At 56.8% G+C, this 115,343-nt stretch carries 99 protein-coding genes, 4 tRNA genes and 3 pseudogenes (2 of these 106 running past the window's edge); 65 read left to right on the forward strand and 41 right to left on the reverse strand.

Features of this window, described 5'->3' with window-relative positions; genetic code table 11:
• On the reverse strand, window positions 1-505 hold the 5' portion of the coding sequence (gene ygfZ, locus HWQ14_RS09250) for a tRNA-modifying protein YgfZ (protein ID WP_176609541.1). Its footprint begins 476 nt before the window's first position; the window shows 505 of its 981 coding nt (coding positions 1-505); the start codon lies at window positions 503-505; its stop codon lies off the left edge, out of view.
• Between the two features lie 294 nt (window positions 506-799).
• On the opposite strand from ygfZ, the gene sdhE reads away from it, so the two are divergent.
• Both sdhE and HWQ14_RS09260 read left to right on the forward strand, forming a co-directional pair.
• Window positions 800-1,066 carry an FAD assembly factor SdhE gene (sdhE, locus tag HWQ14_RS09255; RefSeq protein ID WP_010435322.1) on the forward strand — a complete coding sequence of 89 codons (267 nt, stop codon included), beginning with the start codon at window positions 800-802 and terminating at the stop codon, window positions 1,064-1,066.
• The gene (locus HWQ14_RS09260; protein WP_148418554.1) at window positions 1,047-1,457 is read left to right on the forward strand and encodes a protein YgfX; all 411 of its coding nucleotides are present in this window, start codon (window positions 1,047-1,049) and stop codon (window positions 1,455-1,457) included. Before sdhE ends, HWQ14_RS09260 begins: the two co-directional genes overlap by 20 nt.
• A gap of 5 nt (window positions 1,458-1,462) precedes the next feature.
• Here HWQ14_RS09260 and fldB read toward each other — a convergent pair whose 3' ends face one another.
• A complete protein-coding gene (gene fldB, locus HWQ14_RS09265) occupies window positions 1,463-1,984 on the reverse strand; it encodes a flavodoxin FldB (protein WP_148418555.1) in 522 nt (173 codons plus the stop codon).
• Window positions 1,985-2,085: 101 nt separating this feature from the next.
• Between fldB and xerD the strand changes: the two genes are divergently transcribed.
• From xerD to lysS, 5 genes are all read left to right on the forward strand, one after another.
• Entirely contained in the window at window positions 2,086-2,982 is an 897-nt protein-coding gene (gene xerD, locus HWQ14_RS09270) for a site-specific tyrosine recombinase XerD (RefSeq protein WP_003863442.1), read from the forward strand.
• 28 nt (window positions 2,983-3,010) lie between these two features.
• Window positions 3,011-3,724 carry a bifunctional protein-disulfide isomerase/oxidoreductase DsbC gene (dsbC, locus tag HWQ14_RS09275; protein WP_148418556.1) on the forward strand — a complete coding sequence of 238 codons (714 nt, stop codon included), beginning with the start codon at window positions 3,011-3,013 and terminating at the stop codon, window positions 3,722-3,724.
• A 5-nt stretch (window positions 3,725-3,729) separates the two neighbouring features.
• A complete protein-coding gene (recJ, locus tag HWQ14_RS09280; protein WP_176609542.1) occupies window positions 3,730-5,463 on the forward strand; it encodes a single-stranded-DNA-specific exonuclease RecJ in 1,734 nt (577 codons plus the stop codon).
• 90 nt (window positions 5,464-5,553) lie between these two features.
• Window positions 5,554-6,652 (forward strand): peptide chain release factor 2 gene (gene prfB, locus HWQ14_RS09285; RefSeq protein ID WP_096147815.1). Its coding sequence is split into 2 segments (ribosomal slippage): window positions 5,554-5,628 and window positions 5,630-6,652, totalling 1,098 coding nucleotides; the frame shifts between segments, so codons are not numbered across the junction.
• A gap of 9 nt (window positions 6,653-6,661) precedes the next feature.
• Window positions 6,662-8,179, forward strand: a complete 1,518-nt coding sequence (gene lysS, locus HWQ14_RS09290) for a lysine--tRNA ligase (protein WP_176609543.1) — start codon at window positions 6,662-6,664, stop codon at window positions 8,177-8,179.
• A gap of 47 nt (window positions 8,180-8,226) precedes the next feature.
• Here the strand turns inward: lysS and idi are convergent, their stop codons facing one another.
• Entirely contained in the window at window positions 8,227-8,769 is a 543-nt protein-coding gene (idi, locus tag HWQ14_RS09295; RefSeq protein ID WP_176609544.1) for an isopentenyl-diphosphate Delta-isomerase, read from the reverse strand.
• Window positions 8,770-8,932: 163 nt separating this feature from the next.
• Between idi and actS the strand changes: the two genes are divergently transcribed.
• Both actS and HWQ14_RS09305 read left to right on the forward strand, forming a co-directional pair.
• Window positions 8,933-9,673, forward strand: coding sequence for an amidase activator ActS (gene actS, locus HWQ14_RS09300; protein ID WP_176609545.1), 741 nt, complete (start codon window positions 8,933-8,935; stop codon window positions 9,671-9,673).
• 80 nt (window positions 9,674-9,753) lie between these two features.
• Window positions 9,754-9,827: transfer RNA gene (locus HWQ14_RS09305), tRNA-Gly, on the forward strand.
• Window positions 9,828-9,989: 162 nt separating this feature from the next.
• Here HWQ14_RS09305 and HWQ14_RS09310 read toward each other — a convergent pair.
• Window positions 9,990-10,634, reverse strand: coding sequence for a LysE family translocator (locus HWQ14_RS09310; protein WP_176609546.1), 645 nt, complete (start codon window positions 10,632-10,634; stop codon window positions 9,990-9,992).
• Between the two features lie 180 nt (window positions 10,635-10,814).
• The gene (locus HWQ14_RS09315) at window positions 10,815-15,191 is read right to left on the reverse strand and encodes an autotransporter outer membrane beta-barrel domain-containing protein (protein WP_176609547.1); all 4,377 of its coding nucleotides are present in this window, start codon (window positions 15,189-15,191) and stop codon (window positions 10,815-10,817) included.
• A 334-nt stretch (window positions 15,192-15,525) separates the two neighbouring features.
• Here HWQ14_RS09315 and HWQ14_RS09320 point away from each other — a divergent pair, with 334 nt between their 5' ends.
• The 5 genes from HWQ14_RS09320 to HWQ14_RS09340 all read left to right on the forward strand — a co-directional run bounded on the left by HWQ14_RS09320 (window position 15,526) and on the right by HWQ14_RS09340 (window position 19,291).
• Window positions 15,526-16,143, forward strand: a complete 618-nt coding sequence (locus HWQ14_RS09320) for a LuxR C-terminal-related transcriptional regulator (RefSeq protein ID WP_176609548.1) — start codon at window positions 15,526-15,528, stop codon at window positions 16,141-16,143.
• Between the two features lie 19 nt (window positions 16,144-16,162).
• Window positions 16,163-16,513, forward strand: a complete 351-nt coding sequence (locus HWQ14_RS09325; RefSeq protein ID WP_176609549.1) for a hypothetical protein — start codon at window positions 16,163-16,165, stop codon at window positions 16,511-16,513.
• A 197-nt stretch (window positions 16,514-16,710) separates the two neighbouring features.
• Window positions 16,711-17,886, forward strand: coding sequence for an OmpP1/FadL family transporter (locus tag HWQ14_RS09330; RefSeq protein ID WP_176609550.1), 1,176 nt, complete (start codon window positions 16,711-16,713; stop codon window positions 17,884-17,886).
• Between the two features lie 63 nt (window positions 17,887-17,949).
• Window positions 17,950-18,579, forward strand: a complete 630-nt coding sequence (locus HWQ14_RS09335; RefSeq protein WP_148418565.1) for a winged helix-turn-helix transcriptional regulator — start codon at window positions 17,950-17,952, stop codon at window positions 18,577-18,579.
• A gap of 100 nt (window positions 18,580-18,679) precedes the next feature.
• Window positions 18,680-19,291: an outer membrane beta-barrel protein gene (locus tag HWQ14_RS09340; protein WP_176609551.1), complete on the forward strand. Its 612-nt coding sequence runs from the start codon at window positions 18,680-18,682 to the stop codon at window positions 19,289-19,291.
• 57 nt (window positions 19,292-19,348) lie between these two features.
• On the opposite strand, the gene HWQ14_RS09345 is transcribed toward HWQ14_RS09340, so the two are convergent.
• Entirely contained in the window at window positions 19,349-19,747 is a 399-nt protein-coding gene (locus HWQ14_RS09345) for a hypothetical protein (protein ID WP_176609552.1), read from the reverse strand.
• Between the two features lie 169 nt (window positions 19,748-19,916).
• On the opposite strand from HWQ14_RS09345, the gene HWQ14_RS09350 reads away from it, so the two are divergent.
• Window positions 19,917-21,899 (forward strand): alkyl/aryl-sulfatase, encoded by a 1,983-nt coding sequence (locus HWQ14_RS09350; RefSeq protein WP_176609553.1) that lies wholly within the window; start codon window positions 19,917-19,919, stop codon window positions 21,897-21,899.
• Between the two features lie 33 nt (window positions 21,900-21,932).
• Here the strand turns inward: HWQ14_RS09350 and HWQ14_RS09355 are convergent, their stop codons facing one another.
• Both HWQ14_RS09355 and HWQ14_RS09360 read right to left on the reverse strand, forming a co-directional pair.
• Window positions 21,933-22,817 carry an SDR family oxidoreductase gene (locus tag HWQ14_RS09355; protein ID WP_148418568.1) on the reverse strand — a complete coding sequence of 295 codons (885 nt, stop codon included), beginning with the start codon at window positions 22,815-22,817 and terminating at the stop codon, window positions 21,933-21,935.
• A 61-nt stretch (window positions 22,818-22,878) separates the two neighbouring features.
• Window positions 22,879-23,268, reverse strand: coding sequence for a YdeI family stress tolerance OB fold protein (locus tag HWQ14_RS09360; RefSeq protein WP_148418569.1), 390 nt, complete (start codon window positions 23,266-23,268; stop codon window positions 22,879-22,881).
• 139 nt (window positions 23,269-23,407) lie between these two features.
• On the opposite strand from HWQ14_RS09360, the gene HWQ14_RS09365 reads away from it, so the two are divergent.
• The 4 genes from HWQ14_RS09365 to HWQ14_RS09380 are packed head-to-tail and all read left to right on the forward strand — an operon-like array spanning window position 23,408 to window position 25,900.
• Window positions 23,408-23,911 carry a hypothetical protein gene (locus HWQ14_RS09365; protein WP_176609554.1) on the forward strand — a complete coding sequence of 168 codons (504 nt, stop codon included), beginning with the start codon at window positions 23,408-23,410 and terminating at the stop codon, window positions 23,909-23,911.
• 9 nt (window positions 23,912-23,920) lie between these two features.
• Window positions 23,921-24,367 carry a DUF421 domain-containing protein gene (locus HWQ14_RS09370; RefSeq protein WP_148418571.1) on the forward strand — a complete coding sequence of 149 codons (447 nt, stop codon included), beginning with the start codon at window positions 23,921-23,923 and terminating at the stop codon, window positions 24,365-24,367.
• A gap of 11 nt (window positions 24,368-24,378) precedes the next feature.
• Window positions 24,379-24,897, forward strand: a complete 519-nt coding sequence (locus tag HWQ14_RS09375; RefSeq protein ID WP_148418572.1) for a 2-oxo-tetronate isomerase — start codon at window positions 24,379-24,381, stop codon at window positions 24,895-24,897.
• Between the two features lie 16 nt (window positions 24,898-24,913).
• Complete coding sequence (locus tag HWQ14_RS09380) at window positions 24,914-25,900, forward strand: SDR family oxidoreductase (RefSeq protein ID WP_176609555.1); 987 nt, start codon at window positions 24,914-24,916, stop codon at window positions 25,898-25,900.
• Here HWQ14_RS09380 and HWQ14_RS09385 read toward each other — a convergent pair whose 3' ends face one another.
• The 7 genes from HWQ14_RS09385 to HWQ14_RS09415 form a co-directional block, all read right to left on the reverse strand.
• Window positions 25,901-27,526, reverse strand: a complete 1,626-nt coding sequence (locus HWQ14_RS09385) for an alpha-amylase family protein (RefSeq protein ID WP_176609556.1) — start codon at window positions 27,524-27,526, stop codon at window positions 25,901-25,903. It lies immediately after the preceding gene.
• 8 nt (window positions 27,527-27,534) lie between these two features.
• The gene (cydB, locus tag HWQ14_RS09390; RefSeq protein ID WP_176609557.1) at window positions 27,535-28,545 is read right to left on the reverse strand and encodes a cytochrome d ubiquinol oxidase subunit II; all 1,011 of its coding nucleotides are present in this window, start codon (window positions 28,543-28,545) and stop codon (window positions 27,535-27,537) included.
• Window positions 28,545-29,948, reverse strand: a complete 1,404-nt coding sequence (locus HWQ14_RS09395; RefSeq protein WP_148418577.1) for a cytochrome ubiquinol oxidase subunit I — start codon at window positions 29,946-29,948, stop codon at window positions 28,545-28,547. Before HWQ14_RS09395 ends, cydB begins: the two co-directional genes overlap by 1 nt.
• Window positions 29,949-30,017: 69 nt before the next feature.
• Entirely contained in the window at window positions 30,018-30,890 is an 873-nt protein-coding gene (locus tag HWQ14_RS09400) for a manganese catalase family protein (protein WP_148418579.1), read from the reverse strand.
• 17 nt (window positions 30,891-30,907) lie between these two features.
• Window positions 30,908-31,414: a ferritin-like domain-containing protein gene (locus tag HWQ14_RS09405; RefSeq protein WP_148418581.1), complete on the reverse strand. Its 507-nt coding sequence runs from the start codon at window positions 31,412-31,414 to the stop codon at window positions 30,908-30,910.
• 63 nt (window positions 31,415-31,477) lie between these two features.
• On the reverse strand, window positions 31,478-31,975 hold the full coding sequence (locus HWQ14_RS09410) for a ferritin-like domain-containing protein (RefSeq protein ID WP_063451964.1): 498 nt from the start codon (window positions 31,973-31,975) through the stop codon (window positions 31,478-31,480).
• A 90-nt stretch (window positions 31,976-32,065) separates the two neighbouring features.
• A complete protein-coding gene (locus tag HWQ14_RS09415; protein WP_022651794.1) occupies window positions 32,066-32,254 on the reverse strand; it encodes a general stress protein in 189 nt (62 codons plus the stop codon).
• A gap of 453 nt (window positions 32,255-32,707) precedes the next feature.
• Here HWQ14_RS09415 and yjdI point away from each other — a divergent pair, with 453 nt between their 5' ends.
• Together yjdI and HWQ14_RS09425 are read left to right on the forward strand one after the other, a co-directional pair.
• Window positions 32,708-32,938 (forward strand): 4Fe-4S mono-cluster protein YjdI, encoded by a 231-nt coding sequence (yjdI, locus tag HWQ14_RS09420; RefSeq protein WP_148418583.1) that lies wholly within the window; start codon window positions 32,708-32,710, stop codon window positions 32,936-32,938.
• 10 nt (window positions 32,939-32,948) lie between these two features.
• Complete coding sequence (locus tag HWQ14_RS09425) at window positions 32,949-33,221, forward strand: GNAT family N-acetyltransferase (RefSeq protein ID WP_006811846.1); 273 nt, start codon at window positions 32,949-32,951, stop codon at window positions 33,219-33,221.
• 33 nt (window positions 33,222-33,254) lie between these two features.
• On the opposite strand, the gene HWQ14_RS09430 is transcribed toward HWQ14_RS09425, so the two are convergent.
• Together HWQ14_RS09430 and HWQ14_RS09435 are read right to left on the reverse strand one after the other, a co-directional pair.
• Window positions 33,255-34,484 carry an amino acid permease gene (locus tag HWQ14_RS09430; RefSeq protein WP_176609558.1) on the reverse strand — a complete coding sequence of 410 codons (1,230 nt, stop codon included), beginning with the start codon at window positions 34,482-34,484 and terminating at the stop codon, window positions 33,255-33,257.
• A gap of 119 nt (window positions 34,485-34,603) precedes the next feature.
• Window positions 34,604-35,065, reverse strand: coding sequence for a multidrug/biocide efflux PACE transporter (locus HWQ14_RS09435; protein ID WP_148418587.1), 462 nt, complete (start codon window positions 35,063-35,065; stop codon window positions 34,604-34,606).
• A 101-nt stretch (window positions 35,066-35,166) separates the two neighbouring features.
• Between HWQ14_RS09435 and HWQ14_RS09440 the strand changes: the two genes are divergently transcribed.
• The 3 genes from HWQ14_RS09440 (at window position 35,167) to HWQ14_RS09450 (ending at window position 38,304) form a co-directional block, all read left to right on the forward strand.
• Window positions 35,167-36,033, forward strand: a complete 867-nt coding sequence (locus HWQ14_RS09440; protein WP_148418589.1) for a LysR family transcriptional regulator — start codon at window positions 35,167-35,169, stop codon at window positions 36,031-36,033.
• 92 nt (window positions 36,034-36,125) lie between these two features.
• Complete coding sequence (locus HWQ14_RS09445) at window positions 36,126-37,304, forward strand: acetyl-CoA C-acetyltransferase (RefSeq protein ID WP_148418590.1); 1,179 nt, start codon at window positions 36,126-36,128, stop codon at window positions 37,302-37,304.
• Between the two features lie 316 nt (window positions 37,305-37,620).
• A complete protein-coding gene (locus tag HWQ14_RS09450) occupies window positions 37,621-38,304 on the forward strand; it encodes an oligogalacturonate-specific porin KdgM family protein (RefSeq protein ID WP_176609559.1) in 684 nt (227 codons plus the stop codon).
• Between the two features lie 129 nt (window positions 38,305-38,433).
• On the opposite strand, the gene HWQ14_RS09455 is transcribed toward HWQ14_RS09450, so the two are convergent.
• Window positions 38,434-39,609, reverse strand: a complete 1,176-nt coding sequence (locus HWQ14_RS09455) for an oligogalacturonate lyase family protein (protein WP_176609560.1) — start codon at window positions 39,607-39,609, stop codon at window positions 38,434-38,436.
• Between the two features lie 300 nt (window positions 39,610-39,909).
• Here HWQ14_RS09455 and kduI point away from each other — a divergent pair, with 300 nt between their 5' ends.
• The 3 genes from kduI (at window position 39,910) to araE (ending at window position 43,297) form a co-directional block, all read left to right on the forward strand.
• Window positions 39,910-40,746 carry a 5-dehydro-4-deoxy-D-glucuronate isomerase gene (kduI, locus tag HWQ14_RS09460; protein ID WP_176609561.1) on the forward strand — a complete coding sequence of 279 codons (837 nt, stop codon included), beginning with the start codon at window positions 39,910-39,912 and terminating at the stop codon, window positions 40,744-40,746.
• A gap of 63 nt (window positions 40,747-40,809) precedes the next feature.
• Complete coding sequence (gene kduD, locus HWQ14_RS09465) at window positions 40,810-41,571, forward strand: 2-dehydro-3-deoxy-D-gluconate 5-dehydrogenase KduD (protein WP_148418598.1); 762 nt, start codon at window positions 40,810-40,812, stop codon at window positions 41,569-41,571.
• A 310-nt stretch (window positions 41,572-41,881) separates the two neighbouring features.
• Window positions 41,882-43,297, forward strand: coding sequence for an arabinose-proton symporter AraE (gene araE, locus HWQ14_RS09470; protein WP_148418600.1), 1,416 nt, complete (start codon window positions 41,882-41,884; stop codon window positions 43,295-43,297).
• A gap of 502 nt (window positions 43,298-43,799) precedes the next feature.
• Here araE and HWQ14_RS09475 read toward each other — a convergent pair.
• From HWQ14_RS09475 to HWQ14_RS09490, 4 genes are read right to left on the reverse strand one after another with little or no spacing between them, the layout of a single operon-like run.
• Window positions 43,800-45,086, reverse strand: a complete 1,287-nt coding sequence (locus HWQ14_RS09475) for an ABC transporter substrate-binding protein (RefSeq protein WP_176609562.1) — start codon at window positions 45,084-45,086, stop codon at window positions 43,800-43,802.
• Between the two features lie 13 nt (window positions 45,087-45,099).
• Window positions 45,100-46,227 carry an ABC transporter ATP-binding protein gene (locus tag HWQ14_RS09480; protein ID WP_176609563.1) on the reverse strand — a complete coding sequence of 376 codons (1,128 nt, stop codon included), beginning with the start codon at window positions 46,225-46,227 and terminating at the stop codon, window positions 45,100-45,102.
• Window positions 46,228-46,239: 12 nt separating this feature from the next.
• Window positions 46,240-47,142, reverse strand: a complete 903-nt coding sequence (locus HWQ14_RS09485) for a carbohydrate ABC transporter permease (protein ID WP_176609564.1) — start codon at window positions 47,140-47,142, stop codon at window positions 46,240-46,242.
• Window positions 47,135-48,025: a carbohydrate ABC transporter permease gene (locus HWQ14_RS09490; RefSeq protein ID WP_006811834.1), complete on the reverse strand. Its 891-nt coding sequence runs from the start codon at window positions 48,023-48,025 to the stop codon at window positions 47,135-47,137. The genes HWQ14_RS09485 and HWQ14_RS09490 overlap by 8 nt, the downstream gene beginning before the upstream one ends.
• A 546-nt stretch (window positions 48,026-48,571) precedes the next feature.
• Between HWQ14_RS09490 and wzz(fepE) the strand changes: the two genes are divergently transcribed.
• A complete protein-coding gene (wzz(fepE), locus tag HWQ14_RS09495) occupies window positions 48,572-49,708 on the forward strand; it encodes an LPS O-antigen length regulator Wzz(fepE) (protein ID WP_176609565.1) in 1,137 nt (378 codons plus the stop codon).
• A 33-nt stretch (window positions 49,709-49,741) separates the two neighbouring features.
• Here the strand turns inward: wzz(fepE) and HWQ14_RS09500 are convergent, their stop codons facing one another.
• On the reverse strand, window positions 49,742-50,065 hold the full coding sequence (locus HWQ14_RS09500; RefSeq protein ID WP_154126085.1) for a cupin domain-containing protein: 324 nt from the start codon (window positions 50,063-50,065) through the stop codon (window positions 49,742-49,744).
• A gap of 135 nt (window positions 50,066-50,200) precedes the next feature.
• On the opposite strand from HWQ14_RS09500, the gene HWQ14_RS09505 reads away from it, so the two are divergent.
• Complete coding sequence (locus HWQ14_RS09505; RefSeq protein WP_176609566.1) at window positions 50,201-50,914, forward strand: aspartate/glutamate racemase; 714 nt, start codon at window positions 50,201-50,203, stop codon at window positions 50,912-50,914.
• A gap of 30 nt (window positions 50,915-50,944) precedes the next feature.
• Here HWQ14_RS09505 and HWQ14_RS09510 read toward each other — a convergent pair.
• Window positions 50,945-51,812: pseudogene (locus HWQ14_RS09510) on the reverse strand (LysR family transcriptional regulator); the annotation flags it as partial.
• Between the two features lie 121 nt (window positions 51,813-51,933).
• Between HWQ14_RS09510 and lysA the strand changes: the two are divergent.
• On the forward strand, window positions 51,934-53,196 hold the full coding sequence (gene lysA, locus HWQ14_RS09515) for a diaminopimelate decarboxylase (protein WP_148418665.1): 1,263 nt from the start codon (window positions 51,934-51,936) through the stop codon (window positions 53,194-53,196).
• Here the strand turns inward: lysA and HWQ14_RS09520 are convergent.
• On the reverse strand, window positions 53,166-54,203 hold the full coding sequence (locus tag HWQ14_RS09520) for a LacI family DNA-binding transcriptional regulator (RefSeq protein ID WP_176609567.1): 1,038 nt from the start codon (window positions 54,201-54,203) through the stop codon (window positions 53,166-53,168). The genes lysA and HWQ14_RS09520 overlap by 31 nt on opposite strands.
• A gap of 299 nt (window positions 54,204-54,502) precedes the next feature.
• On the opposite strand from HWQ14_RS09520, the gene HWQ14_RS09525 reads away from it, so the two are divergent.
• From HWQ14_RS09525 to HWQ14_RS09540, 4 genes are all read left to right on the forward strand, one after another.
• On the forward strand, window positions 54,503-55,828 hold the full coding sequence (locus HWQ14_RS09525; RefSeq protein ID WP_176609568.1) for a PTS sugar transporter subunit IIC: 1,326 nt from the start codon (window positions 54,503-54,505) through the stop codon (window positions 55,826-55,828).
• A 7-nt stretch (window positions 55,829-55,835) separates the two neighbouring features.
• The gene (locus HWQ14_RS09530; protein WP_176609569.1) at window positions 55,836-57,263 is read left to right on the forward strand and encodes a glycoside hydrolase family 1 protein; all 1,428 of its coding nucleotides are present in this window, start codon (window positions 55,836-55,838) and stop codon (window positions 57,261-57,263) included.
• A gap of 78 nt (window positions 57,264-57,341) precedes the next feature.
• On the forward strand, window positions 57,342-58,115 hold the full coding sequence (locus HWQ14_RS09535; RefSeq protein ID WP_148418621.1) for a GntR family transcriptional regulator: 774 nt from the start codon (window positions 57,342-57,344) through the stop codon (window positions 58,113-58,115).
• Complete coding sequence (locus tag HWQ14_RS09540; RefSeq protein ID WP_176609570.1) at window positions 58,112-58,588, forward strand: GNAT family N-acetyltransferase; 477 nt, start codon at window positions 58,112-58,114, stop codon at window positions 58,586-58,588. Before HWQ14_RS09535 ends, HWQ14_RS09540 begins: the two co-directional genes overlap by 4 nt.
• Here HWQ14_RS09540 and galR read toward each other — a convergent pair.
• On the reverse strand, window positions 58,549-59,565 hold the full coding sequence (galR, locus tag HWQ14_RS09545; RefSeq protein ID WP_148418625.1) for an HTH-type transcriptional regulator GalR: 1,017 nt from the start codon (window positions 59,563-59,565) through the stop codon (window positions 58,549-58,551). The two genes, HWQ14_RS09540 and galR, sit on opposite strands and share 40 nt — an antisense overlap.
• Before the next feature lie 616 nt (window positions 59,566-60,181).
• Between galR and aas the strand changes: the two genes are divergently transcribed.
• Both aas and lplT read left to right on the forward strand, forming a co-directional pair.
• Window positions 60,182-62,341, forward strand: coding sequence for a bifunctional acyl-ACP--phospholipid O-acyltransferase/long-chain-fatty-acid--ACP ligase (gene aas / locus HWQ14_RS09550; protein WP_176609571.1), 2,160 nt, complete (start codon window positions 60,182-60,184; stop codon window positions 62,339-62,341).
• On the forward strand, window positions 62,334-63,527 hold the full coding sequence (gene lplT / locus HWQ14_RS09555) for a lysophospholipid transporter LplT (RefSeq protein WP_176609572.1): 1,194 nt from the start codon (window positions 62,334-62,336) through the stop codon (window positions 63,525-63,527). The genes aas and lplT overlap by 8 nt, the downstream gene beginning before the upstream one ends.
• Window positions 63,528-63,618: 91 nt before the next feature.
• Here the strand turns inward: lplT and HWQ14_RS09560 are convergent, their stop codons facing one another.
• From HWQ14_RS09560 to mutH, 3 genes are all read right to left on the reverse strand, one after another.
• Window positions 63,619-64,659 (reverse strand): NADP(H)-dependent aldo-keto reductase, encoded by a 1,041-nt coding sequence (locus tag HWQ14_RS09560; RefSeq protein ID WP_176609573.1) that lies wholly within the window; start codon window positions 64,657-64,659, stop codon window positions 63,619-63,621.
• Window positions 64,660-64,790: 131 nt separating this feature from the next.
• Complete coding sequence (locus HWQ14_RS09565; RefSeq protein ID WP_003862794.1) at window positions 64,791-65,009, reverse strand: YgdI/YgdR family lipoprotein; 219 nt, start codon at window positions 65,007-65,009, stop codon at window positions 64,791-64,793.
• Between the two features lie 128 nt (window positions 65,010-65,137).
• Window positions 65,138-65,830, reverse strand: coding sequence for a DNA mismatch repair endonuclease MutH (mutH, locus tag HWQ14_RS09570; RefSeq protein WP_176609574.1), 693 nt, complete (start codon window positions 65,828-65,830; stop codon window positions 65,138-65,140).
• A gap of 684 nt (window positions 65,831-66,514) precedes the next feature.
• Between mutH and rppH the strand changes: the two genes are divergently transcribed.
• The 12 genes from rppH to recD all read left to right on the forward strand — a co-directional run bounded on the left by rppH (window position 66,515) and on the right by recD (window position 84,853).
• Entirely contained in the window at window positions 66,515-67,045 is a 531-nt protein-coding gene (gene rppH / locus HWQ14_RS09575) for an RNA pyrophosphohydrolase (protein ID WP_063451936.1), read from the forward strand.
• A gap of 12 nt (window positions 67,046-67,057) precedes the next feature.
• Window positions 67,058-69,304 (forward strand): phosphoenolpyruvate--protein phosphotransferase, encoded by a 2,247-nt coding sequence (gene ptsP / locus HWQ14_RS09580; protein ID WP_176609575.1) that lies wholly within the window; start codon window positions 67,058-67,060, stop codon window positions 69,302-69,304.
• 204 nt (window positions 69,305-69,508) lie between these two features.
• The gene (lgt, locus tag HWQ14_RS09585) at window positions 69,509-70,384 is read left to right on the forward strand and encodes a prolipoprotein diacylglyceryl transferase (RefSeq protein ID WP_022649236.1); all 876 of its coding nucleotides are present in this window, start codon (window positions 69,509-69,511) and stop codon (window positions 70,382-70,384) included.
• Window positions 70,385-70,390: 6 nt separating this feature from the next.
• A complete protein-coding gene (gene thyA / locus HWQ14_RS09590) occupies window positions 70,391-71,185 on the forward strand; it encodes a thymidylate synthase (protein ID WP_006811817.1) in 795 nt (264 codons plus the stop codon).
• 184 nt (window positions 71,186-71,369) lie between these two features.
• Window positions 71,370-71,834: a prepilin peptidase-dependent protein gene (locus HWQ14_RS09595; protein WP_176609576.1), complete on the forward strand. Its 465-nt coding sequence runs from the start codon at window positions 71,370-71,372 to the stop codon at window positions 71,832-71,834.
• The gene (locus HWQ14_RS09600; protein ID WP_176609577.1) at window positions 71,825-72,385 is read left to right on the forward strand and encodes a prepilin peptidase-dependent protein; all 561 of its coding nucleotides are present in this window, start codon (window positions 71,825-71,827) and stop codon (window positions 72,383-72,385) included. The genes HWQ14_RS09595 and HWQ14_RS09600 overlap by 10 nt, the downstream gene beginning before the upstream one ends.
• Window positions 72,382-72,780, forward strand: a complete 399-nt coding sequence (locus tag HWQ14_RS09605; protein WP_176609578.1) for a DUF2509 family protein — start codon at window positions 72,382-72,384, stop codon at window positions 72,778-72,780. Before HWQ14_RS09600 ends, HWQ14_RS09605 begins: the two co-directional genes overlap by 4 nt.
• The gene (locus HWQ14_RS09610; protein ID WP_176609579.1) at window positions 72,765-73,088 is read left to right on the forward strand and encodes a prepilin-type N-terminal cleavage/methylation domain-containing protein; all 324 of its coding nucleotides are present in this window, start codon (window positions 72,765-72,767) and stop codon (window positions 73,086-73,088) included. Before HWQ14_RS09605 ends, HWQ14_RS09610 begins: the two co-directional genes overlap by 16 nt.
• Window positions 73,089-73,100: 12 nt before the next feature.
• Window positions 73,101-76,475 (forward strand): exodeoxyribonuclease V subunit gamma, encoded by a 3,375-nt coding sequence (gene recC, locus HWQ14_RS09615; protein ID WP_176609580.1) that lies wholly within the window; start codon window positions 73,101-73,103, stop codon window positions 76,473-76,475.
• Between the two features lie 139 nt (window positions 76,476-76,614).
• Entirely contained in the window at window positions 76,615-79,497 is a 2,883-nt protein-coding gene (gene ptrA / locus HWQ14_RS09620) for a pitrilysin (protein ID WP_176609581.1), read from the forward strand.
• On the forward strand, window positions 79,494-83,036 hold the full coding sequence (gene recB, locus HWQ14_RS09625; RefSeq protein ID WP_176609582.1) for an exodeoxyribonuclease V subunit beta: 3,543 nt from the start codon (window positions 79,494-79,496) through the stop codon (window positions 83,034-83,036). The genes ptrA and recB overlap by 4 nt, the downstream gene beginning before the upstream one ends.
• Window positions 83,033-84,853, forward strand: coding sequence for an exodeoxyribonuclease V subunit alpha (recD, locus tag HWQ14_RS09630; protein ID WP_176609583.1), 1,821 nt, complete (start codon window positions 83,033-83,035; stop codon window positions 84,851-84,853). Before recB ends, recD begins: the two co-directional genes overlap by 4 nt.
• Window positions 84,854-84,886: 33 nt before the next feature.
• Here the strand turns inward: recD and argA are convergent, their stop codons facing one another.
• Window positions 84,887-86,218, reverse strand: coding sequence for an amino-acid N-acetyltransferase (argA, locus tag HWQ14_RS09635; RefSeq protein ID WP_006811807.1), 1,332 nt, complete (start codon window positions 86,216-86,218; stop codon window positions 84,887-84,889).
• A gap of 227 nt (window positions 86,219-86,445) precedes the next feature.
• Here argA and amiC point away from each other — a divergent pair, with 227 nt between their 5' ends.
• Window positions 86,446-87,699, forward strand: coding sequence for an N-acetylmuramoyl-L-alanine amidase AmiC (amiC, locus tag HWQ14_RS09640; protein ID WP_148421149.1), 1,254 nt, complete (start codon window positions 86,446-86,448; stop codon window positions 87,697-87,699).
• 88 nt (window positions 87,700-87,787) lie between these two features.
• On the opposite strand, the gene HWQ14_RS09645 is transcribed toward amiC, so the two are convergent.
• The 3 genes from HWQ14_RS09645 to HWQ14_RS09655 all read right to left on the reverse strand — a co-directional run bounded on the left by HWQ14_RS09645 (window position 87,788) and on the right by HWQ14_RS09655 (window position 88,105).
• Window positions 87,788-87,864: transfer RNA gene (locus tag HWQ14_RS09645), tRNA-Met, on the reverse strand.
• A 43-nt stretch (window positions 87,865-87,907) separates the two neighbouring features.
• Window positions 87,908-87,984: transfer RNA gene (locus HWQ14_RS09650), tRNA-Met, on the reverse strand.
• Between the two features lie 44 nt (window positions 87,985-88,028).
• Window positions 88,029-88,105 (reverse strand) — tRNA-Met (locus HWQ14_RS09655).
• A 208-nt stretch (window positions 88,106-88,313) separates the two neighbouring features.
• Here HWQ14_RS09655 and mltA point away from each other — a divergent pair.
• Window positions 88,314-89,411, forward strand: a complete 1,098-nt coding sequence (gene mltA / locus HWQ14_RS09660) for a murein transglycosylase A (protein WP_176609584.1) — start codon at window positions 88,314-88,316, stop codon at window positions 89,409-89,411.
• Between the two features lie 75 nt (window positions 89,412-89,486).
• Window positions 89,487-90,293, forward strand: coding sequence for a tRNA cyclic N6-threonylcarbamoyladenosine(37) synthase TcdA (gene tcdA, locus HWQ14_RS09665; RefSeq protein ID WP_176609585.1), 807 nt, complete (start codon window positions 89,487-89,489; stop codon window positions 90,291-90,293).
• Here the strand turns inward: tcdA and csdE are convergent.
• Window positions 90,284-90,730, reverse strand: coding sequence for a cysteine desulfurase sulfur acceptor subunit CsdE (gene csdE / locus HWQ14_RS09670; RefSeq protein ID WP_176609586.1), 447 nt, complete (start codon window positions 90,728-90,730; stop codon window positions 90,284-90,286). The two genes, tcdA and csdE, sit on opposite strands and share 10 nt — an antisense overlap.
• Window positions 90,730-91,935: a cysteine desulfurase CsdA gene (gene csdA / locus HWQ14_RS09675; RefSeq protein ID WP_176609587.1), complete on the reverse strand. Its 1,206-nt coding sequence runs from the start codon at window positions 91,933-91,935 to the stop codon at window positions 90,730-90,732. Before csdA ends, csdE begins: the two co-directional genes overlap by 1 nt.
• A 192-nt stretch (window positions 91,936-92,127) precedes the next feature.
• On the opposite strand from csdA, the gene HWQ14_RS09680 reads away from it, so the two are divergent.
• The 4 genes from HWQ14_RS09680 to rlmM all read left to right on the forward strand — a co-directional run bounded on the left by HWQ14_RS09680 (window position 92,128) and on the right by rlmM (window position 95,148).
• Window positions 92,128-92,355: a YgdI/YgdR family lipoprotein gene (locus HWQ14_RS09680; RefSeq protein ID WP_003862759.1), complete on the forward strand. Its 228-nt coding sequence runs from the start codon at window positions 92,128-92,130 to the stop codon at window positions 92,353-92,355.
• Window positions 92,356-92,702: 347 nt separating this feature from the next.
• Entirely contained in the window at window positions 92,703-93,620 is a 918-nt protein-coding gene (gene gcvA, locus HWQ14_RS09685; RefSeq protein WP_003862758.1) for a glycine cleavage system transcriptional regulator GcvA, read from the forward strand.
• 39 nt (window positions 93,621-93,659) lie between these two features.
• Entirely contained in the window at window positions 93,660-94,055 is a 396-nt protein-coding gene (locus tag HWQ14_RS09690) for a DUF423 domain-containing protein (protein WP_148421159.1), read from the forward strand.
• Window positions 94,048-95,148, forward strand: a complete 1,101-nt coding sequence (gene rlmM / locus HWQ14_RS09695) for a 23S rRNA (cytidine(2498)-2'-O)-methyltransferase RlmM (protein ID WP_176609588.1) — start codon at window positions 94,048-94,050, stop codon at window positions 95,146-95,148. The genes HWQ14_RS09690 and rlmM overlap by 8 nt, the downstream gene beginning before the upstream one ends.
• Before the next feature lie 98 nt (window positions 95,149-95,246).
• Here the strand turns inward: rlmM and xni are convergent.
• The 5 genes and pseudogenes from xni to queF form a co-directional block, all read right to left on the reverse strand.
• Window positions 95,247-96,002: pseudogene (gene xni, locus HWQ14_RS09700) on the reverse strand (flap endonuclease Xni).
• Between the two features lie 112 nt (window positions 96,003-96,114).
• A complete protein-coding gene (locus tag HWQ14_RS09705) occupies window positions 96,115-97,482 on the reverse strand; it encodes an L-serine ammonia-lyase (protein ID WP_176609589.1) in 1,368 nt (455 codons plus the stop codon).
• A 62-nt stretch (window positions 97,483-97,544) separates the two neighbouring features.
• Window positions 97,545-98,834 carry an HAAAP family serine/threonine permease gene (locus tag HWQ14_RS09710; RefSeq protein ID WP_176609590.1) on the reverse strand — a complete coding sequence of 430 codons (1,290 nt, stop codon included), beginning with the start codon at window positions 98,832-98,834 and terminating at the stop codon, window positions 97,545-97,547.
• 504 nt (window positions 98,835-99,338) lie between these two features.
• Window positions 99,339-100,703, reverse strand: coding sequence for a nucleotide 5'-monophosphate nucleosidase PpnN (gene ppnN / locus HWQ14_RS09715; protein WP_148421169.1), 1,365 nt, complete (start codon window positions 100,701-100,703; stop codon window positions 99,339-99,341).
• A gap of 116 nt (window positions 100,704-100,819) precedes the next feature.
• Window positions 100,820-101,662, reverse strand: a complete 843-nt coding sequence (queF, locus tag HWQ14_RS09720; RefSeq protein WP_176609591.1) for an NADPH-dependent 7-cyano-7-deazaguanine reductase QueF — start codon at window positions 101,660-101,662, stop codon at window positions 100,820-100,822.
• Window positions 101,663-101,731: 69 nt separating this feature from the next.
• Between queF and syd the strand changes: the two genes are divergently transcribed.
• The 8 genes from syd (at window position 101,732) to HWQ14_RS09760 (ending at window position 110,063) form a co-directional block, all read left to right on the forward strand.
• Window positions 101,732-102,277 (forward strand): SecY-interacting protein, encoded by a 546-nt coding sequence (syd, locus tag HWQ14_RS09725; protein WP_176609592.1) that lies wholly within the window; start codon window positions 101,732-101,734, stop codon window positions 102,275-102,277.
• Window positions 102,278-102,909: 632 nt separating this feature from the next.
• The gene (locus tag HWQ14_RS09730) at window positions 102,910-103,239 is read left to right on the forward strand and encodes a YqcC family protein (RefSeq protein ID WP_148421175.1); all 330 of its coding nucleotides are present in this window, start codon (window positions 102,910-102,912) and stop codon (window positions 103,237-103,239) included.
• Complete coding sequence (gene truC / locus HWQ14_RS09735; protein WP_176609593.1) at window positions 103,236-104,021, forward strand: tRNA pseudouridine(65) synthase TruC; 786 nt, start codon at window positions 103,236-103,238, stop codon at window positions 104,019-104,021. Before HWQ14_RS09730 ends, truC begins: the two co-directional genes overlap by 4 nt.
• A 15-nt stretch (window positions 104,022-104,036) precedes the next feature.
• Window positions 104,037-104,486 (forward strand): flavodoxin, encoded by a 450-nt coding sequence (locus HWQ14_RS09740; protein ID WP_148421179.1) that lies wholly within the window; start codon window positions 104,037-104,039, stop codon window positions 104,484-104,486.
• Between the two features lie 310 nt (window positions 104,487-104,796).
• Window positions 104,797-106,152 carry a galactarate/glucarate/glycerate transporter GudP gene (gene gudP, locus HWQ14_RS09745; protein WP_148421181.1) on the forward strand — a complete coding sequence of 452 codons (1,356 nt, stop codon included), beginning with the start codon at window positions 104,797-104,799 and terminating at the stop codon, window positions 106,150-106,152.
• Window positions 106,152-107,492, forward strand: coding sequence for an enolase C-terminal domain-like protein (locus HWQ14_RS09750; RefSeq protein ID WP_176611178.1), 1,341 nt, complete (start codon window positions 106,152-106,154; stop codon window positions 107,490-107,492). Before gudP ends, HWQ14_RS09750 begins: the two co-directional genes overlap by 1 nt.
• A gap of 15 nt (window positions 107,493-107,507) precedes the next feature.
• Complete coding sequence (gudD, locus tag HWQ14_RS09755) at window positions 107,508-108,845, forward strand: glucarate dehydratase (protein WP_176609594.1); 1,338 nt, start codon at window positions 107,508-107,510, stop codon at window positions 108,843-108,845.
• A gap of 78 nt (window positions 108,846-108,923) precedes the next feature.
• On the forward strand, window positions 108,924-110,063 hold the full coding sequence (locus HWQ14_RS09760; protein WP_176609595.1) for a glycerate kinase: 1,140 nt from the start codon (window positions 108,924-108,926) through the stop codon (window positions 110,061-110,063).
• Window positions 110,064-110,148: 85 nt separating this feature from the next.
• Here HWQ14_RS09760 and barA read toward each other — a convergent pair whose 3' ends face one another.
• Window positions 110,149-112,908, reverse strand: coding sequence for a two-component sensor histidine kinase BarA (gene barA / locus HWQ14_RS09765; RefSeq protein ID WP_148421187.1), 2,760 nt, complete (start codon window positions 112,906-112,908; stop codon window positions 110,149-110,151).
• Window positions 112,909-112,965: 57 nt separating this feature from the next.
• Between barA and rlmD the strand changes: the two are divergent.
• A pseudogene (rlmD, locus tag HWQ14_RS09770) lies at window positions 112,966-114,264 on the forward strand (23S rRNA (uracil(1939)-C(5))-methyltransferase RlmD).
• A 51-nt stretch (window positions 114,265-114,315) separates the two neighbouring features.
• A protein-coding gene (relA, locus tag HWQ14_RS09775) for a GTP diphosphokinase (RefSeq protein ID WP_148421191.1) crosses the window boundary here: on the forward strand, window positions 114,316-115,343 show its 5' end (the start). 1,204 nt of this gene lie beyond the right edge of the window; the window shows 1,028 of its 2,232 coding nt (coding positions 1-1,028); its start codon is at window positions 114,316-114,318; the stop codon falls past the right edge of the window.

A 115,343-nucleotide genomic window follows, 5' to 3' on the forward strand; every position in this document is an offset into this window, starting at 1 on the left:
TAGCCACGTCCGTTACCAGCAGGAAGCGCTCCGCCGGATGTTCGAACCACAAAATGGAGGTTGCCCCTTCGCTAACCAGCTGTTTTTGCGCATCCGGCAGCTCGGCAAACAGTTTTTTCAGCGCTGCGCGCGCCTGGAAGCCCGCGACGCCCAGCAGAACGTGTTCATCGTCCGGCTCGATGCTGACCTTAGAAAAGACGGCGTATTTTTTCAGCTCCTTAAGCTGAGCGTCACGCAGGCTGCGGCGCTCAATAAAGGCGAACCCGTCCTGGCGGCGGAACAGACGGAGGTTGCTCCACATTTTGCCTTTTGGATCGCAGTGTGCGGCAAGCAGGTGCTGGTGTTCAGTCAGCTGCGCCACGTCCGCCGTGACCTGGCCTTGCAGGTATTTTTCACCGTCCGCACCGCTCAGCGTTGCCAGTGCCCAGTCATCAAGAGTAATCAGCGTCAGCGGCAGACGCGCAGAGGCGGCGGGCTGGCGAGGAGAAAATGGTGTAAATGCCATAGTGTTGTCCTGAATTGCTTAACGCTTTGATAATACCTAATGGTAAAAGAGACTGTATTCATTGCAAGCGCTTTCAGCAGGCCATTCGTGCCATTACCTGGTTATGCGTGGCGCTACGCAAAATAGTGTAATCCGCTGTCTTTAGAGGGATTATTCTGGAAGCCAGTACGAGGTTCGCAATATTCCAGTAAAGAAACGGTCAAAAACGCGTTACACTAGCAGGTGTTCCCGAAGAGCAATAATGAATACCGAACGGGATACCGACTGTGCCAAACGTAATGCAGGAAACAGAACATGGATATTAACAACAAGGCCCGTATTCACTGGGCGTGCCGTCGCGGCATGCGTGAACTTGATATCTCCATCATGCCCTTCTTCGAGTATGAGTATGACAGCTTAAGCGATGACGATAAGCGCCTGTTTGTCCGCCTGCTTGAGTCTGACGATCCGGATTTATTCAACTGGCTTATGAATCACGGCAAGCCCGCCGACACCGAGTTGCAACGGATGGTGCAATTAATTCAAACACGGAATCGGGAACGTGGTCCTGTGGCAATCTGATCTTCGCGTCTCGTGGCGCTCACAGTGGATGTCGTTACTGCTCCACGGTCTGGTCGCGGCGCTGGTGTTATTAATGCCGTGGCCGCTTAGCTACACCCCTTTGTGGTTGCTGTTGCTGTCGTTTGTGGTGTTTGACAGCGTGCGCAGCCAGCGTCGGATTAATGCCCGCCAGGGTGAAATTAAGCTGCTGATGGATTCTCGCCTGCGCTGGCAGGGAAAAGAGTGGGAGATTATCGGTGCACCATGGATGCTTAACGCCGGGATGATGCTGCGGTTGCGCCGGGTTGAGGGCGGTCGTCGTCAGCACCTGTGGCTGGCGGCAGACAGTATGGATGCCGCGGAGTGGCGCGATCTGCGCCGGCTGATGATGCAGCAGCCGACGCAGGAGTAAGCGCGTTAGCTGAACTGCTCGGCCATCTCGCCCAGAATCTGTTCGCACCAGGCTTGCAGGCGTTCGTCGCTGAGGTCGTACTGGTTGGTCTCATCCAGCGCGAGTCCGACAAACAGCTGGCCGTCGGCAATTATCGGCTTTTTACTGGTGAACTCGTAGCCTTCTGTTGGCCAGTAGCCGATAAACGTCGCGCCTTTGGGCGCCAGCTTGTCATGCAGCATGCCGAGCGCGTCGAGGAACCATTCACCGTAGCCCAGCTGGTCGCCCATGCCGTACATCGCGATGATTTTGCCGTCAAAATTGACGGAATCGAGCCGATCCCAGATAGCTTCCCAGTCTTCCTGTATCTCTCCGAAGTCCCAGGTGGGGATGCCAAGGATCAGCACATCGTACTGTTCCATCAGCGCGACCGCGTCATCTTTCAGGTTATGCAACGTCACCAGTTCCGGGCCAATGATGTCGCGAATTTTCTCCGCCGCCATTTCGGTGTAGCAGGTGCTGGAACCATAGAACAGACCAATATTCATCGCGTAACAATCTCAATTCTTGCTATGACTTTGCGCGTAGTGTACCAGAAACCGATGGCAATCAGGCATAATGGCCGGATTGCAGACCCAAAGGGGCTGATGTGGAAAAGGATCTCGCACTCATCGAACAGTTTCTCGACGCGCTGTGGCTGGAGAAAAACCTCGCTGAAAATACGCTCAGCGCCTATCGGCGGGATCTAACCCTGCTGGTGGAGTGGCTGGCGCATCGGGGGCTGACGCTTGAAAGCGCGCAAAGCGATGACCTGCAAGGGTTACTGGCCGAGCGCATGGAAGGGGGCTATAAAGCCACCAGCTCCGCGCGTCTGCTGAGCGCCATGCGCCGCCTGTTCCAGCACCTTTACCGCGAGAAAATCCGCGCGGACGACCCGAGCGCGCTGCTGGCCTCGCCCAAGCTGCCGCAGCGGTTGCCAAAAGATCTCAGCGAAGCACAAGTTGAGAGATTATTACAGTCGCCCGCGGTTGACCTTCCGCTGGAGTTACGCGATAAAGCCATGCTTGAACTATTGTATGCCACGGGCTTGCGCGTTTCTGAGCTGGTGGGCCTGACGATGAGCGATATCAGCCTGCGTCAGGGCGTGGTGCGCGTCATCGGTAAAGGAAATAAAGAACGGCTGGTGCCGCTCGGCGAAGAGGCGGTCTACTGGCTGGAGACGTATCTGGAGCACGGGCGTCCGTGGCTGCTGAACGGCGTCTCCATCGATGTATTATTCCCGAGCCAGCGCGCGCAGCAGATGACGCGACAAACCTTCTGGCATCGCATTAAACATTACGCCACACTGGCGGGTATAGACAGCGAGAAGCTGTCGCCGCACGTTTTGCGTCACGCCTTCGCGACGCATCTGCTAAACCACGGCGCTGATTTACGCGTGGTGCAGATGCTCCTTGGACACAGCGATCTTTCAACGACGCAGATTTACACCCATGTCGCGACGGAACGCCTGCGGCAGCTACACCAACAGCACCACCCTCGCGCGTGAGTGCCGACGAATTGTTACAGGATCATATATGAAAAAGACTTTTGCGCTGTTCACCCTGCTGGCAGCTTCGGTTACCGGTTTTGCCCATGCGGATGATGCCGCCATCAAACAGTCGCTGACCAAGCTCGGCGTTACCAGCAGCGATATTCAGCCTGCACCGGTGGCCGGTATGAAAACCGTCCTGACCAACAGCGGCGTGCTGTACGTGACCGAAGACGGGAAGCACATCATTCAGGGGCCGATGTACGACGTGAGCGGCGCGCAGCCGGTGAACGTCACCAACCAGCTGCTGATGAAAAACCTGAACGCGCTCGAAAAAGAGATGATCGTCTACAAAGCGGCGCAGGAAAAGCACGTTATTACCGTCTTCACCGACATCACCTGCGGCTACTGCCACAAGCTGCATGAAGAGATGAAAGACTACAACGCGCTGGGCATTACCGTGCGTTACCTGGCCTTCCCGCGCGCCGGCGTGCAGAGCCAGCCGGAGCAGGATATGAAGGCGATCTGGTGTGCGAAAGACCGCAACAAGGCCTTTGATGATGCGATGAACGGCAAAGGCGTGAAGCCTGCGTCCTGCGACATCGACATCGCTAACCACTACGCGCTGGGCGTGCAGTTTGGCGTAACCGGTACCCCTGCAATCGTACTGAGCAACGGCTACGTGGTGCCGGGCTATCAGGGGCCAAAAGAGATGAAAGCGTTCCTCGACGAGCACCAGAAACAGATGGGTGGTAAATAATTCGCGTGAAAGCCCCGATAAAACTGCGCCGCCGTGATGCGGGTGACACCGCTGATTTACCTGACGATCTTCCGCTGCTGTTAAAGCGGCTGTATGCCAGCCGCGGCGTGCGTACGGCAAGCGATCTTGAGCGCAGCGTCAAAGGCATGCTGCCCTGGCAGCAGCTGTCCGGCATCGAAAACGCCGCCGAAATGCTCTACAACGCGTTCCGTGAAGGGACGCGCATTGTGGTGGTGGGCGATTTTGATGCGGACGGCGCTACCAGCACCGCGCTGAGCGTGCTCAGCCTGCGGGCGCTGGGCTGCGATAACGTGACCTATCTGGTACCGAACCGCTTCGAAGATGGCTACGGCCTCAGCCCGGAAGTGGTCGATCAGGCCCACGCCCGTGGCGCGCAGATGATCATGACCGTGGATAACGGGATCTCGTCTCATGCCGGGGTCGATCATGCCCATCGGTTGGGGATCCCGGTACTGGTCACCGATCACCATCTGCCGGGGGACACCCTGCCTGCCGCCGAAGCGATTATTAACCCGAACCTGCGCGACTGCGATTTCCCGTCGAAATCGCTTGCCGGAGTAGGGGTGGCGTTTTATCTGATGCTGGCGTTACGCACGCTGCTGCGCGACAAGGGCTGGTTTGAATCGCGCGGGATTGCCGTACCGAACCTCGCGGAGTATCTCGATCTGGTGGCGCTGGGAACGGTAGCGGACGTTGTGCCGCTGGATGCCAATAACCGTATTCTCACCTGGCAGGGCTTGAGCCGCATTCGGGCGGGCAAATGCCGTCCGGGGATCAAGGCGCTGCTGGAAATCTCCAACCGCGATCCGCTGAAGCTTGCGGCAAGCGATTTGGGCTTTGCCCTCGGGCCGCGGCTGAACGCTGCCGGAAGGCTGGACGATATGTCCGTCGGCGTGGCGCTGCTGCTGTGCGACAACATCGGCGAGGCCCGCGTGCTGGCCAGCGAGCTGGACGCGCTAAACCAGACGCGTAAAGAGATTGAGCAGGGGATGCAGGCCGAAGCGCTGACCCTGTGCGAAAAGCTGGAGCGCAGCGGCGATACCCTGCCGGGCGGGCTGGCGATGTATCACCCCGAGTGGCACCAGGGCGTGGTGGGCATTCTGGCATCGCGCATTAAAGAGCGCTTCCACCGTCCGGTGATTGCGTTTGCGCCTGCTGGAGACGGCACGCTGAAAGGCTCTGGCCGTTCGATTCAGGGGCTGCACATGCGCGATGCGCTGGAGCGTCTCGACACGCTGCACCCGAACCTGATGATTAAGTTCGGCGGCCACGCGATGGCCGCGGGCCTGTCGCTGGAAGAGGCGAAGTTCGACGACTTCCAGCGCCTGTTTGGCGAGCTGGTCACCGAGTGGATCGATCCGGCGCTGTTGCAGGGGGAAGTGGTTTCAGACGGCGCGCTTTCCCCGGCAGAAATGACCATGGAAGTGGCGCAGATGCTGCGCGATGCGGGCCCGTGGGGGCAGATGTTCCCGGAGCCGCTTTTCGATGGACGCTTCCGCCTGCTGCAACAGCGCATCGTGGGCGAACGCCACCTCAAGGTGATGGTGGAACCGGTCGGCGGCGGTCCGCTGCTCGACGGTATAGCCTTCAACGTTGATACCTCCATCTGGCCGGACAACGGCGTGCGTGAGGTTGAGCTGGCCTACAAGCTGGATATTAACGAGTTTCGCGGTAACCGCTCCCTTCAGATCATCATCGACAATATCTGGCCAATTTAGCGTCAGTAATCTCTATAAAAAAGGGCGTGGATTCGGTACAATCCCGCTCTTATCACCGCATTTTGACAAGCTCATAAAAGAAAACAGACCATGTTTGAAATTAATCCGGTAAAAAACCGCATCCAGGACCTCACGGAGCGCTCCGACGTTCTTAGGGGGTATCTTTGACTACGATGCCAAGAAAGAGCGTCTCGAAGAAGTAAACGCCGAGCTGGAACAGCCGGACGTCTGGAACGAACCTGAACGCGCGCAGGCGCTGGGTAAAGAGCGTTCCTCCCTCGAAGCCATCGTAGATACGCTGGATCAAATGGCGCAGGGTCTGGAAGATGTTTCTGGGCTGCTGGAGCTGGCCGTCGAAGCTGACGACGAAGAAACCTTTAACGAAGCCGTGGCAGAGCTCGACGTGCTGGAAGAGAAGCTGGCGCAGCTGGAATTCCGTCGCATGTTCTCCGGCGAATACGACAGCGCTGACTGCTATCTCGATATTCAGGCAGGTTCTGGCGGTACCGAAGCGCAGGACTGGGCCAGCATGCTGATGCGTATGTATCTGCGCTGGGCAGAAGCGCGCGGTTTTAAAACCGAAATTATCGAAGAGTCTGAAGGTGAAGTGGCAGGCATCAAGTCCGTCACCATCAAGATTATTGGCGATTACGCCTACGGCTGGCTGCGTACTGAAACCGGCGTTCACCGCCTGGTGCGTAAGAGCCCGTTCGACTCCGGCGGCCGTCGCCACACCTCCTTCAGCTCCGCGTTTGTCTACCCGGAAGTGGATGAAGATATCGATATCGACATCAATCCGGCGGATCTGCGCATCGACGTGTATCGCGCATCCGGCGCGGGCGGTCAGCACGTTAACCGTACGGAATCCGCGGTGCGTATTACCCACATTCCAACCGGGCTGGTAACACAGTGCCAGAACGACCGTTCCCAGCATAAGAACAAAGACCAGGCCATGAAGCAGATGAAAGCGAAGCTTTATGAGCTGGAAATGCAGAAGAAAAATGCTGAGAAACAGGCGATGGAAGACAACAAGTCCGACATCGGCTGGGGCAGCCAGATCCGTTCTTACGTCCTTGATGACTCCCGCATCAAAGACCTGCGTACCGGGGTTGAAACCCGCAACACGCAGGCGGTGCTGGACGGCAGCCTGGACCAATTTATCGAAGCAAGTTTGAAAGCAGGGTTATGAGGAACCAACATGTCTGAACAACAAGCACAGGGCGCTGACGCGGTAGTCGATCTTAACAACGAACTGAAAACCCGCCGCGAGAAGCTGGCAGCGCTGCGCGAGCAGGGCGTGCCGTTCCCGAACGATTTTCGTCGTGACCACACCTCAGACCAACTGCACGCAGACTTCGACGGTAAAGAGAACGAAGAGCTGGAAGCGCTGAACGTTGAAGTGTCCGTGGCTGGCCGTATGATGACCCGTCGTATCATGGGGAAAGCGTCCTTTGTGACCTTACAGGACGTTGGCGGCCGTATTCAGCTGTACGTCTCCCGTGACGATCTGCCGGAAGGCATCTACAACGAGCAGTTCAAGAAGTGGGACCTGGGCGATATTCTGGGCGCGAAAGGCAAGCTGTTCAAAACCAAAACCGGTGAACTGTCTATCCACTGCACCGAGCTGCGTCTGCTGACCAAAGCCCTGCGCCCGCTGCCGGACAAGTTCCACGGCCTGCAGGATCAGGAAGCGCGCTACCGTCAGCGCTACCTGGATCTCATCTCTAACGATGAATCCCGCAAGACCTTCAAGATTCGCTCCCAGATCATGGCCGGTATCCGCCAGTTCATGGTTAAACGCGACTTTATGGAAGTGGAAACCCCGATGATGCAGGTGATCCCTGGCGGTGCCTCTGCCCGTCCGTTCATCACACATCACAACGCCCTGGACCTGGACATGTACCTGCGTATCGCGCCGGAACTGTACCTGAAGCGTCTGGTGGTCGGTGGTTTCGACCGCGTGTTTGAAATCAACCGTAACTTCCGTAACGAAGGTATCTCCGTGCGTCATAACCCAGAGTTCACCATGATGGAGCTCTATATGGCGTATGCGGATTACAAAGATCTGATCGAGCTGACCGAATCTCTGTTCCGTACGCTGGCGCAGGACATTCTGGGCACGACCAAAGTGCCTTACGGCGAAGAAGTGTTCGACTTCGGCAAGCCGTTCGAAAAGCTGACCATGCGCGAAGCGATCAAGAAATACCGTCCGGAAACCAACATGGCGGATCTGGATAACTTCGACTCTGCAAAAGCCATTGCCGAAAGCATCGGTATCAAGGTAGAGAAGAGCTGGGGCCTGGGCCGTATCGTAACCGAGATCTTCGAAGAAGTGGCCGAAGCGCACCTGATTCAGCCGACCTTCATTACCGAGTATCCGGCTGAAGTGTCTCCGCTGGCGCGTCGCAATGACGAGAACCCGGAAATCACCGATCGCTTCGAATTCTTCATCGGTGGCCGCGAAATCGGCAACGGCTTTAGCGAGCTGAACGATGCAGAAGATCAGGCGCAGCGCTTCCAGGATCAGGTTAACGCGAAGGCGGCGGGCGACGACGAAGCGATGTTCTTCGACGAAGACTACGTAACCGCGCTGGAACACGGCCTGCCGCCGACGGCTGGCCTGGGTATTGGTATCGACCGTATGGTTATGCTGTTTACCAACAGCCATACCATCCGCGACGTGATCCTGTTCCCGGCGATGCGTCCGGTGAAATAAGCCATTAAGACGTAAAAAAAGCCCCGCGCGTTCCCGCCGGGGCTTTTTTATTGCGCCGCGAAGGCCCTGAGCTTTTCGCGCGCGGTGCTCGCTTCCTGTACCATCCACGGGCTGAACGCCCACGGCGTGGCGTCCAGGGCAAGGAACAGCGCGTCCAGATCTACCCACTGATACTCCATCACTTCGTCGCTGTTGATGGTGAGGGGACCGGTGACGCGTGCCGCATAGACCGGGCAAAGCTCGTTTTCAACGATCCCGGACGGGTCGGTTTCCCGGTAGCGGAACTCCGGTGCGATGGGGGTGATGTCCGTGATTTCGGCGCCGACTTCAAAGCGGCAGCGGCGGATTATCGCCTGCTCTGTCTGTTCTTCCGACTGCGGATGACCGCAGACAGAGTTGGTCCACACGCCGGGCCACGCTTTTTTACTTAAGGCGCGCCGGGTAATCAGGCATTGCCCGTTAGCGTTAAACAGCCATGAAGAGAAGGCCAAGTGTAGCGGGGTGTGTGACGTATGCGCGGCGTATTTCTCCTGAGTGCCAATCACCTTTCCCTGGTCATTTACCAATATAACGTGTTCTTGAATACTCATTGATGCTCCAGTGCCAAAATGCCAAATGGTTTAGCACCATCAGCGGGTTTATTATACTGCATTCTTATGCGAACGGTTTGACCCGCAGAGCGGAAAAGGGCATGACCCGCATCAGTTTGGGCTGCTATCATAGTGCGCCATTCACGCTGACCGAGGAGCTGTTTTGTTTGCAGGAAGCCTGACGAGAAATCCCATCATTGCCGTTTTCTGCCTGACGCTGACGCTATTTCTGGCGGGATGCTCGGGGAGTAAATCTTCGGATATGGGCAGTTATTCTGGTGCAGTGTATACCGTTAAGCGCGGGGATACGCTCTACCGCATCTCACGTGCTACGGGAACCAGCGTGAAGGAGCTGGCACGCCTGAATAACATCTCCCCACCGTATACCATTGAGATAGGGCAGAAACTCAAGGTTAACGGCGATTCATCCTCAGGTAAAAAGTCCTCAACGCGCAAAACGGCTAAGGTAACGCCATCCTACCAGGTTCCAAAATCATCGTGGCCGCCGGTCGGACAGCGCTGCTGGATCTGGCCTGCGAGCGGAAAAGTCGTGGCCCCGTACTCACTCTCTGAAGGTGGCAATAAAGGCATTGATATCGCTGCCGCACGCGGTACACCGGTTTATGCCTCCGGCGCCGGGAAGGTGGTTTATGTCGGCAACCAGCTGCGCGGATACGGCAACCTGATCATGATTAAGCACGGTGAGGACTATATTACGGCCTATGCGCATAACGACACGATGCTGGTCAACAACGGCCAGAACGTGAAGGCAGGGCAGAAGATTGCGACCATGGGCAGCACCGGCACAGATACGGTGAAGCTGCATTTCCAGATCCGCTACAAGGCGACGGCCATCGATCCGCAACGTTATCTTCCTGCACAGGGCAGTAAACCGAAGTGCTAAGTGATTATTTAATCGCCACTTAGTGACGCAGAGGCTTGTATGAAGAAGCGTAAGGTCTATAATGCCTTACGCACCTCAAAGCGGGCGTAGTTCAATGGTAGAACGAGAGCTTCCCAAGCTCTATACGAGGGTTCGATTCCCTTCGCCCGCTCCAATCTCCAGGTATATCCACTTTTCATTCATCAGTGAGTAATGTCGCCCTGCTTTAGCAAGTACTGCTGAAACGACCTGTTGTTCTACGCCCGCATCAGCCGCGGGGTTGGTTTGTGGCATAATTTTCATAGCCCCAGGAATAAAGGGCTGTTCGCCCTTATTCTCAACGGCGAGTCATCGCCAATCGTAGACCTAACCCAATAAATGTTACGCCAACAATTCGATCCAGCAATTTCTGCAGCTTTCTGTTTCGTGAAACGGCGCCAGCGGCACTACCAGCAAGCACGGCGAACGTTAAATCAGTCATAAAAGCGATCAGCGCGTAGGTCATCCCCAGGACCAGAAAAGAAGCCGCATTGTGCTCGCCACCGGGTGAAACGAATTGAGGGAAAAAAGAGATGAAGAACAGCAGCACCTTCGGGTTGGTTAAGGTGGTTATGAAACCTTTAGTCAGCAGACTCGCATGGGTCGCTTTTGTTTTAACGGCGTCTGCTTCGCTGCGATCCGAGGTTTGCTTCGTCAGGGTTCCCAAAATCATCTTACTGCCGAGATACACCAGATAAGCTGCACCGAGATACTTAATAACGGTAAACATCACCGGCGACGCTGCGATCAGCGCGGTTAACCCTACGGCGCTTGCAACCGCATGCGTACAGCTACCTAATGCAACCCCGGCGGCAGAGATAATTCCCGCTCGTCTACCATTCGCCACGCTTTGACCGACCACGTAGGCTATATCAGGCCCAGGGGTAACGGAAAGCAGGAGTACAGACAGGGCAAAAAGCCCGAAATGAGTTATGTCCAGCATAGCCAGCTCCAGATAACACAAGTGTAAGATCTTCCATGCTAGCACTGAATTTTTATGCGGTAAATGTGGGTTTGTATTCTTGTGCGCGTACGTATGCCAGCGCCATAACGTGACTAAACATCGGCGTTCTGTAAGAGATACATCGACAAGCCACATACCTGAGTATGTGGCTTTTTATGTTTAGAAGGCGAGCGACCAGGTAGCGCTCACGGTCTGACTGGTGTCGTGCTGAGAGGCATTAACGTTATATCCCACGCCGAACGTCATATTGCGTTTCTGCATTTTTATTCCCAGCTGGCCGTTAAAGGCGGTGTCGTCCATAATCTCAGCGCGAATGGTATCGCTGGCGCTAATGCCAACGGTATGCAGGGTGTTCTGACTCTCCCTGTCGCCGCTGACGGCGACCACAGCAGCATCGGCCTGCGGGCTCAGCGTCCAGCCTGAATCCAGCGAGAAGGCTTTCGCCACTTTCACACCTACCGGGAACTGCCAGATTGTCTGCGTGCCTTTATCGGTATGGAAGACGCGTTCATCCTGGCTGTTTTTGGTATCAAAGGCATCGGTTGTGAGCTGGTTATAGCGCACGCCTGCATGGGGGATGATATCCAGCACGTTGGTTTCGATCAGGTACTCGCCCCGAACGCCCGCGCTGAACAGCATTCCGTCCACGTTTGCCTTCAGCTTGCCGCCTGCCTCCATCCAGCCCGGCTGTTTCTGGTCAACGTTGCTGCTGGTCTGGGTCAGGCTGACGTCGCCCGTCAGGTTCCAGCGATCCTGACTCCAGTTCTGGTACAGGGTTATGCCCCAGAAGCTGAAATCATTATGGGTAGCGCTGACGTCACCGCGTGAATCGCTGTCGCCGTTACCGGCATGAAACGCCGCGCCGCTGCGCAGCGTACCGCGATCGGTCTGCCAGGCCTTGTCTCCCCCCATCATTAAGCCGTAGAAGCTGCTGTCCTGCCCGTAGCTCAGGTTCCCGGCGCGCAGATCGCTGCTGCGCGGGTTGCCGTACAGGGCGTGAACCCAGACGCTGGCGTCGGTGTCAGCAGGCTGCAGCGCCGCGTTAGCAACGGAGTTACGCTCCATCACGGCATCCACCGCCGCGCTGCCCGCCGCCCAGGTATTATGCTGCACGCCTCCCGCCGTCGCGATTTGCGCCGCGCTGTTAACGGTACTCACCACGTCCTCCACGCTCGCCTGCGGGATATCGATGGCAACGGACAGATAACGCGCGCCCGCCTGGGTGGCCGTGCGTGAGTTTTCCCCGCTGGCGATAAGCCGATCCAGCGCGTGTGCGGTGACCACCCCCGGCAGGACGTCCTGTGCGGCGCGTGCCCGGGTGGTGACCAGCACCTCGCCATCACGCTCCTGCGTCGTGGCCGTCAGCAGTTTATTCAGCAGAAGGTTCTCATTCTGCCAGCCGTTTCCGGCGATGCTGACGTCGCTAAAGCCTCTGGCAACCGCATAGGTCTGGTTGGCCTTCGCATCTGCGACATAAAGCGCGGCGCTGTCCGCCACGCTCAGGCTGCCGCCGGTGGCATTCAGCGCGGCCTGGCCGTTGGTCATCTCTTTGGTGCTGAGCATCAGGAGAGAGCGATCGGCAAAATCGACGCTGTTAAAGGCGGCGTCACGGTCGGCTGAACTGCCGGTCAGAGTGCCGTCAACCCGCAGCCCGCCCTGGGCGGCGTTGAGATACTGCGGCGCCTGTATGGGGACCGCCGCCGTGATGGCGTTTTCACCCCAGCGTAGTCCGCTGTCCGCAAAGCGCGCTTCGGCCACGGCGGTGGAGGTATCCCCCAGCACCAGCAGGGCGTTTTGCCCCACGGTTACGCGGCCGTTAACCTCGCTGCCGCCGCTTGCCACCCGGGAGGCATCCGCCAGGGTGCCGCCCGGTGTCCAGGCCGGGTCGATAAACAGCCGGGCACCCTGAAGATCAAGACGCTCTGCCATCAGCGACCCGGCGGCGGTGCTGTCACCAACCGCGATCTGCGACGCTTCGGCGGCGGTAAGCTGGCCTGCAAGCAGCGCGCCGGTTACGGCCAGCTGCCCCTGATCCTGTAGCGCCGCGTCGGCGTGCAGGGTGGCCTGATGGGCCACGTTGAGCAGGCCGCTGCTGACGATCCCGGCAGCCGTGCCGCCGGAGGTGAGGGTATGGTCGCCCGCAACGACGTTCATGGTGCCCTGCGGAGCGATGGTGACGGTGCCGGTCAGGTGCGCGGTTACGTCCTGCATGGCCGTCACGCCGAGATTCAGCGTGCCGTTATTAACCGCTACGGCAACCGGAGTTTGCGGCGCGCCGGCGACCTCGATCAGGGCGCCCGCCGCGCCGGTCAGGGTTAGCGACTGAGCGTTGCCGATGGTCACAGACGGTTTGCCTTCTCCTTCAAAGCGCAGCTGCGAGGCACCAAAGCCCGTAGGCACGGCGATGGCCTGGTCGGACGGGGCACTCTCCGCGCCGATGTAGAGCTGGTTTTTAGCAGAGGTGACCTGGGTATTGGCCAGCACCGCGCCGGTGATGGCGGCGTCGATCACGCTGGCGGTACCGCTGGCGTTCTCCGGATTTTGCAGCGTGCCCAGCATCACCAGCGCGTTACCCTGGCTCTGGCCCAGCAGGCCGTTTACCCCTTTAACGTAATCCAGCTGATAGGCGGCATCGGTCAGGATCAGGGTGCTGTCGGTAAGGTGGGTGCGCGCTCCGGTATCGTTGTATTTCACCGGTTCGGTGGAGCTGGCCGCGGCGTTGAACAGCTGGTCGGCGCGGGTTTGGAGCTGGCTGTGGTTGGCCAGGTTCAGCGAGGCTCCGCTGCTGAGCGCCAGCGTATCGGCAACCAGCCGGGTGTGGCTGAAGGTGAGCTTGCCGCTGCTCAGCCGGACCGGAGCGGTGACGGTGTTCCCTTTTACGTTCAGGGCCGATCCGACGTTATTATTGGTAAAGCCGCCGTTCAGAACGGTATCGCCGGTCACCTCCAGGGTACCGAAGCGGCTGAACTGGGCACCCTCAAAGGTAGGCATAGCGGCCAGATGCAGGGTGCTGGCCGCGCCGCCGTACAGATGGCCCGCCACGCGGCTATTGTCCAGCCAGACGTCGCTTGCCTTCTGGCCGTCGCTGGCGAGGTTAACGTCGCCGCCGAGTGTGCTGTTGGTCAGGTGCAGATCCACGCTGCCCTGGCCTGCTTCGATGTTGCCCTTCACGGTCGAACGGGTGATATCCAGCGTCGTCCTGGCCGCGCCGCTGGCGACAAGGCTGCCGCTGATTTGCGCGTTATCCAGCGTTGCAGAGACGCTTTCGCTGCCCTCCAGCAGGGTATGGCCGTTCACGCCGCTGTTGCTCAGCGTCAGAACGGCGGTTTTCTCCCCCTTCAGGCTCAGGGCGGTGCCGTCGGCCTGGTCGGAATTGCCGAGGGTGGAGTCGGTGACGTTAAGGGCGGCGTCGCTGCCCGCGCTGGCGTCGAGGATGCCGTCCAGCGTCGAGGCGGTTATCTCCAGCGCAACCTGTGCCGCCTTGCTGGCGGTAAGATTGCCGTGAAGGCGCGCCTGGGCCAGCGAGGCGGTGATGCTTCCTGTACCGGACAGCAGGGCATGGCCGCTCACCTCGCTGTTGTCCAGGGTCAGCAGGGTGGTCGCGCCGTTCTTCATCGTCACGGCGTTACCGTCGGCCTGGATCGTTTTGCTAATGGTGGAGTCTTTAACGCTCAGCGCGTTGGTGCTGCCGGTGCTGGCAATATTGACCGACCCTGTGATGCGGCTGTTATCAATCGTCACCGCGTGCGTTTTATCAGGGGTTGAGCCGTTGGTGATATTGATGGCGTTGTCCGTGGCGGTCACGGCACCGGTGGTGTCGATGCTGCTGTTTATAACGGAGATAGTGTTGTCATTTTTGGTTGAGCTCAGCAGAATGCTGCCGCCCTGAATGCGGCTGTCGCGCAGGGTAATATCGTGTGTTCCCGCCCCGCCGGCCAGGATCTTGCCGTTAATAACGCTGCCGTTCTGGATATCAATATCGGTGTTGCCATTGTCGCCGGCGGAGAGGTAAATGGCGTAGCCTTTAGCATAATTTTTCGAGAACGTCGGCGTTCTGGCGGTCTTATCGTAATCCACCTGGGCGCTGGCGCCGTTCAGGGTAGAGTCATCGATAATGATTTTGGTATGGGTCGTAGCGCCCCCGGCTTCAAGCCAGTCTACCTTAGCGTTGTTGGCCAGGGTTATCGCGGCCGAGCCGTTTTTACTGGCGTTGATGTAATACCCGCTGAGATCCGCGCCGTCCACCCTAAGCTGCTGCACGTCGCTTGCCTGACGGGAAGAGCTGCCGCTGGCGAAATAGATATTCTGTTTTTTGGCCTGACCGTTAATCGCTGCGTCCTGGGTTGGCTGGGTAAAATACCAGGCCGTCGGCACGGGATCCAGTTTTGAGGTCATCTGGTATTCGGTCAATCCGCAGGTTCCGGCGGCTGAAAAAGTAGTGCAGGTGTTGGCAAACGATGGTGCCAGCATCAGGCTGCCACCTAATATCATGCTCATACTTGCGGCGACTTTCGTCAGTTGAAATGATTCCGTCATTTTAATTCCCTCTATATAGCGCTACGCCGTTTATTTCGCTTACGCAAATATAAAAACGTATACACGGATTAATCCTTCGTTACATTTTGCAGCATAACACACGGGAATATGGCTTAAGGTCAGATTGGTCTACTCGTTATTGGAAAAGTCTCATCAGCAAATATATCCCGCTGTAATTACATGTGAATAATTTATCTAATTGCGGTATTTTGCGAGGAAGCGCACGAATTGCCTCTTATTGCTTAGGAATATTCTTATAATCTCGCGAAAAGTAGTAATTGAAATTAAATAGATTCTCACTGATTATATTTATATCCACAGTGATGATAGGGTAATGGCGATGATTATAGTTGTGACATCCTGTAGATATTTCAGGCAGGGCTTTGCCGCGCTGGCAGAAAGCATGAGGATTGAGGCACCTTCATTCAAAAAGGTGCTGTATATCGATGATATTAAACACGTCAAAAAAGAGGAGCTTTTGCGCGCTAAAGTCGTCCTGGTGGATTATGGCCAGTCGGATATCAGCGTGCTGAATAGTTTGCTGGAAATAAAAAATCGCTACGAGAACAGCTATTTTATTCTTGTTACCCGGGATATCTGCTATGACAGCACGATAGAAAATATTCTTATTAATACCATTGCGGACTGCACCATCGACTGTAAAATCGCCGTACGTAAAATTAGCGCCTGTCTTGCCCATTTTGCGCTTGAAGATCAGCAGGTGACGATTGTCAAAAATAGCCGCTGGCACCATCTCGAAAAAGAAAAACGCCTGACGCGAATGGAAACGATGCTGCTGCCTTATATTGTGTCAGGAAAAAAGAATAAAGAGATTACGCGCTACCTGGATCTGACGGGAAAAACCGTCAGCCACCATCGGCGCAATATTTATCGAAAATTCGCGGTCACTAATTTGACCGGGCTTTATAAAAAGTTCGACCACAGCGTATAAGCCGCAAGGGGCTCATTAAATGGATAAAATGATTGCCGTACAAAAAAGGCTGGAGGCCGCGCTCTTGATTCTTGCAGAGGATGCGGAGATTAAAGCGCGACAGGAGCGTATTTATCACGAGTGCTTGTGCCACATAACTCTGCATGATATGCCACGGGTGTTGCGCAGGGATTATTATCAGCTCCTGTCTTTAACCAACATGCTCTGTCGCGAAATCGGCCACAGGCACTCTCACGGCGCGATGCAGGTTGATGCGGAACAGCAGCTGGTCACTGTCCTGCCGCGCAGGCTGTTGCTGCTCTATAAGCGACTGACGGAGTGGATGGCGATTGAAACCTATCTTCGCAGCCAGCAGCACGTTCTGAGCTAATTATCAGAATTTACGGGCTATTCACCTCGTTTCTCAATGCTCTTCTTGAGAACGGCTTTCGTCGCGCGCTGGGCTGCGAGGTTTTGAATCCGCCCGGCTTCTGTCTCCGATAATTTAAAATTAAACCCCCTTTCTTTTTACGGACGCTTTTCCCCCTGTTATATCTGTCGGCAAATTCTTTATTTCCCGGATCGCAGATGAAAACACGACTCCTCCTGTGCGCTGGCCTGTTAGCCTCCTCCAGTGTTCATGCCAGCGCCCTCTATTTTTATGAAGCTGGCACCGAAGATACCGCGCTTGCCGGCGCGGGGCAGGCGGCTCGCGCGCAGGATGCCTCCACCATCATGACCAACCCTGCCGGCATGACGCGGTTGCCGGAGCATATGGTGACCGGTGGCTTACAGGTGATGGATGGGTCCATCGATAACCAGCTTGATAACGATGCCCATCAAAGCCCCGGCGACGTGATGAAAACCATTCCGAATGCCAGCGCTTTTTACAGTCAGAAAATGACCGATAACCTGTATGCCGGGATCGGGCTTTACGGCAACTATGGCCTGGGGATCGACTACGGCAGCTGGGCGGGCGACAGGCTGATCAAAAAGAGCACCATGGTGGCGATGACGCTCAGCCCGTCCCTGGCCTATAAGCTCAACGACCGTCTCTCGCTGGGGGCTTCTGCCAACGTCAATTACGGATACTTCTCGCTGACCCGCAACGTCAACGATAACGACTATCGGCAGCATGACGAGGACTGGGTCATGAGCTATCGGCTCGGGCTGCTGATGCAGCTGACTGACCAGACGCGGGCCGGTATTACATGGAACAGCGAGACGGACTATCGCTTCAATATTGACGGTAAAGCTCGGCTGCAAGGCGGTGCATACGATCTGCCGGTATCGGCACAGGTCCGAGCGCCGCAGCAAATTATGCTCAGCCTCGTTCACGATATAAACGCTCAGTGGTCGGTGATGGGCGATCTTGGCTGGCAGGACTGGAGCCAGTTCGGTGCACCGCAAATCGTCTTGGGTGACCAGCGGCTGAATAACGTCAGCCGCATGAAGGATACCTGGCACGGCGCGGCGGGCGTACAGTATCGCCCAACCGCTCAGTGGCGACTCAACGCCGGCGTGGCGTTTGACAGCTCGCCGTATGAAAGCCAGAGCGATGTGGCCTTAACCTTACCTACCGGCGATGAGTGGCGGTTCGGGGCGGGGGCGCAGTATCAGATCACCCCGGCCAGCAATATTGGTGTTGCCGTCTCGTACCTTCACATGCAGTCATCGCGCGTGAAATCGCCGGATATCTTTGCCGGAAGCTACAACCAACCTTATCTTTGGTTTGCCAGCGTTAACTATAGCTATCAGTTTTGATCTGCTAACCGCTTAAAATATATGGTCTATAATGGCAGGTACTTAATGTCGGAAGGTTGCGCCATGCATATTTTACCGCCCGTTCGGCCAGAACGCTCTATCGAAAGACTGACCGCTATCCTTGAGCCGATAGCGGAGAAGGTGAAAGTGGTCCCCCGCAAGCGCCTCACCTGGTTACGGAAAGGGAAGCAGCAGATGTATCTCTTTCTCGAAGGGGAGCTGTCGCTGCTGCGCGCCTCCGATGGGCTGGTGGTGGTAACCGTCTACGAGCCGCATCTGTTTGGCATTGCGGAGATGATCCAGCCCACGCAGGGGCATTTTCTGCGTGCGGAGAGGGAGTCGACCATTTTGCGTATCGATGCGGACGAGGCTGCAGCGCTGTTTCGCGCAAGGGGCGTCTGGGAAGATGTCGCGGCGCTGCTTTCATACCACACGGCATATTTAATATTCCGCGATGCCCAGGTACTACAGCAGCGTACCTATTCCGTTATTCGTAACCATCTTCAGGAGATGATTTTGCTCCCTGAAGAGGCGCGTATGCGCACCACTATTCTGGAATACATTCAGGATCGTACTTTGCTTTCACGCAGCAGTATTCTCAACGTATTGTCCGCCCTTAAGCAGGGAGAGTATATCGCCTTTAAGCGCGGTGGATATCTGCTTGAAGTCCGGCATTTGCCCGAGTCATTCTAGCGGGAATTTAAAATTAAACAGAAATCAAATTAACGCTGCCGTTATTTTTCTATATCGTTTGCTTCCTGAAGTTTATCTTTATCAAGTAAACGGTATATTTATGAAAAAGACAGTTATCGCTTTGGTTATGGTTAGCGCATTCTCCGCTACTTCCGCGTTTGCCGCCGCAGATGCGGGCACATGGTATGGCGGAGCGAAATTCGGCTGGTCCCACTATTTTGATACCAGTACGGGCTCAAAAGCGCAGGATAATACTCATTCCGACCACTTTGATTTTGACCATGATAATATTGGTGGCGGTGTTTATACGGGTTACCAGATTACCCCGTGGCTTGCGGTAGAAGGCGGTTATGATTATTTAGGCAATATGCAGATAAAAGGCCAGCACGGTGCGGGAGCGCAGATGAAGGCGCAGGGCCTGCAAATGTCCCTGAAGGCCAGCTACGCGCTGACCAGCGACTGGGATATCTACGGTCGTGCCGGTGCGATGGGCTATCGTGCTGAATCCGATGTAAGTGGTCACAATCGTTTTGAAACAGGCGTGCGCCCGCTTGTTGCCGTCGGTACTGAATACGCGTTCAACAAGAGCTGGGCTGGCCGTCTCGAGTACCAGTGGGTCAGCAATGTGGGTAACGCTAACCAGATTGGCGTAAGCAGCGACCTGAGCTCCGTCACCGCAGGGCTAAGCTATCGCTTCGGTCAGTACGACTGAAGCGCGTGACAGGTCCCCGAATAAAAACCCGGCTGCCAGAATGCCGGGTTTTTACGTTCAGCCGGCCATAAGCGGCTTAAGTACGATATGAATATTCTGCAGCCCCGTTATGTTTTTATCCTTCAGGTACTGCTGATTAACCATATCTAATTGTTCCAGTTTGGTCAGCGAGGCATAAACGCGCTGAACGGCACTGTCCGAAACAAAAATTTCTTTTGCGCTCGTGTTCTGAAGATATTCTGATTTCAGCGCGTGCGTTAATGTATCAATCTGCTGCTTATTATCCTGATACAGCGACGCAATATGAGAAATATCTGTCGCAGCCGGTTTTTCTCCCGGCAGCACCAGCGAGATTTGCAGATGGTTAATCTGTTCCACCTTGTCCGGCGGGGGAGAACTACATCCTGATAATGTGCTCAGGCTAAATATAGCCAAAAAGAGAGGCAGGCTCTTCATCGAATAACTCCGGGGAATAAAATGACGCATTATTATCCCTGACGGGGGTAGCAGCTGAAGAATAATGTTGTTTATTTATAAACGTTCTTTCTTTAGTCAAAAAAAAAGCCAGGTGATAGCCTCCTTTCCCCCATACGCCACCAGCGTGAATATGACATCTCGAGGATATATGAAGCTTAAAACTCTCGTTAGTGGAATGGTCGTTGCTGGTCTGCTATCGGCCTCGCTGGCCACCTTGCCTGTTATGGCAAAAAAGGAGGCGAAGGAAGCCACTGCCTATACGAAAGCGAACAACGATGCGCTGTATGGCCAGCTGCCCTTCTTTGATAAAACCGATTTCCGGAATGCACATAAAGGCTTCGTTGCCCCGCTGCCACAGGCGGTGATTAAGAGCGAAAAAGGCACCGTTATCTGGGATCCACGGCAATACGCTTTTATCAAAGAAGGGCAAAAAGCTCCGGGTACCGTCAACCCGAGCCTCTGGCGTCAGGCCCAGCTGAACAATATCGGCGGCCTGTTTGAGGTGACGGAGGGCGTGTACCAGATCCGTAACCTCGATCTGTCGAACATGACCATCATTGAGGGGAAAGAAGGGATCGCCGTAGTCGATCCGCTGGTCTCTGCCCAAACGGCCAAAGCGGGCATGGCACTTTACGCTAAATACCGGGGTAAACGTCCGGTGGTGGCGGTGATCTACACCCATAGCCACGTCGATCATTATGGCGGCGTGCGTGGCGTAGTCGATGAAGCCGACGTCGCGTCTGGCAAAGTGAAGGTCTACGCCCCCGCTGGTTTTATGGAAGAAGCGGTATCGGAAAATATCATGGTCGGGAATGCGATGAGCCGCCGCGCCAGCTATATCCACGGCAACCTGCTACAGCCCGACGCGAAAGGCCAGGTGGGGGCCGGTCTCGGAACCACCACCTCTGCCGGTACGGTGACGCTGATCGCCCCCACCAACTATATAACCGAAGACGGCCAGAAAGCGGTTATCGACGGCCTGACCTATGACTTTATGCTGGCGCCGGGTTCGGAAGCGCCGTCAGAAATGCTCTGGTACCTGGAAGAGAAAAAGCTCATTGAAGCCGCAGAGAACGTTACCCACACGCTGCACAATACCTACTCCCTGCGCGGAGCCAAAATTCACGATCCGCTGGCGTGGTCGAAGTACATCAATAGCGCCATTGACCGGTGGGGAGATAAAGCGGAAATCATCATGGCGCAGCACCACTGGCCCACGTGGGGTAATAAAAACGTGGTGAAGCTGATGAAAAGCCAGCGGGATATTTACCGCTACATCAACGACCAGACGCTGAGGCTGGCAAATAAAGGGCTGACGCGGGATGAGATCGCCGCTAACTTTGCGCTGCCCTACGCGCTGGCGAAATCCTGGGCAGGCCGCGGCTATTACGGTTCGGTGAGCAACAACGTCAAAGCCACCTATGTCTATTATCTCGGCTGGTTCGACGGCAACCCGGCGTCGCTCGATGAACTGCCGCCGGTGGACGCGGCGAAAAAGTATGTCGACTACATGGGCGGAGCCAGCGCGATCCTTGAAAAAGCCCGTATTGATTATGCCCGGGGCAATTACCGCTGGGTGGCGCAGGTGATGAGTAAGGTCGTCTTTGCCGATCCGAATAATAAGGCAGCGCGCGAGCTGGAAGCGGACGCGCTCGAACAGCTGGGATATCAGGCCGAGTCAGGGCCGTGGCGTAACGCCTACCTGACCGGCGCGCAGGAGCTGCGTTACGGTGTAAAGAAAATGCCGACGCCCAAAACCGCCAGCCCGGATGCGGTCCGCGCCATGTCGACGGAGATGATTTTCGATTACTTCGGCGTTCACCTTAACGGCGTCAGGGCGGCGAATGCGAAAGGGGTCTTTAACGTGGATTTAGGCCGTGAAGGCGGAACGTACAGGCTGGAGCTGGAGAACGGCGTGCTGAATCATAGCGCCAACGCGCTGGCGAAAGATCCGGACGCGACCATAACCCTCAGCCGCGAGACGCTGAACAGGATCATCCTCAGGGAGACCACGCTGAAAAAGGCGCAGCAGGCAGGTGAGGTGACGATCGCCGGCAATGCCGCAAAGGTGGATGAGATGCTGCGCTGCATGGAGAGCTTCAGTTTCTGGTTTCCTGTCGTCACCCCTTAAACGTAAAAAAGGCTGCTTTCGCAGCCTTTTGCTTTAGATAGTCCCATCGCCCCCGTCCGAGCACCACACCTGCCCGGAGGTATACGAACATTCGTCAGAGGCTAACGTCACGTACAGCGGCGCGATTTCAACCGGCTGGCCGGGACGCCCCAGGGGCGTACTCTCGCCAAAATGCTTCACTTTTTCCTGCGGCTGACCGCCGCTCGGCTGCAGCACGGTCCAGTATGGCCCTGGCGCGACCGCATTAACGCGGATCCCTTTCGGACCCAGCTGTTTTGCTAACGCCTTGGTAAATACCGCCAGACAGGCTTTTGTCTGAGCATAATCGAGCAGCACGGCGCTAGGCTGTACCGCCTGAACAGAAGACGTATTAATAATGGACGCAGGTGCTTTCAGGTGGCGCAGCGCCGCTTTGGTGATCCAGAAAGGCGCGTAAACGTTGGTTTTGAACGTGGCGTCAAAATCTTCCGTGGTCAGCTCTTCCAGCGACTCGCGATACTGCTGGCGGCCTGCGTTATTCACCAGAATGTCGAGTCCGCCCAGCTTGCTGACCGCCTGCTCCACGAGGTTCTGACAGAAGGTTTCGTCCCGCACGTCGCCCGGCAGCGCGACGGCATTGCGCCCTTCGGCTTTAATCAGGGCGATGACTTCAGCCGCATCTTCTTCCTCTTCAGGCAGATAGTTGATGGCGACGTCTGCCCCTTCGCGGGCATAGGCGATAGCCACCGCGCGTCCGATGCCGGAATCGCCCCCGGTGATGAGCGCTTTTTTACCGCTAAGCCGTCCATGCCCTTTGTAGCTTGTTTCGCCGTGATCGGGAACAGGTTCCATTTCAGAGGCCAGGCCCGGTGGCGTCTGCGGCTGTTCCGGGAAAGGAGGCGTTGGGTAAGCGTTCGTACGTTGTTCATTATCACTCATAGCTAACTCCTTGTTAGGGGTGAGATTTGATGGATAGTTACAGCGTTAACGCTTCGCTGAATTATTTTTGCAGGCGATCGACTCGCACAACGGGCGGTGTTGATTTCTTATCGAGCGAGCCGCTAATGCTGATCATGTTGTCAGGCTCTACGGTTCTGTCGTCAAATACCGCTTTCGGGATAATAACGTCTATTTTTCCGGTTTTATCCTGGAATACGTATTTATCGTCCTTCCCGTCAATAAGATTACCGCGCAGTGAAATAGAGGCACCATCGTGCATCTCTTTCGCCTGAGTTATGGTCATAATGCGCGCGTCGTCGGTACCGCGATAACCGCTGTCCAGCGCGTGCGGCGGTGGAGGCGCTTCTCCCTTTTGTAACCCGCCGTTATTATCTGCCCATGCAGAAGGGATTATTAATATTAACAAAGCTGAAATGGCTGATAATTTCATCTGATATCCTTCATTTTGCATGTCTTGACTTATTAAGTATTGTTGCTATTCCTTTATGTGGCAAATGTGATAAGTCTTAAAAGCATTTGCACAGTAAAATCATAAATTTCGGCAATTAAGCGAAACGGTGACCACAGCCATGGAACCAAAAAATGAAAAAGTGCCCGGGATAAAGGAAAGTAATCGTTTACTGACGTTTGAGTATGCATTTCGTCAGGTCGGTTTTATTGTGCTGTTAGCTATTATCGTGGCGGCGATTGCCGGTCTGTTTTCCAGCGGTGCGGTAAGCGACGTTGAAAAAACAAACGCGGCCAAATCCCTGACGCTGGAGTATGAACGCTTCGGGCGTCGGCAAACCGAGTCGCGGATGGCGCTCTCCTTCCCGGTAACGTCCGCCGGTAAATACACCGTCAGCCTGACCAGCGAAGGCAGCGACGTGTATGAGCCTGGCAGCGTCTGGCCGCAGCCGGACAGCATGTACAGCCGGGGAAATACCCTGTATCTCGTTTACGACCGCTTACAGCAAAACGATAAATTTACCGTTTTGTTATTCATCACGCCGACAAAAGCTGGGAAGTGGACAAACAGCATCCGCGTAAACAGCGAGCCAGATATTCGCTTCTGGCAGTTTATTTATCCGTAGGAGTCGAATATGGACATGGTTTTTCGTGCCCTGGCAATTTACCTGTTTCTGGTTATCGTGTTTAAAGTTGCCGGGAGACGGGCCCTGCTGCAAATGACCAGCTTCGATCTTATCCTGCTGTTAATTATCAGCGAGGCTACGCAGCAGGCGCTGCTTGGCGAGGATTTTTCCGTCACCGGGGCGATGATTACAATAACAACGCTGGTGGTGGTAGATATAATTTTCGGCCTGATAAAAAAATATTCCTCCTCGGTTGAGAATGTTCTTGATGGCACGCCGGTAATATTGGTTGAGAACGGTATTCCCATTGCGGATAAGCTGAAAAAAGTCGATGTATCCTGCGATGATATATTGGTTTCTGCACGTCAGAATCACGGCATAACCGAGTTTAAAGATATTAAGTACGCTATTCTTGAACGTAATGGCCATATTTCCATTATTCCTGAAAAGAGTTAAGGGGCAACGGCATGAGCAACCTTATTCACGATAACAACACCACGATCGGCGAGCTGACGAAAAAGCTCGCCAGCACGCTTACCGACAGAGGTTTGCGTTTGACCACCGCGGAGTCGTGTACCGGCGGTAACCTGGCGGTCGCCCTTTGCGCGGAGGAAAATACGGCAGAATTTTATGACGTGGGCATGGTGGTGTTCAGCGATGCGGCGAAGCAGAAGATCCTCGGCGTGCGGCCCGAAACCCTGGAGCGCTTCACCGCCGTCAGCGAAGAAACCGTTACCGAGATGGCAGCCAACATCTGCGACATAGCCGGGGCGGATATCGGCGTCGCCATCAGCGGCTATGCCGGTCCGGAAGGCGGAGACGACGGCACGGCGGCCGGAACGGTCTGCTTTGGCTGGAGCTTTCGCGGGCAGACGGAAACCAGCACCGTGCTGTTTTCCGGCGAGTGTCAGGACGTTGTCGAAAAAGCGGTGCGTTATTCGCTGTCTGAACTGATCGAGAAGCTATCCGGCTGGGATAACGGCTAAAGCAAGGGGGAAGTCTATGGCTGTCATCGTCATCACCGGCGGTACGGCGGGCGTGGGGAAAGCCACGGCGCTGCACTTTGCCAAAGCGGGCTACGACGTGGGCATTATTGCCCGCGACGAGCAGAGCCTGCGCTCCACGGAAGAGGAGCTGCGCCGTTTCGGCATCAACGCGTATGCCGTTCAGGCTGACGTGGCGGACAGCGAGGCGGTCACCGCTGCCGCCAGCGACATTGAGTCCCGCCTTGGCGCCATTGACGTGTGGGTGAATAACGCGATGGGCGCGGTGCTGGCGCCGTTTCGCACCATGACGCCTGAGGAATTTCGCCGCGTCACCGAGGTGACCTATTTTGGCTATGTTAACGGCACCCGCGCCGCGCTGGAGCTAATGACGCCTCGCGATCGCGGGACGATTATTCAGGTTGGCTCCGCGCTGGCCTACCGCTCCATTCCGCTGCAGTCCGCCTACTGCGGGGCGAAGGCCGCCATTCGCGGCTTTACCGACGCCGTGCGCACCGAACTGATGCATGAAAACAGCCGGGTGCAGTTCGCGATGGTGCAGATGCCGGGGCTCAATACGCCGCAGTTTGAGTGGGCGAGAAACAAGTTTGCCTGGGCGATGCGCCCGGTGCCTCCCGTCTTTCAGCCCGAAGTGGCCGCCAGCGCTATTTTCAGGGTGGCGCAAAATCCGGTGCGGGAACTGTGGGTGGGCAGCAGCACTATCCAGTCGATCGTCGGGCAGTTTTTGTTCCCCGGTTTCCTGGATCGGCTGATGGTCAAAAAGGCCTGGGAAGGGCAAATGACTACCACGCTGAATGCGGACGATTGCCAGGATTATCTGGATCGGCCGGTGAATGAGCCGCACAGGATCCACGGGCGCTTCACCGACGAAGCGAAAGATCGCGCCGCCAGCATAAGCTCGGGCGTGCCGGGAAAGGTGCTGCTCGGCTCCCTTGCCGTGACGGGGGCCATCGTGGCCCGCCTGCTGTTCTCGCGCAAAAGGTGATCAGCGCAGCGCGGTACGATTGGTCCAGAACCAGCGGTAGCCGTAACCGCTGAGGCTGAGTTCAGCGGTTTTGCCGCATTCCAGCGCGTCGCTGTAGTGTTTGTCCGCCAGGCAGGCGGTCCAGGTGGCATGGCGTATCCCTCGGGCGGTAAACGTGACGGGCTTATCGCTGAAGTTAACGAAGGTGAGAATGCTGCGCGTATCGGTTTCGTAATAGATCCCCAGCACCGCGTCGTTGTCGATCGTGATAAGACGAAACGGCGCGATGCCGATTTCAGGAAACTCCGAACGCGTATTGGCAATGTCGATAATGCGGTGCAGGAGTGAGCTGCGGTGTAAAAGCGAATCCGCCACGTTGATTTTCTGATAGCGGAACGGGCCGTGGTCAATCATCGGGGCAATAAAGGTCTCCGGGTCGGCATCCGAGAAGCCGCCGCCCCGCGATGGGGCCCACTGCATCGGCGTGCGCATCGCGTAACGCTCTTCCAGCGCTAAATCATCACCCATGCCAATCTCATCCCCGTAGCGCATGACAGGTACGCCCGGCAGAGAAAAGAGAACCGCATGGCAAAAGGCCAGCCGCTTTTGGTCGCCGTTGAGCATCGGCGCAAGACGACGGCGGATCCCGCGCTGGTAGACGCTCATCTCTTCGTCGGGCGCGAACGCGTCCAGCACGGTTTGCTTCGCTTTTTTACCGATCCCGTCCAGATCCAGCTCGTCATGATTGCGCAGCCAGTTGGCGAAACAGCAGGAGTCCGGCGGCACGATCATTTTCTTCACCGCGTTGCGCAGCGGCCGCGCGCTTTTCTCCGCAAGGCTGACGTAGAAGAACTTGTTTAGCCAGAAATTCAGCACCAGGTTCAGACGGTCGTTCTTCCCAAAATAATCTTTGTAGGCTTCAACCTCCACGTCGACTTCGCCGAGAAGGATCGCGTCCGGGTTATGCTGTTCGATGAGGCGGCGCATGTGCTCGAGGATCCACAGCCCTCTCTTTTCATCCCCGCGTCCGGCTTGTTTTGTCAGGTGCGTCGCCGCGTCCAGGCGAAAGCCGGACACCCCGAGCTTTAGCCAGAAGATGATGATGTTCTCCACCTCCTTCAGCACGGCGGGGCAGGCCAGATTGAGATCCGGCTCGTGGTGGTAAAACATATGCCGATAGTATTGCCCCGCCTCGTCGTCCCACGTCCAGACGCTTTTCTCTACGCCCGGAAACATGGGGGGCGTATCGTCGTCGTCCGTGTCGGACCACAGGTAGTAGTCACGGTAAGGGGAGTGCGGGCTGCGGCGGGCCTGCTGAAACCAGGGATGCGCGTTCGAGGTATGCTGGATCAGCAGCTCAATAATGACCTGCATCCCCAGCTCCCGCGCGTGTTCAATAAAGGCGATAATATCGTTGAGCTTTCCGAAGCGGGGATCGACCTGCAAATGGTCGCTCACGTCGTAACCTTCATCAAGAAAGGGCGTGAGATAAAACGGGGTGATCCAGATAACCGTCGCGCCCATCCGGCGGATGTAGCGCAGCTTGGCGGTTATCCCGGCGATGTCGCCACAGTCATCGCCGTTCAGGTCGTAAAACAGGGCGGTATCAATCTGATAAATAATGGCGCGTGTATGCCAGCCTGCCATAGCAATCCTTAGTGATAACCTTCGGTATCAGATACTTTGCCCCGGAAGACGTAGTAGCTCCAGGCGGTATACACCAGGATCACCGGGATGATGAGCAGCGTGCCGATCAGCATAAACAGCTGGCTGGCAGGCGGCGCGGCGGCTTCCCACAGGGTAATGCGCGGCGGGATAATATGCGGCCACAGGCTGATGCCAAGCCTGCTAAAGCCGAGGAAGATTAAGCCCAGCGTGAGCAGGAACGGGCGGGCATGGCTGTCGGGATTGCGCGTCAGCCGCCAGATCCACAGGCTAAATACCGCGACCAGCAACGGCACCGGCAGGAACCAGAAGAAGTTGGGCAGGGTGAACCAGCGTTCGGCGACAAACTGCCAGCCGAGCGGGGTCCAAATGCTCACCACCGCAATCACGGCGATCAGCGCCAGCAGCACGTGGCGGGTCAGCTCGCGCATGCGGCGCTGCAGCGCGCCTTCGCTTTTCATGATCAGCCACGTGGTGGCGAGCAGGGTATAGGCGACGATTAACCCCAGCCCGCAGAACAGGTTAAACGGCGTAAACCAGTCCAGCGACGAACCGACAAAGCGCCGTCCTTCCACGTCGAAGCCGTTAATCATCGCCCCGACCACGATCCCCTGGCTGAAGGTCGCGAGCAGGGAGCCGCCGGCAAAGGCGTAATCCCAGAACTTGCGGTGCGAAGGGGTGGCCTTGAAGCGAAACTCAAACGCCACGCCGCGGAAAATAAGGCCGATCAGCATGGCGGTGAGCGGGATGGTGAGCGCATCGATAATCACCGCATAGGCCAGCGGGAACGCGCCGAACAGCCCCGCGCCGCCGAGAACCAGCCAGGTTTCATTTCCGTCCCACACCGGGGCGACGCTGTTTACCATCACGTCGCGCTCTTTGGCATCCCCCACGAAGCTGAACAGCATGCCGATACCGAGATCGAAGCCGTCCATGATGATGTACATCAGCGTGGCGAAGACAATAATGGCAAACCAGATGACCGGGATATCGACGCCCATCAGATCTTCTCCTCTTCCGGAACAGACTCGGCGGCGGACAGCGGACGGGCAGGCGTGCCCGACGTATTAGACGTTAGCGTGCCGACGGGCTGCGGCCCTTTCTTAATCAACCGGGCGAGATAGACGTAGCCCACGCCGAACACCGAACAATAGACCACGATAAAGGCCAGCAGGCTGATGCTCATCTGCAGCGTGCTGTGCAGAGAAACCGCGTCAATCGTGCGCAGATAGCCGTAGACGACCCACGGCTGGCGGCCCACTTCGGTAGTGACCCAGCCGGCGAGCAGCGCGAGCAGTCCGGCGGGCCCCATGCACAGGGCAAACCAGTGGAAAGGCCGCGAATGATAGAGCCGACGGCGATAGCGCAGCCACACGCTGAGCACGCCAAGCGTAATCATCAGCAGCCCCATGCCGACCATAATGCGGAAGGACCAGAAGACGATGAGCGAGTTCGGGCGATCCTCTTTCGGAAAATCTTTCAGCGCCGGAACCTGTTTATCCAGGCTGTGCGTCAGGATCAGGCTGCCGAGCGCGGGAATTTCAAGCCCGTATTTGGTGCGCTCCTCTTCCATATCCGGTACGCCAAACAGCAGCAGCGGGGTCGCCTCGCCGGGCGGGTTCTCCCAGTGGCCTTCAATCGCGGCAATCTTGGCAGGCTGATGCTCCAGCGTATTCAGGCCGTGCATATCTCCGACTACCGCCTGAATGGGCGCGACCAGCAGCGCCATCCACATCGCCATGGAGAACATTTTGCGCACGGCGGGCGTATCGTTGCCGCGCAGCAGATGCCACGCCCCGGAGGCGCCCACGAACAGCGCGCTGCACAGGAAGGCGGCGATGGACATGTGGATCAGGCGATAGGGGAACGAGGGGTTAAAGATGATAGCCAGCCAGTCTTCGGGAATGACCTGGCCGTTCTGAATACTGAAGCCCTGCGGGGTGTGCATCCAGCTGTTGGAGGCGAGGATCCAGAAGGTGGACATCAGGGTGCCCAGCGCCACCATGCAGGTAGCAAAGAAGTGCAGGCCAGGGCCGACCTTGTTCCAGCCGAACAGCATCACGCCTAAAAAACCGGCTTCCAGGAAGAAGGCGGTTAACACTTCATAGGTGAGCAGGGGGCCGGTAATACTGCCCGCGAACTGGGAAAAGCCGCTCCAGTTGGTGCCAAACTGGTAGGCCATCACCAGCCCGGAGACCACGCCCATACCAAAGTTAACGGCGAAAATTTTCAGCCAGAAATGGTATAGCGAGCGCCAGACATCGTTTTTAGTGCGAAGCCACATTCCTTCGAGTACCACCAGATAGCTTGCAAGCCCGATGGTGATCGCCGGAAAGAGAATATGAAAGGAGACGGTAAAGGCGAACTGGATCCTGGCAAGATGAAACGCATCAAGCTCGAACATGCTCCGTACCTCTGGAACTGATAGCGCAAGGGAGTTGCCAGACAGCGTCAGGCTGCCTGGCAAAACCGGTTACGGTTTTTTCTTACCCGCGCCAAGCTCGGCGCCGGTTAACGGATCGGCCGTTGGATCGGATTTCGTGCGCGCAGACATTGCTTTGACCAGTGTGGCCTGCTCCGTCGTGAGCGTTACGCTTGCGCTACCGTCACCACCATCAACCGCTGGCTGAGGGGATTCCACGTAATCGAAGTGCTTATCGCTGTTCCAGCTTCCGCGAACTTCTCCGCCCTCAGACATATTGTAGTACTTGTTGGTGTACTCTTCGATCGGCGGCAATTTACCCGGTGGGAAATTGTTGCGGATCGACTGAAGCGCCTTTTCGAACGAGAGCTGGTGCGCTGCTTCACGCGTCATTAAAAATGCCAGCGCATCCTTAACGCCCGGATCGTCCGTTACGTTAATCAGCCGCTCGTAGATAATCTTAGCGCGCGCCTCTGCCGCTATGTTAGAGCGCAGGTCGGCCGTGGGTTCGCCAATGGTATCTACGTAGGCTGCCGTCCAGGGCACGCCCGCGGAGTTGGTAAGCGGAGTACCGCCACCGTAGAGCAGGGAGGTGATGTGGCTGTCATTGCCGTTCTCGGTCATGGACCGGTACAGCTCCGCTTCATTCTCAACGCCTTCCGCCAGTTCACCTTTTGCACCCTTGTTCAGCATACCCACCAGGGTACCGATGATTTCCAGGTGACTTAACTCCTCGGTCGCGATATCCATCAGCATATCTTTACGACCGGGATCGTCGTCGCTCAGTCCCTGCGTAAAGTAACGACATGCCGCGGCAAGTTCGCCCTGTGGTCCGCCAAACTGCTCAAGCAGAAGGTTAGCCAGACCCGGATTCGGTTCGGCTACGCGAACCGTGTATTGCAGCTGTTTTACGTGTCGAAACATAGATTCTCCCTCTTCCGTTATTTTTTCGCTTCTACGCCGTCCGCGTCGGAGCGCAGCAGGAACTGTTCCGTTGTCTGCGGGATGTGACGAAGCAGCCAGTCAGCCATTTCGCGCTCTTCCGCCAGAATCGTCTCGATGGCGGGAATAGAGGCGGTATCGCCCGCTTTTTTGGCCGCTGCCAGCAGGGAGGTGTAACAGGCAATTTCGAACTGCTCAAATACGTAGCCGCTGATGGAGCCTTTAACGATTTCATCAGACGGGAACATGCCGCCAATGGACTGGCCGAGCGCCGCCATTTTGCTCATGGAATCTTTAATGACTGAACGCGAAATATCATTGCGGTCAAGAATTTCCTCCAGCAATGTAATTTGGCGTTTAGTCTCGTTAACGTGTTGTTCAATTCGGGCACGCAGGTCCGGGTAATTATCAATACGGCCAGCCATTGATTCCAGCATTGATTCGGCTTGCTTTTCCATCGCATGGGCATCGCGTAGCCAATCATGGTAGTGTTCTACATGATTCATAATTAACTCCTGTGATTTATATTCTGGTTAATTTTCGGTGCTGATGCTCATCAAACTTTTAATTTATCCTTTCTGGGCTTTTTGATTAATATTGCCGACAGCCAGATCGGTTAATTTGAGATCGGTTTCTTTTTCTTCTTCCAGAGTTTCGGCAAGAAGTTTAACGGCTTTCTTATAGCCTAATTGTTCAGCCAGGGTGGCAAGGGTACCGTAGCTGGCAATTTCGTAGTGTTCTACTTTCTGCGCTGCCGCAATTAACGCAGCGTCACGTACTTCATTTTTTTCCGTACTCTCAATGACTTCGTTGGCTTCTTCAATTAAGCCTTCCATCGCCACGCACTTCATACGCTTCAGCTTGAGGCCGGACTCCTGCTCAATAATCTGATCGATACGTTCGATCTGTCCCTGCGTCTCCTCAAGATGAGCCGTGAACGCGGCGCTCAGCTTCTCGCTGGAGGCGGCGCGGGCCAGTTTGCTTAGCGCGCGGGTCAGCTGCTTCTCAGCGCTGTAGGTGTCGGATAAGAGGTGAATAAATACGTCTTCAACACTTTTCATATTCATATATTCGCTCCGGTAAAATAAGGGGGAATTACTGCGAGCCGTCAGGCCCGCAGCATGCTCTCGATATATTTATAAGAGCTTTAAATAAGATCAGGAGTTATCAGATTTACGGCCTCCGCCGTGACTGTTCTGTCCCCCTTTCTTACCCGCTTCAGATGCGCGTTGCGGATCGTTTTTGAAATTACCGCCGCTGTGCTGGCCGCCTTTACGTCCAGCTTCTGATGCTTTTTCACGGTCTTCAGCGAAATTACCGGAACCACCACGATGTTGTTCTGCCATATATCAACCCTCATGTTGCGTTTATGTCAGGAGATACGATAAGAAAACCGTATCACTTGTCGTTCAGGAATTAACATTAGTCGTTATGTGAGAAGAGTCAAATTTATCGCCGCGCTCGTTTCACGTTATTTTCAGCGGGGAGGGGAAAATACCGCTTCGTTATGTGTTTTGAAAATCTACGGTAAATCCATTGCTTAGGGATAAATAACGCGGGCGGTTAGGATTCCGCTTAGCTAATAATCTTAATATGAACGCGGCGGAAATTATTACATGAATTGACGTAGCGCAAAAATATATCGTACCGGCGCGCGTCTTTGTATTCAGAATATTCTTAAGCGAGCGGCGAAATAACGCGCCGTAAACAACGCGTCCGATCGTCATTTTTGACGTGGTCAGCCGTGACGGGTGAGGGTATGCTGCATTCGTCACCACAATAATTACAGAGGCAATGTCATGGATCAGGAGCTACTGGATGCGGGGTACCGGGCCTACACCGGCGAGAAAATTGATGTCTACTTCAACACCGGGATCTGCAAACACTCGGGGAACTGCGTGCGCGGCAGCGCAAAGCTGTTCGACCTGAAGCGTAAGCCGTGGATAGCCCCCGATGAAGTGGATGAAGAAACTGTCGTACGCGTAATTGATACCTGCCCGAGCGGTGCGCTGAAGTACCGCCAAAAATAAGCGAGGAACCATGGATATTCTTGAAGGCCATAACAAGTTTTACGTTAACGATGCCGAAGGTAATCAGGTGGCGGAGATCGTCTTTGTCCCGACCGGCGAGCATCTGAGCATTATCGAGCACACCGATGTGGATCCGAGCCTGAAGGGCCAGGGCGTGGGTAAACAGCTGGTGGCAAAAGTGGTGGAGAAGATGCGCGGTGAGAACCGTAAAATTATCCCCCTGTGCCCGTTTGCGAAGCATGAGTTTGATAATACGCGGGAGTATGACGATATCCGGGCGTGAAGCCGATGCCCGGCATTGCGCCGGGCAGCGCACTCAACCGACAAACATCACCGACACGCACAGCACGCCCACAATCAGCGTCAGCAGGTTACCGACAGAGCGGTACGGTTTCAGTGACGGGATCAGGTAGGTCGACAGCGTCGGCATGATGAACAGGATCATGGCGATAAGCGGACCGCTAATAGCGTAAATCATTGAGATAGCATTCGGATTGATGCAGCAGACCGCAAAGGTAATCAGCGACACCCCAAGGATCGAAACGGCGCGGTTAAAGGCGCGGCTTTTCTTCACCCCGACCTGATTCAGCGACGACTTCACGATCTCGGTTGCCCCTTCAATCACCCCAAAATAGGTGCCGAGGAACGATTTCGACATCGCAATAATCGCCACGATGATGCCGGAAATACCCAGCCATGCCGGCGACGAAGGCATCATCGACAGCGCGGACAGGATTGTCACCCCTTCCTCTTTGGCCGCCACGATATAGGACGGTGGAATCGAAAGCAGGCAGCTGAACACAAAGAACAGCACGCTGAGGCAGATGATCAGGTACGCCACCTTCATGATTTTTTTGCATTTACCCATGGCCTCGTCGCCGTATTTTTCGCGACGGTCTACGGCGAAGGTCGAGATGATAGGGGTATGGCTAAAGGCGAAAACCATCACCGGGATCGAAATCCACACCTGGTGCAGCGTATGCTGGTCGAAGGCCATCTGGCTGGTCAGCAGCGACGGCTGCCAGCTTCCCGTCAGATACAGCGAGACAAACAGGAAATAGGCGATCAGCGGAAACACCAGGAATCCCATTACCTTAATGGTAATGTGCCGCCCCATCAGGAAGATCAGATTCAGGATCAGCACCACGCCAAAGCTCACCAGCATCCGCACGCCGGTATCCACCGTCATCCGTTTCGCCAGCTGTTCAGTCAGCGAGTTGGTTATCGCCACCGCGTATATCAGCACCACCACAAAGAAGGCCACGAAATAGAGCGTGGTGATCAGGTTACCGATCTTTTTACCGTAGTAATGGGAAACGGCGCCGGTGATCCCCTCGCTGCCTTTCGTTTTCGACGACAGGATAAATTGCGCCAGCGCTTTATGCGGCCAGTAGGTTAAGGGATACGCCACAAGGGCGGTGATCAGCAGGACAATCGCGCCAGCAGAGCCGAGCTGAATGGGCAAGAACAGGGTTCCTGCGCCCACGGCAGTGCCGTAGAGGGCGAAACTCCAGAGAGTCTCTTCTTTTGACCAAATTTTCGACATTAGAGCAACGTATCAACTATAAAACGAACAAAAAGGAGTGCAATTTACCATAATTATGCGTTGAGATCGTAGTTGCTTCGCAGGGAAGGGGCCGGAGAGGGTCTCCGGCCAGAAGGGAATTAGCCTGCCAGGGCGCGTCGCTGCTGGCGGCGCCTGATAATTTTCTCGCGCAGCGTATCGTACGCCCAGTTGTAGAGCATGGTGTACGGCAGGAAGAACAGGAAGAAGCCGATTTCCAGCGTGAATGCCTGAAGCAGCGTCACGCCCAGCACCGCGGCGACGATGGTTACGCCAATCACAATAAAGCCGCATTCAAAACCCAGCGCATGCAGGGCGCGTACTTTCGCCGTGCGCCTGACCCGCTGCACCGGCCAGAAACGGTCGAAACCGAAGTTGTAGATAATGTTCCAGAGCATTGCCGTGGTCGCCAGAATGATGGTCAGGCCACCCATTTCAAGAACCGAGCGCTGCATTAGCCACGCGGCGGTGGGGGCGAGGATCGCCGTGGCGATGCCCTCAAAGCAGACGGCATGGAAGATTCGCTCCGGTAATTTACGCTGGAGTGCATCCTGATGTTGCATATTCACCTCATGGTTACGCCAGTATGGGCGTCGATGCGGCCTATTCTTATCGCTTAAGGTGATATATAAAAGATGGTATCCATCGATAAAGTAGATACATCATGCGCTATTCTCCCGAAGCACTGACCGCGTTTGTCGAAACCGTCGCCGCCGGATCGTTTTCCGCCGCCGCCCGGCGGCTGCGCAAGAGCCAGTCCACCATCAGCACCTCCATCGCCAACCTTGAGGCTGACCTTGGGTTTGAGCTTTTCGACCGCTCGGCGCGCCAGCCGGTGTTAACCGCGCAGGGGGAACAGGTGCTGGGCTATGTGCAGTCGATTCTGGCCGCCAGCGCGCGGCTGGACGAGCTGGCGGTATCCTTAACGGCGCAAACGGAGGCGCGTTTTACCTTCGTGCTCTCCGATACGCTAAACCCGGCCGTGCTGGAAGCGATGATGAGCCAGTTCGACCAGCGTTTTCCGCACACGGAATTTGAGTGCCTGATTGGGGAAGAGGAAGACGTTATCGATCTGCTGCAAAAGGAGCGGGCGCAGATTGGCCTGACGGAAGCGCGGGACGGCTATCCGACGGATATCGGCGCGACAAGGCTGCCCATGCAGACGCGAATGGCTATCTACGTCTCTGCCGGGCATCCGCTGGCGGGCCAGCACGAGACCCACGCGGACGAGCTTCACGGCTGGCGCGAGCTGCGGCTGAGTACCTATCTTGAACGTGAGGCCACCCTTGCGCGCGGGCCGGTCTGGTCCGCGCCGAACTACCTGCTGCTGTTGAGTATGGCGGTGCAGGGCTTTGGCTGGTGCGCACTGCCCTGCGCGCTGGTTGACGAATTTGCCGCGTCGAAATCGCTGGTGCAGCTGAACGTGCCGGGCTGGCCGAGGTCGATTGCTATCGATCTGCTGTGGAACAAACGATCCCCGCCCGGCGTCGCCGGAAGCTGGCTGCGCCAGTACCTTCAGGATGCGCGATAATCCTGTGACTAAACTCACTAATTTTAAACATTTGCGTCAATTGTTGATAACAATCCTCTACTATCGTCATGTCATTTTGTACAGAGGTCGTGATGAAAGATGTCGTTATAGTGGGTGCGTTACGTACGGCTATCGGCTGTTTTCAGGGAGCGCTTGCGCGCCACTCTGCGGTTGATCTCGGCAGCGTGGTGGTGAAGGCGCTGGTGGAGCGCAGCGGGATCGCCGCACATGAAGTTGATGAGGTGATCCTGGGCCAGGTGCTGACCGCTGGCGCGGGACAAAACCCTGCGCGCCAGGCGGCGCTGAAGGGCGGCCTGCCCAACACCGTTTCGGCCATCACCATCAACGACGTCTGTGGCTCAGGCCTGAAAGCGCTGCATCTGGCGACGCAGGCCATCCAGTGCGGCGAAGCGGATGTCGTGATAGCCGGCGGGCAGGAGAATATGAGCCGCGCCCCGCACGTGCTGACCGACAGCCGGACCGGCGCGCAGCTCGGAAACAGCCAGCTGCTCGACAGCCTGGTTCACGACGGGCTGTGGGACGCCTTCAATGATTACCATATGGGCGTGACGGCGGAGAACCTGGCGCGGGAATACGGCATCAGCCGCGAGCTTCAGGACGCGTATGCCCTCAGCTCGCAGCAAAAGGCGCGTGCCGCGATCGATTCCGGGCGCTTTCGCGATGAAATCGTCCCGGTCAGTACCCGGCGCCAGAACGGAGACGCGTTCATCGTCGATACCGATGAGCAGCCGCGTACCGATACCAGCGCAGAAGGGCTGGCAAAGCTCAATCCGGCCTTCGAAACGCAGGGGTCGGTCACGGCGGGCAACGCCTCTTCCATCAACGACGGCGCCGCGGCGGTGATGATGATGAGCGAAAGCAAAGCCCAGGAGCTGGCGCTGCCGGTGCTGGCGCGGATCAAAGCCTTTGCCAGCGTCGGCGTTGATCCGGCACTCATGGGGATCGCCCCGGTTTACGCCACGCGACGCTGCCTGGAGCGGGCGGGCTGGCAGCTGAGCGAAGTGGATCTGATTGAAGTCAACGAAGCTTTCGCCGCGCAGGCAATCTCGGTCGGAAAAATGCTGGAGTGGGATCCGCTGCGGGTTAACGTAAACGGCGGCGCCATCGCGCTTGGCCATCCTATCGGAGCCTCTGGCTGCCGCATTCTGGTCTCGTTAGTCCATGAAATGAAAAAGCGTAACGCCCGCAAAGGGATTGCGACGCTGTGCATTGGCGGAGGGCAGGGGGTGGCGCTGGCTATCGAACGGTAATCTCCCCCTCCGCGCGTAAAAGCCTCCCAACGGGAGGTTTTTTTTTGCCTCCCTAAACCTTTTTTACCTTTATAAGCTCTTTCTTAAACTTTCGGCGATCCTTGCGCGGATAATAATTCGCGTTGCGATCTTCTCAGTGTGATCTCTCTCCTGAAATTTACGGTTAAATCCCCTTTTTTGTTGATGGGGTTCACGCCGATCTTTGCCAAAAAAAATGAAACAAATAATTTCGATCTTTGTCACTAAAATACAGGTGCATAAAAAATAAACTCAAGTTTCATAAAAACGAAACATCATTTTAATTGAGGGTTTTTTCATGCTTAAGAAATCTCTGGTCCTTGCCTCTCTTATTAGTGCCTCTTTTATGTCTCATGCCGTTACCGTCGATCTGCGTCACGAATACATCGACAGCGGCTCGAACGCCGACCGCGTTGCCGTCTCGCATCGCTTTGATAATGGTCTTGGTTTTTCGGTAGAAGCGAAGTGGAAGTCGGGCGGTGACAAAGCCGATCGGCCGTTTGCCGATGTGGTAGGTAACGGTCATGAAGATCAGATCAGCTGGCGCTGGAAAGCGACGGACAATATTGCCCTGACGCCAGCGTTTACGATTGAAAGCACCGACAGCCGCACCATTTATAAACCGAATTTGCATTTACAATATAGCTTCGATAATGGCTTCTACGTGGCCGCGCGTTACCGCTATGAATATACCCGTTATCCGTCAAGCGAAAATAAAGACGATGACAAGGTTAACCGTGGCGATGCCTGGATCGGTTGGGTATTAGGCGACTGGCGTACCGAGCTGAACTATGTTTATGCGAAAAGCGCAGAAGGCATGGCCCGAAATAATAATAAAGATTACTCCAACGAATATAACGCCAAGCTGGCCTATAAATGGGATAAAAACTGGGCGCCGTATGTTGAGGTAGGGAACGTGGGCGTTAAAGAGACTGACGAACGTCAGACCCGCTTCCGTTTAGGCGTGGCGTACTCTTTCTAAAACAGGCAGTACCTCCGGGAAAAGGCCGGCTCGCTTGAGCCGGTTTTTTTGTGCCGGGGGAAAACGCATTACGCAAAAAAAGCCCCCCGAAACGGAGGGCAAGGCCAGTTACAGAAACACTAACTCAAGTCAGGCATGCAACATTTCAGGTTGCTCGGGGAGTTTCGCGATATAGAGCGCCGGCTTGCCGTCTTTATCGGAACTGTACAGAACCGCTTTCTCATCCGGAGTGAAGGACGGATGCGGGTGGGTCACCTGGCGGCTGTTCGCTACCGTGGCCCAGGAGGTGTCGTGACGGGCGATGCGGAAACAGGCTTTCTTCGCCACGTCAAAGGCATACAGGTAAGGATCGTTATCGATGGTGTAGCCGCCGGTGTCTTTTACGTCGACAGGCGTGCCGGAACCGTCGCCAACGAGCATGGTGCCGTCAAAGTTACTCATCAGGTGCGAACAGGCAGGCATGCTCATCACCGCTTCATTAATGTCGGTATCCGGGCTGTAGCGGGAGATGGTGCGCCCCTGCTGGCCCTTCAGGTAAGAGACATAGACCAGCGCGGAGCCGTCCGGCACCCAAAATTCATGCGTGCAGCTTTCCCCTTCCGCGTGCGTTTTGACCTTTCGCACGTTGCTGCCGTCTTCATTGACCAGCCACATGCGTGCGTCAACCAGATCGTGCGGCCCTTCATGGCAGAAGGCCACGGTATTGTCGTCGAACGGACGATAAATCGGATGCCCCAGCCAGATCTTCTCGTCGTGAACGGTGGCGCTTTCGCCCGTTTTCAGGTCAACGCGCAGCAGGCGGCAGTGCGGCCCCTTATGGAAGAAGTCGTGGAAAATTTTCCAGTCGTTGAGCGGCGTCCAGTCACGTCTGGCAATCTCAATGCCCACCAGTTTGGTGCAGTCGCTGTTCGCGACCCAGGTACCGTAGCCCACCCACTCTTCCGGGACGCGGTACACCTCGCGCTCCGCCAGCGTCTCTAAATCCACCTCCAGCAGGGTGCGATCGTTTTTCACATAGTAGAAGGATTTATCGTCCGGGGAGAGGAACCCGCCGAAGGTGTTATCGCCCGGGCCTTCGGTGAGCTGCACCGCTTCGGCATTGTTCAGATCCAGCAGGTAATAGTTCCAGTGACCGTCGAACTCCCCGGCGAACAGCAGATGGCTGCCGTCGTTAAAGAAGCACTTCTGGTAAAAGTAGTTGCGATGACAGGTTACTTCCGGTGGGGTCAGGCGGGTGACTTCCACGCCCGTGTCCGGATCGCGGCTGACCTCATAGTTCAGCTTGACCCGCATGCCTTTAGCCATAATGCACTCCTTTGAACGCGAAGAATGGGTTGAAAACTGGGTGTTAAATTATCAAAACATCGTTTCATTATGTGTGACTGACAGCGCAATTTATCAGTTTCAGGGCTGAGTATTGCGTCGGGATAGATTTATCGTGATCGAAACGCCATTTCTGGAAGAAACACGCAGAAAAAATGAAACGTTGTTTTAAATGTAATTGAAAAGCCATTTATCAGGGGATAATATGTGCTCATCACGAAAACGGAACGTTGTTTCGTTAATTAACTTTGCCTTCGGGCACGATCCATTCTGGAGGTTGATGTGGAAGTCAGACAAAGCATCCACAGTGCGCATGCAAAAACGCTGGATACTCAGGGGCTGCGCGGCGAGTTTTTAGTTGAGCAGGTGTTCGAAGCCGACAAATACACCATGGTCTACAGCCATATTGACCGCATTATCGTGGGCGGAATTATGCCCGTGGCGAGCACCGTCTCCGTGGGCGGCGAAGTGGGCAAGCAGCTGGGCGTGAGCTACTTCCTCGAGCGCCGCGAGCTGGGCGTGATTAACATCGGCGGGCCGGGCACCATTACGGTTGACGGCCAGTGCTACGAGATTGGCCACCGCGACGCGCTGTACGTCGGCAAAGGGGCGAAAGAAGTGGTGTTTGCCAGCGTCGACGCCGGCAAGCCAGCAAAGTTTTACTATAACTGCGCCCCGGCCCACACTACCTACCCGACCAAAAAAGTAACGCCTGCGGACGTTGCCCCGGTCACGCTTGGCGATAACCTCACCAGCAACCGCCGCACCATCAACAAATACTTCGTTCCGGACGTGCTGGAGACCTGCCAGCTCAGCATGGGGCTGACCGAGCTTGCGCCGGGCAACCTGTGGAACACCATGCCGTGCCATACCCACGAGCGCCGCATGGAAGTCTACTTCTACTTCAACATGGATGAAGATGCCTGCGTGTTCCACATGATGGGACAGCCGCAGGAGACGCGCCATATCGTGATGCACAACGAGCAGGCTGTTATCTCCCCGAGCTGGTCTATTCACTCCGGCGTGGGGACGAAAGCCTATACCTTCATCTGGGGTATGGTCGGTGAAAACCAGGTCTTTGATGACATGGACCACGTCGCTGTTAAGTATCTGCGCTAGCCGCAGGCAGTTAAGCATAACTCTGCCTGTTGGTGACAGGCGCTGAATGATTAAGGAAAAAACATGATTCTGGATGCATTTTCTCTGCAGGGTAAAGTGGCCGTGGTGTCCGGTTGTGACACCGGCCTGGGTCAGGGCATGGCGTTAGGTCTGGCGGAGGCGGGCTGCGACATCGTCGGGATTAATATCGTTGAGCCGACTGAAACCATCGAGCGCGTAACCGCGCTGGGCCGCCGTTTTCTGAGCCTGACCGCCGATCTGCGCAAAATCGACGCCATCCCCGAGCTGCTGGATCGCGCCGTGGCGGAGTTCGGTCATATCGATATTCTGGTTAACAACGCCGGCCTGATCCGTCGTGAAGACGCGATTAACTTCAGCGAGACGGACTGGGACGACGTCATGAACCTGAACATCAAGAGCGTGTTCTTCATGTCTCAGGCGGCGGCGAAGCACTTCATCGCGCAGGGGAAAGGCGGCAAGATCGTCAATATTGCCTCCATGCTCTCCTTCCAGGGCGGCATCCGCGTACCGTCTTACACCGCCTCGAAAAGCGCCGTGATGGGCGTGACCCGCCTGCTGGCAAACGAGTGGGCGCAGCACAACATTAACGTTAACGCGATTGCGCCGGGCTACATGGCCACCAACAATACCCAGCAGCTGCGCGCGGATGAAGAACGCAGCGCGGCGATCCTCGAGCGTATTCCGGCGGGGCGCTGGGGCCTGCCGAGCGATCTGATGGGGCCGATTGTGTTCCTGGCTTCCCCGGCATCGGATTACGTTAACGGCTACACCATTGCCGTCGACGGCGGCTGGCTGGCGCGTTAATTCAGCCTGAATAAAGAACCTCTGCCCCCGGGCGGAGGTTTTTTGCGCCAAAATAGCCATTATCCATATCCTGAAAGATGAAAAATCCATATCAAAAAAGAATAAATGACGCGCATCACACATTAATTGCTTGAAAATGAAGTGATTAATAAAAAAGCAGGTTTAATTACCCTGATTTGAAATTGTAATGTCCATCACAGTTCCATATGTCGTAGCGAAAAAATCCATATCTTCACCAGTTCCGACCTGACACTTTCTGCCGGTATCTCGTAATTTCAGTTAACGAATTTCGCTGTTGAGGCAGGAAACTATGACATCTATAAATGACTCTACCCTTATGCCCGCTGCGCTGCGCGATACCCGACGCATGAACCAGTTTGTTTCTGTTGCGGCTGCCGTAGCCGGCTTACTGTTCGGACTGGATATCGGCGTTATTGCCGGCGCACTGCCCTTTATTACCGACCACTTCACGCTGAGTAACCGCCTTCAGGAGTGGGTGGTGAGCAGCATGATGCTGGGCGCAGCCATCGGCGCGCTGTTTAACGGCTGGCTCTCGTTCCGTCTCGGGCGTAAATACAGCCTGATGGTCGGGGCGATCCTGTTCGTTGCCGGCTCCATCGGCTCGGCGTTTGCCACCAACGTTGAAGTGCTGCTGCTCTCCCGCGTGCTGCTGGGCGTGGCGGTGGGCATCGCGTCCTACACCGCCCCGCTGTACCTCTCCGAAATGGCGAGCGAGAACGTGCGCGGTAAAATGATCAGCATGTACCAGCTGATGGTGACGCTCGGGATCGTGCTGGCGTTCCTGTCGGACACATACTTCAGCTACAGCGGCAACTGGCGGGCAATGCTTGGCGTGCTGGCACTGCCTGCGCTGGTGCTGATTGTGTTAGTTATTTTCCTGCCGAACAGCCCGCGCTGGCTGGCGCAAAAGGGGCGTCACGTGGAGGCGGAAGAGGTGCTGCGCATGCTGCGCGACACGTCCGAAAAAGCGCGTGAAGAGCTGAACGAGATCCGCGAAAGCCTGAAGCTGAAGCAGGGCGGCTGGTCGCTCTTCCGGGCTAACCGCAACGTGCGCCGTGCGGTGTTCCTCGGCATGCTGCTGCAGGCGATGCAGCAGTTCACCGGTATGAACATCATCATGTACTACGCGCCGCGCATCTTCAAAATGGCCGGTTTCACCACGACCGAGCAGCAGATGATCGCCACGCTGGTGGTGGGACTGACCTTTATGTTCGCAACCTTCATCGCGGTGTTCACCGTTGATAAGGCCGGACGCAAACCGGCGCTGAAAATTGGTTTTAGCGTGATGGCGCTCGGCACGCTGATCTTAGGCTACTGCCTGATGCAGTTCGATAACGGCACGGCGTCCAGCGGCCTCTCCTGGCTCTCCGTTGGCATGACCATGATGTGCATTGCCGGTTATGCAATGAGCGCCGCCCCGGTGGTGTGGATCCTGTGCTCTGAAATTCAGCCGCTGAAATGCCGCGACTTTGGCATTACCTGTTCCACCACCACCAACTGGGTGTCGAACATGATCATCGGTGCGACCTTCCTGACGCTGCTGGATGCGATTGGCGCGGCGGGCACCTTCTGGCTCTATACGGTGCTGAACGTGGCGTTTATCGGAGTGACCTTCTGGCTGATCCCGGAAACCAAAGGCGTGACGCTGGAGCATATTGAACGCAGGCTGATGAGCGGGGAGAAACTGCGTAATATCGGCGTGTGATTTATCCCCCTCACCGTGACCCTCTCCCCAAGGGGCTGAGGGTTCCCCACAAAACAATGCCTGCACGGAGGACCCCCTCTCCCTTGAGGGAGAGGGCTGGGGTGAGGGGGAACATATGGCTGTAGAGGTCATTCCGTTCACGTTATGTTCCTTGCTACTCTGTAACGACATGACCGGTGAACGTGCCAGGGTGGCTCAGTCGCCACCACCCTGGCGACCCGGGCTCCCGGCGGTAAATCGCCGCTTCGCGGTGCCCTCGGCTTATTCCTTCCGGCTTATCGGGTACGGGCGGAGGCAACGTCCCTGTAAATTCCGCCCTCTCGGCGCATCCCTGCGCCTCGCCCCGGCCTGCAGGAAACGCCTCAGCGATTTACAGCCGGACCAGGGCATCGCTGACAGCCCTCAGTCATTCAGAAAGCAACATTATTGCTTCTGCTTAAAAAATTACTGGGGATCCCTCGGCCCCAAGGGGAGAGGGAACTGTCCGGTGCGGTAGACGGCCTTAGCGCATCGCGCGTCTCAAAATACGCTCTGCCTGACGCTGGAAGTCCGCGGCAGTCTCTTCCACGGTTTTCTGTCCGTAGTCGATATACTGCAACGAGGTGCCGAACTGCGCCACAATCTGCGGGTCGTCAAAGTAGGGGGATACGGTGAGTTTTGCAGGCAGCGACTGCGCCAGACGCAGGCCCGCCACGGAAGGATCGTCCTCTTTGATGGTGCCGTCTTCGGTCAGATACTGCACCGCCACCTTGCTCAGCGGTACGCCGCGCTCCAGACCCAGCGTATCCACTCCCTCCTTGCTGTTCAGCAGGAAGTTAATCAGCTTCGCTGCCGCTTCCGGGTTTTTGGTTGATTTCCCGATCGACAGCATCTGCGCCGGTTTGAAGAACAGGCCCGCGTCGGTGGCGCCCGGCAGCATGGGGTAGCTGCCCAGCACCAGCTTCGCCGGTGGCTTCAGGTTGTCGGAATATTTGTTAATCGTGGAGTTCCACATGTAGGTGCCGCCCCATTCGCCCTGGATCCACGGCTTCATCTCATACATGTTGCTCTTGCCGAACGAGGCATAGTATTTGGTGTCCGGCATCACGTGGCTGTCGATCAGCTTTTTGTAGGTCTGGAAGAACTCCACCCACTGCGCTTTGGTGTAGCTGAACTTTTTGGTTTTCTCGTCCACGGCGGGGATGTTGTACTTCTGGATCATGTACGAGTTCAGCAGCGCCAGCGTATCCTGGTGCTCCAGAATGACCGGGTAGTACTGCTTGCCGAGCTTGCTTTCGAAGGTCTTACCGGCAGCCATCAGCTCGTCCCAGGTTTTCGGGTAGGCAATGCCCGCTTTTTTCCAGGTCTCGTCGTTGAAGTAGAACACGCGCGCGGTCACCGAAATCGGAATGCCGTTGAGTTTGCCGTTAACGGTGGTGGTTTGCAGCTCTTTCGGATCGAACTGCGACAGGTCGATAACGTCCTTCATCTTGTTCAGATCGTAGAAGCCGTCACCGGTTTTGGAGAAGATCGGCAGCCAGTTCCAGTTAGTCTGCATTACGTCCGGCTCGGTGCCGCCCGCAATCTGGGTCGTCAGGCGGGAGAGGTGGCCGTCCCAGCCGGTGTATTCGGCCTTCACGTTAATGTCCGGGTTCTGCTTATGGAACTCTTCCAGCGCTTTCAGGGTGACCTGGTGACGGCCATTGCCGCCCCACCAGGACATCCGAAGGTCCACGTTCTGCGCCATTGATGGCAAAGCGGTAAGGCCCAGGGTGGCGGAGATTGCTGCGCTTAAAAGCACTTTTTTCATTTTTATCACTCCATCAGAGAGAGAGGTTCTGTTCGGTTTTAGCGTCAAAAATATGACATTTGTTCATATCAAACGTGAAATACACCTGACGGTGAAGGCCTTTATCAATCATTGGCTTAGCTTCATCGGAAGGGATTCTGGCGGTCAGTTCGTAGTCCGCGACCTTCAGGTAGACAAAAAATTCGTGGCCCATATTCTCAACGCGCACCATCTCGCCGCTGCAGCCGCCGTCCGGGAACGGCGCGTCGGAGAGCGATACAAACTCCGGGCGCACGCCGTAGAAAATTTCCTGGCCGACGTAATCTGAAACCTTCTCCTGCTGTTCCGCGCTTAGCGGCATGGTTTCATCGCCGATGGCGATGTGCAGCTGTCCCGCTTTTTCCACCAGCTGGCTTTTGCGGATGTTCATCTCCGGCGCGCCGATGAAGCCCGCCACGAACATGTTCTTCGGCTTGTGGTAAAGGTTGTCCGGCGTATCCACCTGCATGATGTGGCCGAGCTTCATCACGCAGATGCGGTCGCCCATGGTCATCGCTTCGGTCTGGTCGTGGGTGACGTACACGGTGGTCGCCGGTTTGCCGGATTTCTTCAGCTGCTTGTGCAGATCGGAGATGCGGATACGCATTGAGGCGCGCAGCTTGGCGTCGAGGTTGGAGAGCGGCTCGTCGAACAGGAAAACGTCCGGCTTTTTCACAATCGCGCGGCCGACCGCCACGCGCTGCGCCTGGCCGCCGGAGAGCTGGCGCGGCAGGCGGTCCAGCAGCTCTTCCAGCTCCAGAATTTTGGCGGCCTCATTCACCTGGGCCTCGATCCGATCTTTCGGCAGCTTGCTCAGCTTGAGGCCAAAGGCCAGATTCTCGCGCACCGTCATGTGCGGGTAGAGCGCATAGTTCTGGAACACCATCGCAATCCCGCGCTCTTTCGGCGCGAGGTTGTTCACAATCCTGTCGCCGATTCGCACTTCGCCGCCGCTGATGGTTTCCAGCCCCGCCAGCATGCGCAGGGTGGTGGATTTGGCGCAGCCGGATGGCCCCACGATCACCATGAATTCCCCTTCAGCGATCTTAAGATCGATAGCGTGCACCGCTTTAAAACCGTTGGAGTAGACCTTTTCCAGCTTGTTGAAAATAACTTCAGCCATGATTTTTCCCTCTTAACCTTTAATTCCGCTGCTGGTGACGCCCTGTACGAAGTAGCGCTGTGCCAGGAAGAAGACAATGATGGATGGCAGAATGGAGATGCTCGCCATTGCCAGAATTTCGTTCCACGGCGCGCCTTCGGTGACGTCGATAGACATTTTCAGCGCCAGCGCGATCGGGTATTTATCCACGCTGTAGACGTAAATGAGCGGCCCGATAAAGTCGTTCATGGACCACATGAACTGGAACAGGGCGACGGAGATAATGGCCGGTTTCAGGATCGGCACCACCACGTACCACAGCACCTGAATGGAGTTGCAGCCGTCAATCTGTGCGGCTTCTTCCATGTCGCGCGGCACGCCGCGCAGGAACTGGATCAGCATGAAGACGAAGAACCCCTGCGTGGCGAAGGCCAGCGGCAGGTGCAGCGGCATGTAGCTGTTCAGCATGCCCATTTCACGGAACATCAGGTACTGCGGGATAAGCAGCACGGTGCTGGGCAGCAGCATGGTGGTGATGAGCGTGGCGAACCAGAATTTCTTCCACGGGATTTCGAAGCGCGCAAAGCCATACGCCACGATGGTGGAGGAGATAATGGTCAGGATCACCTTCGGGATCACGTACTTAAAGGTGTTCAGCATGTAATGGCCGAAGTTGTACTCGGTTCCGGTTTTCCAGCCGTTCACAAAGCCATCCCAGGTGGCGTGCGCGGGCCACAGGCTGAGGGTGGTAAAGATCTCGTGGTTCGGCTTGAACGATGCCGAGAACATCCACACCAGCGGGTAGAGCATCAGCAGGCCGACAAACAGCAGGATCGCATAGCGAATACTGGCGTTGATTTTCTCTCTGCGCAGCGTGCGGGCCACTTCGCGTTCGGCAACGCCGCGTGCCGTGGAGAGTTGTTGAATATCAGCCATTTTTGCCTCCTTTATCGGCGGAGTAGAACACCCAGTATTTCGACGACTTAAAGGCGATACCGGCAAAGACGGCCACCACCAGGAACAGGACCCACGCCAGCGCCGCGCCGTAACCCATATCGAAATACTTAAACGCGGTATCGTAGATATAGAGCGAGAACAGGTAGGTTGAGTAGGTCGGTCCGCCGCCGGTGATGACGTATGGCCCGGTAAATTCCTGGAACGCCTGCGTGGTCTGCATGATGAAGTTGAAGAAGATCACCGGCGTAATCAGCGGCACGGTCACCTTCATGAACATTTGCCATTTTGAGGCGCCGTCGATCATTGCCGCTTCATACTGGGACTGCGGTACGTTTTGCAGCGCGGCCAGGAAGATGACCATCGCGGAGCCAAACTGCCAGACGCGCAGCAGGGTAACGGACATCAGCGCCAGCGACGGTTCGCCCAGCCAGTTCACCGGGTCGAAACCAAATACGCCAATAAAGCTATTCAGCAGACCGTCTATCGCAAATAAGGCGCGCCACAATACGGCAATGGCAACGGAGCTGCCGAGGATCGACGGAATATAGTAGGCGGTTCGGAAAAAGCCGATGCCGCGTAATTTAAAGTTCAGAACAAAGGCAATACCTAATGCAAACGCGAGCTTTAGCGGAATAGTTAAAAATACGTAGGCAAAGGTCACACCCATGGATTTCCAGAAGAGCGTGTCCTCGGTAAACATGTAGCGATAGTTTTCAATGCCGTTAAACACCGGCGGGCTCATCAAATCGTAATCCGTAAAGCTGAGGAAAAACGAAGAGACAAAGGGGAATGCCGTAAAGAGTATCAACCCGATAATGTAGGGTGATATCCACGCGAGCCCCAGCAGCTTGTTTTCATTCATATATACCTACCTGGCAATCAATGGTTTAAAACGGAATCTGCTCTGTTACATCTCCCCAGCCTTATTTGTGAGGCATAGGGGCTGAAATTCAGGGTGCTGCTTCTGGCAATAACGTAATGAGATTTTGTTTTTTAACGCTTTTTTGGTGTGATGCTTGCTTCGGACGCCTCGGATTTCAAAAGAGGCGAACCGGTGTTCTTGAATATTAAAACGTCGTTTTATTTTATATTATTGCGATTTGTTTCCGCGTCATTCGCTTAATGATGGAAATGTGATCGGTGTCGAAACGGTGTTTCAATATAGTGAGGTGGGTGGCATTTTTGACGTTCTTCCGCGCGGTTGCCGCAGACGATGGAGAGAGGGGGAACGGCGCTTAAGTGAAGCCAAACATGGCTATAGTCACGGTAGGTGGCTAACTACCAAATCTGATAGCAGGTCTACAGATGTACCATTTCGGCATTCAGATAATTCTTACTTTCTTGTATGATTCGGTAAACCGGAACCTGTCAGGCAGAATTTCACTGCATCATTAGAAGAAGAACAGTTATGTCAGCAATGGATTTCAAAAAACATACGGATCTCGATTTTCCTCAATACGCTCCCCCGGCGGTAACCGCTAAAGAAATAGATCTTCTGGGCCTGCTGGACGTTCTGCTGGCGGCAAAAAAACGAATCATCACCATCGCGTTCGCATTTGCGCTGGTCGGTCTCGCTATCGCCTTTCTGATGCCGCAAAAATGGACCAGTAAAGCGGTGATCACTCCGGCGGAACAGACGCAGTGGAGCTCGCTGCGCCAGATGATGGTTGCGCTACAGGTGCTTGACGTGGACGTGAAGGTCTCTCGCTCGGACGTGTTTAACCAGTTTATCAAAAAGTTTCAGTCGCAGTCCCTGCTCGAAGAGTATATGAAAAGCTCACCGTACGTGATGGCTCAGCTCGATGGCGCCCAGGTTGACCCGCTGGAGCTGCACCGCGCGGTGGTCAGCATCTCCGAAAAAATGAAGGCAACCGATAACACCCAGGAAAAAAATGCCGATAAAGCGCCGTACCTCTCCTGGACGTTGAGCTTCACCGCCCCAACGGCGGAAGACGCGCAGAAGGTTCTGGACGGGTACATTCACTACATCTCCGGCATCGTTGAGCAGGAGACCATGCAGAACATCCGCGATCAGCTGCTTCTGAAAACCCGAACGGTTGAACAGCAGCTGGAGCTGGATCGCGTGCGGTTGACCAATATCCACAATACGAACCTGCAGCGCCTGAACTACTCGCTGGAGGTAGCGAACGCGGCGGGGATCAAAAAGCCGGTGTACAGCAACGGACAGGCGGTAAAAGACGATCCGGATTACTCCGTCGCCCTCGGCGCGGACGGGATTGCCCAGAAGCTCCAGATCGAGAAAAATCTGAAGGACGTTTCCGAGCTGAATGCCGATTTCCAGAACCGTGAATACTACCTGGCACAGCTGCAAAAGCTGTCCTTCAAGGATGTGAGCGTTGAGCCATTCAAGTATCAGCTCTCTCCATCAATGCCGGTGAAAAAAGATGGCCCGGGCAAAGCCCTGATCGTCCTTCTGGCGGGTATGCTGGGTGGACTGTTTGCCTGCGGCAGCGTGCTGCTGCGCGAGGCAATGAGCGCCCGCACTCCGCTGCCGGCGCCGCTTTCTGAGGCGGTAACGGAATAACGGCCAAAAAAGGCGCTCACCGGGCGCCTTTTTTTATTTCAGGAAATCTTCGCGCACCGGCGTAAAAGTATCCAGCAGCGTGCCGGGCTTCAGGCAGACGCAGCCGTGCATTACGTGCGGTTCTTTATAGAGCGTGTCGCCCGCCGTCACCACGTGCTTCTCTTCGCCAATCGTAAACTCAAACTCGCCCGAGAGAACGTAGGTGAGCTGCTCATGGGGATGGTTGTGCATCGGGCCAATCGCCCCCTGCTCAAAATTCACCTCCACGGCCATCATCTTGCCGTCGTGCGCCAGAATACGACGCGTCACGCCATTCCCCAGATCCTCAAGCGTGGTCTCTTTATGGAATATAAACATCTCTTTGCCCCGTTAAGTAATGAAACATTGTTTCATTTAACTTATCTCAGCCGTGGATAAAAGGAAACGGTTAGCCAAATAACTGGAAAGGCGATCACAAGTTTGCTTCACTGGGTGAAACGAACGGGAGGAAAAATGAAAACGATCGGTCTGTTAGGGGGAATGAGCTGGGAATCAACCATCCCGTACTACCGCCTGATTAATGAGGGCGTTAAGCGGCGTCTGGGCGGGCTGCATTCTGCCAGCCTGCTGCTGCACAGCGTGGATTTCCACGACATAGAGGCCTGCCAGTCCAGCGGGGAGTGGGACAAGGCCGGAGAAATGCTGGCGGACGCCGCGCTCGGGCTGGAGCGGGCGGGAGCGCAGGGGATTTTGCTGTGTACCAACACCATGCACAAGGTGGCGTCGCACATTGAAAACCGCTGCTCGCTGCCGTTTTTACATATCGCGGATGCCACCGGGCGCGCCATTGTTGCCGCCGGCATGTCGCGCGTGGCGCTGCTGGGCACGCGCTATACCATGGAGCAGGATTTTTATCGCGGGCGGCTGAGCAGTCAGTTCGGCATTGAAAGCCTGATCCCGGACGAGGCTGACCGGGCGCGCATTAACCAGATTATTTTTGACGAGCTCTGTCTGGGCACCTTCAGCGAACGCTCCCGCGCGTATTATGTCAGCGTCATCGAAAAGCTGGCGCAGCAGGGGGCGGAAGGGGCGATCTTCGGCTGTACCGAAATCGGCCTGCTGGTGCCGGCCGCGCAAAGCCCGATCCCGGTATTCGATACCGCCGCCATTCATGCCGCCGATGCGGTGGAGTTTATGCTGTCAGAGGACGTTTTGCAGGTCAGGTAAGCGAAGCGCCACCTGGCGGGCATGGGCAATTAAATGGTCGGTAAACGCCTCTACCAGCGCAGATGCCGGACGGTGCAGCGGGCGGATCAGGCTCACGGTAAACGGAACGGAAACGCTAAACCGGCGCAGGACAACCCCGCTGCTGGCGTAATCCATGGCCGTAAGCGGGTTTACCACTGAAATACCGACGCCCGCGCGCACCATCGCGCAAATCGAGGCGGCGCTGTGCGTCTCCACCACCATCCGCCGCTTCACCTGATGTTCGGCAAACAGGCCGTCCAGCAGCTGCCGGTAGCTGTCGGTCTGTGACAGGCTTATGTAGTTCTCACCGTGAAAATCCGCCGGGGTCAGCACCGCTTTGCGGGCAAGCGGGTGGCTGGCGGGCAGTACGCAGACCTCATCCAGCGACAGCAGCTCCGTGCGTTCCGTACCCGCTGGCGTGACGAGGGTTTCGGTCAGACCTAAATCGTGTCGCTGGGCTGATAGCCACTCTTCCAGCAGAGGCGACTCCTGCGGCACGATGGTAAGACTGACCTGCGGGTAGCGGGCCAGAAACGGCGCTAACAGCACCGGCAGAAACGACTGGGAAAAGACCGGCAGGCAGACGATGGACAGCTCGCCCTGGCGGAACTCCCTCAGGCTTTCCGCCGCGCTCACGATCCTGTCCAGCCCGTACCAGGAGCGCTGTACCTCCTCAAACAGACGCAGCCCCTGAACCGTTGGATGCAGCCTGCCGCGCGCGCTCAAACAGCTTCAGGCCCAGCACTTTCTCAAAGCGGGCCAGCTCGCGGCTGACCGTCGGCTGCGAGGTATGCAGCATCTGCGCGGCTTCGGTGAGGTTGCCGGTGGTCATCACCGCATGGAAAATCTCGATATGACGTAGGTTAACGGCGGGCATAGGGCACCTGATGGCTGAGCGTTATCCATATCATTTTTGCATAGACTCACGATAAAACGATATTTTTTATTCTCTTCAGGCTGTGGCGTAATGACAAAAACACAGCTTTACGGAGACTACCATGCCGCGCCCGCTCAACCAGACCGATACCGATTTAAACGCCGATAACCTGCTGCGCCTGCCTGCCGAATTTGGCTGCCCGGTGTGGGTCTACGACGCGCAGATTGTCCGCGAGAAGATCGCCGCGCTGCATCAGTTTGACGTGGTGCGCTTTGCGCAGAAGGCCTGCTCCAATATTCACATCCTGCGCCTGATGCGCGAGCAGGGCGTCAAGGTTGACTCCGTATCGCTGGGTGAAATCGAGCGCGCGCTGGCGGCCGGGTTTGATCCACAGGCCGACAGCGACGCGATCGTCTTTACCGCCGACCTGATTGACGACGCCACGCTGGCGCGCGTGCACGAGCTGCAGATTCCGGTCAACGCCGGCTCGGTGGATATGCTGGAACAGCTTGGTCAGGTTTCCCCTGGCCATCGCGTCTGGCTGCGCATTAATCCGGGCTTTGGTCACGGTCACAGCCAGAAAACCAACACCGGGGGCGAAAACAGCAAGCACGGGATCTGGTATGCCGATATGCCCGCCGCCCTTGAGGTATTGCAGCGCTATAACCTGAAGCTGGTGGGGATCCACATGCACATCGGTTCCGGCGTTGATTACGGACATCTTGAGCAGGTCTGCGGCGCGATGGTGCGCCAGGTTATCGACTTTGGTCAGGATCTGGAGGCGATCTCCGCCGGTGGCGGTCTCTCGATCCCCTACCGCGAAGGGGAAGAGGCGATCGACACGGATCACTATTACGGGCTGTGGAGCGCCGCGCGCGACAGCATCGCCGCCCATCTGGGCCATCCGGTGAAGCTGGAAATTGAGCCGGGTCGATTCCTGGTTGCCGAAGCCGGGGTGCTGGTGGCGCAGGTGCGTAGCGTGAAGGAGATGGGAAGCCGTCACTTTGTACTGATTGATGCAGGCTTCAACGACCTGATGCGCCCGTCCATGTACGGCAGCTATCACCATATTACGGCGCTGGCCGCCGATGGCCGCGATCTGGTCAACGCGCCGCGCATCGAGACCGTGGTTGCCGGCCCGCTGTGTGAATCCGGTGACGTCTTTACCCAGCAGGAGGGCGGCAAAGTGGAGACCCGTTCGCTGCCCGAGGTGAAGCCAGGAGATTACCTGGTGCTGCACGATACCGGCGCGTACGGCGCGTCGATGTCGTCAAACTACAACAGCCGCCCGCTGCTGCCGGAAGTGCTGTTTGATAATGGCGCGGCGCGGCTGATTCGCCGTCGCCAGACCATTCAGGAGCTGCTGGCCTTAGAGCTGGTCTGATTAAACCAGGGGCCCGTTGTCACGGAGTCGCGCAACACCAGCGTGCCGGTGAACGGCGGGATGGCCTCTACCGGCTGGTTTTTTGCCAGCCGGATCGCCTGGTCGATGGCCGTGACGATCATGCTGTCGATCGGCAAATACACCGACGACAGCGCCGGCTCCAGCCACTTCGCGCTGGGGGCGTCGTCAAAGCCAAACAGCGAAATATCCTGCGGGATCTTAAGCCCGGCCTGGTGTAATGCTTTGGAGGCGCCAAGCGCCATATCATCGTTACAGGCAAACAGGGCGCTGAACGGCGTTTTCTCTGCAATCAGCTCTTTGCACAGCTCGTAGCCCCGCGTCATTCCTGCATCGCCGTATTTAATCCGCCGCTCGTCCAGGCGAATGCCGTGCTTCTCCAGCGCCTTCCGGTAGCCCATCAGCCGCGCCTTGCCCGTCGGGGTGTGGATCGGAACGGTGATACAGGCGATCTCCCGGTGGCCCTGGCCTATCAGGTAATCCACCGCCTTGAAGGCCGCATCCTGCTGTTCGAAGAAGACGCAGCGGTCTGCCGCCTGGCTCACTTCACGGTTGATGATCACCAGCGGCGTCTGCACGCTGTCGATCAGCTTCAGGATCGTCTTTTCACTCATGTAGCGGGTGTACAGCACGATGGCGTCGCACTTGCGGTCGGCGAGCATCTGCACCGCCTGTTCTTCCTGTTCGGGCGCATCGTGGCCGTCGGTGACGATCAGCTGTTTTCCGTGCGTTTCGGTCTGCCGCGACGCCTGCTGAAGCAGCCGGCCAAAGTAAAAACCGTCAAAGGTCGAGACCACCAGACCAATGCTGTTGCTGGTCTGGTTAGCCAGCGAGCGGGCGAGAAAGTTCGGACGATAGCCCAGCTCCTCCATCGCACGGAATACCTGCTGACGCGTACTCTCTTTAACCTGACCCGTGCCGTTCAGCACGCGCGAAACAGTGGCCTTCGACACGCCCGCACGCAGTGAGACATCCAGCATTGTTGCCATTCGAAATTCCTGCTTCCACGTAATGGTGTGCAGTTTAACACAGACCATCCGGCGCATAAGCGACGCGGGGCAGGCAAAACCCCATAACGATCACGCTTTTCGGTAACGATCCGCGCCTGCGGGATAAACGTCTGCAATTGGTATACCAAAATGGTGATAAATCACTATCTGGGATACCTGTGGCGTCGTTGGGAGCTTAATCACAGAACAAAGCGCCTACGGAAGCTATTTTTGGCATACCAATAGTATCCGGCTGTACTCCTTATCCGATAAAAGCCCTTTTACTGAGGTATCACCCTATGGCATTTCAGGAAAAACTGATCGACGCTCTGGGCAGTTTTGCCACCACGTTCAACAGCTATCGCTACATTATGGCGATCAAGTCTGCGTTTATTACCTTAATGCCGGTCATCATTGTGGGGGCATTCTCGGTACTGATCTCCAATATGGTGCTGGATCCGAAAAACGGCCTGGCGAGCTTCGAATTCCTGTCGTTTCTCGCGGCGCTAAAGCCGATCACCAGCGCGCTCAACTACGCTACCCTGAACTTCCTCAACATCGGCGCGGTGTTTTTAATTGGCATTGAGCTTGGGCGCATCAACGGCATTAAGTCCCTGTTTCCCGGCCTGCTGGCGGTGATCTGCTTTATCTGCGTAACGCCAACGACGGTAGAAATGCTGGTGGACGGCGAGATGCACGTGGTGAAAGACGTGCTGCTGCGCCAGTTCTCGGATACCCGCAGCCTGTTCCTCGGCATGTTTATCGCCATCCTGTCGGTGGAGATCTACTGCTGGCTGGAAAACCGTAACGGCCTGGAGATCAGGATGCCGGACACCGTGCCGCCGAACGTCGCCGCATCGTTCTCCGCCCTGATCCCGGCGATTATCACCACCACCGCCATTGCCACCTTCGGCTTCGTGTTCCATCAAATTACCGGTATGTACCTCTACGACGCGGTGTACCAGGTGGTGCAACAGCCGCTGGAGCGCGTGGTGCAGAGCCTGCCGGGGATCCTGCTGCTGATGTTTGTCGCCCAGCTGTTCTGGGTGATCGGCATTCACGGCAACCAGATGATCAAGCCGATCCGCGAGCCGCTGCTGCTGGGAGCCATTACCGTCAACATGAGCGCGTTCGAGCAGGGCAAAGAGGTGCCGAACATCATCACCATGCCGTTCTGGGACGTCTATATGAGCATCGGCGGCTCCGGCCTCACCATCGGCCTGCTGATTGCGGTCATGATTGCCACCAAACGTAAGGAGATGAAGGAGATCGCCAGGCTGTCCATCGGCCCAGGCATTTTTAACATCAACGAGCCGGTGATCTTCGGTATGCCAATCATGCTCAACCCGATCCTCGCCATTCCGTTCATCATCACGCCGCTGGTGACGGGATCTATCGGTTACTTTGCCACCGTGACCGGATTCGCCGGGAAAGCCGTGGTGATGGTGCCCTGGACCACGCCGCCGCTGATCAACGCCTGGCTGTCCACCGCGGGCTCCATGGGCGCGGTAGTCACCCAGCTTATCTGCATCGTGACCGCGGTCCTTATCTATCTGCCGTTTGTGAAGATCGCCTCACGCCGGGCAGAGCAGGCCGCGCTGCAACAAGCCACCGATAACGCATGAGGATGTGATGAGTACAAAACAGATAGCTATACCGCAGGATTTTATGCTGGGCGCGGCGGCATCGGCCTGGCAGACCGAGGGCTGGAGCGGCAAAAAGCCGGGGCAGGATTCGTGGATCGATCTCTGGTACAAAAACGATCGTCACGTCTGGCACAACGGCTACGGTCCGGCGGTGGCAACCGATTTTATCAACCGCTTTCGCGAAGACGTGGCGCTGATGAAGCAGGCGGGGCTGACGCACTACCGGACCTCAATTAACTGGTCGCGCTTTTTGACCGACTACGAAAACGCGACGGTAGACGAAGAGTACGCCGCGTATTACGACGCGCTGTTCGATGAAATGCACCGCCAGGGCATTGAGCCAATGATCTGCCTGGAGCACTACGAACTGCCTGGCGTGCTGCTGGAGAGCTACGGCGGCTGGGCGTCAAAGCACGTCGTCGACCTGTTTGTCCGCTATGCGGAAAAGGTGCTGGAGCGCTATCACCGGAAAGTCACCCGCTGGTTTACCTTCAACGAGCCGATTGTCGTCCAGACGCGGGTCTACCTCGACGCGCTGCGCTGGCCGTACGAGCAGAACACCGGCACCTGGATGCAGTGGAATCACCATAAGGTGCTGGCGACGGCCAAGGTCGTGAAGCTGTTTCGCGAGAAGGGGTATAGCGGCTCGGTGGGCTGTATCCTCAACCCGGAGGTGACCTATCCGCGTTCCCGCGCGCCGCATGACGTTCGGGCGGCGGAAATGTACGATCTGTTCTACAACCGGGTCTTTCTCGATCCGCTGGTGCACGGGCGCTATCCCGCAGAGCTTTTTACCCTGCTGGAGCAGCATCAGGTGCCGTGGGACTATACCGCCGACGAGCTGGCGCTGATTGCCAACAACACCGTCGACGAGCTGGGCATCAACCTTTATTACCCGCACCGCGTTAAAGCGCCGTCCCGCGCCTGGCATCCGGAGACGCCGTTCCACCCGGCGTACTACTACGAGCCGTTCGAGCCGCCCGGACGGCGGATGAACGCCTCCCGCGGCTGGGAGATCTATCCGCGCATCATTTACGACATGGCGATGCGGATCAAAAACGACTATCGCAACATCGACTGGTTTGTGGCGGAAAGCGGAATGGGCGTGGAGAACGAAGCGCAGTTCCGCAATCGAGACGGCGTTATTGATGACGGCTACCGCATCGCGTTTATCGGTGAACATCTCTACTACGCGCTGCTGGCGCGGGAGGAGGGGGCGAACTGTCGCGGCTATATGCTCTGGGCCTTCACGGATAACGTCTCGCCGATGAACGCGTTTAAAAACCGCTACGGGCTGATTGAGATCGACCTTGAGAACCATCGCGCCCGGCGGGCAAAAAAATCGGCGTCCTGGTTCCGTCAGCTGCGCGATGAGCGCGTGCTTACGCTCAGGGTTGACGATGAATGGAAGTAAGCCTTCTGGTAAAATAGCGCACAAACTGGCCGGGAGGACGCCCGGCCCGCGCATTAACTGAAAAACACAGGTGAAAACGTGGATAAGGCTGTCATCCTGCCGGAAAAAAAACAGTACCAGGAAATTGGCGAGGATCTGCGGGCGCAAATTATCCAGGGGCATTATCCCGTTGGATCGCGCCTGCCGCCGGAGCGCAATATTGCCGAAACCTATGGCGTCAGCCGCACCATCGTGCGCGAGGCGCTGCTGATGCTTGAGCTTCAGGGGACGGTAGATATTCGCCAGGGGTCTGGCGTTTACGTGATGCGTATCCCGGAGGAGCACGAAAACGAGGAAGAGCGTTTTCTGAACAGCGACGTCGGTCCGTTTGAAATTCTCCAGGCGCGCCAGCTGCTCGAAAGCAACATTGCTGCCTTTGCCGCAAAAATGGCGACGCGCGCCGACATTGATAACCTGCGCCGCATCATCGAGCAGGAGCAGCGGGCGATTGCCACCGACGACCGCAGCCAGGACAACAACAAGATGTTTCACCTGGTGCTGGCGGGAGCCACGCAAAACCAGATGCTGCTGGCGACCGTGGAGAGCGTCTGGCACCACATGGACAGCAGCCCGCTGTGGCAGCAGTTTAACGGACACATCGCCAGCCGCGCCTGGCGCCTGAAGTGGCTCGGCGACAGGCAAACCATCCTTGCCGCGCTCCGCCGCCGCGACGTGATGGGCGCCTGGCAGGCGATGTTCCAGCATCTAGAAAATGTCAAAAAGAGCCTGCTTGAGCTGTCGGACGAAGACGCGCCGGATTTTGACGGCTTTCTCTTCGAATCGGTACCCATTTTCCAGGGGAAGCTGGTGTGACTATTCTGCCGCTTTACGCTGCGCCGCAGTTCACGGAGCAGGTTATCGACTGGATATGGGCCGCCTTTGGCGAGGGGCTGCCGCGAGGGTTTTTCCAGAGCATTGTTGAGCACAGCAGGACGCCGGGCGCGCTACCTCTCACCTTTATTGCGGTTGAAAACAACCGCCTGCTTGGCACCGTTGGGCTGTGGCGTTGCGATTTGATCTCCCGGCAGGATCTTTACCCGTGGCTGGCCGCGCTGTATGTCGATGAGGCCGCCCGGGGAAAAGGGCTGGCGGGAAAGCTTCAGGAACACGTCATTGGCTATGCCCGATGCGCCGGGTATCAGGAGCTTCATCTCTGGTCCGCCTGCCGCGACTTCTACGAACGTTACGGCTGGCATTACATCGGCGATGCGCTGGAATACCCGGACAAAACCGTCCATCTCTATCGCTATTCGCTCGATGCGTCCGCGGGCGGCACCACCGAGTGACGGCGCACCAGGGTCGGGCTGAACAGATGCGTAATGTCCGGTGGCGGGCGATGCTCGGCCAGCGCTAACGCCAGCTCCGCCGCCTGCGTTGCCATGGTCACAATCGGATAGCGAACGGTGGTCAGGCGAGGGCGAACGTAGCGGGACACCAGCACATCATCAAAGCCAATCAGCGAAATTTCTGCCGGAACGTCTATCCCGTTGTCATTTAGCACGCCCATCGCGCCTGCGGCCATGGAATCGTTATAGCTGGCAACGGCGGTGAAATTTCGCCCGCGGCCCAGCAGCTCCGTCATCGCCTGCTCGCCGCCGCTCTCATCGGGTTCACCGTAGGCCACAAGACGATCGTTGCACGGCAAACCGGCCTCGCGCAGCGCGTCATAATAGCCCTGAAGGCGATCTTCCGCATCGGAGATCGGGTGGTTCGAGCACAGATAGCCGATTCGGGTATGGCCCTGCTGGATAAGATGGCGGGTGGCGAGCCATGCGCCGTAACGGTCGTCGAGCGCCACGCAGCGCGTTTCAAAACCGGGAATAATACGGTTGATAATCACCATTCCCGGCATTTGTTTCATCAGGTGAATCAGCTCGGCATCGGGGATCATTTTGGCATGAACCACCAGCGCTGCGCAGCGGTGGCGGATCAGCTGCTCGATGGCCTGGCGCTCTTTTTGTTCGTTGTGGTAGCCATTGCCAATCAGCAGAAAATTACCGGTGTGATACGAGACTTGCTCCACGGCTTTGACCATCGCGCCAAAAAAAGGATCGGACACGTCGCCCACCACCAGCCCGATGGTTTCCGTTGACTGCTGGGCGAGGGCGCGCGCGTTGGCGTTAGGGTGATAATTCAGGTTTTCCATGGCGTCCTGAACGGCCTGGCGTGATGCGTCGCTGGCTTTAGGAGAGTTGTTGATCACGCGGGAGACGGTCGCGACGGACACGCCGGCCAGACGAGCCACATCCTTAATTGTCGCCATTTAACACCTTCTTATTGGGGTAAGCGTTTACACACTACCTAGTGTTGCGGAAAAGCGGCGCGCATTCAAGGGGAGCGGTCTAGCGCAGTCCACAAACGTGACGCAGAACATCCCTCACCGTGTAATCGTTACACGGCCAGTCATGTCTGAATAATGACAGTCTGAACCTTTAGTTACACTTTGCCTCAGGCTGTTGCGATTGTCCGTTAGCGCCGAAGCACCGCGAATTGATAGAGTCGAGATCCCAGAGGTATTGATAGGTGGAATCAGCTTCGGTTGATTAACACGATTTACACCAGCCTGCGTTCTACGCAGGTTTTTTTTGCCTGTAAGTTCAACCTGTAACAGCAAAAGAGAATATTCACACCTGGTTGCACTTCGGCTCATTCCCTTGCGTTTTCCCGCTGGCGAAGCCCGCCGCCTGGAGCCACAATCAAGATCCCAGAGGTATTGATTGGTGAGAATTCTTAGTACGTTTTCGTACTCTTCTCTTGCACCAACCTGCGCGGATGCGCAGGTTTTTTTTCGTCTCTGCTTTTGCTATCGCTCCCTTACTACTTCTCGTGTAATCTGCCACCATTTATACCTTTCACACTGGCTGGCAAAGGGAGTTGAAATGCTTTTTGGGTTCTTCCGTACGCTGTTTCGTGTCCTGTTTCGCATCCGCGTAACGGGCGACGCGCAGGCACTCTATGGCGAGCGTGTTCTCATCACGCCGAATCACGTTTCGTTTCTTGATGGCGTACTGCTGGCGCTGTTTTTGCCCGTACGGCCCGTTTTCGCGGTATACAGCTCCATCAGTGAAAAATGGTACATGCGTTGGCTGAAGCCGCTCATTGACTTTGTGCCGCTGGATCCCACCAAACCGATGATGATTAAACATCTGGTGCGTCTGGTTGAGCAGGGGCGTCCGGTGGTCATTTTTCCTGAGGGACGGATTTCAGTGACGGGCTCGCTGATGAAAATTTACGACGGAGCCGGTTTTGTCGCGGCGAAGTCCCGGGCCACCGTCGTGCCGATGCGTATTGATGGCGCTGAGTTGACCAGGTTCAGCCGTCTGAAAGGGCTGGTGAAGCAGCGCCTGTTCCCAAAAATTACGCTGCATATTTTGCCGCCAACCTCACTGCCGATGCCCGAGGCACCCCGCGCGCGCGACCGTCGTAAAATCGCCGGTGAAATGCTGCACCAGATTATGATGGAAGCGCGCATGGCTGTTCGCCCGCGCGAAACGCTGTATGAATCGTTGTTGTCGGCCCAGTACCGCTATGGCGCAAAGAAAAACTGCATTGAAGATATCAACTTCACGCCGGATACCTACCGCAAGCTGCTGACCAAAACGCTGTTCGTCGGGCGTATTCTTGAAAAGTACAGCCAGCAGGGTGAAAAGATTGGCCTGATGCTGCCGAATGCCGCCATCAGCGCGGCGGTGATTTTCGGCGCCGTCTCCCGGGGCCGTATTCCGGCGATGATGAACTACACGGCGGGCGTGAAAGGGCTCTCCAGCGCGATTACCGCAGCACAGATCAACACCGTCTTTACCTCCCGCCAGTTCCTGGATAAGGGCAAACTGTGGCACCTGCCGGAGCAGCTTACGCAGGTGCGCTGGGTGTTCCTGGAAGATCTTAAAGCAGACGTTACCACCGCCGATAAGCTGTGGATTTTTGCGCACCTGCTGATGCCGCGTCTGGCGCAGGTGAAACAGCAGCCGGAAGATGATGCCATCATCCTCTTTACCTCAGGCTCGGAAGGTAACCCGAAAGGCGTGGTTCACAGCCACAAAAGCATTCTGGCTAACGTCGAACAGATTAAAACCATTGCCGACTTTACCGCCAGCGATCGCTTTATGTCGGCGCTGCCGCTGTTCCACTCGTTTGGTCTGACCGTCGGTCTCTTCACGCCGCTGCTGACCGGTGCCGAAGTGTTCCTCTACCCAAGCCCGCTGCACTACCGCATCGTGCCGGAGCTGGTCTATGACCGTAACTGTACCGTGCTGTTCGGTACGTCCACCTTCCTCGGTAACTACGCGCGCTTCGCCAACCCGTATGATTTCTTCCGGGTGCGCTACGTGGTAGCTGGGGCGGAAAAATTGCAGGACAGCACCCGTCAGATCTGGCAGGACAAGTTTGGCCTGCGCATTCTGGAAGGCTATGGCGTAACCGAATGTGCGCCGGTGGTATCGATCAACGTACCGATGGCGGCAAAACCGGGTACGGTAGGCCGCATTCTGCCGGGGCTGGACGCGCGCCTGCTGGCGGTGCCGGGCATTGAGGACGGCGGTCGCCTGCAGCTTAAAGGGCCGAACGTCATGAACGGCTATCTGCGTGTGGAAAACCCGGGCGTGCTCGAAGCGCCGACGGCCGAGAACGTCAATGGCGAGACTGAAACGGGCTGGTACGACACGGGTGATATTGTTCGCTTCGACGAACAGGGCTTTGTACAGATCCAGGGGCGCGCAAAACGCTTCGCCAAGATTGCCGGTGAAATGGTCTCTCTTGAAATGGTGGAAACGCTGGCGACCGCGGTCTCTGCCGAAAAAATGCACGCGACCGTGGTGAAGAGCGATGCCAGCAAGGGCGAGGCGCTGGTGCTCTTTACCACCGACGGCGAGCTGAAGCGTGACGCGCTGCTTAAGTACGCCCGCGAACACGGTATTCCCGAACTGGCGGTACCGCGCGATATTCGTTACCTCAAACAGCTTCCGGTGCTGGGCAGCGGTAAACCCGATTTCGTGACCCTTAAGGGCATGGTTGAAGAGGCGGAACAGCAAAATGCGTGAGTCAGTACACACTAACACTTCTATCTGGTCGAAAGGCATGATGGCGGTTATTGCCGCCCAGTTCCTGTCCGCGTTCGGCGACAACGCGCTGCTGTTTGCCACGCTGGCGCTGCTGAAGGCTGAGTTTTATCCCGACTGGAGCCAGCCGATCCTGCAGATGGTGTTTGTGGGTGCTTACATCGTATTTGCGCCGTTTGTCGGTCAGGTGGCGGATAGCTTCCCGAAAGGCCGGGTAATGATGTTTGCCAACAGCCTAAAGCTGCTGGGGGCGGCAAGTATCTGCTTCGGTATCAACCCGTTTGTCGGCTACACGCTGGTGGGCATTGGCGCGGCGGCCTACTCGCCGGCGAAATACGGCATTCTGGGTGAGCTGACCACCGGCGATAAGCTGGTGAAGGCCAACGGCCTGATGGAGTCCTCCACCATTGCGGCGATTCTGCTGGGATCGGTGGCGGGAGGCGTGCTGGCAGACTGGCATGTACTTGCCGCGCTGGGCATCTGTGCCCTGATGTACGGTGGCGCGGTGATCGCCAACCTGTTTATCCCCAGGCTGGCGGTGGCGCGTCCCGGGCAATCCTGGCGCTTCGGGCCTATGACCGGCAGCTTCTTCACTGCCTGCCGCGTGCTGTGGCGTAACGGTGAAACGCGCTTCTCGCTGATGGGCACCAGCATGTTCTGGGGGGCCGGCGTCACGCTGCGTTTCCTGCTGGTGCTGTGGGTCCCGGTTGCGCTGGGCATTACCGATAACGCCACGCCAACTTACCTGAATGCCATGGTCGCCGTCGGGATTGTTGTCGGGGCAGGGGCAGCGGCGAAGCTGGTCACCCTTGAAACCGTCGCGCGCTGCATGCCTGCGGGGATCCTCATCGGCGCTGGCGTTCTCTTCTTCTCCCTGCAACATGCCCTGTTGCCTGGCTATGCCCTGCTGTTACTGATCGGCATCCTGGGCGGCTTCTTTGTGGTGCCGCTGAATGCGCTCTTGCAGGAGCGCGGCAAGCAGACCGTTGGGGCGGGCAACGCCATTGCGGTGCAAAACCTCGGGGAAAACATGGCGATGCTGCTGATGCTCGGCGTTTACTCGCTGGCGGTAAAAGCGGGCGCACCGGTAGTGGCCATTGGCGTGGGGTTTGGCGCGCTGTTTGCGCTGGCGATCGCGGGGCTGTGGGTCTGGCAGCGCCGCCGCTGATCTGTGCGGTCTGATGCCCTCGACCAGACCCTCTCCCGCCGGGAGAGGGTGAAAACACAACAAACGGCAACGCGCGTTGCCGATGCTTTTATTACGGTGCCGGGTAGGTATAAACCTGATGCACCGCTTCAATCTCCGCCAACACCTCCTCGCTGAGGGTCAGGTGGAAACTCTCAATATTGGTTTTCAGCTGCTCCATGGTCGTCGCGCCCAGCAGGGTGCTGGCGACAAACGGCTGACGACGCACGAAGGCCAGTGCCATCTGCGCCGGATCGAGCCCGTGGCGCTTCGCGATATCCACATAGGCCGCAACGGCTTTTTGCGTCTGCTCGCCGCTGTAACGGGTGAAGCGGCTGAAAAGCGTGTTTCGCGCGCCGGCGGGCTTCGCGCCGTTCAGGTATTTCCCCGTCAGGGTACCGAAGCCCAGGCAGGAATAGGCCAGCAGTTCCACCTCTTCGTACTGCGTCACTTCCGCCAGGCCCACTTCATAGCTGCGGTTCAGCAGGCTATAAGGGTTCTGAATGGTGACGATGCGCGGCAGGTCGTGCTTATCGGCCAGATGCAGGTAGCGCATCACGCCAAACGCCGTTTCGTTGGAAACCCCGATATAGCGGATCTTACCCGCGCGCTGGCACTCCGCGAGCGCCTCCAGCGTTTCCAGCAGGGTTACGGCCGGAGCACTTTCGTTCCAGGCGTAGCCGAGCTTGCCGAAGCAGTTCGTCGGACGCTGCGGCCAGTGCACCTGATACAGATCGAGATAGTCGGTTTGCAGGCGCTTAAGGCTTGCATCCAGCGCGTCACGGATATTCTTGCGATCGAGGATCTGGTTAGGGCGGATCCCGGCATCGTTATTGCGGGAAGGGCCGCTAACCTTGGAGGCGATAACCAGCTTTTCGCGATTGCCGTGTTTCGCCAGCCAGTTGCCAACGTACGTTTCGGTAAGGCCCTGCGTTTCCGGGCGTGGAGGAACAGGGTACATCTCCGCCACGTCAATCAGGTTAATGCCCTGGCTGACCGCGTAATCAAGTTGTGCATGGGCATCGGCTTCGCTGTTTTGTTCACCAAATGTCATCGTGCCCAGCCCCAGTTGGCTGATCTCCAGAGCGCTGTGGGGGATACGGTGATAATGCATAGCCGGTTTCCTTTAAAGATATACAGACCGCGTCAGGAACCTCCCGACAAAGGAATATAAACATGGCAGAGGGAAGGCAAAAGGGGAAGGAAAAAATCAAAAAGGCCAGCAAGCCACTGACCTTTATCGGTTTATCGTTCGATAATCTGGGATACTTCGTCGCGATTGATTTGCATTTGATTGCCTTCCCGATCGCGGTAACTCACAAGGCCGGTATCGTCGTCGACTTCGGGTTTGCCATCGGTCAGGATCATGCGGCCATCCTTGGTTGACATGACATAGTCGCTGCTACAACCCGATACCGCAAACGCTAAACCGACTGCTGAGATAATTACTGCCCATTTTTTCATCGTTCTCGTCCTCACCTGGCTCGTATCAAATCATAGTGTAGTAATAACCTGATATTACGACAGGTGAAAGGGGGGAAATCTTAAAAAGCGGGAGATTATGTTAGCCGGAGCGCATAATTGGTAAAAAACTATGTTTTCAACAGGAAATGGCGTGCCAGCAGTGCTCCGGTGAAGTTCTTTTTAAGATAGAAGCCGCGCGGCAGCGTCAGGATCGGTTCGCCACGTGCGCCAACCGCTTCAGTGAGCGCTTTGCTGTTGGCGGCCTTCGGGCGCAGTTGCAGCACCTCACCATGCCGGGCGGTGATCCGCTCCACCTGTCCCAGCACGATCATGTCCATCAGCTCCTCCCAGTCCTGGGAAAGCTGCCTCTCTTCTTCTTCGTCAGGGCTCCAGAGCAGCGGAGCGCCAACGCGACGCTCTGCCAGCGGGATCTGCCTGTCGCCCTCAACGGGTACCCACAGCACCCGCTTCAGCTTATGCCTGACGTGGCTGGTTTCCCATGTCACCCCGCTGTTACCCGTTAGCGGCGCAACGCAGACGAAGGTGGTTTCCAGCGGCCTGCCCTGAGCGTCAATGGGGATAGTTTTCAGTTCAACGCCCAGCACCGCAAAATCTTGCTCGGGCTTACTGCCCGCGCTTGCGCCCAGCCAGCGTTCCAGCAGCACGCCGATCCAGCCCTTATCGCGCTTCAGGTCGTTAGGTATCGTCAGCCCCGCCATCACCGCCAGCTCGCCCAGCGTATAGCCAGCCAGACGCTGCGCCTGCTGGAGCAGCTGGGCTTCACTGACGGGGGCACTGGGCAATGGGGCGAGCGAATGCATGTTAACAACCTTTTTGATTAAAAAATGAGCTGATATTTTATCCCTTGTGGATAGAGTTTACCTTTTTCTGAGTAAATATTCCATGTGGATGATTTTAATAATAATTTTCAGCGCTGAAAGCGTCAGGATACGGCTAAAAAATGGGTTGTTCAATTCTGGTCACTGACAATAAACAGGATCTTACACCATGTTATCCACAGAAAAATGGGATAACTGGGAATAACCCTCACTACTGTTTCAATTTACAGCCTTGACGTGCGATGAAAATCGAATTTTCACACAAATTGTGCCTAACTTATTGGCACAATCTGTGGATAAAACCGACGCTGTTCGATCTTTCATCAGTACGGGGATCTTTGATGTGACGATCGTCACGTTAATCACCTTTTCTCCCTTTTGTATGCTATCAATATTATGAAATTAAACGGATTTTTAAAAATGGCTGGCGGAGGGGATAAGGTGGTCTGAAAGGTTGTTCATCGGTAATTCCGTACTTCTTCACAACTATATCCACAGAAAAGGTGAATAAAAATGGTCTCGATCGCCTCTATCTGTTTATAACTCCCCACAAAATTGTGAGTTATTCAATTGTTATTAGGCTGCAGGCCTGTAAGAGAGTGGTTTACCGCCTCCCTGTAGTGTGAAACAATCATTCATATATCAGATTTAGTTTGGGGTAGTCCGGTGATTGATGACGATGGCTACCGCCCAAACGTAGGAATAGTAATTTGTAATCGTCAGGGCCAGGTGATGTGGGCCCGGCGATATGGTCAGCACTCCTGGCAGTTCCCGCAAGGCGGGATCAACCCAGGAGAGTCCCCAGAACAAGCGATGTACCGGGAGCTGTTTGAAGAGGTTGGTTTAAGCCGGAAAGATGTTCGCATCCTGGCGTCGACCCGCAACTGGTTGCGTTACAAGTTACCGAAACGTTTGGTGCGTTGGGACACAAAGCCGGTTTGTATCGGCCAGAAACAGAAGTGGTTTCTTTTGCAGTTGGTGGGCAACGATTCAGATATCAATATGCAAACCAGCAGCACGCCGGAGTTCGATGGCTGGCGCTGGGTAAGCTACTGGTATCCTGTTCGTCAGGTCGTGTCATTTAAGCGCGATGTTTACCGTAGGGTGATGAAAGAGTTCGCAAGTGCTGTTATGCAGCTTCAGGAGACGCCTCCTAAGCCGCAGAGCGCACCTGCCTGGCGACGTAAAAGAGGTTAAGCTACGCAAATCATGCTCACCCGCTTGCGAGAAATAGTTGAAAAGGTTGCCAGCGCGCCTCGCCTCAACGAGGCGCTAAACATTCTGGTAACGGACATCTGTCTTGCGATGGAAACCGAGGTCTGTTCGGTCTATCTGGCCGACCATGACCGACGGTGCTACTACCTGATGGCGACCCGGGGATTAAAAAAACCGCGGGGCCGTACCGTCACGCTTGCGTTCGATGAAGGTATTGTTGGGCTGGTCGGGCGACTGGCCGAGCCAATCAACCTTGCTGACGCGCAAAAACACCCCAGCTTTAAATATATCCCCTCCGTAAAAGAAGAGCGCTTCCGCGCTTTCCTCGGGGTGCCGATTATTCAGCGCCGCCAGCTGCTTGGTGTGCTCGTTGTCCAGCAGCGCGAGCTGCGTCAGTATGATGAAAGCGAAGAATCCTTCCTCGTCACGCTGGCAACGCAGATGGCCGCAATCCTCTCTCAGTCTCAGCTCGCCGCGCTATTTGGTCAGTATCGTCATACGCGTATCCGCGCGCTTCCGGCCTCGCCGGGCGTCGCCATTGCCGAAGGCTGGATGGACGCCACGCTGCCGCTGATGGAGCAGGTATACGAAGCCTCGACGCTTGATGAAGCACTCGAGCGCGAACGGCTTACCGCCGCGCTGGAAGAGGCGGCGAATGAGTTTCGTCGCTACAGCAAACGCTTTGCCGCAGGCGCGCAAAAAGAGACGGCGGCCATTTTCGATCTTTATTCGCACCTGCTGTCCGATGCGCGCTTACGACGGGAGCTGTTCGCCGAGGTCGATAAAGGCGCGGTGGCTGAGTGGGCGGTGAAAAAGGTCATTGAAAAATTTGCCGAGCAGTTTGCGGTCCTGAAGGATGGTTACCTGAAAGAGCGCGCCGGCGATCTGCGCGCGCTTGGGCAGCGTCTGTTGTTCCACCTCGATGATACCATTCAGGGTGCAAACGCCTGGCCGAACCGGTTTGTGCTGGTGGCGGACGAGCTCTCGGCGACGACGCTGGCAGAATTACCGCAGGACAGGCTGGCGGGCGTAGTGGTGCGCGATGGTGCCGCTAACTCCCATGCCGCCATTATGGTGCGCGCGCTCGGTATCCCGACCGTGATGGGCGCGGACATTCAGCCCTCCGTGCTGCACCGGCGCACGCTGGTGGTGGACGGATATCGCGGTGAATTGCTGGTGGATCCTGAGCCGGTTCTCCTCCAGGAGTACCAGCGTCTCATTAGCGAAGAGAATGAATTAAGCAAGCTGGCGGAAGATGACGTCAACCTGCCCGCGCAGCTGAAAAGCGGTGAGCGGGTGAAGGTGATGCTCAATGCGGGCTTAAGCCCCGAGCACGAAGAAAAGCTCGGCAGCCGCATCGATGGCATTGGTCTGTACCGTACCGAAATCCCCTTCATGCTGCAAAGCGGCTTCCCGTCGGAAGAGGAGCAGGTCGCGCAGTATCAGGGCATGCTGCAGATGTTTAACGATAAGCCCGTTACGCTGCGTACCCTGGACGTCGGCGCGGATAAACAGCTGCCCTATATGCCCATCAGCGAAGAGAACCCCTGCCTTGGCTGGCGCGGGATCCGCATTACGCTCGACCAGCCGGAAATCTTCCTGATTCAGGTCCGGGCAATGATGCGCGCCAATGCGGCCACCGGGAACCTCAGCATTTTGCTGCCGATGGTCACCAGCATTGACGAAATCGACGAGGCGCGGCGGCTGATTGAACGAGCAGGACGCGAAGTGGAAGAGATGATCGGCTATGCGATCCCTAAACCACGTATCGGCGTGATGCTTGAAGTGCCCTCGATGGTCTTTATGCTGCCGCAGCTGGCGACCCGCGTTGATTTTATCTCCGTCGGCACCAACGATTTAACGCAATACATTCTGGCGGTAGATCGCAACAACACCCGCGTCGCCAGCATTTACGACAGCCTGCATCCGGCGATGCTTCGTGCCCTGGCGATGATAGCCCGTGAAGCCGAGCAGCATAATATCGATTTGCGCCTGTGCGGTGAAATGGCCGGCGATCCGATGTGCGTGGCGATCCTGATTGGCCTTGGCTTCCGTCACCTGTCCATGAACGGGCGTTCCGTTGCGCGCGTGAAATACCTGCTGCGTCATATCGCACATGACGATGCGCGCGAGCTGGCCGCGCGTAGCCTTGAAGCACAGCTTGCCGCCGAGGTGCGCCATCAGGTGGCTGCGTTTATGGAACGACGCGGCATGGGCGGACTGATCCGCGGCGGCCGCTAAACCCTCTTATCCCTCCTGTTGAATAAGAGAGACGGGGGAGGGCATCAGTATGCACCATTCCATATACACATCTTTTACATCTCAGGCGCATCCTCCGCGCCTGCCTTATGCTATTATTCGCAACTTTGGAGCACCTGCCACTGGCGGGAATGCAATTCAGCCGCTGTCCACTTTCAGCGGAATAACAACATCTTGTGGTGACAGATGAACAGTGGTTATCTGCATTTTCCGGAATTCGATCCGGTTATTTTCTCAATTGGTCCCGTAGCGCTTCACTGGTACGGTCTGATGTACCTGGTGGGCTTTGTCTTTGCCATGTGGCTTGCTGGCCGTCGCGCCAGTCGTCCGGGCAGCGGCTGGACGAAGAACGAAGTGGAAAACCTGCTTTATGCTGGCTTCCTCGGCGTGTTCCTGGGCGGGCGCATCGGCTATGTCCTGTTCTATAACTTCCCGGTATTCCTGAACGATCCGCTCTATCTGTTCCGCGTCTGGGACGGCGGCATGTCCTTCCACGGCGGGCTGATTGGTGTGATCCTGGTGATGGTGATCTTCGCCAAACGCACCAAACGTAACTTCTTCCAGGTGGCTGATTTTATTGCGCCGTTAATCCCGTTTGGCCTGGGCGCAGGGCGCCTGGGCAACTTCATCAACGGGGAACTGTGGGGTCGCGTCGATCCGAGCGTGCCGTTTACCATGCTGTTCCCGGGCTCCCGCGCAGAGGATATCGCGCTGCTGCCTTCGCATCCTGAGTGGCAGTCCATTTTCGATACCTACGGCGTTCTGCCGCGCCATATGTCCCAGCTTTACGAGCTGGCGCTGGAAGGCGTGGTGCTGTTTATCATCCTGAATCTGTACATCCGCAAACCGCGCCCAATGGGGGCCGTCTCCGGTCTGTTCCTGATTGGCTACGGCGCGTTTCGTATCATCGTCGAGTTCTTCCGCCAGCCGGATGCACAGTTTACCGGCGAATGGGTACAGTACATCAGCATGGGGCAGATCCTCTCCATTCCGATGATTGTCGCGGGTGCCATTATGATGATCTGGGCGTATCGCCGTCGTCCACAGCAACAACTTTCCTGAGGAATCATGAAACAGTATCTTGAATTGATGAAAAAAGTGCTCGACGAGGGCACGCCGAAAAACGACCGCACCGGCACCGGGACGCTCTCCATTTTTGGCCACCAGATGCGCTTCAATCTGCAGGAAGGCTTTCCTCTGGTGACGACGAAGCGCTGCCACCTGCGCTCGATCATTCATGAACTGCTCTGGTTCCTGCAAGGCGATACCAACGTTGCTTATCTGCATGAAAATAATGTCTCAATCTGGGACGAATGGGCAGATGAGAACGGCGACCTGGGGCCGGTTTACGGCAAGCAATGGCGCGCGTGGCCTACGCCAGACGGTCGCCATATCGACCAGATCACCACGGTAATGAACCAGCTGAAAAATGACCCTGACTCGCGCCGTATCATCGTTTCGGCCTGGAACGTCGGTGAGCTGGATAAAATGGCGCTGGCCCCGTGCCACGCCTTCTTCCAGTTCTACGTGGCGGACGGCAAGCTCTCCTGCCAGCTTTATCAGCGTTCCTGCGACGTGTTCCTCGGCCTGCCGTTTAACATCGCCAGCTACGCGCTGTTAGTGCACATGATGGCCCAGCAGTGCGATCTTGAAGTGGGCGATTTTGTCTGGACGGGCGGGGATACTCACCTCTACAGCAACCATATGGAACAGACGCATCTCCAGCTGACGCGCGAACCGCGCGCGCTGCCGAAGCTGGTGATCAAACGTAAACCGGATTCGATCTTTGACTATCGTTTTGATGATTTCGAGATCGAGGGCTACGACCCGCATCCCGGTATCAAGGCACCTGTCGCCATCTGATACGGCAAATCCTGACACAACCGGCGCTCCCTGGCGCCGGTTTTTTTTTGCGCCCGTTGCGTTCTTCGAGCCTGTTTCCAGAGAATATGCAACGCGCTGCAACAGGCTAAATTCTCCGGAATGCGCCTCGTAACGCTATGGTTTGCCGCTCGCGCCTAAACGGGCATTCCGCCACACTCCCGTCATGAAAAATGAACATGGCTTTACGCTGATTGAAACCCTTATTGCCATCTCGCTGGTGGTGATCCTCAGCGCCACAGGGCTTTCCGGCTGGGACCGCTGGCAGCAGCGGCAGCGGCTCTGGCAAACCGCCTGTCAGGTGCGGGATTTCCTGGTGTTCCTGCGTAATGACGCTAACCGTCACAACCGCGAACATACGATCGCGCTTCAGAGTGACGGGGAAAACGCCTGCCTGGTCAGCTCTGCGGCTTCGGGGTGTGATAGCGCCAGCCCCTTTGCGATGAAGCCGCTGTGGCCCGGGATCGCGATGGGCGACATCACGCCATCGCTGGGATTTTACGGCTTAAGGGACACCGCGTGGGCCGGACATATACGGGTGGAGAGCCGTGCCGGTACGTGGTGGGTGATTGTCTCAAACGGCGGGCGTATCCGGCTGTGCAATGCCGCAGGAGAAGCTGGATGTCAGTAAATCAAAAAGGGTTCTCGCTCACGGAGGTGCTGATTGCAATGGCAATAGGCAGCATTCTGTTACTCAGCACGTCGCGTTTGCTGCCGGGGCTTCAGCGGAGCGTTTTGCTGCAATCCGGGCAGCTTGAACTGGAAGGTGAGGTCTGGCAGCGTCTGCTCGCGATCGGTAAACAGCTACAGAGAGCAGGCTACTGTGCCGGGCATTGCCAGGGGCAGGGAATGGCTCTCGGCAGGCAAGGGCAGTGTCTAATTGTGCGATGGGATGCCAACAGCAACGGCCAGTGGGATGCCACCGCGTCAGAAAATGACAGCACGGGGTATCGGCTTGAGGCCGGTTCGCTTGAAACGCTGCGGGGCGCGACATCCTGTGAGGGTAAGGGCTGGGATAAACTCACCGACCCTGAGCAGATCTTCATCGAGCAGTTCTGGGTCAGCAAATCCGACCATCCTGGCTTTGCACCGGTAATGACGCTTGAGTTGAGCGGCCGCAGCAAAGGTGCACTGACCGCGCCCTTTTCGGTCCGCTATAGCGTTACGGGGTTTAACCTGTGAGTCGCCAGAGGGGAATGGCGTCGCTGGCGCTGGTTCTGCTTATGCTGATGCTCGGCACGCTGATCCTCACCGGATTAAACCAGCAGCTGCAAACCTACAGCATGCTGGTAAGTGGCGAGAGCCATTTTGTCCGCCAGCAGGCTGCCGTGCAATCTGCCCTGGAGTGGGGACGGGTTCAGCGCTGGGCTTTGCAGCCGGAGGTGCAGTGCAGGCAGGTGCAGCGTGTGCGGGTTTGCTTACGGCGGTTTGACGAGCGCGTTTTGCTCATCGCCGGCAATGACGACCTGCTGCTGTGGCGAGGAGGAGAGGTGGCGGAAGGGCAGATACGGTTTTCTACCCACGGCTGGAGCGATTTCTGCCCGCTTAAGGAGAGTGCGCTATGTCAGTTACCCTGAGTAAGCAACAAGGATTTAGCATCGTGGAGGCTTTGCTGGCAATGATGCTGCTGGTTGTGGTTGTCACGGCATTGACCGGGTATTATCGCGCGCTGGCAACGCGGTTTACGGCGCTGAGCCAGTATCGCGAACTATGGCAGCATGCCTGGAATCAGTCGCAGCTCTCAACGTTGCCGCTTCCGCCCGGCTGGCAGGTCAGTCGGGGGCAGACAACGCAGTCCGGATGTGTCAGCATCACGGTCACACTTATTTCTCCTCTGGGGCGGCAGGGCGCGTTAACGCGTCTGCATTGCCCGGTTAGCCGGTAGTCGGGAGCGTTTATGCTAAGGGTTTACCACTCAAATCGTCTGGATGTGCTGGAAGCACTGATGGAGTATATCGTCGAGCAAGAGCGTCTTGACGATCCGTTTGAGCCAGAAATGGTGCTGGTGCAGAGCACCGGTATGGCGCAGTGGCTGCAAATGTCCCTTTCGCAGAAATTTGGCATTGCGGCGAATATCGACTTTCCGTTGCCCGCGAGCTTTATCTGGGAGATGTTTGTACGCGTGCTGCCGGATATCCCTGAGCAGAGCGCTTTCAACAAACAGAGCATGGCCTGGAAGCTGATGACGCTGCTCCCGGACATGCTGGAGCAGGATGAGTTTGCCATGCTGCGCCACTATCTGAATGACGACACCGACAAGCGCAAGCTTTTCCAGCTGGCCTCACGCACCGCCGACCTCTATGACCAGTATCTGGTTTACCGCGCGGAGTGGCTGATTCGCTGGGAAGCCGGTGAACTGGTGGATGGCTTGCCGGAAGCGCAAATCTGGCAGGCTCCGCTCTGGAAAGCGCTGGTTGAGCATACCGAAAAACTTGGTCAGCCTAAGTGGCACCGCGCTAATTTATACGATCGGTTTATCTCAATTCTTGAGAACACCCCGGAACGGCCCGCTCGCCTGCCGTCACGCGTGTTCATTTGCGGTATCTCCGCGCTGCCGCCGGTCTACCTGAACGCGCTAAAAGCGCTGGGTAACCATACTGATATCCATATTCTCTTTACCAACCCGTGTCGTCACTATTGGGGGGATATTCAGGATCCGCGCTGGCTTTCACGACTGGTCACCCGCCAGAGAAAGCGCCTCTTTGAAGAACGCGCCGTGCCCCTGTTTAAAGACAGCGAAAACGCGGCGCAGCTGTTTGATGAAGAGGGGATCCAGAACCTGCCGAACCCGCTGCTGGCCTCGTGGGGCAAGCTTGGGCGCGACTATATCTATCTGCTTTCGGAAATCACCTCCTCCGGTGAAGGCGATGTGGATGCGTTTGCGGACATAACGCCGGACAGCCTGCTGCACAACATTCAGCTCGATATCCTGGATTTAGAAAACCGTGCCGTTGCCGGGATCACCGCCGAGGAATTTGCCCGTAGCGATAAGAAGCGCAGGCTCAATCCCGACGATCGCAGTATCGCGATCCACGTATGCCACAGCCCCCAGCGTGAAGTTGAAATTCTGCACGATCGCCTGCTGGCTATGTTGCACGACGACCCAACCCTGACGCCGCGCGATATCGTAGTGATGGTGGCGGATATCGACAGCTACAGCCCGTTTATCCAGGCGGTATTTGGCAGCGCAACGGGCGATCGCTACCTGCCGTACGCGATCTCAGACCGCCGCGCCCGCCAGTCTCATCCGGCGCTGCAGGCCTTTATCAGCCTGCTTTCGCTGCCTGATAGCCGGTTTATTTCTGAGGACGTACTGGCCTTGCTGGATGTGCCGGTGCTGGCGGCACGTTTCGATATCAATGAAGAAGGGCTGCGCTACCTGCGCCAGTGGGTCAACGAATCCGGCGTCCGCTGGGGAATTGACGATGATAACGTCCAGGAGTTCGAGCTTCCTCCGACAGGCCAGCACACCTGGCAGTTTGGCCTGACGCGCATGCTGCTGGGGTATGCGATGGAGAACAGCCAGGGCGAATGGAATGACGTGCTGCCCTATGACGAATCCAGTGGGTTAATCGCGGAGCTGGTCGGCCATTTAGCCTCGCTGCTGATGCAGCTCAATCGCTGGCGTCGTTCGCTGATGCAGCCTCGTCCGCTTGAAGAGTGGCTGCCAATTTGCCGCGAAATGCTGAACGATTTCTTCCTGCCTGACAGCGAAACGGAAGCCGCCATGGCGCTTATCGAGAAGCAGTGGCAGGCCATCGTTGATGAGGGCGTAAATTCACACTATCACGAGGCGGTTCCCCTTTCGCTTCTGCGCGATGAGCTGACGCAGCGTCTCGATCAGGAGCGTATCAGCCAGCGCTTCCTTGCGGGGCCGGTGAATATCTGTACCCTGATGCCCATGCGTTCCATTCCGTTCAGGGTGGTGTGTCTGCTCGGCATGAACGACGGCATTTATCCGCGCGCGCTGCCGCCGTTGGGCTTCGATCTCATGAGCTCGCAGCCGAAGCGGGGCGACCGCAGCCGCCGCGATGATGACCGTTATCTGTTCCTGGAAGCGCTGATTTCTGCGCAGAGCAGGCTGTATATCAGCTATATCGGGCGGTCAATTCAGGGCAACAGCGAGCGTTTCCCGTCCGTGCTGGTGCAGGAGCTGTTGGACTACATCGGGCAAAGTCACTACCTGCCTGGGGATGAAGCCCTTAACTGCGACGAAAGCGAGCGTCGGGTGAAAGCGCATATCACCTGTCACCATTCACGTATGCCGTTTGATCCTGTCAACTATGTTCCTGATGAACAGCAGAGCTACGCCCGGGAGTGGCTTCCCGCCGCGAAGAAAGCGGGGACGCCGCAAACCGATTTTATTCAGGAGCTTGAGCCGCGCGTCATTGACGCTCTGACCTTTGAGCAGCTGCAGCGCTTTTGGGCGCACCCGGTTCGGGCCTTTTTCCAGCAACGCCTGCAGGTGAACTTCCGCTCAGAAGAGAGCGAAATTCCGGATGCCGAACCGTTTATTCTGGACGGGCTGGAGCGCTTTAAGCTCAATTCCCAGCTTCTGAATGCGCTGGTCGATGAGGAAGATGCCAGCAAGCTGTTCCGTCGTTACCGGGCATCCGGGCTATTACCGTACGGGGCTTTTGGAGAGATCGTCTGGGATGCCCAGTGCGAGGAGATGCGAGCCCTTGCTGACCGCGTTATCGCATGTCGACAGCCTGGAAGCAGCATTGAAATCGATCTCGATTGTAACGGTGTGCACCTCAGCGGCTGGCTCACCCACGTGCAGTCTGACGGGCTGCTGCGCTGGCGTCCGTCCCTGCTCAGCGTTTCACATGGCCTGCAACTCTGGCTCGAACATCTTGTCTACAGTGCGGGTGGTAACGAAGGCGAAAGCCGGCTGTTTGTGCGTAAGGACGGCGAGTGGCGCTTCCCACCGATGAAGCCTGAGCAGGCGCTGTCGTATCTGTCGCTTTATATTGAAGGTTACCGGCAGGGAATGAACAAACCTCTGCTTTTGCTGCCTGAAAGTGGGGGGGCGTGGATAAAAGCCTGTTACGACGCGCAGAATGATGCCATGTTAACGGATGATGCTTCGCTGCAAAAAGCGCGCAGCAAGTTTTTGCAGGCCTACGAAGGGAACATGATGGTGCGTGGCGAAGGTGAAGATGTCTGGTATCAGCGCTTATGGCGCACGCTTGAGCCAGAATACTTCGACATTATCACGGAAGAGGCACAACGCTACCTGTTACCGTTGTTTAAATTTAATCAGTCCTGATCGCTGTATAAAAATTGCGCAGTATGAGGTGTTCATTTATGATGCACCTCTTATCACGGACTGATGTACCTAAAGAAAGAGATGCTGGCATGTCCAGCACGCACGTTGTTAATGATGTAGCCGTGATAAAGAGGTCGTAATGCCAGGCAGCACCCTGTTCAAAGCGTTTGTTTTGTTTATCGCCCTTTGGGCTCCCGTCACTCAGGCAGCTTCCGGTTGGCAACCCGTTCAGGAAACAATCCGTAAGAGCGAGAAGGATACCCGCCAGTATCAGGCTATTCGTCTTGATAACGGGATGACCGTGCTGCTGGTTTCCGATCCGCAGGCGGTGAAGTCGCTCTCCGCACTGGTTGTGCCGGTTGGATCGCTGGAAGATCCTGACGCCCATCCTGGGCTGGCGCACTATCTCGAACATATGACGCTGATGGGCTCTAAAAAATACCCGCAGCCGGATAGCCTGTCCGAATTTCTGAAGATGCACGGCGGCAGCCATAACGCCAGCACCGCACCGTATCGCACCGCGTTTTACCTTGAAGTGGAAAATGATGCGCTTGACGGAGCGGTGGACCGACTGGCGGATGCCATTGCCGCACCGCTGCTGGATAAAAAATACGCCGACCGTGAACGCAACGCCGTGAACGCTGAGCTGACGATGGCGCGCACCCGAGACGGTATGCGCATGGCGCAGGTTAGCGCCGAAACCATCAATCCTGCTCACCCGGGCTCGCGCTTCTCCGGCGGCAACCTTGAAACGCTGAGCGATAAACCGGGCAGCCCGGTGCTCGACGCGCTGCATGCGTTTCGCGATAAATATTATTCCGCCAACCTGATGAAGGCGGTCATCTACAGCAACAAACCGTTGCCGGAGCTGGCGGCCATGGCGGCGAAGACCTATGGCCGGGTGCCAAATAAAAATATCGATCTGCCGAAGATTAACGTGCCGGTTGTCACCGACGCGCAAAAAGGCATCGTTATCCACTACGTGCCGGCACTGCCGCGCAAGGTGTTACGCGTTGAGTTTCGTATTGATAACAACACGGCGCAGTTCCGCAGCAAAACCGACGAGCTGGTGACCTATCTTATCGGCAACCGCAGCCCGGGCACGCTTTCCGACTGGCTGCAAAAGCAGGGGCTGGTGGAAGGCATTCGCGCTGACTCCGATCCCGTGGTGAACGGTAACAGCGGCGTGCTGGCCATCTCCGCCACGCTGACGGATAAAGGGCTGGCGCACCGTGACGAGGTCGTTGCGGCCATTTTCAGCTATCTCGGTCTGCTGCGGGAGAAAGGCGTCGATAAACGCTATTTTGACGAGCTGGCCCACGTGCTGGATCTCGACTTCCGCTACCCGTCAATTACGCGTGACATGGATTACGTTGAGTGGCTGGCAGATACCATGATCCGCGTGCCGGTGGAGCATACGCTGGATGCGGTAAATATTGCCGACCAGTATGACGCCGCAGCGCTTAACGCACGTCTGGCGATGATGACGCCGCAGAACGCCAGGGTCTGGTATATCAGCCCGAACGAACCGCATAACAAAACGGCCTATTTCGTCGATGCCCCGTATCAGGTAGAAAAAATTAGCGAACAAACCTTCGCTGGCTGGCAGAAAAAGGCTGGCGAGATTGCGCTGAAGCTGCCGGAGCTTAACCCCTACATCCCGGATGACTTCTCGCTGATCAAAACCGCCAAAGCTTATCCGCACCCGACGCTGATTGTTGATGAGCCGACGCTGCGCGTGGTTTACACCCCAAGCCGCTATTTTGCCGACGAGCCCAAAGCCGACGTCAGCGTGGTGCTGCGCAATCCAAAGGCGATGGACAGCGCCAGAAATCAGGTGATGTTTGCGCTCAACGATTATCTGGCCGGTATTGCCCTCGATCAGCTCAGCAACCAGGCCGCCGTTGGCGGTATCAGCTTCTCGACCAACGCCAATAACGGCCTGATGGTTAACGCCAACGGCTACACCCAGCGTTTGCCGCAGCTGTTCGAGGCGCTGCTGGACGGCTATTTCAGCTACACGCCAACGGAAGAGCAGCTGGAGCAGGCCAAATCCTGGTATGCGCAGATGATGGATTCTGCGGAGAAGGGCAAAGCCTTCGATCAGGCTATTATGCCCGCCCAGATGCTGTCGCAAATTCCCTACTTCCAGCGCGAAGATCGCCGCGCGTTACTGCCCTCAATCACCTTAAAAGAGGTGCTGGCTTACCGCGATGCGCTGAAAAGCAACACCCGTCCAGAGTTCCTGGTGGTGGGGAACATGAGCGAAGAGCAGGCAAAAACGCTGGCGCAAAACGTGCGTAAGCAGCTGGGCTCGAAGGGCGATGAGTGGTGCCGAAATCAGGACGTGCTGGTGGAGAAAAAGCAGAACGTTCTCTTCGAGAAGGCGGGGAGCAGCACCGACTCCGCGCTGGCCGCCGTGTTTGTCCCTACCGGTTATGATGAATATACCAGCTCGGCGCAGAGCGCCGTGCTCGGACAAATTATTCAGCCGTGGTTCTACAACCAGCTGCGTACCGAAGAACAGCTGGGCTACGCCGTGTTCGCCTTCTCCATGAACGTGGGCCGTCAGTGGGGGCTGGGCTTCCTTCTGCAAAGCAGCGACAGGCAACCGGCTTATCTGTGGCAGCGCTATCAGGCCTTCTTCCCGCAGGCGGAAGCAAAGCTTCGCGCCATGAAGCCGGAAGAGTTTGCCCAGATCCAGCAGGCGGTCATTGCCCAGGTAATGCAGCCACCGCAGACGCTGGGTGAAGAGGCGTCGCAGCTGAGCAAAGATTTTGATCGCGGTAATATGAAATTCGATTCGCGTGATAAAATCGTGGCCGAAATAAAACAGCTAACGCCACAAAAGGTTGCCGATTTCTTCCATCAGGCGGTGGTAAAACCGCAGGGTATGGCCATCCTCTCCCAGGTCTCTGGTAGCCAGAGCGGGAAAGCGGACTACGTGAAGTCGAAGGAGTGGACCCTCTGGAAGAGCGTTAGCGCACTGCAACAAACTATGCCCTGGAGTAAGAAAGAATGACCCATACCGCTGAGCCGCTTGATCCCCTCAGATTACCACTACAGGGTGAGCGACTGATTGAAGCCTCAGCGGGAACGGGAAAAACCTATACTATCGCCGCGCTATACCTGCGCCTGCTGTTAGGGCTGGGCGGTAACGCGGCTTTTTCACGCCCGCTAAGCGTGGAAGAGCTGCTGGTGGTGACGTTCACCGAAGCGGCCACTGCCGAACTGCGCGGCCGTATCCGCAGCAATATCCATGAACTGCGCATCGCCTGTCTGCGCCAGACCACGGATAACCCCCTCTACGCAAGCCTGCTGGACGAAATCGCGGATAAGCAGCAGGCTGCGCAATGGCTGCTGCTGGCCGAACGGCAAATGGACGAAGCCTCGGTCTTCACCATTCACGGCTTTTGTCAGCGCATGCTGAGCCTGAATGCGTTTGAATCCGGCATGCTGTTTGAGCAGCAGCTTATCGAAGATGAGTCCGAGCTTCGGTATCAGGCCTGCGCGGACTTCTGGCGTCGTCACTGCTACCCGCTGCCGCGAGACATTGCCGAGGCGGTTCATGCCCTGTGGAAAGGCCCCGAAGAGCTCCTGCGCGCCATCGACCGCTATCTGCAGGGCGAAGCGCCGGTCATTAAATCCCCGCCACCTGCCGATGAAACGCTGGCCTCGCGTCATGAAAAGATCGTCAGCAAGATTGCCGCGCTTAAGCAGAAGTGGAATGAGTCGGTCGGTGAAATTGAAGGGATTATCGAAAATTCCGGTATCGACAGGCGCAAGTTCAACCGCGGGAACCAGGGGAAGTGGATCGAAAAGATCGGCGCCTGGGCCCAGGAGGAGACGCGAGGCTACCAGCTTCCGGACGCGCTGGAGAAATTTTCCCAGCGGTTTTTGACCGAGCGGACCAAAGCCGATGGCATCGTGCCGGAGCATCCCCTGTTTGTTGCGATTGAAGCGCTGCTTGCCGAGCCCTTAACGCTCAACGACCTGATGATCGCCCGCGCCATGAAGGAGATCCGCGACGCCGTAGCGCGTGAAAAACGTCGCCGGGGCGAGCTGGGGTTTGATGACATGCTGAGCCGCCTGGACGAGGCTCTGTCCAGCGAGAACGGCGACGCGCTTGCCAGCGCAATTCGTACCCGATTCCCGGTGGCGATGATTGACGAATTTCAGGACACCGACCCCCAGCAGTACCGCATTTTTCGCCGCATCTGGCGACAGCAGCCAGACACGGCCCTGCTGCTGATTGGCGATCCCAAGCAGGCGATTTATGCCTTCCGTGGTGCAGACATCTTTACCTACATGAAAGCCCGCAGCGAGGTTGTCGCGCACTACACGCTAGACACTAACTGGCGCTCCGCCCCGGGCATGGTTGAGAGCGTCAATACGCTGTTCAGCCGCATGGAGACGGCGTTTATGTTCAGTGAAATCCCTTTCCTGCCGGTGAAATCCGCCGTGAAAAACGCGACCTTACGCTTTGAAGTGGGGGGCGCGACGCAGCCCGCCATGAACTTCTGGCTGCTGGAGGGGGAAGGCTTTGGCGTGGCAGAGTATCAGGCGGCGATGGCCCAGCACTGCGCCGCCCAAATCCGGGACTGGCTGAGCGCGGGCGCGCGCGGCGAGGCGCTGTTATGGAAGGGGGAGCAGGCAAACCCTGTTAAGGCCTCCGATATCACCGTGCTGGTGCGTAGTCGCCAGGAAGCGGCATTGATCCGCGATGCGCTCACGCTGCTCGATATTCCGTCCGTTTATCTCTCTAACCGCGACAGTGTGTTTGATACGCTGGAAGCTCAGGAAATGCTCTGGCTGCTTCAGGCGGTGCTGGCGCCGGAGCGTGAAAGTACGCTTCGAAGCGCGCTGGCCAGCTCCATGCTGGGGCTGAACGCGCGGGATATCGATGTGCTCAACCATGATGAGAATGCATGGGATACGGTGGTGGAAGAGTTTGTCCATTACCGCGAGCGCTGGCAAAAGCGCGGCGTCATGGCGATGCTGCGCGAGCTGATGACGCGCCGTCAGATTGCCGAGAATATGCTTGCGACATCCGGCGGCGAGCGTCGTCTTACCGATATTTTACACATCAGCGAACTGTTGCAGGAAGCCGGTACCCAGCTTGAAAGTGAGCATGCGCTCGTGCGCTGGCTGGCGCAGCAAATAGCCGATCCCAACAGCAATTCCTCAAGCCAGCAGATGCGTCTTGAAAGCGATAAGCACCTGGTGCAAATCGTGACCATTCACAAATCGAAAGGGCTGGAGTATCCGCTGGTCTGGCTGCCCTTTATCGCTAACTACCGCGTACAGGACCAGGCCTTTTACCACGATCGCGAATCTTTCGACGCGGTGCTCGACCTCAGCAAAGCGGAAAGCAGCGTTGAGCTGGCGGAAGCGGAGCGTCTGGCAGAGGATTTGCGTCTGCTTTACGTAGCGCTGACCCGTTCCGTCTGGCATTGCAGCCTCGGCGTGGCGCCGGTTTTCCGCCGTCGCGGTGAGAAAGCCGGGGAGAGTGATTTCCACTTAAGCGCGTTAGGGCGGCTTATCCAGCGTGGCGAGCCGAAAGACGCGGCGGGACTGCGTCTGTGTATTGAATCCCTTTGCGGAGACGATATCGCGCTGCATATTCCCGCGTTGCCAGACAATAGCCGCTGGCAGATGGCGGAAGAGCCAGAGTCCGATCTTAGCGCGCGCCAGATCACGCGGGTGCTTGCCGACGACTGGCGAGTTACCAGCTATTCCGGCCTTCAGCAGCACGGGCAAAGCATCGCGCAGGATCTGATGCCGAAGCTCGACGTGGATGCCGCAGGGGTGGGTGATGTTCCGGCTGAGCCGACGTTAACCCCGCATCAGTTTCCGCGCGGCGCGTCGCCGGGAACCTTTTTACACAGCCTGTTTGAAGAGCTTGATTTCACCCAGCCCGTCAGCGAGGAGTGGGTATTAAAGATGTTGCAGAGCGGAGGCTATGACGCGCACTGGCAACCCGTCCTGACTGAGTGGATCAACGCCATTTTGCAGGCGCCGCTGACGGAGCAGGGCATCTCTCTTAGCCAGTTAACGGCCAGAAATAAGCAGGTTGAGATGGAGTTTTATCTGCCCGTCGCGGGGCCGCTTAGGGCCGACGCGCTTGACGCGCTGATCCGCCAGTACGATCCGCTGTCAGCCGGCTGTCCGCCGCTGAACTTCCGTCAGGTGCAGGGCATGCTGAAAGGGTTTATCGACCTGGTCTTCCGTCACGAAGGGCGCTATTACCTGCTGGATTACAAATCTAACTGGCTGGGCGAGAACAGCGAGGCCTATACCCAACAGGCGATGGCGGCGGCTATGCAAATGCATCGCTACGATCTCCAGTATCAACTCTATACCCTGGCTCTCCACCGCTACCTGCGCCACCGCATTGCGGATTACCGCTATGACGACCATTTTGGTGGCGTTATCTACCTGTTCCTGCGCGGGGTGGACGCAGCCGATCCGCGTTCGGGCATCTTCAGCACCCGCCCGGATGCCGATCTGATCGATAAAATGGACAGCCTGTTTGCAGCAAACGCGGAGGAGATGGCATGACGATGCAGGAACTATTGCTGGAGGCGGTAGAGCAACGCGTGCTGCGTCAGCTGGATGTGCAGTTTGCCATGATGATTGCCGCTGACCAGCCCGCCGTGATGCTTGCCGCTGCGCTGTTGAGTAAAGACGCCGGGGAGGGCCACGTCTGCCTGCCGCTCTCGCGCCTGAAGTGTGACGAGAAAATGCCGCCTGTCCTCCAGTCCTGCTTTGCGCTGCTGGGAGAGGCGGTGGACTGGCAAAATATTTTGCGCGAATCGTCGGCCGTCGGGCCGGGAGAAAACCAGGCGCCGCTGATCCTGACGGGAGAGCGCTTGTATCTGAACCGCCTGTGGCGAAACGAGCTGACCGTTGCCCGCTTCTTTAGCGAGACCAATGCGCCGCTCCCCTGTGACGAAGCGCAGCTTCGCCAGACGCTGGACGTGCTGTTCAATTCTGGCGAAGCAACAGACTGGCAGAAAGTGGCGGCGGCCGTTGCCCTGACGCGGCGGATCTCGGTGATTTCCGGCGGGCCGGGGACCGGCAAAACCACGACCGTGGCAAAGCTGCTGGCAGCGCTGATCCAGCTATCTGGCGAGCAGCGGTGCCGTATTCGTCTCGCTGCGCCCACCGGGAAAGCGGCGGCGCGTCTGACCGAATCGCTGGGCGGTGCGCTACAGCGGCTGCCGCTGACGCAGGAGCAGCTCGCGCTGTTCCCGGGAGAAGCCAGCACCTTACACCGGCTGCTCGGCGCCCAGCCGGGTAGCCAGCGGCTGCGCTACCATGCCGGGAACCCCCTGCATCTGGACGTGCTGGTGGTGGATGAAGCCTCCATGATTGACCTGACCATGATGTCGCGCCTGATCGACGCCCTGCCGCCGCATGCGCGCGTGATTTTCCTGGGCGACCGCGATCAGCTCGCCTCCGTAGAGGCCGGGGCGGTGCTGGGGGATATCTGCACCTACGCCAGCTACGGTTATACCCCCGCGCGGGCGCAGGAGCTGGCTCGTCTGACAGGTTGCTCCCTTGAGCCGGACGCTACGCCGGTTGCGGGTGCGCTGCGCGACAGCCTGTGCCTGCTGCAAAAAAGCTACCGTTTCGGTAGCGACTCCGGCATTGGCCAGCTGGCAGCGGCAGTCAACCGTGGCGATCGCCATACCACGCGCACGGTGTTTGACGGCACCTTCACCGATATTGAAAAGAAATCGCTGCAAAGCGGGGAAGAGTATCAGGCCATGCTTGAGGATGCTCTTCAGGGATATCAGCATTTCCTGAGCCGCGTGCAGCAGCGCAGCGATCCTGAGCAGGTCATTGCCGCATTTGGTGAGTACCAGCTTCTGTGCGCCTTGCGGGAAGGGCCGTTTGGCGTTGCGGGCCTGAACGACAGGCTGGAGCAACTGCTTGTGCAGAAACGAAAAATTCACCGACAGCCGCATTCGCGGTGGTATGAAGGCCGGCCAGTGATGATTTCGCGCAACGACAGCGCGCTGGGCCTGTTCAACGGGGATATCGGGATTGCGCTCGATCGCGGTAACGGGCTGCGCGTCTGGTTCCAGCTGCCGGATGGCAGCGTGAAGTCCGTACAGCCGAGCCGCCTGCCAGAACATGAAACGGCGTGGGCGATGACGGTACACAAATCGCAGGGCTCCGAGTTCAACCACGCGGCGCTGATCCTGCCGACACAGCTTTCGCCGGTGGTGACCCGCGAGCTGGTCTATACCGCCATTACCCGCGCGCGCCAGCGCCTCTCGCTGTACGCGGATGAACGCGTGCTGGTACAGGCGATTGCCACCCGTACCGAGCGCAGAAGCGGACTGAGCGCGATATTTGAATCTGTCTGAGCGAGCGCCCTCTCCGGGAGGAGAGGGCGGTTGTCATCCCAGATCGGCCATCAGCACCTTCGAGCGGCGCTGATAGTTGTACATCTCTTTCTTGCTTTCCGGCAGCGAATCAATGTCTACCGGCGTAAAGCCGCGCTCCTGGAACCAGTGAATGCTGCGCGTGGTGAGCACAAACAGCTTGCTCAGCCCCATCTGGCGCGCCTGCGCCGCCACGCGTTCGAGCAGCAGCTCGCCCCGCGAGGAGCTGCGGTAATCGGGGTGCACGGCGACGCACGCCATTTCCCCAATCTGCTCCTCCGGGAACGGGTAGAGCGCCGCACAGGCAATGGTCAGGTTATCGCGCTGAATAATGGTGAACTTGTCGATCTCCATCTCCAGCTGCTCGCGGGAGCGGCGAACCAGAATGCCCTGTTGCTCCAGCGGACGGATCAGCTCCAGAATGCCGCCGATATCGTTGATCGTCGCGCGGCGGATCTGCTCGGCGCTCTCCATTACGATCTGCGTACCGATACCGTCCCGGGAGAACAGTTCCTGCAGCAGCGCGCCGTCTTCCTGATAGCTGATCAGGTGGCTACGACGCACGCCGCTGCGGCACGCTTTAACGGCACCGCGCAGAAAACGCACGGTTCCGGAGTAGTAATCGCCCTGTGCTTCCAGCGCTTCGACGCGCGCCTGGGCTTCATTCGGGAAGAGTTCGGGGACGATAACGCCTTCATCATTCACGACACCCTGCGAGGAACAAAAGCCGATCATCTTTTCCGCTTTCAGCTTGATGGCCAGCTGGGTGGCAATCTCTTCTGACGTCAGATTAAAGCTTTCTCCCGTGACGGAGACGGCAACCGGCCCCATCAGAACGATCGCGCCGTTGTCTAACTGGCGGTGAATGGCCTCTTCATCGATACGACGAATGCGGCCGCTGTGGCAGTAATCCACGCCATCGTCCACGCCGAGCGGCTGGGCAATGATAAAATTGCCGCTCACCACGTTGATATGCGCGCCCTGCAACGGCGTATTATTCAGGCTCATCGACAGCCGGGCGGTGATATCCAGCTGCAGTAAACCGGCCGCCTGTTTGACCAGCTCGAGGGTTTTCGCATCCGTTACGCGGGTATGTTTATGGTAAATCGGCTCATGGTGATGGGCCGCGAGGTTAGCTTCGATCTGCGGGCGCGCGCCATACACCACGACCAGCCGGATACCGAGGCTATGCAACAGGCCGATGTCATTGACGATGCTGGAAAAGTTTTCGTGCTCAATGGCTTCGCCACCCAGCATAATGACAAACGTTTTTCCGCGATGGGTGTTGATATAGGGAACAGAATGGCGGAATCCCTGGACCAGTTCGGTTCTACGTTCCTTCACCATGACACAACCCTTAATGAATGTTTATTCGTAATTTCTGTATTTTTATTCGATTGTGGCCGCGTGTGCAAGCCTAAATTTTCTGCGACCCACAGAAAATAATAAGTAATCCGTGCGTTAACGTTTGAATGTTTACCCTTTTATAGATGACAGCTTATGCGTCATTCGTTAAAGTTTTCGGTCAATTTGGGCGTTTTGTTCATTAATCAGATTTCTTGCTCGGGAGAAGCATGTCGGGATCCAATTCAGCAATAAGCCGCCGCCGCCTGTTAAAAGGGGCCGGGGCGATGTGGTTGCTTAGCGTCAGCCAGGTGGGTCTTGCCGCCACAAGCCAGGTAGTCGCGGTGCGCGTCTGGCCGTCGTCGACCTATACGCGCGTGACGGTCGAGTCCAACCGCGTGCTGAAATACAAGCAATTTGCCCTCAGCAATCCTGAACGTGTGGTGGTTGATCTCGAAGGTGTAAATCTCAACTCCGTGCTTAAGGGCATGGCGGCGCAGATCCGCGGCGACGATCCGTTTATTAAATCGGCGCGCGTCGGGCAGTTCGATCCGCAAACCGTGCGCATGGTGTTTGAGCTGAAGCAGAACGTAAAACCGCAGCTCTTTGCACTCGCACCGGTTGCGACGTTCAGGGAGCGACTGGTGATGGATCTCTATCCCTCGAATGCGACGGATATTCAGGATCCGCTCCTCGCCCTGCTGGAGGATTACAACAAAGGCGATCTCCAGCGGCAGGTACCGCCTGCGCAAAGCGGGCCGCAGCCGGGCAAGGCGGGACGCGATCGCCCGATTGTGATCATGCTCGATCCCGGCCACGGGGGCGAAGACTCCGGCGCGGTGGGGAAATACCACACCCGCGAAAAGGATGTGGTGTTGCAAATTGCCCGTCGTCTGAAGGCGTTAATCGACAAAGAAGGCAACATGCGCGCCTATATGACGCGCAACGAAGACGTGTTCATCCCGCTGAAGGTCCGCGTGGCGAAAGCGCAGAAGCAGCGCGCGGATCTGTTTGTCTCTATCCACGCGGATGCCTTTACCAGCCGTCAGCCGAGCGGATCTTCCGTATTTGCCCTGTCAACGAAAGGGGCGACCAGTACCGCCGCAAGGTACCTGGCGGACACGCAGAACGCCTCGGATTTAATCGGCGGCGTAAGCAAAAGCGGTGACCGCTATGTCGACCATACGATGTTCGATATGGTGCAGTCGCTGACCATTACCGACAGCCTGAAGTTCGGTAAAGCGGTGCTGGGTAAGCTGGGCCGCGTCAATAAGCTGCACAAGAACAGCGTCGAGCAGGCCGGATTTGCGGTACTGAAGGCGCCGGATATCCCGTCCATTCTGGTCGAAACCGCGTTTATCAGTAACGTGGAAGAGGAACGTAAACTCAAGACGGCTAAATTCCAGCAGGAAGTGGCGGAGTCAATTCTGGCGGGGATCAGGGCCTATTTCTCCGACGGAGAAACGCTGGCGCGGCGAGGATAAATCATCAGGCCGGGTATGTTGCCCGGCATTTTTATAAGCTACAGATACAAAAAAACACCCGGAAGGGTGTTTAATGTTTTAGAAGTATTGGTTGCGGGGGCCGGATTTGAACCGACGACCTTCGGGTTATGAGCCCGACGAGCTACCAGGCTGCTCCACCCCGCGTCCGTCTTTCTACAGTCGTAGGAGATACTTCTCAAATTTTGATTGGTTGCGGGGGCCGGATTTGAACCGACGACCTTCGGGTTATGAGCCCGACGAGCTACCAGGCTGCTCCACCCCGCGTCCGTCTTTCTACAGTCGTAGAAGATACTTCATCAAATTTTAATTGGTTGCGGGGGCCGGATTTGAACCGACGACCTTCGGGTTATGAGCCCGACGAGCTACCAGGCTGCTCCACCCCGCGTCCGTGGAAGCGCACTATACTCGGATAGGTTTGTGATGCAACCCCTTTTTCACATAATTCATTATTTTGTATGCAAAATGAACGGTAATAGCCACTTTGGACTATTTTTTGTCCAGAATTTGCCAAAGGGAAGGCGATTGCATTTCATTAGCACGGTGGGTTTGTTATCTTCATCATGCGGAATTGGGCAACTAAAAGACGAGATATAATGAAAGGACGTTGGGCGAAGTATCTGATGACAGGCGCAATGGTAGCTATTCTTGCGGCCTGCTCCTCCAAACCGACCGATCGCGGTCAACAGTATAAAGACGGGAAGTTATCCCAGCCTTTCTCGTTAGTTAACCAGCCAGATGCCGTGGGTGCACCGATCAATGCCGGGGATTTCTCCGAGCAGGTCTACCAGATCCGCAAAGCGTCTCCGCGTTTATACAGTTCGCAAAGCAACGTTTATAGCGCCGTCCAGGACTGGCTGCGCGCGGGCGGAGATACCCGCAATATGCGCCAGTTTGGTATTGACGCGTGGCAGATGGAGGGGGCGGATAACTACGGTAACGTTCAGTTTACCGGTTACTACACCCCGGTTGTCCAGGCGCGACACACGCGTCAGGGTGAATTCCAGTATCCGATTTACCGCATGCCGCCAAAACGCGGTCGTCTGCCGTCACGCGCCGAGATCTACGCCGGTGCGCTAAGTGAAAACTATGTCCTGGCCTACAGCAACTCCCTGATGGATAACTTCATCATGGACGTGCAGGGCAGCGGCTATATCGATTTTGGCGACGGTTCGCCGCTTAACTTCTTTAGCTATGCCGGCAAGAACGGCCACGCCTACCGCAGCATCGGTAAGGTGCTCATCGACCGTGGCGAAGTGAAGAGAGAAGATATGTCGATGCAGGCGATCCGCGAGTGGGGCGAAAAGCACAGCGAAGCCGAAGTGCGTGAACTGCTTGAGCAGAACCCATCGTTTGTTTTCTTCAAACCGCAGAACTTTGCGCCGGTGAAGGGGGCGAGCGCCGTACCGCTGATTGGCCGTGCGTCGGTAGCGTCGGATCGTTCTATCATTCCTGCGGGCACCACGCTGCTGGCGGAAGTTCCTCTGCTCGATAACAACGGCAAGTTCAACGGCAAGTACGAGCTGCGTCTGATGGTGGCGCTGGACGTTGGCGGGGCGATCAAAGGGCAGCACTTTGATATCTATCAGGGCATTGGCCCGGATGCCGGCCATCGCGCAGGCTGGTATAACCACTACGGACGCGTATGGGTGCTGAAGACCGCGCCGGGCACCGGAAACGTATTCAGCGGCTGATTGTGGTATTCTGAGCGCAATACGGATTAGGGTTCAGGGTGAGGAAAACCTCACCCTTTTTACATCTGAGGTTTTATGTCTGTGGTAATCAGCGATGCCTGGCGCCAGCGATTCGGCGGCACGGCACGGTTATACGGTGAAAAAGCCCTGCAGCTGTTCGCGGATGCGCACGTGTGCGTGGTGGGCATTGGCGGCGTCGGCTCCTGGGCGGCAGAAGCGCTGGCGAGAACCGGCATTGGCGCAATCACGTTGATTGATATGGATGATGTTTGCGTCACTAACACTAACCGTCAGATTCACGCCCTGCGTGATAGCGTCGGCCTGGCGAAGTCTGAGGTGATGGCGGAGCGTATTCGTCTGATCAACCCGGAGTGCCGCGTGACGGTGATTGACGACTTCGTGACGGCGGATAACGTCGCGGAGTACATGAGCAAAGGCTACAGCTACGTTATTGACGCCATCGACAGCGTGCGCCCGAAAGCGGCGCTGATCGCTTACTGCCGTCGCTATAAGGTGCCGCTGGTGACCACCGGCGGGGCGGGCGGACAAATCGATCCGACGCAGATCCAGGTGGCGGATCTGGCGAAAACCATTCAGGATCCGCTGGCCGCTAAGCTGCGTGAACGCCTAAAAAGCGACTTCAACGTCGTGAAAAACAGCAAGGGCAAGCTGGGCGTGGACTGCGTATTCTCCACCGAAGCGCTGGTGTATCCGCAGGCGGACGGCTCGGTCTGTGCGATGAAAAGCACGGCGGAAGGACCGAAGCGGATGGATTGCGCCTCAGGTTTTGGGGCAGCCACGATGGTGACTGCCACCTTCGGGTTTGTGGCGGTCTCTCACGCCCTGAAGAAGATGATGGCGAAGGCGGAGCGTCAGGCCTGAACCTGACGCGCGGCGTCCTGCACCGCGTCGCTGAGCGCGATTAACCCCTGTCCGCGCGAGGCGCTAAGCTGCGCGCGCAGTCCCAGCTCATCAAATAGCGCCAGCGGTGACTGCGCCAGCAGCTCCGCGGCGCTTTTTCCTTCGACCGCCGTCAACAGTACCGCCAGCAGGCCGCGAACGATGCGTCCTTCGCTGTCGCCAAAGAAATGCAGTTTCTCACCGGATACGCCAAACCCAAGCCAGACGCGGTTCTCGCAGCCTGCGATCTCTTTCGCCTGCGATTTCAGATCGTCTGAAAGCGCGGGCAACTGTTTACCCAGCAGGATCAGCTGACGGTATTTATCTTCCCACTGCGTGAGCGGGGCGAAGGTCTGTTTTAGCGTCTCTTCGGTAATAACGGAGCCGAATGGGTGTCCGGCTAAAGCTGAACTCGTCATTAATCCACCAGTAATTCAAGGGCGCGGTCAACGGCGGCAACCAGCGCGTCGACGTCACTTTTAGTGTTGTAGGGGGCAAAAGAGGCGCGCAGCGTACCGCTCACGCCCAGAGCCGCCAGCAGCGGCTGTGCGCAGTGCTGTCCGGCACGCAGGGCTATGCCGTATCCGGCAAGCAGCGTCACCATATCGCTATGGTGCACCCCCGCGAAATCGAAGGCGAGCAGGCTGGAATCCTGCACGCGGAACGAACGAAAGCCGGGCCGTTTTTTAAGCTCCTCCTCTGCCAGCGTCGCCAGGCCACGGCTCCAGCTTTCTGCCTGAACCACGTCGGTTTCCGCCAGCCATTCGAGCGCGGCGCTCAGGCCGATGACTCCGGCCACGTTCGGCGTACCGGCTTCCAGGCGGTAAGGCACCTCCTGGGTTTTAAACCCGTCGAAGGATACTTCGGTTATCATCTTGCCGCCACCGAGCCACGGCGTCATCCGGGCCAGCAGCTCGGGTTTGCCGTACAGCGCGCCGATCCCGGTTGGGCCGTACAGTTTGTGCCCCGAGAAGGCGTAGAAGTCGATATCCAGCGCCTGCACGTCAGCCGGGAAATGCACTATCCCCTGCGCGCCGTCGACCATCACCACCACGCCGCTGGCGTGGGCAATCTCGATGGCGCGAGCCAGATCGGGGCAGCCGCCGGTGACGTTGGACATCTGCCCCAGCGCCAGAATACGGCTGCGCGGGGTGATCAGCTCAGGCAGACGCGCCACGTCCGGCACAAGGTCTGCACCCAGCGGGAGCTTTACCACCCGCGCTCCCGTTTGTTCAGCCACCATAAGCCACGGCACCAGGTTGGCGTGATGTTCCGCCTCGCTGACGATAATTTCATCTCCGGCCCGCAGCAGCGGACGCGCGTAGCATTGCGCCACCATGTTAATGGCTTCGGTAGTGCCCCGCGTCCAGACGATGTTCTTACCGCTGTCGGCATTGATCAGGCGCGCGACCTGGTCGCGCGCGGCTTCGTATTGCGCCGTTAAGCGGCGGGCTTCGGCATACTGGCTGCGGTGCACGCTCCCGGCGCTCAGGCTGTAAAACTGGCGGGTTGCCTCAATCACCGCCTGCGGTTTAAGGGCCGTGGCGGCGCTATCAAGGTAAATGCCGGCATCGGCCAGCGCGGGAAACTGTGCGCGAAACTGCGCGGGACTGAAAGCGTTCATGGCATTCCTCATATCGATCCTGGGATCGTCGCGCAATTTCAGCGGCAGGGCAAGGAAGTTGATATCTATCAGATTTGTCTGCTTATCCTGGCGAGTCTGAAAAAGCAGGTTATGCTAAATAGTGTTAGGCGGATGTTTTAGCCTGTTATAAATCGAGGTTTGAATAGCATTAATTGCTAAAGGAGAATAATCATGAAAAAGACAGCTGCAATCATTTCTGCCTGTGCGTTGACCTTTGCCCTGAGCGCCTGTTCTGGTAATAACTACGTAATGCATACCAACGATGGTCGATCTATCGTCTCTGAAGGGAAACCGACAACCGATAATGATACCGGTATGATTTCATACAAAGATGCTAACGGGAACAAGCAGCAGATTAACCGTACGGACGTGAAAGAGATGAAAGAGATCGAGCATTAACAGATCTCAGGCAAAAAAAAGCACCGCAAGTTGGCGGTGCTACATTAATCACTATGGACAGACAGGGTAAATGTACAGGAAGTGAAAAATTGGTAGCGTTGCTACCGTGGTCTGAATCGCAGACCAATTGCAAACACAACAACACAACATCACAACCGTAAGCCAAAAGCCCTTCAGAACACGCATTCCAAAAAAACTTTTCGTTCCGGCTCAGGAAGTGCCGCCACTATAGGTATTTGCTGGTAGTTCCTCAACGGACAAATTATAATGGCTCAGATAAAAAAAACTAATAGGTTAAACGTTGTTTCCTATATGTTAAATCTCGTTAACATCTAAGCCAGATAACCATGTCCAAGCGATTGCCACCCCTTAATGCATTACGTGTTTTTGATGCAGCAGCACGTCACCTTAGCTTCACCCGCGCAGCCGATGAGCTTTTTGTGACGCAGGCCGCAGTAAGTCATCAAATCAAGTCTCTGGAGGATTTTCTGGGCCTGAAGCTGTTCCGTCGCCGCAACCGATCGTTGCTGTTGACCGAAGAGGGACAGAGCTATTTTCAGGATATTAAAGAGATTTTTTCCCAGCTTACGGAAGCCACTCGCAAACTGCAGGCCCGAAGTGCAAAAGGGGCGCTGACCGTCAGTTTATTGCCCAGTTTTGCCATTCAGTGGCTGGTGCCGAGGCTCTCAAGCTTTAACTCAACTTATCCGGGAATCGACGTAAGGATCCAGGCTGTCGACCGTCAGGAAGACAAGCTGGCGGATGATGTAGACGTGGCAATTTTTTACGGTCGCGGTAACTGGCCGGGCTTGCGCGTGGAGAAATTATACGCAGAATATCTGCTGCCGGTCTGCTCGCCGCTGCTGCTGACGGGCGATAAAGCGCTTAAAACGCCCGCCGATCTGGCGCAACATACGCTTTTGCACGATGCTTCGCGCCGTGACTGGCAAACTTATACCCGCCAATTAGGTCTTAACCATATAAACGTGCAGCAGGGGCCCATCTTTAGCCACAGTGCGATGGTGTTACAGGCTGCCATTCACGGGCAGGGCGTGGCGCTGGCCAATAACGTCATGGCGCAGTCCGAAATTGAGGCAGGCCGATTGGTTTGCCCATTTAATGATGTTCTGGTCAGCAAGAATGCGTTTTATCTGGTTTGTCATGACAGTCAGGCAGAACTGGGTAAAATAGCCGCTTTCCGGCAGTGGATACTGGCGAAAGCGGCAAGCGAGCAAGAAAAATTCCGCTTCAGGTATGAACAATAACTTTTGTGTGCCGGGCACGCATCACTTCAGGACATAAACATGACCAGCCGATTCATGCTGATTTTCGCCGCGGTGAGTGGCTTTATTTTTGTAGCTCTGGGCGCGTTTGGCGCGCATGTGTTAAGCAAGTCTTTGGGCGTTGTGGAGATGGGCTGGATCCAGACCGGCCTTGAGTATCAGGCGTTCCACACGCTGGCGATTTTTGGGCTGGCGGTGGCGATGCAGCGCCGCATCAGCATCTGGTTTTACTGGAGCAGCGTCTTCCTGGCGCTGGGTACCGTACTGTTCAGCGGCAGCCTCTACTGTCTGGCGCTGTCGCATTTACGCCTGTGGGCGTTTGTTACACCCGTCGGCGGCTTTAGCTTCCTGGCGGGTTGGGTATTAATGTTTATCGGAGCCATCCGTCTGAAACGCAAGGGCGTTGTTCATGAATAAGGTTGTTTTATATTGTCGCCCGGGGTTTGAGAAAGAGTGCGCCGCGGAAATCACCGATAAAGCGGCGAAGCGTGAAGTCTTCGGATTTGCTCGCGTCAAAGAGAACGCGGGCTACGTGGTATTTGAATGCTATCAGCCTGATGATGCCGACAGGCTGGCGCGTGAGCTGCCGTTCAGCTCGCTGATCTTCGCCCGCCAGATGTTCGTTGCCGGCGAGCTGCTGAAGGATCTTCCGCCGGAAGACCGCATCACGCCGATTGTGGGCATGTTACAGGGCGTGGTGGAGAAGGGCGGCGATTTGCGCGTTGAGGTGGCCGACACCAACGAAAGCAAAGAGCTGATGAAGTTCTGCCGTAAGTTCACCGTGCCGCTGCGCGCAGCGCTGCGTGATGCGGGCGTGCTGACGAACTACGAAACGCCAAAGCGTCCGGTTGTGCATATCTTCTTTATTGCACCAGGCTGCTGCTATGCCGGTTACTCCTATACCACCAATAACTCGCCGTTCTTTATGGGGATCCCGCGTTTGCGCTTCCCGGCGGATGCGCCGAGCCGTTCAACCCTGAAGCTGGAAGAGGCGTTCCACGTCTTTATCCCGGCGGATGAGTGGGACGAGCGCCTGGCAAACGGCATGTACGCGGTCGATCTGGGAGCGTGCCCCGGCGGCTGGACCTATCAGCTGGTAAAACGCAACATGTGGGTGTCGTCCGTGGACAACGGCCCGATGGCGCAAAGCCTGATGGATACCGGACAGGTGACCTGGCTGCGTGAGGACGGTTTCCGCTATCGCCCGAACCGCAACAACATCTCCTGGATGGTGTGCGACATGGTAGAGAAACCGGCGAAAGTGGCGGCGCTGATGGCCTCCTGGCTGGTAAACGGCTGGTGTCGTGAGACGATTTTCAACCTCAAGCTGCCAATGAAAAAGCGCTACGAAGAGGTTTCCCAGAACCTGGCCTACATCCAGGAGCAGATGGATGAGCACGGCATTAACGTCGAGATCCAGGCGCGTCAGCTTTATCACGACCGCGAAGAGGTGACGGTACACATTCGTCGCTGGTGGGCCGCTGTGGGTGGGCGTCGCGACGAGCGATAGCTTCAGCTCACCCCTCACCCTAACCCTCTCCCCAAAGGGGAGAGGGGATTCCTTGGTGCAGTCTCTTCCTCCTCTCCCCTTTGGGGAGAGGTAGTACATTACCGCTCTAACCTTAACTGCTGCAAATTCCCGTCCAGCCGTAAATCCGTCTGCAGCGTCGCCACATCCCGGCAGGTAAACGCCATCTCTTTATGCGCCTCCAGCTTCTTGCGCCATTTTTCCGGCACCTCATCCAGCCTGGCGTAAATCCCTTCCAGACTCTGAAAATCCGTCAGCAGCTGCGCGGCGCTCTTTGGCCCAATACCGGCAACACCCGGAACCTTAGAGCTGCTGATGCCTGCTAGCCCCCAGTAATCCGGCAGCTGCTCAGGCGAGACGCCAAACTCACCGGCAATAAACGGCGCGTCCAGCCAGCGCTTCTGAAAGTAGTCGCGGATGCGGATTGTCGGAGAGAGCAGCTGGCAGTAGCCTTTATCGGTTGAAACGATAGTGGCCTGATGCCCGGCGCTCGCGATTTTGACCGCCAGCGTTGCGGCTAAATCGTCAGCTTCGTTGCCGTGCGCGCCCCAGCACGGCACGCCGCGCTGCTCAAAGGCCGCGCGAATAACGGGCATTTCAGCGTGGAGATCGCCCGGCATGGGGGCGCGTCCGGCCTTGTAGTCCGGCAGGCGCTGGTGCCGTCAGCCGGTATTGCGGGCCTCGTCGTCGAATACGGCAACGGCATGGGTGGGTTCGCTATGGCGGATAAGCTGTTCCAGCGCGTGTAAACAGGTGTCCTTGCAGGGGGTGCCCTGGACCGCATGGATGCGGCGAATCAGGTTAAGTGCATCGACGATAAGCAAATGAACGGCCACAGATAATCTCCCTTCTGTCTAATGGGTGAAGGGTAACATTGTCAGGAGAGGGAAACTATTCGCAGCGGGGAAAAGAGGAAGAAGCCTCGCAAAACGAGGCTTCCAGAGCGGCTTAGTCGCAGGTAACGATCTTCATCGCCAGGCCGCCGCGGGAGGTTTCGCGGTATTTGGCGTTCATGTCCTTACCGGTTTCGTACATGGTTTCGATAACCTTGTCGAGGCAGACGCGCGGCTCGCTGGTGCGGCGCAGCGCCATACGGGCCGCGTTGACCGCTTTCACAGAGGCGATAGCGTTACGCTCGATGCACGGCACCTGTACCTGTCCGCCGACCGGGTCACAGGTCAGCCCCAGGTTATGTTCCATGCCGATTTCCGCCGCAATGCACACCTGCGCAGGGCTTGCGCCCAGCAGTTCTGCCAGCCCCGCCGCCGCCATAGAGCAGGCTACGCCCACTTCACCCTGACAGCCCACTTCCGCGCCGGAAATGGAGGCGTTCATCTTGTACAGTGAGCCAATCGCACTGGCCACCAGCATATAGCGCGCCAGTGAGTTTGCGTTTACTTCACGAATGAACTTGTCGTAATACGCCAGCACCGCCGGAACGATACCGCACGCGCCGTTGGTTGGCGCGGTAACCACGCGGCCACCCGCGGCGTTCTCTTCGTTCACCGCCAGCGCAAACATGTTGATCCAGTCAACGACGGCCATCGGGTCGGTGGTGGTTTTGTCGGTGCTGACCAGCATGCGGCGCAGCGCGGCCGCACGACGCGGTACGCGCAGCTTGCCCGGCAGCACGCCTTCGGTGGTGATCCCGCGTTCGATACCGCTGCGCATCACCTCCCAGACGTTAGCGAAGTGCTGTTCCAGCTCCTCTTTGCTGTGCAGGGCCAGCTCGTTTTTCATCATCAGGCCGGAGAGGGAAAGGCCCGTCTCCCGGCAGTGACGCTGTAAATCGGCCGCGTTTTTGTACGGGAACGGCACGTCGACGGCGGAACTGTTGGTTTGACCAAAATGGTCTTCGTCAACGATAAAGCCGCCGCCGATGGAGTAATACGTCTGGCTGTAAACCGCTTTATCGCCGACCAGAGCGGTAATACGCATACCGTTTTCATGCAGCGACAGGTTGTCCGCATGGAAATTCATGCAGTGGTCAACCGGGAATTCAACCTCGTGTTCGCCGTTCGCCAGCAGCAAACGACCGTGGGTGTTCACGTCCTGGATAAAGCCAGGTATTGCATCTATATCAACGGTATCCGGCAGATTACCCGCCAGCCCCATGATAATGGCAATATCGGTATGGTGGCCTTTACCGGTCAGGGAAAGGGAACCGTATACATCGACAACCACGCGGGTGATGTCGTGCAAAATGCCGCGTGCAATCAAGTCATCCGTGAATTGTTTACCGGCTTTCATTGGCCCGACGGTGTGAGAGCTGGAAGGACCAATACCGATTTTGAAGATATCGAATACGCTAATCATGATGCGTCCATTGCTTCAGTCAGAGGGGAGGAGTGCGCCGCCCGAGGACGGCGCAGGAGGTCTTAGCTGAACAGCGAGTAGAAAATGGCGGAGATGGCAATCAGACCCATCACAACAACGAACACGTTGCTGATATGGCCGCTATATTTACGCATCGCAGGCACTTTCTGAATCGCGTACATCGGCATCAGGAACAGAATCATCGCGATAATCGGGCCGCCCAGGGTTTCAATCATACCCAGAATGCTTGGGTTCAGGGTGGCTACTGCCCAGGTGGTCACCAGCATGAACAGCGCAGTGATTTTGTTCAGTCGGTTGATTTCAATGCTCTTGCCTTTACCGCGCAGAGATTTAATCACCATACCGTTGAAGCCTTCACGTGCGCCCAGATAGTGGCCCAGGAAGGATTTGGTGATAGCGATAATCGCGATAATAGGCGCCATCCACGCAATCAGCGGTGCGTTAAAGTGGTTTGCCAGGTAAGACAGAATAGAGATGTTCTGCTCTTTCGCCGCCGCCAGGTCTGCCGGGGAGAGGCTCAGCACGCAGCTGAACACGAAGAACATCACGGTCAGTACCATCATAATGTGGGCGCGAGCCAGGATGCTGGAGCGCTTCTTCTCTGCGCCATTGCCGTACTCTTCACGCTTCGCAACCGCGAAGGAGGAGATGATTGGCGAGTGGTTGAAGGAGAACACCATTACCGGGATTGCCAGCCACAGGGTCAGCAGCAGGCCGTTACCGGTCGCGGATGCGCTGCTCAGGGACAGCGTTTCCAGCGCCGCGCCGTTCCACTGTGGGATCAGGTACAGCGCCAGCAGCATCAGGGCAGCAACAAACGGGAACACCAGCACGCTCATCGCTTTCACGATCATCTGCTCGCCGAAGCGGACGATGGTCATCATACCGACAATCAGGATCAGGGACAGGATCGCGCGCGGCGGCGGGGTCATCTGCAGCTGGTGCATCATGAAGCTTTCAACGGTGTTGGTAATAGCCACGCTATAAACCAGCAGAATGGGGTAAATCGCGAAGAAGTAGAGCAGGGTAATCAGCTTACCTGCGCCAACGCCGAAGTGTTCTTCAACGACTTCAGTGATGTCTTCGCCCGGGTTTTTACCGGACAGCACGAAGCGGGTCAGACCGCGGTGTGCAAAGAAGGTCATCGGGAAGGCGATGATGGCCATGATGATCAGCGGAATCAGACCGCCGACACCCGCGTTGATAGGAAGGAACAGTACACCAGCGCCGATTGCCGTGCCGTAAAGGCCAAGCATCCACATGGTATCCGTTTTGCGCCAACCGCTTCGGGATTCAATCGAAGCAACGGTGCTGGTTTGAGTGGTTTCCATCTGTATCTCCTGGAGGAAGCAAATTGTCAGGTTTTTAGTCAAATCCGATGAAAAAGTGCCTGACGGTAATATGAAATTCGTTCAGTGACGGTTTTTTAATAATTTTTGCCCGTAACTATTGGCGGGCGGAAAGATACATTCTAGTTATGAATCTATCAGTGATCGCGATCCCAAATGCAATAATCCACTTATGAAGTGGGCATATTTAGTCCATTTATCTGTTAAAAAAACGTCAAAGAGGATTTACGGGCGCGAAGGCTACCATTAACGACATGTTTTCGAAAAGGCTGTCCCGCGAGATAGGTGTCTTTCGCTGAAAAGAAATGGGTTTTTAGGATTTTCTGGCAGGTAATTTTGATTAAGGCTAATTATTTACGGTTTCAAAAACTACGTAATCGTTTGCGTTGGCGGTGGATTTGTTAGTAGCATTAAAGATGTCTATGAATTGCATCACTAATAAAAAAGCCGGATAACAATCCGGCCTGAGGGGAAGGTGCAAACGGGTTACTTGATGATTTCGTAACACGGGATATAGGCAGAGCCCGGAAGCTTCATGCGGTGCTGAGCCACAAAGCCCTGCAGCATGTCATCCATGCGGCGCATCATCTCCGGGTCACCGTGGATCTTATACGGCCCGAACTCCTCAATCGCGCGGATCCCAACCTCTTTAACGTTGCCCGCCACGATGCCCGAGAAGGCGCGACGCAGGTCGGCAGCCAGCACTTCTACCGGCTGATCCGGGTAGAGCTTCAGGTTCGCCATGTTCTCATGCGACGGCTCGAAGGGGATTTGCAGGTCCGGTGCGATACGGATGGACCAGTTAAAGCTGTAGGCATCCCCGGTATCACGACGGTTCTCTTTCACCAGCGGCATCGCTTTTTTCATCTGGCGCGCCACTTCTGCGGCATCGTCGATGATAATGCGATAGTGACGGCGCGCGTCTTCCCCCAGCGTATGAACGATAAACTCGTCCAGCACGCGGAAGTAGTCGGCGCTCTCTTTCGGCCCGGTCAGGATCAGCGGCAGAACCTGATCTTTGTTGGCCGGGTTCATCAGGATCCCCAGCAGGTAAAGCAGCTCTTCCGCCGTACCGACGCCGCCCGGGAAGATGATGATGCCGTGAGCGATACGGACAAACGCCTCAAGGCGTTTTTCGATATCCGGCATGATAATCAGTTCGTTAACCAGCGGGTTAGGTGGCTCCGCTGCGATGATGGACGGTTCGGTCATGCCGATAAAACGCCCCTCTTTATAGCGCTGCTGAGCATGCCCTACCGCGGCACCTTTCATGGGGGCTTCCATCGCTCCCGGACCGCAGCCGGTACAGATGTTCAGCTCGCGCAGGCCGAGCTGATTACCCACGCGGCGGGCGTACAGATATTCGGTTTCGTTAATGGAGTGACCACCCCAGCAGACGACCATGTTCGGCGCTTCGCCAACGTGCAGGGCGCGGGCGTTACGCAGAATGGAGAAGACCAGGTTGGTGATATGAACGGAGCTTTCCAGGTCGAGATGCTGGAAACGACCGGCGTTGCTGATCTGCCCGTTAACAAACAGGATGTCGCGCAGCACGGCAAACAGGTTGGCCTGAAGGGAGCGAATAATACGCCCGTCAACAAACGCCTCTTCCGGCGGGTTAATGACCTCAAGCTTCACGCCGCGCTCGCGGCGCAGCACGTTGATATCGAAACTTTCGAAGCGGGACAGCAGCTCTTTACTGTTGTCGGTCAGGCTTCCGGAGTTCAGTACGGCAAGTGAACAGTTACGAAACAGTTGATAAAGGTCGCTACTGGCGGTGCGTTTAAGCATGTCCACTTCCAGCTGCGACAACATATCCATAGAGCCAAGCGGGCTAATATGTGTAATCAAGTGAGCTCCTTATGGGACGATTATCGTCTTTCCCTGTTGATTACAATAGCCCTGGCTTATGACGTTTCACAACACTTCGGGCGGAATACCGCCCGCATATTGTGAAAATATTTATCTTACTGACGCACCAGCCGTCCGGTAGCAGGCACAAAATCGCTATTGGTGCGCCACGGGTTGATATCCAGACCGCCGCGGCGGGTATAGCGGGCGTACACGCTGAGCTTTTCTGGCCGGCAGAAACGCTGAATATCGTTAAAGATGCGCTCCACGCACTGCTCGTGAAACTCGTTGTGATGGCGGAACGACACCAGGTAACGCAGCAGCTTTTCCCGGTCAATTTTCGGGCCGCGATACTGAATCTGAACGGAGCCCCAGTCCGGCTGGTGGGTGATAAGGCAGTTGGACTTCAGCAGATGGCTGACCAGCGTCTCTTCCACGATCTTTCCGCTCGCCGCGTTTTCGAGGTAGTCGGCGCTGAATTCGTAGCTCTCTATCTCAATATTCTGGTCGTCGATGCAGGTGCCGTGGAAATGGGCGATGGGCTGCCCCTCCAGTTCATGCAGACGGTATAACGACACGGACACGTCTCCCTGCGCACAGGCGCGTAAATCCCGCTCAAGGGTCTGCTGAACGTCGTCCCAGCTGTTGAATCGGGTCTGGTTGAAGCTGTTGAGATAGAGCTTAAAGCTTTTCGACTCGACCAGGTTCACGCTGGCGTAGTCCAGCTCAACGTGGCCCACGGCCACCTGCGGCAGACCGCGCGCGTTCAGCCAGGAGAGTTCATACAGCGTCCAGATGTCGCCGCCGACAAACGGCAGCGCGTCGGCGTGAAGGCCAAGCGGATCGCGGTTCAGGCTGCGCGGCACGCCCTGAAGCAGGCTTGCGTCGTAGGTGTCGCGGTAATCGGTCGATTTACCCAGCGTTAAGCCCGTTAACGCCTGATGATTTTCGTAAGACATGTTTCATAGCCACTTTACAGGTACACTTAAGGGCTGAGTTTATCCTGTCTTACAAGAAGAGAGAAATCGGTGGATATCGAAACTGCAAATGCCCTGACAACCTTCACGACCCGCTATTGCGATGCCTGGCATGAAAAGCAGGGGACGTGGCCGCAAAGTACCGAACTGCATGGCGTGCCGTCACCGTGCATTATCTCTTCGCAGGATGATTACGTTATCTGGCAGCCGAAACCGTTTACCGGCGAGCAGAACGTAAAGGCGGTTGAACGCGCCATGGACATTGTGATACAACCTGCGCTTCATGCGTTTTATACCACGCAGCTTGCCGGGGATATGAGCGCATGCTTTGCTGAGCAGCCGCTGACGCTGCTGCAAACCTGGAGCGAGGGCGATCTCCAGCGCGTTCAGGAAAACCTCATCGGTCACCTGGTCACGCAAAAACGCCTTAAGCTCTCTCCGACTCTCTTTATTGCGACGCTCGACAGTGAACTGGACGTTATTTCCGTCTGCAACCTGTCTGGCGAGGTCATTAAAGAGACGCTCGGCACCCGCAATCGCGATGTTCTCGCGCCTTCCCTTGCGGATTTCCTTAACCGACTTGAGCCGCTTCTGTAATCCATGATGCTACTGTGTGTGTGAGAGATCTCTTACACGCTCTGTGAGACATCGCCGAAACAATTAGTATTGTCTTAGGGATTTCAGAATAATATTAACTTCGGTTTCAACAGGTTAGCGCTTTTCGTAAACGATATCCCCCGTTTCGTCTGGCTTACATTGCTTACAGGGTGGGTTGTAAGACGAAGCAGAATAGCGGATTCTATCTCTGTCGACAGGACGCCGACACGAGAAACGAACATCAGGATGATGGCGTTTCTTAACAGGAACACGTCAGGATGACGCCGCAGGAAGGCTTCAGGATGAAGCGAAGTGGAGCACGCAGGATGCGTAAGGGACACCTCCAGGAAGGAGAACGAGAGCCGGTCAGGATGGTCGGTGGGTCAGGATGGCCAGGACGTTTCAGGATGAAACATACACGTCAGGATGATGTGTGCAGGATGCAAAAGGTAAACGGATGACCAGGCCTTCGGGCATCAGGAAAAGTTGTCACGGATGAGCAGGGAGCACGTATTGTAGCTGGATTGCTGCGAAACGAACCGGGAGCACTGTTTTTACAGTGCTCCCTTTTTTTATTTCTGACTTCCGCAATGCTATGCTTCGCGCCATTCCGTTTTTCAGTTGAGGTTACTATGACGCATCACGATAGCGTTCGTGCACAGCTGCACGCCATCGAAGCCCTTATGCGCCAGCATCAGCTGTGGCAGGATAACGCGCCGCAGCCGGAAGCGTTCGCCAGCACCCAGCCGTTTTGTCTGGATACCCTGGCCCCGTTCGAGTGGCTCCAGTGGGTATTACTTCCGCGCATGCACGCGCTGCTGGAAGGTGGCCACGCGTTGCCACAGTCGTTTGCCGTCTCCCCTTATTACGAAATGGCACTGGAAGCGACCCACCCGGCGCGCGCAGTGATGCTGGCGGAGCTGGAAAAGCTGGATGCGCTTTTCGCCGGTGACGATGCATGACGCTTGAGATCCTGTATCAGGATGAGTGGCTCGTGGCGGTGAATAAGCCGTCCGGCCGGCTGGTGCACAGAAGCTGGCTCGATCGCGATGAGAAGGTCGTGGTCATGCAGACCGTGCGCGATCAGATCGGTCAGCATGTCTTTACCGCCCATCGTCTGGACCGGCCAACCTCCGGCGTGCTGCTGATGGGGCTGTCCAGTGAGGCCGGGCGTCTGCTGGCGCAGCAGTTTGAACAGCACCAGATCCAGAAACGCTACCACGCTATTGCGCGCGGCTGGCTGACGGACGCCGCCACGCTTGATTATCCGCTGGTGGAGGAACTGGATAAAATCGCCGATAAGTTTGCCCGTGATGATAAAGGCCCGCAGCCAGCGGTGACCGATTATCGCGGGATGGCGACCGTCGAGCTGCCGGTGGCGACCGGTAAATTTCCCGCCACGCGCTACAGCCTGGTTGAGCTTTTGCCCAAAACCGGGCGCAAGCACCAGCTTCGTCGTCACCTTGCGCACCTGCGCCATCCAATCATCGGCGACAGCAAGCACGGCGATCTGCGCCAGAACCGCAGCGCGGCAGAGCACTTCGGCTGTAACCGGCTGATGCTGCACGCCAGCGAGCTGTGCCTGACGCACCCGTTCACCGGCGAACCGCTGACTCTCCGCGCGGGGCTGGACGATGTCTGGATGCAGGCGCTGTCACAGTTTGGCTGGCTGGGACAACTCCCCGAAAATGAAAGGGTTGAGTTTGCCGCAGGCAACGTTCAGGATGAACGGCAGGCGCAATAATTACGGGAGCAAAGCATGGCTGAAGTAGGCATTTTTGTCGGCACGATGTACGGCAACTCGCTGCTGGTGGCGGAGGAAGCGGAAGCGATCCTCGCAAATCAGGGCCATAAGGCGACGGTCTATGAAGATCCGCAGCTGGAGGACTGGGAAAAATACAAAGACAACTACATCCTCATCGTGACGTCTACCACGGGGCAGGGCGATCTGCCGGACAGCATCATGCCGCTTTTCCAGGGGATAAAAGATCGGCTTGGCTACCAGCCAGACGTGCGTTACGGCATCATCGCGCTGGGTGACAGCTCCTATGCTAACTTCTGCGGCGGCGGCAAGCAGTTCGACGCGCTGTTGCAGGAACAGAGCGCTCAGCGCGTCGGCGAAATGTTGCTGATTGATGCCGGTGAGCATCCTGAACCAGAAAGCGAGTCAAATCCGTGGGTTGAACGCTGGGCAACCCTGCTGAAATAACCCTGACGATACGACACGCAGGCCGGGTAAGGCGTAGCCGCCACCCGGCCATACAGCCCGCCCCAGACCCCAATTCCGTGAACCACCTTCCACTTCCTTGGGCTTATGCCATAAACAACCTCTCACACACCCTTCAATACTGTGTTTTTGCACGGTGAGAGAACGCGTCACTCCTTCATATACTTTTCCCGTCACTATAAAACGGCTCAAGGCCGTACCAAAACGATCCAATACAACTCTCTCATTCTGATTACCCTACAGGTGCCGTACAGAATGAACCAGGCGAAAGCTATGATTCAGGAGTGCAACTATGAGTACATTAAGCCAGGCGGCGAGCAGCGCTGAAAAGCGTACCAATGCTCGCTACTGGATAGTGGTGATGCTGTTTATCGTCACATCCTTTAACTACGGCGACCGCGCGACGCTGTCGATTGCCGGTTCTGAAATGGCAAAAGATATCGGGCTCGATCCGGTTGGTATGGGTTATGTTTTCTCCGCATTTTCATGGGCCTATGTTATCGGCCAAATTCCTGGCGGCTGGCTGCTGGACCGCTTCGGCTCCAAGCGGGTCTACTTCTGGTCCATCTTTATCTGGTCGATGTTTACCCTGCTGCAGGGCTTCGTCGATATCTTTAGCGGCTTCGGCATTATCATTGCGCTGTTTACCCTCCGCTTCCTGGTGGGCTTAGCGGAAGCGCCATCCTTCCCCGGTAACAGCCGTATTGTGGCAGCCTGGTTCCCGGCGCAGGAGAGGGGAACGGCGGTAGCCATCTTCAACTCTGCGCAATACTTCGCGACGGTTATTTTCGCGCCAATCATGGGCTGGCTGACGCACGAGGTGGGCTGGTCACACGTCTTCTTCTTCATGGGTGGACTGGGGATCGTTATCAGCTTTGTCTGGCTGAAAGTGATCCACGAACCGAACCAGCACCCGGGCGTAAACAAGAAGGAGCTGGACTACATTGCTGAAGGCGGGGCGCTGATCAACATGGATCAGAAAACCCAAAAAGCCAAAGTTCCGTTCAGCCAGAAATGGGCGCAGATCAAACAGCTCGTCGGCACACGCATGATGATCGGTATCTATCTCGGCCAGTACTGCATCAACGCCTTGACCTACTTCTTCATCACCTGGTTCCCGGTTTACCTGGTGCAGGCGCGCGGCATGTCGATTCTGAAGGCGGGCTTCGTCGCCTCCGTTCCGGCCATCTGCGGCTTCGTGGGCGGAGTGCTCGGCGGGGTCATTTCCGACTGGCTGATGCGCCGTACCGGTTCGCTGAATATTGCGCGTAAAACGCCAATCGTGCTCGGCATGCTGCTCTCCATGACCATGGTGTTCTGCAACTACGTCAGCGCGGAGTGGATGATCATCGGCTTTATGGCGATGGCCTTCTTCGGTAAAGGCATTGGCGCGCTGGGCTGGGCGGTGATGGCAGATACCGCGCCGAAAGAGATCAGCGGCCTGAGCGGCGGCCTGTTCAACATGTTTGGCAACATTTCCGGCATTGTCACCCCAATCGCGATCGGCTACATCGTCGGCACAACCGGCTCCTTCAATGGCGCGCTGATTTACGTTGGTGTCCATGCGCTGGTAGCGGTGCTCAGCTATCTGGTACTGGTGGGCGACATCAAGCGTATCGAACTCAAACCTGTCGTGGAGCGCGGATGATGACAACGCAATCAAGCCCGGTCGTCACTGAGATGAAGGTTATCCCGGTGGCGGGGCAGGACAGCATGCTGCTCAACATTGGGGGCGCGCATAACGCCTGGTTTACCCGTAATATCGTGGTGCTGACCGACAGCGCAGGCAATACCGGCGTGGGTGAAGCGCCGGGCGGAGAGGTGATTTACCAGACGCTGGTCGATGCCGTCCCGCAGGTCGTTGGGCAGGAGGTCGCCCGCCTGAACAGGGTGGTTCAGCGGGTGCACAAGGGTAACCAGTCGGCGGATTTTGACACCTTCGGAAAAGGCGCCTGGACGTTTGAGCTGCGCGTTAACGCGGTGGCGGCCCTGGAGGCGGCTCTCCTCGATTTACTCGGCAAGGCGCTGAACGTGCCGGTCTGCGAGCTGCTGGGGCCTGGCAAACAGCGTGATGCGGTAACGGTGCTGGGCTATCTGTTCTATGTCGGCGACCGGACAAAAACCGATCTGCCGTATCTGGAGCGCTCGCCGGGCAGCCACGAGTGGTATCACCTGCGTCACCAGGAGGCGCTTTCCGCCGACGCGGTAGTGCGCCTGGCGGAAGCGGCGCAGGATCGCTACGGCTTTAAGGACTTCAAGCTGAAAGGCGGCGTCCTGCCGGGCGAGCAGGAGATTGACAGCGTGCGCGCGTTGAAAAAGCGTTTTCCGGAGGCGCGCATCACCGTCGATCCGAACGGCGCATGGCTGCTGGATGAAGCCATCGCGCTGTGTAAAGGGCTTGGCGACGTGCTGACCTACGCGGAAGATCCGTGCGGCGCGGAACAGGGCTTCTCCGGCCGCGAAGTGATGGCGGAGTTCCGACGCGCCACCGGGCTGCCGGTCGCGACCAATATGATCGCCACCAACTGGCGCGAAATGGGCCATGCGGTGATGCTGAATGCGGTGGACATTCCGCTGGCGGACCCGCACTTCTGGACCCTTTCCGGCGCGGTGCGCGTGGCGCAGCTGTGCGATGACTGGGGGCTCACCTGGGGCTGCCACTCCAATAACCATTTCGACATTTCGCTGGCGATGTTTACCCACGTTGGCGCGGCGGCTCCGGGCAACCCGACCGCCATTGATACGCACTGGATCTGGCAGGAAGGCGAAGCGCGCCTGACCAGGAATCCGCTTGAAATCAAAAACGGCAGCATCGCCGTACCGGATGCGCCGGGGCTGGGCGTGGAGCCTGACTGGGATCGGATCCACCAGGCGCATGAAGCGTATAAAAAACTGCCGGGCGGCGCGCGCAACGACGCGGGCCCGATGCAGTACCTTATCCCCGGCTGGACATTTGACCGTAAGCGCCCTGTTTTTGGACGTCACTGATAAAAGGATCGAACGATGAGCACTTTTTCCACCCCTGTAGTCACCTCCATGCAGATTATCCCCGTCGCGGGACATGACAGCATGTTGATGAACCTGAGCGGCGCTCACGCGCCGTTCTTCACCCGCAATATTGTGGTGATCAAGGACAACTCCGGGCACACCGGTGTGGGTGAAATCCCGGGCGGGGAGAAGATCCGTAAAACGCTGGAAGACGCCGTTCCGCTGGTGGTGGGCAAAACGCTGGGGGAATACAAAAACGTTCTGAACAGCGTGCGTAACACCTTTGCCGATCGCGATGCGGGCGGTCGTGGTCTGCAAACGTTTGATCTGCGTACCACCATTCACGTGGTGACGGGCATCGAGGCCGCAATGCTGGATCTGTTAGGCCAGCATCTGGGCGTTAACGTCGCATCCCTGCTGGGTGACGGCCAGCAGCGTAGCGAAGTGGAGATGCTCGGTTACCTGTTCTTTATCGGCAACCGCAAGCTGACCCCGCTGCCGTACCAGAGCCAGCCGGACGAAAAATGCGACTGGTACCGTGTACGCCACGATGAAGCGATGACCCCGGACGCGGTGGTGCGCCTGGCAGAAGCCGCGTATGAAAAATGCGGTTTTAATGACTTCAAGCTGAAAGGCGGCGTGCTGGCCGGTGAGGAAGAAGCGGAGGCAATCGCCGCGCTGGCGAAGCGCTTCCCGCAGGCGCGCGTGACGCTGGATCCGAACGGTGCCTGGTCCCTTGATGAAGCCATCAAAATAGGTAAGCAGCTAAAAGGCGTGCTGGCCTACGCGGAAGATCCGTGCGGCGCAGAGCAGGGTTACTCCGGGCGTGAGGTTATGGCGGAGTTCCGTCGCGCCACCGGACTGCCAACCGCCACCAACATGATCGCGACCGACTGGCGTCAGATGGGGCATACGCTCTCCCTGCAGTCGGTGGATATCCCGCTGGCAGATCCGCACTTCTGGACGATGCAGGGCTCGGTTCGCGTGGCGCAGATGTGCCACGAGTTTGGCCTGACCTGGGGTTCGCACTCCAACAACCACTTCGATATCTCGCTGGCGATGTTCACCCACGTGGCGGCCGCTGCGCCGGGCAAGATCACCGCAATTGATACCCACTGGATCTGGCAGGAGGGCAACCAGCGCCTGACCAAACGGCCGTTTGAGATCAAAGGCGGCATGGTGCAGGTTCCTTCCACGCCGGGCCTGGGCGTTGAGCTGGATATGGATCAGGTGATGAAAGCACATGAGCTGTATCAGAAACACGGGCTGGGCGCGCGTGACGATGCGCTGGCAATGCAGTACCTGATCCCTGAGTGGACATTCGACAATAAACGTCCGTGCATGGTACGATAAGCGCATTGGGACCGCTCCCACGAGCGGTCCCTTACGTGGTGTATGCTTAACGTAACTAACCATGCGTAAGGATGGCTTATGAAAATTGTAATCGCTCCGGACTCGTATAAGGAAAGCTTGAGCGCGCTTGAGGTGGCGACAGCGATAGAGGACGGTTTTCGCGAAATTTTCCCGTCAGCTGACTATGTCAAATTGCCGGTTGCCGACGGCGGCGAAGGGGCGGTAGACGCCATGGTGGCAGCCACTCATGGGCGCATTGTCCATGTTCCCGTCACCGGCCCCCTGGGTGAACGTGTCGAGGGGTTCTTCGGCTTATCCGGAGACGGTAAAAGCGCGTTTATCGAGATGGCGGCGGCGAGCGGTCTGGAGCTGGTGCCTCCCGCCAGGCGTAATCCGCTGGTCACCACCTCGTGGGGGACCGGCGAGCTCATCCGTCATGCGCTTGACGCAGGCGTTAAGCATATCATTATTGGCATTGGCGGCAGCGCGACCAACGACGGCGGCGCGGGCATGGTGCAGGCGCTGGGCGTAAAACTGCTGGATGCCAGCGGGCAGCCGGTAGGGCCGGGCGGCGGCGAACTGGCAAGCCTTACGCATATTGACGTGGGCGGGCTGGATAAGCGGCTGGCCGCGTGTCGAATTGAAGTGGCCTGTGATGTGACCAATCCCCTGATCGGTGAAGCCGGCGCCTCAGCGGTATTTGGCCCGCAGAAAGGGGCGACGCCGGAAATGATCGGGACGCTGGATAACGCGCTTGCCCATTACGCACAGATCATCGCCCGGGATCTGGATATTGACGTCTTAAACCTCGCGGGCGGCGGCGCGGCGGGCGGAATGGGCGCCGCGCTGTATGCATTTTGCGGCGCGCAGCTGCGTCAGGGCATTGAGATTGTCACTGATGCGCTGCATCTTGATGAACAGGTTGCGAACGCCGATCTGGTGATCACCGGTGAAGGCCGCATCGACAGCCAGACGATCCACGGTAAGGTGCCCGTTGGCGTGGCGCGAGTCGCGAAACGCTATAACAAACCGGTTATCGGCATTGCTGGCAGCCTGACGGCGGACGTTGGCGTGGTGCACGAGCACGGGCTGGATGCCGTATTCAGTGTGATATACACCATCTGTTCTCTGGAAGATGCGCTGGAAAATGCGCAACGGAACGTGCAGATGGCCGCACGAAATATTGCGGCGGTGCTGAAAATGGGGCAGGGGATGTAGTTTCCCCTCACCCTGACCCTCTCCCCAAAGGGGCGAGGGGGGTGTTGGTGCGGCCTTTATCCTTTGCCCTGAGGCCTCACCAGCGCTAGTTTCCTAATACCTTCATCGCTTCCCGCGTCACATTGTCCATCTCGTCCAGCAGCTCCAGGAACTCCGGTTCAAGCTCTGACTCTGGCGTTCCCGCGCGTAGCTGCTGCTCAAGCAGCTGGCAGAGATTTTTCAGCCGCGGTACGCCGCTGTAGCCGCAGCTACCGTGCAGCTTATGAATGGCTTCCAGCAGCCCGTCAGGGTTTTCTCCCACCAGCTGCTCTTCAACCTTGTTCCGTATTTCCGGCAGGAAGTCCACCAGCATTTGCAGCATATCCCTTGCCAGATCGGCTTTGCCCGCCGCCTGGCGCAGCGCCAGCTGCCAGTCGAACGTGGCATTCTGGTTCACGCCGATCTCCGGCGATTCAGCTGAAACGGTGTATGTCCCGCCAATATGTCCCGGCTTGTAGCGCAGCAGCAGGCTGTGCAGCTTCTCTTCGTCGATCGGTTTCGCCAGATAATCGTTCATGCCCGCACCCAGCAGCTTCTCCTTTTGCCCGGCCATCGCGTGCGCCGTCACGGCAATTACCGGCGTCTGCTGCTGGTGCGGAAGCTGGCGGATCAGCTCACAGGCGCGGATGCCGTCCATTCCCGGCATCTGAATATCCATCAGGATCAGGTCGAACTGCATCTGTTTGGCCTGTTCAACGGCTTCGGCACCGTTGGTACACAGCTCCACGTGCTGAACCTGATCCTCAAGCAGCACGCCAATCAGCTTCAGGTTTGCCGGGTTGTCGTCTACTGCCATCACCGTCATCGGGAGCTTGTGCTCATCGTTCGCCGGCAGAAGGGGCTGGTGCGTCAGGCGACAATACTCGGTCAACGCAGGCAGCAGCCGGGTTGCGGTGAGCGGTTTCAGAAGACACGCCGCCGCCCCGTCGTTTTTCAGCTCTTCGGCGTTGATTTGCGCGTGACACGGCAGAGCCAGCAGCAGGTAGTCCGTCATGGAAGCCGCCTTCGCCAGGCGCTCCTGCTGCATGGTCAGCTCGCCGGTAAACGTCACCGGAATACCCATCAGCAGGATATCGTAATGATCGCTCGCCAGCGCGGAGAAGGTCGGGCTGTAGACCACCTCCAGCGGCGTAGTGCTCAACACATCCAGCGTACACTGCGCCGCGGCGGCGTTAGGTTCCACATAGGCCAGACGCATCCCTTTCAGGCAGTCGGTGACCGGGCCGTCGGTCTGCACGTTCGGGTTAAGATCGAGATTGATATGGAACCAGAAGGTTGAGCCCCGGTTAGGCTGGCTGTGGAAGGAGATATCGCCCCCCATCTCTTTCACCAGTTTTTGGGTGATCACCAGCCCCAGGCCCGTTCCGCCGTGGCGACGGGAGATACTCGCATCGGCCTGGCGGAAAGCCTGGAACAGACGCGACTGATCGCGCTCCGGTATGCCAATACCGGTATCGCGGATCTGCACTTCTATCTGAACCTTATTATTACTGAGCGCCCGTTTTTCGACCAGGATGTCAATATTGCCGCTCTCGGTGAACTTAATCGCGTTGCCCACCAGATTGGTAATAACCTGCTGCAGGCGCAGCGGGTCGCCAATGACGTTATCCGGCACGTCGTTTTTGATATTGAGCGTCAGCTCCAGCCCTTTATCGTGCGAGGAGTGGGCAAGCAGCGTGACCACGTCATCCAGCGTGCTGCGCAGCGGGAACGGGATGCTTTCCAGAATCAGCTTGCCCGCTTCCAGCTTCGAGAAGTCCAGCACGTCGTTAATAATGGTCAGCAGGTTATTGGCCGAGCGTTCAATGGTATGCAGGTGGTCACGCTGGGTCGGATTCAGCTCGCTTTTGAGCGTCAGGCGGGTAAAGCCAATCACCCCGTTAAGCGGCGTACGCAGCTCGTGCGACATGTTCGCCAGGAACTCAGACTTAATGCGCGCCGCCTCCTGCGCGCGTTTTTTCGCCAGATCCAGCTCCACGTTCTGGATCTCCATCTGCTCCAGCGTTTCACGCAGGTCCGACGTGGCCTGGTCAACGTTGTGCTGCATCTCTTCGTGATAGGCCGCCAGCGACATTGCCATTGAGTTGATGCCGTTTTTCAGCATATCCAGTTCGCCGAGCATAAAGCCTTCTACGCGGCTGTCGAGCTGGCCGCGGCGGATCCGGTCAACGGTATTCACCATGTTGCGGATAGGTCCCGTGACGTCGCGCATCAGTCGCCAGCCGAAGATCAGCGCGATACCGATACAAAAGAGCATCATCACGCCGGAAATGAATATTTCTTTGTACTGCTGGAGACGCACCGACTTGAGATCCAGCTCCAGCGCCACATATCCCAGCATATTGTTGCTGGACTTGGCATCGGACTGGGCAGATTCATCAGGTGAATAGCTTTCCGAGACGATCGGCGTACGCAGGATCATGATATCGCCGCGCCTAAGAACCGTGAGATGGCGCGGGAAGGGGGTACCTTCCGGGATTTTCAGCGACGTGGGATCGAGATGAAAATTCGAGGTCACGAACAGCCGGTTATGCTCGTCGTAAACGGAAATGGCGCGGACAATCTCTGAATGCCGGCGGTGCAGCACGCTGATTAACTGACCAATGGATTCGCGGTTTTGCAGGTTCATGCCGTACTCGCTGGAGACGGCCAGCGGTTCGATAATGCTGGCACCGGCATCTTCAAGCTGCCTCTGCAGATCGTTGTAGCGGTGCACCACAAAGAAGATGCTCAGCAGCAAACCGATAAGAACGGTAGGAGCGAGGATCAAAATCATCATGCGCGCGCGCAGGCTGTAGTTGGTCATGGAGTTCCGTTATGGGACAATCAGGCTAATTATGTTTATTTGAGAAAAATCTCGGCGATGGCGCAATTCTACTCTGCAAAACGACGCGTGACGACGCGTCAGATCATAACTGTTGAAGCCACGGACCTCGATCCTTTCGGATAGGGGGTGGCACGTCACAATGGTAAGACCCTGTTTATCACAGGTTTGCTGCCAGGAGAACGAGCAGAAATTACGCTGACGGAAGACAAACGCCAGTACGCGCGCGGCCAGGTCAAACGCCGTCTTGGCGATAGCCCGGATCGCGTAACGCCTCGCTGCCCCCATTTTGGCGTCTGCGGCGGCTGTCAGCAACAGCATGCCAGCACAGAATTACAGCAAAAAAGTAAAAGCAGCGCGCTGGCTCGCCTGCTAAAACACGACGTCAGTGACGTTGTTGCTGACCAGCCGTGGGGCTACCGCCGCCGCGCTCGCCTGAGCCTCAGCTATCAGCCAAAAACCGGGCGGCTGGAGATGGGTTTTCGTAAAGCCGGCTCCAGCGATATCGTCAATATCGCGCGCTGCCCTGTTTTGGCTCCCCATCTTGAGGCACTGCTTCCGGATGTGCACCACTGTCTTGCATCGCTGGATGGCGTGCGTTCGCTGGGCCATGTCGAACTGGTGCTGGCAAACAACGGTCCGCTGATGGTGCTGCGCCATACCGCGCCGCTGTCGAAGAAAGATCGCGAAAAACTGGAACGCTTTTCGCATTCTCACGAGCTTGCGCTTTTCCTCGCGCCGCAGAGCGAGATACTTGAGCAGGTAACGGGAGAAGCCCCCTGGTATGCGTCAGACGGGCTACGCTTAACGTTCAGCCCGCGGGATTTTATCCAGGTTAACGACGGCGTAAACCAGCAGATGGTAGCAAACGCGCTGGCGTTGCTTGACGTACAGCCAACCGATCGGGTGCTCGATCTGTTCTGCGGTATGGGAAACTTCACCCTGCCGCTGGCCCGCAGAGCAGAGAGCGTGGTCGGGGTGGAGGGCGTTGAGGCGCTGGTGGCGAAAGGCCAGGAGAACGCCCAACAGAACGGGTTGCAAAATGTGACATTCTTTCATCAAAATCTGGAGGAAGATGTCACGCAGCAACCGTGGGCTAAGCAGGGTTTCGATAAGATCCTGCTCGATCCGGCGCGCGCGGGTGCGCCGGGCGTGATGCAACATATAATTAAACTCGCGCCTGAACGCGTGGTCTATGTTTCCTGTAATCCGGCGACGCTTGCCCGGGACAGTGAAGCATTATTGAGCGGGGGTTACCAGATTCGGCGTCTGGCAATGCTGGACATGTTCCCGCACACTGGACATCTGGAATCGATGGTGTTGTTTGAGCACATCTAATGAGTTTGGCTTGTCGACTTCGACAGGCCCTTGTCCCTAAAGGAGAGGACGATGGTTGCGGTAAGAAGTGCACATTTAAATAAAGCTGGTGAGTTTGACCCTCAAAAATGGATCGCAAGTCTGGGGATTTCCAGCCAGCAGTCGTGTGAACGCTTAACCGAAACCTGGGCCTATTGTTTACGGACTACGCAGGGACATCCGGACGCTGAACTGCTGCTGTGGCGCGGCGTGGAGATGGTAGAAATTTTATCCATGCTGAACATGGATATCGAAACGCTGCAGGCCGCGCTGCTGTTCCCGCTTGCGGACGCCGACGTGGTAACCGAAGACGTGCTGCGTGAGAGCGTCGGCCAGCCCGTTGTGGCGCTTATTCACGGCGTACGTGACATGGCCGCCATCCGCCAGCTGAAGGCCGCACAAACGGATTCCGTCTCTTCCGAGCAGGTCGATAACGTTCGCCGCATGCTGCTGGCGATGGTGGATGATTTCCGCTGCGTGGTTATCAAGCTGGCGGAACGTATTGCCCACCTGCGCGAAGTGAAGGATGCGCCGGAAGACGAGCGCGTTCTGGCCGCCAAAGAGTGTACCAACATCTATGCGCCGCTGGCGAACCGCCTGGGTATCGGCCAGCTGAAGTGGGAGCTGGAAGATTACTGCTTCCGCTACCTGCATCCGGCGGAATACAAGCGCATTGCAAAACTGCTGCACGAACGCCGCATCGACCGCGAGCACTATATCGACGAGTTTGTCGGCGGGCTGCGCCAGGCGATGAAAGAGGAGAATGTGCGCGCCGAGGTTTACGGTCGTCCTAAGCATATCTACAGCATCTGGCGCAAAATGCAGAAGAAACATCTCGCCTTTGACGAGCTGTTCGACGTGCGCGCCGTGCGTATCGTGGCGGAACGTTTGCAGGACTGCTACGCCGCGCTGGGGATCGTACACACCCATTTCCGCCATTTGCCGGACGAGTTTGATGACTATGTCGCCAACCCGAAACCGAACGGCTACCAGTCTATTCATACCGTGGTGCTCGGCCCTGGCGGCAAAACGGTGGAAATTCAGATCCGTACCAGGCAGAT

It is taken from the genome of Enterobacter cloacae (assembly GCF_013375935.1).
GTDB lineage: Bacteria > Pseudomonadota > Gammaproteobacteria > Enterobacterales > Enterobacteriaceae > Enterobacter > Enterobacter pasteurii.

Excerpts from the sequence above, each read along its gene's own strand:
- sdhE (WP_010435322.1), top strand. The coding sequence starts at position 800 with ATGGATATTAACAACAAGGCCCGTATTCACTGGGCGTGCCGTCGCGGC.
- fldB (WP_148418555.1), bottom strand. The coding sequence starts at position 1,984 with ATGAATATTGGTCTGTTCTATGGTTCCAGCACCTGCTACACCGAAATG.
- dsbC (WP_148418556.1), top strand. The coding sequence starts at position 3,011 with ATGAAAAAGACTTTTGCGCTGTTCACCCTGCTGGCAGCTTCGGTTACC.
- lysS (WP_176609543.1), top strand. The coding sequence starts at position 6,662 with ATGTCTGAACAACAAGCACAGGGCGCTGACGCGGTAGTCGATCTTAAC.
- idi (WP_176609544.1), bottom strand. The coding sequence starts at position 8,769 with ATGAGTATTCAAGAACACGTTATATTGGTAAATGACCAGGGAAAGGTG.
- HWQ14_RS09310 (WP_176609546.1), bottom strand. The coding sequence starts at position 10,634 with ATGCTGGACATAACTCATTTCGGGCTTTTTGCCCTGTCTGTACTCCTG.
- HWQ14_RS09315 (WP_176609547.1), bottom strand. The coding sequence starts at position 15,191 with ATGACGGAATCATTTCAACTGACGAAAGTCGCCGCAAGTATGAGCATG.
- HWQ14_RS09320 (WP_176609548.1), top strand. The coding sequence starts at position 15,526 with ATGGCGATGATTATAGTTGTGACATCCTGTAGATATTTCAGGCAGGGC.
- HWQ14_RS09325 (WP_176609549.1), top strand. The coding sequence starts at position 16,163 with ATGGATAAAATGATTGCCGTACAAAAAAGGCTGGAGGCCGCGCTCTTG.
- HWQ14_RS09330 (WP_176609550.1), top strand. The coding sequence starts at position 16,711 with ATGAAAACACGACTCCTCCTGTGCGCTGGCCTGTTAGCCTCCTCCAGT.
- HWQ14_RS09335 (WP_148418565.1), top strand. The coding sequence starts at position 17,950 with ATGCATATTTTACCGCCCGTTCGGCCAGAACGCTCTATCGAAAGACTG.
- HWQ14_RS09340 (WP_176609551.1), top strand. The coding sequence starts at position 18,680 with ATGAAAAAGACAGTTATCGCTTTGGTTATGGTTAGCGCATTCTCCGCT.
- HWQ14_RS09345 (WP_176609552.1), bottom strand. The coding sequence starts at position 19,747 with ATGAAGAGCCTGCCTCTCTTTTTGGCTATATTTAGCCTGAGCACATTA.
- HWQ14_RS09350 (WP_176609553.1), top strand. The coding sequence starts at position 19,917 with ATGAAGCTTAAAACTCTCGTTAGTGGAATGGTCGTTGCTGGTCTGCTA.
- HWQ14_RS09355 (WP_148418568.1), bottom strand. The coding sequence starts at position 22,817 with ATGAGTGATAATGAACAACGTACGAACGCTTACCCAACGCCTCCTTTC.
- HWQ14_RS09360 (WP_148418569.1), bottom strand. The coding sequence starts at position 23,268 with ATGAAATTATCAGCCATTTCAGCTTTGTTAATATTAATAATCCCTTCT.
- HWQ14_RS09365 (WP_176609554.1), top strand. The coding sequence starts at position 23,408 with ATGGAACCAAAAAATGAAAAAGTGCCCGGGATAAAGGAAAGTAATCGT.
- HWQ14_RS09370 (WP_148418571.1), top strand. The coding sequence starts at position 23,921 with ATGGACATGGTTTTTCGTGCCCTGGCAATTTACCTGTTTCTGGTTATC.
- HWQ14_RS09375 (WP_148418572.1), top strand. The coding sequence starts at position 24,379 with ATGAGCAACCTTATTCACGATAACAACACCACGATCGGCGAGCTGACG.
- HWQ14_RS09380 (WP_176609555.1), top strand. The coding sequence starts at position 24,914 with ATGGCTGTCATCGTCATCACCGGCGGTACGGCGGGCGTGGGGAAAGCC.
- HWQ14_RS09385 (WP_176609556.1), bottom strand. The coding sequence starts at position 27,526 with ATGGCAGGCTGGCATACACGCGCCATTATTTATCAGATTGATACCGCC.
- cydB (WP_176609557.1), bottom strand. The coding sequence starts at position 28,545 with ATGGGCGTCGATATCCCGGTCATCTGGTTTGCCATTATTGTCTTCGCC.
- HWQ14_RS09395 (WP_148418577.1), bottom strand. The coding sequence starts at position 29,948 with ATGTTCGAGCTTGATGCGTTTCATCTTGCCAGGATCCAGTTCGCCTTT.
- HWQ14_RS09400 (WP_148418579.1), bottom strand. The coding sequence starts at position 30,890 with ATGTTTCGACACGTAAAACAGCTGCAATACACGGTTCGCGTAGCCGAA.
- HWQ14_RS09405 (WP_148418581.1), bottom strand. The coding sequence starts at position 31,414 with ATGAATCATGTAGAACACTACCATGATTGGCTACGCGATGCCCATGCG.
- HWQ14_RS09410 (WP_063451964.1), bottom strand. The coding sequence starts at position 31,975 with ATGAATATGAAAAGTGTTGAAGACGTATTTATTCACCTCTTATCCGAC.
- HWQ14_RS09415 (WP_022651794.1), bottom strand. The coding sequence starts at position 32,254 with ATGGCAGAACAACATCGTGGTGGTTCCGGTAATTTCGCTGAAGACCGT.
- yjdI (WP_148418583.1), top strand. The coding sequence starts at position 32,708 with ATGGATCAGGAGCTACTGGATGCGGGGTACCGGGCCTACACCGGCGAG.
- HWQ14_RS09425 (WP_006811846.1), top strand. The coding sequence starts at position 32,949 with ATGGATATTCTTGAAGGCCATAACAAGTTTTACGTTAACGATGCCGAA.
- HWQ14_RS09430 (WP_176609558.1), bottom strand. The coding sequence starts at position 34,484 with ATGTCGAAAATTTGGTCAAAAGAAGAGACTCTCTGGAGTTTCGCCCTC.
- HWQ14_RS09435 (WP_148418587.1), bottom strand. The coding sequence starts at position 35,065 with ATGCAACATCAGGATGCACTCCAGCGTAAATTACCGGAGCGAATCTTC.
- HWQ14_RS09440 (WP_148418589.1), top strand. The coding sequence starts at position 35,167 with ATGCGCTATTCTCCCGAAGCACTGACCGCGTTTGTCGAAACCGTCGCC.
- HWQ14_RS09445 (WP_148418590.1), top strand. The coding sequence starts at position 36,126 with ATGAAAGATGTCGTTATAGTGGGTGCGTTACGTACGGCTATCGGCTGT.
- HWQ14_RS09450 (WP_176609559.1), top strand. The coding sequence starts at position 37,621 with ATGCTTAAGAAATCTCTGGTCCTTGCCTCTCTTATTAGTGCCTCTTTT.
- HWQ14_RS09455 (WP_176609560.1), bottom strand. The coding sequence starts at position 39,609 with ATGGCTAAAGGCATGCGGGTCAAGCTGAACTATGAGGTCAGCCGCGAT.
- kduD (WP_148418598.1), top strand. The coding sequence starts at position 40,810 with ATGATTCTGGATGCATTTTCTCTGCAGGGTAAAGTGGCCGTGGTGTCC.
- araE (WP_148418600.1), top strand. The coding sequence starts at position 41,882 with ATGACATCTATAAATGACTCTACCCTTATGCCCGCTGCGCTGCGCGAT.
- HWQ14_RS09475 (WP_176609562.1), bottom strand. The coding sequence starts at position 45,086 with ATGAAAAAAGTGCTTTTAAGCGCAGCAATCTCCGCCACCCTGGGCCTT.
- HWQ14_RS09480 (WP_176609563.1), bottom strand. The coding sequence starts at position 46,227 with ATGGCTGAAGTTATTTTCAACAAGCTGGAAAAGGTCTACTCCAACGGT.
- HWQ14_RS09485 (WP_176609564.1), bottom strand. The coding sequence starts at position 47,142 with ATGGCTGATATTCAACAACTCTCCACGGCACGCGGCGTTGCCGAACGC.
- HWQ14_RS09490 (WP_006811834.1), bottom strand. The coding sequence starts at position 48,025 with ATGAATGAAAACAAGCTGCTGGGGCTCGCGTGGATATCACCCTACATT.
- HWQ14_RS09500 (WP_154126085.1), bottom strand. The coding sequence starts at position 50,065 with ATGTTTATATTCCATAAAGAGACCACGCTTGAGGATCTGGGGAATGGC.
- HWQ14_RS09505 (WP_176609566.1), top strand. The coding sequence starts at position 50,201 with ATGAAAACGATCGGTCTGTTAGGGGGAATGAGCTGGGAATCAACCATC.
- lysA (WP_148418665.1), top strand. The coding sequence starts at position 51,934 with ATGCCGCGCCCGCTCAACCAGACCGATACCGATTTAAACGCCGATAAC.
- HWQ14_RS09520 (WP_176609567.1), bottom strand. The coding sequence starts at position 54,203 with ATGGCAACAATGCTGGATGTCTCACTGCGTGCGGGCGTGTCGAAGGCC.
- HWQ14_RS09525 (WP_176609568.1), top strand. The coding sequence starts at position 54,503 with ATGGCATTTCAGGAAAAACTGATCGACGCTCTGGGCAGTTTTGCCACC.
- HWQ14_RS09530 (WP_176609569.1), top strand. The coding sequence starts at position 55,836 with ATGAGTACAAAACAGATAGCTATACCGCAGGATTTTATGCTGGGCGCG.
- galR (WP_148418625.1), bottom strand. The coding sequence starts at position 59,565 with ATGGCGACAATTAAGGATGTGGCTCGTCTGGCCGGCGTGTCCGTCGCG.
- aas (WP_176609571.1), top strand. The coding sequence starts at position 60,182 with ATGCTTTTTGGGTTCTTCCGTACGCTGTTTCGTGTCCTGTTTCGCATC.
- lplT (WP_176609572.1), top strand. The coding sequence starts at position 62,334 with ATGCGTGAGTCAGTACACACTAACACTTCTATCTGGTCGAAAGGCATG.
- HWQ14_RS09560 (WP_176609573.1), bottom strand. The coding sequence starts at position 64,659 with ATGCATTATCACCGTATCCCCCACAGCGCTCTGGAGATCAGCCAACTG.
- HWQ14_RS09565 (WP_003862794.1), bottom strand. The coding sequence starts at position 65,009 with ATGAAAAAATGGGCAGTAATTATCTCAGCAGTCGGTTTAGCGTTTGCG.
- mutH (WP_176609574.1), bottom strand. The coding sequence starts at position 65,830 with ATGCATTCGCTCGCCCCATTGCCCAGTGCCCCCGTCAGTGAAGCCCAG.
- ptsP (WP_176609575.1), top strand. The coding sequence starts at position 67,058 with ATGCTCACCCGCTTGCGAGAAATAGTTGAAAAGGTTGCCAGCGCGCCT.
- lgt (WP_022649236.1), top strand. The coding sequence starts at position 69,509 with ATGAACAGTGGTTATCTGCATTTTCCGGAATTCGATCCGGTTATTTTC.
- thyA (WP_006811817.1), top strand. The coding sequence starts at position 70,391 with ATGAAACAGTATCTTGAATTGATGAAAAAAGTGCTCGACGAGGGCACG.
- HWQ14_RS09595 (WP_176609576.1), top strand. The coding sequence starts at position 71,370 with ATGAAAAATGAACATGGCTTTACGCTGATTGAAACCCTTATTGCCATC.
- HWQ14_RS09600 (WP_176609577.1), top strand. The coding sequence starts at position 71,825 with ATGTCAGTAAATCAAAAAGGGTTCTCGCTCACGGAGGTGCTGATTGCA.
- HWQ14_RS09610 (WP_176609579.1), top strand. The coding sequence starts at position 72,765 with ATGTCAGTTACCCTGAGTAAGCAACAAGGATTTAGCATCGTGGAGGCT.
- recC (WP_176609580.1), top strand. The coding sequence starts at position 73,101 with ATGCTAAGGGTTTACCACTCAAATCGTCTGGATGTGCTGGAAGCACTG.
- ptrA (WP_176609581.1), top strand. The coding sequence starts at position 76,615 with ATGCCAGGCAGCACCCTGTTCAAAGCGTTTGTTTTGTTTATCGCCCTT.
- recB (WP_176609582.1), top strand. The coding sequence starts at position 79,494 with ATGACCCATACCGCTGAGCCGCTTGATCCCCTCAGATTACCACTACAG.
- recD (WP_176609583.1), top strand. The coding sequence starts at position 83,033 with ATGACGATGCAGGAACTATTGCTGGAGGCGGTAGAGCAACGCGTGCTG.
- argA (WP_006811807.1), bottom strand. The coding sequence starts at position 86,218 with ATGGTGAAGGAACGTAGAACCGAACTGGTCCAGGGATTCCGCCATTCT.
- amiC (WP_148421149.1), top strand. The coding sequence starts at position 86,446 with ATGTCGGGATCCAATTCAGCAATAAGCCGCCGCCGCCTGTTAAAAGGG.
- mltA (WP_176609584.1), top strand. The coding sequence starts at position 88,314 with ATGAAAGGACGTTGGGCGAAGTATCTGATGACAGGCGCAATGGTAGCT.
- tcdA (WP_176609585.1), top strand. The coding sequence starts at position 89,487 with ATGTCTGTGGTAATCAGCGATGCCTGGCGCCAGCGATTCGGCGGCACG.
- csdE (WP_176609586.1), bottom strand. The coding sequence starts at position 90,730 with ATGACGAGTTCAGCTTTAGCCGGACACCCATTCGGCTCCGTTATTACC.
- csdA (WP_176609587.1), bottom strand. The coding sequence starts at position 91,935 with ATGAACGCTTTCAGTCCCGCGCAGTTTCGCGCACAGTTTCCCGCGCTG.
- HWQ14_RS09680 (WP_003862759.1), top strand. The coding sequence starts at position 92,128 with ATGAAAAAGACAGCTGCAATCATTTCTGCCTGTGCGTTGACCTTTGCC.
- gcvA (WP_003862758.1), top strand. The coding sequence starts at position 92,703 with ATGTCCAAGCGATTGCCACCCCTTAATGCATTACGTGTTTTTGATGCA.
- HWQ14_RS09690 (WP_148421159.1), top strand. The coding sequence starts at position 93,660 with ATGACCAGCCGATTCATGCTGATTTTCGCCGCGGTGAGTGGCTTTATT.
- rlmM (WP_176609588.1), top strand. The coding sequence starts at position 94,048 with ATGAATAAGGTTGTTTTATATTGTCGCCCGGGGTTTGAGAAAGAGTGC.
- HWQ14_RS09705 (WP_176609589.1), bottom strand. The coding sequence starts at position 97,482 with ATGATTAGCGTATTCGATATCTTCAAAATCGGTATTGGTCCTTCCAGC.
- HWQ14_RS09710 (WP_176609590.1), bottom strand. The coding sequence starts at position 98,834 with ATGGAAACCACTCAAACCAGCACCGTTGCTTCGATTGAATCCCGAAGC.
- queF (WP_176609591.1), bottom strand. The coding sequence starts at position 101,662 with ATGTCTTACGAAAATCATCAGGCGTTAACGGGCTTAACGCTGGGTAAA.
- HWQ14_RS09730 (WP_148421175.1), top strand. The coding sequence starts at position 102,910 with ATGACGCATCACGATAGCGTTCGTGCACAGCTGCACGCCATCGAAGCC.
- truC (WP_176609593.1), top strand. The coding sequence starts at position 103,236 with ATGACGCTTGAGATCCTGTATCAGGATGAGTGGCTCGTGGCGGTGAAT.
- HWQ14_RS09740 (WP_148421179.1), top strand. The coding sequence starts at position 104,037 with ATGGCTGAAGTAGGCATTTTTGTCGGCACGATGTACGGCAACTCGCTG.
- gudP (WP_148421181.1), top strand. The coding sequence starts at position 104,797 with ATGAGTACATTAAGCCAGGCGGCGAGCAGCGCTGAAAAGCGTACCAAT.
- HWQ14_RS09750 (WP_176611178.1), top strand. The coding sequence starts at position 106,152 with ATGACAACGCAATCAAGCCCGGTCGTCACTGAGATGAAGGTTATCCCG.
- gudD (WP_176609594.1), top strand. The coding sequence starts at position 107,508 with ATGAGCACTTTTTCCACCCCTGTAGTCACCTCCATGCAGATTATCCCC.
- HWQ14_RS09760 (WP_176609595.1), top strand. The coding sequence starts at position 108,924 with ATGAAAATTGTAATCGCTCCGGACTCGTATAAGGAAAGCTTGAGCGCG.
- barA (WP_148421187.1), bottom strand. The coding sequence starts at position 112,908 with ATGACCAACTACAGCCTGCGCGCGCGCATGATGATTTTGATCCTCGCT.